Genomic DNA, 112758 nt, shown 5'->3' with positions numbered 1-112758 from the left:
TCCTCGATCACGTCGGCGCCCACGACCGACCACCGGAACGGCCGGCTGATGTCGTCGCCGCAGCGCAGCCGCGCCCAAGTGGTGCTGAGGCCGACGCCGGGCGGGGCCAGGTCGACCACGACGCGTCCGCGGCGCTCGAGCAGCTCACGCACCCGGCCGAGCAGCGCGGCCGGGTCGCCCCCGATCCCCACGTTGCCGTCGGCGAGCAGCACCGTGGTCCAGCGACCCTCGTGGGGCAGCGCGTCGAACACGTCGGCCTGCACGGCCGCGACGGTGGAGCTGCGGGCGCTGGAGGCGGCTTCGGGGACGACGTCCATGGCCAGCACGTCGTGGCCGCGCGCGGCCAGCGCGGCCGCCATCCGACCGGGCCCGCAGCCCACGTCGACGGTGACGCCCTCGCAGAGGTCGAGCACGAGCAGGTCGGACTTCTGGGCGGGCCGGCGCCACTCCTCGACGGGCAGCGGGTCGCCGGGGCTCGCGGCGTCGGCCTCCCCGGCGGGTCCGGTGGGGTCGACGCCCTCGGCGTACCCCACCACCTCGCACGGCGAGCCCTGCAGCGCCTGGGCGAACAGGCGGGTGAACGACACCTCGGTCACGCGGCACCACCTCCTCGCTGCTGCTCGGTCGCCCGGGGCGTCTCGGTCGACTCGAAGTGGTTCGGGGCCGCCTGCCGGCCGGATGGGCGGGCGTGGGCGGCACGCCACGCGCGGGCGAAGCGCGTGGCGGGCGCTGCGGCGGCCACCTCGCGGGCGTCCTCGACCTCGTCGACGTCCACCAGCGAGGGCGCCTCGCCCACGCTCAGCCCCGCGGCCTCGAGGGCCCGGCGGGTGGCGGCGCAGGTGTCGGCGGTCGACATCGGCACGCCCCGCAGCGCGGCCGCCGCGGCCGGGTCGCGCAGCGCCAGCGCCCACCAGCCGCCGTCGGTGGCGGGGGCGAGGACGGCGTCGTGGTCGGCCAAGCCGGCGGCCACGGCCTCGAGCAGCGCGGGGGTGACCTGGGGGGTGTCCATCCCGATCTGCACGACGGGGCCGGGCACGTCGGCGTGGGCGGCGGCGAGGCGCTCGTCGAACCCCTCGCCGCGCTGCCCCCGCACGGTCCAGCCCGCCAGCGCTGCCCGCAGCGCCGCGGCGTCCGTCTCCGGGACGTCGGCGAGGTCGCCCGCGAGGGCGACGTGGCGCCGCTCGCGGGGGGCGTACGCCTCCGCTGCCGCCAGCGTGTCCAGCAGCGCCGCGGCAGCGAGACCGGCGGCGGCGTCCATGCCCACGTCGGCGCCGAGGCGGGTCTTGGCCAGCCCGGGCACCGGGGCCTTCGCCACGACCAGGACGTGCGCGGGGACCGCGGCCCTCACGAGAGCACCTTCCAGAAGTCGCGTGCGGTGCGGACGGTGCCGCGCACCGAGCCCGACACCTTGGAGCGGGTGCCCGCGGCGCGGGGCAGGTAGGGCACGTCGTGCTCGCTGATGCGCCAGCCCGCGCGTACCGCCCGGTCGACCAGCTCGGCGGGGTAGCCGAAACGGCGGTCCTCCACGCCCAGCTCGAGCAGCGCCTCGCGGCGGCAGACCCGCACGGCGCCGAGGTCGCGCAGCGTCGAGCCCGCGCGGTGCCGCAGCCAGCCGACGACCAGGGCGTTGCCGGCCCGCGCGTGCCAGGGCCAGACGCCGCGTCCGACCGGGCGGCGACGGCCGACGGCGAGGTCGGCCCGGCCGGAGCGCACGTCGGCCAGCAGCGGGAGCAGCGAGTCGGGGTCGAAGGAGCCGTCGCCGTCCATGAACGCGACGTACTCACCCCGGGCGGCCAGGAGCCCGGCGTGCACGGCGGCGCCGTAGCCGGCGACCGGCTCGGCGACGACCTGTGCGCCCAGGGAGCGGGCCACGTCGGCGGTGTCGTCGCTCGAGCCGTTGTCGACCACGATCACCGAGAACCCCGTGGGCACGCGGGGGAGCAGGTCGCGCAGCGCGGGCCCCTCGTCGCGGCAGGGGAGGACCAGGTCGCAGCCACCGGACGGCGCGGAGGGGGGTGTGCCCGGGGTCATGGGGCCCAACAGTAGGTGGACGGTGGGAGACGCAGCGGTGACGTTGCGGCGACCTGCCTAGGGTGAGCGGGATGGCCGAGCGAGCGACGACGACGTCCGAGACCCCGACGGAGCCCGCTGCGGGCGGTCGGGGCGTCCCTGCCGCGGCCCTCGTCGGCCTGGTCGCCGCGTCGTTGCTGGTGGCTGCGGCCTTCGCGGTGCCGCCCCTGTTCGACTGGCAGGTCTGGGCGCGCTCGGAGCGGGCGCAGGCGGCCCTCGGCCACCTCCCGCCGGTGCACGGCGTGTGGCAGCCCGGCCTGGGCGTCGGCACGATCCCGGCGCTGCTGATCGCGGTCGCGGGGGTGGTGTGGGGTCCGCGGCTGGCGGCGCGGGTGAGCTGGTCGGGCCTGCTGGCGGGGGCGTACGCCGTCGCCCTGGCGTGGCTGTTCGCCCTCGCGCTCGTCGACGGGGAGAGCGGCCTGACGCGCAAGCTGGGCGCGGACGACGAGTACCTGCCCACCGCGCGCTCCGTCGACGACGTCGGCGCCTTCCTCACCGGCTTCGTGGACCGCATCCCGCAGGGCTCCGAGGGCCAGTGGCCCACGCACGTCGCCGGCCACCCGCCCGGCGCCACCCTGTTCTTCGTCGTGCTGGACCGGATCGGGCTCGGCGGCGACCTCGCGGCGGCGGTCGTCGTCGTCGCGCTGGCCGCCACCCTGCCGCTGGCCGTCCTCGTGACCCTGCGGGCCCTCGACGCCGAGGGCGCCGCGCGCACCGTGGCGCCGTTCCTGGTGCTGACCCCGGCGGCGGTCTACCTGGGCGTCTCCGGCGACGCCGTGATCGCCGTCGTCGTCGCCTGGGGGCTGGCGTGCCTCGCGCTCGGCGCGCGGGCGGGCCGCGCGCCGTCGCGCCGGTGGCTGCCGCTGCTGGCCTGGTCGGCGCTCGCGGGCGTGCTGCTGGGCAACGGCGTGTTCCTGTCCTACGGGATGCCGCTGATCGGCCTGGTCGCGGTGGCGGTGCTGGTGGTGGCCCGGTCCTGGCGGCCGCTGCCCGTCGCCGTCGTCGCGGCGCTCGGGGTCACCGGGGCGTACGCCCTCGGCGGCTTCGCGTGGTGGGAGGCCTACCCCGTGCTCGTCGAGCGCTACTGGGACGGCCTGGCCTCCGACCGCCCGATGACCTACTGGTGGTGGGGCAACCTCGCCGCGCTGCTCGTCAGCGCCGGCCTGGCCGTGGGCGCGGGCGTCGGCGCGTGGGCCGCCCGGGTCGGCGGCGCCCTGCGCGTCCGCACCGCCGGCGGACCCGACGCGCGGGCCCTGCTGTGGCTCGGCGGCGCCGGGCTGGCGTGCGTCGTCGGCGCCGACGTGTCCGGCATGAGCAAGGCGGAGGTCGAGCGGATCTGGCTGCCGTTCGTGCCGTGGCTGACGCTGACCCTCGCCCTGCTGCCGGCGCGGTGGCGTACGCCCGCGCTCGCCCTGCAGGTGACCGCGGCGCTCGTGGTGCAGCACCTGCTCTACACGAGCTGGTGATCCCTCCCGGGCGACCGATGAGAAGCCGCGCCGCGGCGGGTCGGTCCCCTGGACCACGACGACGAGGGAGGGCGAGATGAGACCGCTTCGGTACTCGATCAACGTGACGCTGGACGGCTGCTGCCACCACGAGGCGGGGGTGGCGCCCGACGAGGAGTCGATGGCGTACTGGACGGCGGAGATGAGCCGCGCCGACGCCCTCGTGCTGGGCCGGGTGACCTACCAGATGATGGAGGCGGCCTGGCGTCGTCCGGCCTCGGGGGACTGGCCCGACTGGATGGACGAGGGCGACCGGCAGTTCGCCGAGGCCATCGACCCGGCCCGCAAGCACGTCGTCTCGAGCACGCTGGACGAGGTCGACTGGAACGCCGAGCTGGTGCGCGGCGACCCGGTGGAGGCGGTGCGGCGCCTCAAGGAGGAGCCCGGCGAGGGGCTCTGGGCGGGTGGCGTGACCCTGCCGCTGGCGCTGGCCGACGCGGGGCTGATCGACGAGTACGAGCTCCTCGTCCACCCCGTCCTGGCCGGGCACGGCCCCACCCTGCTGGCGGGGCTGCGCGAGCGCGTCCGGCTCGAGGTCGTCGAGCGCCGCGAGCTGCGCTCGGGCGCGGCCGTCGTGCGGTTGCGGCCGGTGCGGGTGGGGTGAGGGGCCCGCTACCTTGACCGGATGGAGCCGCTGACCCGTCCGCCCAAGGCGCGGCCCGGTGACCGCGTCGCCGTGCTGTCGCCGTCGTACGCCGCCCCGGGCGCCGCGCCCGCGGTGCACGAGCAGGCGATGCGACGCCTCGTCGAGCTGACCGGTCTCGTGCCGGTGGAGTACCCGACCACCCGCCGGCTCGGCGCCAGCGCCGCGGAGCGTGCGGCCGACGTCAACGCGGCGTTCGCCGACCCGAGCATCCGCGCGGTCCTCTCGACGGTCGGCGGCGAGGACCAGATCACCGTCGTGCCGCACCTCGACGCCGACGTCGTGCGCGCCGACCCCAAGCCGTTCCTCGGCTACAGCGACAACACCAACCTGCTGAGCTGGCTGTGGACCCAGGGCGTCGCCGGGTTCTACGGCGGCTCCACGCAGGTGCACCTCGGCCCGGGACCGAGCGTTGACGACGTGCACGCCCGCTCGTTGCGCGCCGCCCTGCTGACCGGGGAGCGGCTCGAGCTGTCCGAGCCGGGGGAGTCGGAGGACGTCGGCCACGACTGGCTCGACCCGCGCGCACTGACCGAGCACGGGGAGCGGGAGCCCACCGAGCCGTGGACGTGGGCGGGGCCCGCGCGCTCGGTCACCGGACCGACCTGGGGCGGCTGCGCGGAGGTCCTGCAGTGGCTCCTGACCGCAGGTCGCTTCCCCGACGACCCGACCGTGCTCGACGGCGCGGTGCTGCTGGTCGAGACGTCGGAGGAGCTGATCCCGCCGCGGGAGCTCGGCTGGATCCTGCGCTCGCTCGGCGAGCGCGGGCTGCTCGCGGCGGTCGACGCCGTCGTCGCCGCCCGCCCGCCCACCTCCGGCTTCACCGACCGCCCGGACCGCGACGAGCGACGTCGGCGCCGCGAGGCCCAGCGCGACGTCGTGATCGACGTCGTCGGTCGCTACAACCCGCAGGCGCCGGTCGTCGTCGGCCCGCCCTTCGGACACACGCGTCCGCAGTGGATCGTCCCGTACGGCGGCACCGTCACGGTGGACGGCGCCGAGCGCCGGCTCTGGGCCGACTACTCCTAGTCGCCCCAGGGTCGGAAGGGCTCGACCGGCGGCTGCTCCGTGCGCCCGCCCAGGAAGCAGATGAAGTGCGCCAGGCCGACCTCCTGCTGCAGCTGAGCGGCGATGTCGAGCCCCTCCGCCCGCCAGCGCGCGTCGCCCGGGGCGCCGTCGAGCGCGCGACCCTCGCGTCGCCACTGCCGGATCCGCCAGCGGGTGTTCGCCGAGGCGGCCAGCTGCTGGATCGGGACCCGCTCGAGACGCTCGGCGCGACGACCCACGCGCCTGGCCAGGTCCGCCTCCCCGCCCTCGAGCGCCAGGAGTGGGCACCCGGTGCGCAGGCCACTTGCTCGCCAGACCTCGTGGTCGTCCCCGAGCTCCAGCTGCATCAGGCGCGCGACCTCGAGGGAGCGGACCAACTGCCGCCGGCGCTCGTCGGCCGGTCGCGGGCTGCAGTCGCCGTCCTCGTCGTCGCGCCACTGTGCGATCTGTTGCTGCACCGACTCGCTCAGCCCGAGCTCGTCAGGCTCGACCGGGCCGACGTCGTCCCATCCGGGGCCGGTCATCCACAGGGCTTCGCCGCAGCAGTTGTCCCACCGCACGTCGACGTACGCCATCGCTGCCTCCGGGCCGTCCGGCCCCGCGAGTCGGCCTCGCCCGCCCCTCGGCGCCGTTGGCCGAGTACGCCAGGATGCGGCAGGACCAGGGCGGTGCACCACCTGTTTTCGTGCCTCTCCACACAGACAGTTCCGCCCGGGCGGAACTGTCGGTGGCTCCTGGTTGAGTGGGTCCATGGCAGGGGGAACGGGGACCTTCTCGCCGGGATCGGGGCATCCGGTGCTGGCGGCGATCGGGCGCGCCGACGAGCACGTCGGGGACGCGCTCGAGCTCGGGCTGCTGACGCTCGGTGAGGTGGACGCGCGGTCGGCGTTGGTGGCTGCGCAGCAGCTGATCAGCCGCGCGACGGGACTGGTCGCCGAGCTGGCCGCCCGTGGCGATGAGCTGCAGGTGGGTCGGGCGGATGGGTCGCCGTCGACGGCGGTGTGGTTCGCGAACGCGACCGGGGTCACGCGGGGTGAGGCGCACCGGGTGCTGCGGGTGGGCGGTGCGTTTGAGCGGTACGTACGTGTGGCCGCGGCCGCCGCAGCCGGCGCCGTGTCACTCGACCAGGCCGACGTGATCGTGCGAGCGCTGGATGCGTTGCCGGACGAGGTCGACGCCGACACCGTCCGGCATGCCGAGCAGGTGCTCGTCGACAACGCCGGCCGGTTCGATGCGTTGGCGTTGCGCAAGCTCGGCAAGCGCATCCTCGACGTGGTCGCACCCGAGGTCGGCGAGGCCCACGAGGCCCGTCTGCTCGCAGCCGAAGAACGGTCCGCCATGGCCGCCGCGTCGCTGACGCTGCGCGACCTCGGCGACGGACGCACCTCGATCCGGGGCATCCTGCCGACCCTGCACGCCGAGATGCTCGGGAAAGCGCTCGACGCCTACGCGACACCGGGCCACAAGAACGCCAGCCCCGACGAGGGGGACCGGTTCGTGACCGGGGTGGCCTCGCCGCTGCGCCGCGGGGAGGCGTTCGTCGAGCTCATCGAGGCCCTCGACGCCCGCGACCTGCCCGAGGTCGGTGGCACGAACGCGACCGTCGTCATCAATCTCGACCTGGACGCCCTGCTGCGCGACCTGGGCGTGGCCACGTTGGACACGGGCGGACGGATCAGCGCCGCTGAGGCTCGGCGCTTGGCGTGCTCGGCGAATCTCGTGCCGGCCGTCCTGGGCGGCGGCAGCGAGGTATTGGACCTCGGCCGGGCCCAGCGATACCACTCCAAACCGCAACGGCTGGCGATCGGCCTGCGGGACAAGACGTGCGTGACCGACGGTTGCGACCGACCTGCCCACCAGTGCCAGGTCCACCACTGGACCCTCTGGTCCGCCGGCGGTGGCACCTCGACGAAGGACGCCGGACTCCTGTGCGGCCACCACCACCGCAAGGTCCACGACCCCCGCTACGAGACCCGTCGCACCCGACATCCCCTCGGCCACATGAGCGTCCGATTCGTCCGACGCTCCTAGGCCGACGGCTGTCGGGGCCGATCAGCGGCGCGCCGTCAGCCGGCCCGCCGCTCCGCCTTCCGGCGCTCCTTCTCCTCGGCCTTGCTGCGGATGCCGGGATACATCGCGTACATCCCCAGCCCGAACAGCAGACCGGCCACGACCGCGACCAGCAGGGTGACCACCACCGGCCCGTCGGCGATGAGCAGCTGCAGAGCGCCGAACACCACCGTGAAGACCACGATCTGGAAGGCGGCGAGCTGCCCGCGGGTCATCGTCAGGATCGGCGGTCGGGGCACGTGGTCTCCTCCTGCTCGCGCGTCGGTAGGTCGGTGGACAGAAGGGGTGGAGCGCTCAGCGCAGCGGCGCGGTCGCGAACTCTGCCAACCCGTCCTCGGGCCTGACTTCGGCGCGGAAGCCCAGCTCACGCTCGGCCAGCTCGGGCGAGGCCACGATGTGCCGCACGTCGCCGGGTCGGAACTCGCCGGTCACCTCGGGGGAGATGCCGCGGCCGGTGCCCGCGGCGACGAGCTCGGCGACCTCGCGGATGGCGACCGGGCGGCCGGACGCGACGTTGTACGCCCGCCAGTCGCCCGCGTCGGCGGCCGCCACGGCCTCCAGCGCCCGCACGTTCGCCCGGGCCACGTCGGCGACGTGCACGAAGTCGCGCACCTGGGTGCCGTCCTCGTAGACGCGCGGGGCCTCGCCGCGCTCCAGCGCGGAGCGGAACATGGCCGCGACCCCGGAGTAGGGGGTGTCGCGGGGCATGTGCGGGCCGTAGACGTTGTGGTAGCGCAGGGCCACCGCGGCGGCTCCCGCCTGCCGCACCCACGAGGCGGCGTAGTGCTCCTGCGCGGCCTTGCTCGCGGCGTACGCCCCGCGCGGCGCCAGCGGCGCGTCCTCGTCGATGGTCGCCCACGCCAGCGCACCGGCGCAGCGGGGGCAGCGGACCTCGAAGTCCCCGGCCTCCAGGGCGGCGACCGGTCGGGGCGGCGGGGTCACGTCGCCGTGCTCGGCGCAGCGGTAGCGGCCCTCGCCGTAGACGACCATCGACGAGGCCAGCACCAACCGGTCCACGCCGACCGTGTGCATCGCTGCGAGCAGGACGGCGGTGCCGAGGTCGTTGTGCGAGGCGTACTCCGGGAGGTCGGCGACCTTCACGCCCGCGCCGACCACCGCGGCCTGGTGGCACACCGCGTCGGCGCCGCGCAGCAGGTCGGTCCAGGCGTCCGCGTCGCGGACGTCGCGCAGCAGGACGTCGGGCGGCAGCGGGGCGTCGTCGCCGTGGGCCTGCGGCAGCATCACGTCCACGCCGACCACCTCGTAGCCGGCCTCGGTCAGCGCCGTCGCCACCGCGCCGCCGATGAACCCGGCGGCTCCGGTGAGGACCACGCGCATCAGGCGCGCCCCCCGCCGGACACGCCGCCCGCGGAGCCGTCCGGCACCTCGTAGGTCAGGTCGATCCCGTCGGCCCAGTTCGAGCACGAGCAGCCGTCGGGGTCGGGCAGGCGCTCGATCGTCGCGGTGAGCAGCCCGCGCAGGCGGTCGAGGTTCTCCTTGAAGCGGGCGAAGACCTCGGCCTGCCCGACGCCGGCCCCGTCCTCGGCGCCCGCGTCCATGTCGGTGACCAGCGCGATCGCGGCGTAGCACTGCTGCATCTCGCGGGCCAGCACCGCCTCGGGGTGGCCGGTCATGTTCACCAGCGTCCAGCCCTGGTCGGCGTACCAGCGCGACTCCGCGCGCGTCGAGAACCGCGGCCCCTCGATGACCACCATCGTGCCGCCGTCGACGATGCCGCGCTCCGCGCCGCCGCCGGTCGCCTCGCCGGCCCCGAGCACCGCGCCCCGCACGCCGGAGCAGTAGGGGTCGGCGAACGGCAGGTGCACCGCCCCGGTCTCGACGTAGGACTGCACCCGCCCCGTCGTGCGGTCGACCAGCTGGTCGGGCACGACGACGTCGCCGGGCACGACCTCGGGCCGCAGGCCGCCGACGGCGCACGGCGCCAGGACCTGCCGCACGCCCAGCGAGCGCAGCGCCCACAGGTTGGCGCGGTGGTTGATCCGGTGCGGCGGGAACTCGTGGTGGGGGCCGTGGCGCGGGACGAACGCGACGCTGCGCCCGGCGACGGTGCCGATCGCGATCGGGGCCGACGGGTCGCCGTACGGCGTCGTGACCTCCACCTCGTGGGGGTCGTCGAGGAAGGCGTAGAAGCCGGTGCCGCCGATGACCGCGATGTCCGCGCGCTGGTGCTCCATCCCGCCACCCTGCCAGGGCGCGTGTAGTCCCCGCCCTAGGGTGGAGCCATGCGCGCAGCCCACACGGAGGCCCAGGTCCGCGACGCCGAGGCCGCCCTCGCGAGCACGCTCGCCGACGGCGCGCTGATGCAGCGGGCGGCGACCGGGCTGGCGTACGCGGTGCTCGGGCTCCTCGGTGGCGCCTACGGACGGCGGGTCGTGCTGCTCGTCGGCTCCGGCGCCAACGGCGGCGACGCGCTGCACGCCGGCGCCCTGCTGGCCCGCCGCGGCGTCGCGGTCGAGGCGGTCCTGCTCTCCGAGGCGGTGCACGCCGAGGGCCTCGCCGCCCTGCGCGCCGCGGGTGGCCGCGACCGCGGCTGGGACGGCACGGGTCCGCGCCGGCTGCCCGACGTCGTCGTCGACGGCATCGTCGGCATCGGCGGTCGCCCGGGCCTGAAGCCGGACGCGGCGGCCGCGCTGGCGGCGTACGCCCCGGAGGACGACACCGGCGCGCGTCCCGTGCAGGTCGTCGCCGTCGACGTGCCGAGCGGCGTCGAGGTCGACACCGGCCGGCTCCCCGACGGCGCCCACGTCCGCGCCGACCTGACCGTCACCTTCGGCACCCACAAGGTCGCCCACCTCGTCGACCCGGCCTCGCCGGCGTGCGGTGCGGTGCACCTCGTCGACATCGGTCTGGGCCCGCACCTCCCGCCCGCGGACGTCGTCGCGCTGCAGGCCGACGACGTCGCCGCGCTGCTGCCGCGGCCGGGACGCGCGGCGCACAAGTACACCCGCGGTGTCGTCGGCGTGCGCGCCGGCTCGGGCCGCTACCCGGGGGCGGGCCTGCTCGCCGTCGCGGGTGCGGCCAGCGGACTGGCGGGGATGGTGCGCTACGTCGGCGACCCGACCGTGCTCGACCGGGTCCGCGAGGCGCACCCCGAGGTGGTCGGGGTCGGGCGCGTGCAGTCGTGGACGGTCGGCTCGGGTGGGGACAACCGCGCGGGCGCCGCCCTGCGGGCCGCGCTGGCCGACGAGGTGCCGCTGGTCGTCGACGCCGAGGCGCTGCGCCACCTCGACGCCCCGGTGCGCGCGGAGGACGGCTCCTCCGTCCCCGCCGTGCTCACGCCCCACGCCGGTGAGCTCGCGTCGCTGCTGGGCGTCGAGCGGGCCGACGTCGAGGCCGACCAGCTGGCGTACGCCCGCCGCGCGGCGCAGCGCTACGACACCGTGGTCCTGCTCAAGGGCCCGCACAGCCTCGTGGCGCACCCCGACGGCCGGGTCCGGGTCAACACCACCGGTCCGTCGTGGCTCGCCACCGCGGGCGCCGGTGACGTGCTCGCGGGCCTCGTCGGCGCGCTGCTCGCGACGGGCCTGGACCCCTTCGACGCCGCCGCCGTCGGCTCGTGGCTGCACGGGGCGGCCGCGACGTACGCGAGCCAGGGCGGCCCGATCGTCGCCTCCGACGTCGCCGACGCGGTCGGCGAGGTCGTCCGGTCGCTGCTGGCCTGAGCGCGGACCCTGCCAGAATGTGCGCCATGAGTGCCCCGTCGCGTCCCGAGGTCGTCGTCGACCTCGCGGCGGTGCGGCGCAACGTCCGCACCCTGCGTGCCCGGGTCGCACCGTCGGCGATGATGACGGTGGTCAAGGCGGACGGCTACGGCCACGGGATGGTCGAGGTCGCCCGGGCCGCGCGGGCGGCCGGCGCCGACTGGCTCGGCGTCGCCACCCCGGCCGAGGCCCTCGCCCTGCGGGCCGCGGGCGACACCGGCCGGGTGCTGTGCTGGCTGACGATGCCCGGCGAGGACCTGGCCGCGCTGGTCGCCGCCGGCGTCGACGTCACCGCGTACTCCCCGGCGGACGTCGACCTCGTCGTCGCCGCGGCGCAGGCCGCTGACGTCCCCGCGCGGCTGCAGCTCAAGATCGACACGGGCCTGCACCGCGGCGGCGCCCTCGCGGAGGACTGGCCGGCGCTCGTGCGCGCCGCGCTCGTCGGCGAGGCCGCCGGTGCCCTGCGCGTGACCGGCATCTGGTCGCACCTGGCCGCCTCGGAGGACTCCGCGCACCCGGCGAACGACGCGCAGGAGGCGGCGTTCGTCGAGGCCCTCGCCCACGCCGAGGAGGCCGGCCTGCGCCCCGAGGTGCGCCACCTAGCGAACTCGGCCGCGGCGCTGCTGCGCCCGAGCGCCCACTTCGACCTGGTGCGCTGCGGGATCGCCACCTACGGCATCGACCCGGCCCCCGACGTCGCCGAGGGCGACGTGCCGGGCGGTCGCCCGGACCTCGTGCCGGCGATGACGGTGCGCGCCCCGCTCGTGCTGACCAAGCGCCTGCAGCCCGGTGACGGCGTCTCCTACGGCCACACCTGGGTCGCCGACCGGCCCACGACCGTCGGGCTGGTGCCGCTCGGCTACGGCGACGGTGTCCCGCGGCACGCGGCCGCCGGGGTCGGCTCGCCGGACGCCGCCGAGGTGTGGGTGGACGGACGCCGGCGCCCCGTGCGCGGCCGGGTCTGCATGGACCAGCTCGTCGTCGACCTCGACGGCGACGAGCCGGAGGCCGGTGCCGAGGTCGAGCTGTTCGGCACCGGTGAGCGGGGCGCGCCCACCGCGCTGGACTGGGCGAGGGCCTGCGGCACCATCGACTACGAGATCGTCACCCGCCTGCGGGGCCGCGCGCTGCGCCGCCACGTCGGCGTCGAGCCGGGCCCGGACGAGCCGGGACCGGACGAGCCGGCCGGGGACGAGCGGACCGGGACCCACGACGGAGGACACGCATGAGGCTGCGCAACGCCGTGCTCGCGATCGCTGCGGGCGCGACCGGCGCCGCGCTGGCCGGCGCAGCGGCCGGGGTGGCCCACCAGCGACGCGTCATCGCGCACCGCGACGCCGGCGAACGGGTGGCGTTCGGGTCGCTGCGCTCGCCGGCGCTGACCGTCGTGGCCGACGACGGCGTGCCGCTGCACGTCGAGGTCGACGAGCCGGCGCCCCGCGTGGACGGCGCGACCGCGCCGGCGCCGACCGTGGTGTTCGTGCACGGGTACGCCCTCAACCTCGACTGCTGGCACTTCCAGCGCGCCGCCTACCGCGGTCAGCTGCGCACCGTCCTCTACGACCAGCGCTCCCACGGCCGCTCGGGACGCTCGACCGAGGAGCACGCGACCATCGAGCAGCTCGGCTCCGACCTCGCGCGGGTGCTCGAGGAGGTCGTGCCCGAGGGGCCGGTCGTCCTCGTCGGTCACTCGATGGGCGGGATGAGCGTGATCGCGCTCGCGGAGTCCCACCCCGAGCTGTTCGGGGACCGGGTGGTCGGGGTCGCGCTGATCTCGACCACCGCCGGCGGGCTGGAGCCGCACCGCGTGCTGGTGCCGATGGTGCCGCGCACGCTCGGCGGCCAGGTCGCCGTGCGGGTCGTCGCCGCGCTGGCCCGCGGCCACCGGGTCGTCGAGGGGTTCCGCAGGATCGGCCGCCCGCTCGCGCTCGTCGCCACCGACCAGTTCGCCTTCGGCAGCGACGTGCCCGAGCGCTACGTCGCCTTCGTCGACGAGATGCTGAGCCGCACGCCGTTCGACGTGCTGGCCGACTTCTTCCCCGCCTTCGGCGGCCTCGACAAGTTCGCGCTCCTCGATGCGTTGGGCACCGTGCCGACGACCATCGCCTGCGGCACGAAGGACCGGATCACCGCCATCGGGCACAGCCGCAAGCTGCACGCGCACATCGAGGGCTCCCGCCTCGAGGAGTTCGAGGACGCCGGCCACATGGTGATCATGGAGCGCCACGCGGCCGTCAACGAGCTGCTCGACGACCTGATCGAGGCCGCCGTTGCCTGAGACCTCCGGGGCACCGCCCGAGGTGACGGTGCGCGTCGTGGGCCCCGAGGCGGCCGACGAGGTGTACGCCGTGGTGCACGCCGCCTTCGCCGCCCGCCCGCCGCTGGACCCGCCGGCCGACGCCCTCGCCGAGACGCCCGCGACGATGGCCGACGCGCTCGCGACCGGCGGCGGCATGGTGGCCGAGTCGGACGGTCGGGTCGTCGGCGCGCTCGTGCTCGACCCGGTCGACGACCTGCTGTGGGTGCGCCGCTTCGGCGTCCTGCCGACGTGGCAGGAGCACGGGGTCGGGGCACGGATGGCGGCCGCGGTCGTGGCCCACGCCGGCGACCGGCCCGTGGCGGTGCTGGCCCGCCCCGAGCTCCCGCGCTCGCTGGCCTTCTGGGAGCACCACGGCTTCGTCGAGGTCGACCGTCCCGCCCCCTACGTGCAGCTCGTGCGGCCCGGTACGCCGCCCGTCCCGACGACGGTGGCGGTGCCCGACGCCACCGCGATGCGGGCGCTCGGCAGCGGTCTGGCGCGGCGGCTGCGGGCCGGGGACCTCCTGGTGCTCACCGGAGGCCTCGGAGCCGGCAAGACCACCTTCACCCAGGGCCTGGGGGAGGGTCTGGGCGTGCGTGGCGGCATCACGTCGCCCACGTTCGTGATCGCCCGCGTGCACCCCTCGCTGGCCGGCGGTCCCGCGCTCGTCCACGTCGACGCGTACCGCCTCGGGGGCGTCGCCGAGCTCGACGACCTCGACCTCGACACCTCCCTCGACGAGGCCGTCACCGTCGTGGAGTGGGGCGCCGGCGTCGTCGAGCAGCTCGCCGAGAGCCACCTCGAGGTCGTGATCGAGCGCGCCGTCGCCGACGACGCGGCGGTCGAGGGGGCCGAGGGAGCCGACGGCGTCGAGGGAGCCGACGAGCGGGTGGTCCGCCTGGTCGGCCACGGGCCACGCTGGGCCTGACCCGCGCGAGTCCGCCCCGCGCGGCGACCGCGGCCGTCGTACACCGCCCCGGGTGACCTAACCTCGTCGCGTGCTGCTCTCCTTCGACACCGCCACGCCGCGCGTCGTCGCGGCGGTCTACGACCCCGACGAGGACCGCGTGCTCGCCTCCGGGGTGGCCGAGCGGTCGATGCAGCACGGCGAGCAGCTCGCCCCGCTGATCGCGTCCTGCCTGGAGCAGGCCGGCCTCGACCGTCGCGACCTGACGGCGATCGCGGTCGGCGTCGGACCCGGTCCGTTCACCGGCCTGCGGGTCGGGCTGGTCACGGCCCGCACGCTGGCGCACGTGCTCGACCTGCCGACGTACGGCGTCTGCTCGCTCGACGTCCTCGCCGTCGAGGCCGTCGCCACCGGCGCGGTCGCGGAGCCCTTCCTGGTCGCCACCGACGCCCGGCGCAAGGAGGTCTACCTGGCCTCCTACGACGCCGACGGCCACCGTCTCGAGGGTCCGGTCGTCGCCCGGCCGGCCGACGTGGCAACGGCGGCGCCGGTCGTCGGCGCCGGTCCCGGCCTCTACCCCGACGCGTTCACCCGTGCGGTCGGTCCGACCGCGCCCGACGCCGGCTGGCTGGCCCGCGCGGTCGCCGGCGAGCACGTCGAGCTGCTGGACCCCGAGCCGCTCTACCTGCGGCGCCCCGACGCGGTCGCCGCCGCCGAGCGCGCCCCGGCGAAGCCCGTCTCGTGAGCCCGGCGGCCCACCCGCCGCGCCTGCCGCACCCGCCCGCCCGACTGCGTCCGGCGGTGCCGGGGGACCTCGACGCCCTGGTGGCGCTCGAGCGCGAGCTCTTCGGGCCCGACGCGTGGTCGCCGGCGCTCGTGGGCGCCGAGCTGGACGCGGCCGCGGGCCGATGGGTGCTCGTGGCCGAGGTCGCGGGGCAGGTGGCCGGGTACGCCGTCCTCGCCGTCTCCGACGACGTCGCCGACCTGCTGCGCATCGGGGTCGCCCCGGGTGCCCGGCGGACCGGCCTGGCACGGCGGCTGCTGGCGGCGGGCACCGAGGCCGTCGTCGGCGCGGGTGCGGACCGGATGCTGCTCGAGGTGAGCGCCACGAACGCACCGGCCACCGCGTTCTACGCCGCCGCGGGGTTCCGGGAGATCCACCGCCGCCCGCGCTACTACCGCGACGGCGCCGACGCGCTTGTCCTCCAGCGGAGGCTGCCCGCCTGAGCGGCGGCGCGTCACCACCCCAGGTGGTCGTCCTTCGAGCGCACCTCGACGTGCGGCGAGCCGACCCGGGTGAACCGCACCCGCATCCACGGCACCCATGCGTCGGCGTCCCGGCGTTCCCACACCGCGGCCATGGTGTCGGCGCCGGTGAAGGTGAGCACCGCGCGCGCTCCGGGGAGGTCGTTGCGGTAGCGGCCCTCGTCGTCGAACCAGCCCTCGGAGCGGCCGACGTCGCCGTCGGCCTCGTAGGCCACCTGGTCGATGGAGGTCGCGTCGCGCGGCGTGAGGACCTCGAGCGTCTCCCTGCGCTCGCCGAAGATCCGCACGTCCACGCGGTGCACCAGGTGCCGCCGGCCGGGGAACCACTCGTAGACGTCGAACCCGCGCCACGACTGCCCGTCGTGCTCCCCGCCGTCCTCGACGACGCCCTCGGTGCGCCAGGTCCCGACGAGGCGGTCCATCCGGTCGTGCAGGCTCGCGTCGCTCATGGGCGGAGCCTGACGCGCCGGGACGGGTCGGGGCAACCACCACGACCGCGTCGGCCGGACGGCACAATGGACCGGTGAGCACCGACGCGCCCCTCGTCCTCGGCATCGAGACCTCCTGCGACGAGACCGGCGTGGGCATCGTGCGGGGCACGACCCTGCTGGCCGACGAGGTCGCGAGCAGCGTCGAGGAGCACGCCCGCTTCGGCGGCGTCGTGCCCGAGGTCGCCAGCCGTGCCCACCTCGAGGCGATGGTCCCGACGGTCGAGCGGGCCTGCGCGACGGCAGGGGTGCGGCTCGCCGACCTCGACGCCGTCGCCGTCACCAGCGGCCCCGGCCTCGCCGGCGCCCTGCTGGTCGGAGTGGCCAGCGCCAAGGCCCTCGCACTCGGCCTGGGCAAGCCGCTCTACGGGGTGAACCACCTGGCCGCGCACGTCGCGGTCGACCAGCTCGAGCACGGGCCGCTGCCCGAGCCGTGCATCGCGATGCTCGTCTCCGGCGGGCACTCGAGCCTGCTGCGGGTCACCGACCTGACGGCCGGGGTCGACCCCATGGGCGCCACCATCGACGACGCGGCGGGGGAGGCCTTCGACAAGGTCGCCCGGCTGCTGGGCCTGCCGTTCCCCGGGGGACCGTACGTCGACCGCGCCGCCCGCGAGGGCACCGTCACGATCGACTTCCCCCGCGGCCTGACGAGCCGGCGCGACCTGGAGCGGCACCGCTTCGACTTCTCGTTCTCCGGCCTCAAGACCGCCGTGGCCCGCTGGGTCGAGGCGAAGGAGCGGGCGGGGGAGCCGGTGCCGGTCGCCGACGTGGCCGCCTCGTTCCAGGAGGCCGTCTGCGACGTGCTCGTGCGCAAGGCCCTCGACGCGGCCACCGCCGAGGGCGTCGAGGACCTGCTCGTCGGCGGGGGCGTCGCCGCCAACTCGCGGCTGCGCGCCATGATCGTCGAGCGCGCCGACCGCGTCGGTGTGCGGGTGCGGATCCCGCGGCCCGGGCTGTGCACCGACAACGGGGCGATGGTCGCCGCGCTCGGGGCCGAGATGGTGGCGCGCGGGCGTACCCCCTCGGCCCTCGACCTGCCCGCCGACTCCTCCCAGCCGATCACGACCGTCCTGGTCTGAGGCCCGGCCCGGCCCGAGCCGGACCGGGCCCGCGCCTCACCGCGGCAGGTACCGCTCGCCGCCGGTGTCGAACGCCGGGTCGAAGTCGAGCACGTCGACGGTCTGCTCCACCGTCCCGGCCGCGAGGTCGATCCGCAGCAGGCCGTAGCGGCGCTCGCCGTCGACCGGCTGGGAGGCCGCGACGACGAACGACGTCGGCGACTCCCACACGGCCTCGGAGAGCATCCCCTGCTCCTCGGTCGTCGTCAGGTTGGCGACGACCTCGCCGGTGCGGGCGTCGAGGACCTGCGAGACGAGGAGTCCCGCGCCGTCCCCGTTGGCCGGGCCGGCCAGCACGAAGGTGCCGTCGGGGCTGAACGCCTCGAGGGTGGCGTCGCAGGTCGGGCCCCAGACGACGGCGCCGTCGACGGTCGAGACGACCGAGGAGCAGGTGCTGATGTCCGCCTCCCGCAGGGTGAACGACGCGTACGCCTCGCCCGACGGCGACGCGCCCAGCGCCATCTCCTCGCCGAGCCCCGTGACCGTGCCGTCCTCGGCCATCCGCACCACGCGCACGCCGGCGCCGTCGGAGATCTCGAGGACGACCTCGCCGTCGGTGATCGTGAGCGGGGTGGCGATCGGGAGGGCCTGGCCGCCGGGCTCGGGGGCGACGGGCGTACGCCACCGCTCCTCGCCCGCCGCGTCGGCCACGACGACCTCGAGGGCCGTCCCGTCGGACTCGACCCAGGCGACGTCACCGGTGCCGGCGTCGCGGGCCACCTGCGCGGTCACGAAGCTGCCGTCGGGCTCCAGGCCGTCCTCGACCACGGTGCCGTCGGGGTCGAGGCGGACGAGCGTGTACTCGCCGCCGGTGCCGGGGTCGACGGCCGCCAGCCATCCGTCCTCGAGCGGCACGACGGCGCCGACGCCGCTGATCCCGACCTCGCCGGGCACGGCGTACTCCCCGCCACCGGGCAGGCGCAGCACGCCGTCGACGGTGTAGGGCACCGTAGGTCCGTCCCCGGGCTCCGCCCCGAGGACGTCGATTTCCAGGTCCTGGCCGTACGTGACGTCGTCGGGGTCGTCGGTCCCGTCGGGCCGGGGCGTGTCGGTGACCGCGGGCGGTGCCGGTCGCTCGTCGGTGCCGGCGACGGTCAGCGCGAACGGCGCGGCCACCGCGAGCACGACGGCCGCCGCGGCGCCCCCCGCGAGGGCGACCCGGCGGTTCCGGATCCGGCGGGCCCGGCCGCGCACCGCGTCGAGGGAGATGCTGGCGCCGGCGACGTCGTCCGCACGCCGGTCGAGCGCGCCGGACAGGGTGCGTCCGACCTGGTCGTCGTTCGGGGTGCTCATCGCTGCTCCTCCCGGGGCTCGGTGTCGGTGGGCGCGAGGGCCTCGGGGGTGCGCTCGCGCAGGGCGGCGAGCGCGCGGCTCGCCTGGGACTTCACGGTCCCGGTCGAGACGCCGAGGGTGGCGGCGATCTCCGCCTCGCTCAGGCCCTCGTAGTAGCGCAGCACGATCACCGCGCGCTGCTTGCGGGGCAGGGTCTGCACGAACTCCCACATCCGGGCCGAGGTGCCGTCGTCGTACGCGTCGTGGTGCGGCGCCGCCTCCGGCACCTCGTCGGTGCTCGACTCGTGGCGCTTCCACGCGCGGCGCCACAGCGAGTTGTGCTCGTTGACCAGGATCCGGCGGACGTAGCCGTCCACCGAGCCGCGTGACTCGACGCGGTCCCACGCCAGGTAGAGCTTCGCCAGCGCCGTCTGCACCAGGTCCTCGGCGGTGTGGCGGTCGCCGCTGATCAGGTACGCCGTGCGCAGCAGGCTGGCCTGCCGCGCCTCCATGTAGTCCGCGAACTCCTCGTCGCGGGTGCGGCGCCGTGGAGTCGTCATCGTCGCTCCCGTCGTCGGCATCGCTCTCACCTCCATCCTGTCGCGACCAGGACGCGGTCGGCCAGGGATCGGTTGCATACGGCCCCGGCGTCCCCGCCACCCGGGGGCCGACGCCGCGTCAGCCCCCGGGCGATACGTTCGTCCCACGACGATCGGGCCCCGCCCGGGAAGAGGGAGAACGCTGATGCACGAGGTCAAGGCGGTCGTGGCGAAGTCGGTCAAGGAGCCGGTGAGCCTGGAGACGATCCTGGTGCCGGACCCGGGTCCGGGCGAGGCGCTGGTGAAGGTGCAGGCGTGCGGGGTCTGCCACACGGACCTGCACTACCGCGAGGGTGGGATCAACGACGAGTTCCCGTTCCTGCTGGGTCACGAGGCCGCCGGGGTCGTCGAGGCGGTCGGCGACGACGTCACCACGGTCGCGCCCGGCGACTTCGTGGTGCTGAACTGGCGTGCGGTGTGCGGTGACTGTCGCGCGTGCGACCGCGGCGAGCCGCAGTACTGCTTCAACACGCACAACGCGACCCAGAAGATGACGCTGGCCGACGGCACGCCGCTCTCGCCGGCGCTGGGCATCGGTGCGTTCGCGGAGAAGACGCTGGTGGCGGCCGGGCAGTGCACGAAGGTCGACCCCCAGGCGCGCCCGGCGGCGGTCGGGCTGCTCGGTTGCGGCGTGATGGCCGGCATCGGTGCGGCGATCAACACCGGCAACGTCTCGCGCGGCGACGTGGTGGCCGTGATCGGCTGCGGCGGCGTCGGCGTGGCGGCGATCGCCGGCGCGGCGCTGGCGGGTGCGGGCGCGATCATCGCGGTCGACATCGACCCCAAGAAGCTCGAGGCGGCGAAGGCGCAGGGTGCCACGCACACCGTGAACTCCTCGGAGACCGACGCGGTCGAGGCGATCAAGGCGATCGCGGCGGCGAGCGCGGGCCACGCCGGCGCGGACGGCGCCGACGTGGTGATCGACGCGGTGGGTCGCCCCGAGACGTGGGAGCAGGCGTTCTACGCCCGCGACCTGGCCGGCACGGTGGTGCTGGTCGGCGTGCCGACCCCGGACATGAAGGTGCCGCAGATCCCGCTGATCGACGTGTTCGGTCGGGGCGGCTCGCTGAAGTCGAGCTGGTACGGCGACTGCCTGCCCTCGCGCGACTTCCCGATGCTGGTCGACCTCTACCGCCAGGGCCGCCTCGACCTCGACGCGTTCGTGACCGAGGAGATCGGCATCGAGGACGTCGAGGCCGCGTTCGAGAAGATGCACCACGGCGACGTCCTGCGCAGCGTGGTGGTCCTCTGATGGCCGCGCGCGTGGACCACGGCGTCGTCGCGGGCACCTTCTCGCTCGACGGCGAGACGCACGAGGTCGACAACAACGTCTGGGTGGTCGGCGACGACAGCGAGGTCGTCGTCATCGACGCACCGCACGACGTCGACGCGATCCTGCAGATCGTCGGCGACCGCACCGTCCGGGCGATCGTGTGCACGCACGCCCACGACGACCACGTGCGCGTCGCGCCCGCCCTGCGCGAGCGCACGGGCGCGCCGATCCTGCTGCACCCCGACGACCGACCGGTCTGGGAGCTCACCCACGGCGGTCCCGACGACGCCGACGGCGAGCTCTGGGACGTCGACCTCGCCGACGGGCAGACGATCGAGGTCGCCGGCACGTCGCTGCAGGTGCTGCACACGCCGGGCCACGCCCCGGGCGCCGTGTGCCTGTACGCCCCCGAGCTCGGCGCGGTCTTCACCGGCGACACGCTGTTCAACGGCGGGCCGGGCGCCACCGGCCGCTCGTTCTCCGACCGCCCGACGATCGAGGCCTCGATCCGGGCGCGGCTGTTCGAGCTGCCCGACGCCACCGTCGTGCACACCGGGCACGGCGACGACACGACGATCGCGGCGGAGAAGGCCAACCTGGCCTGACGCCGCACGTCACGCACCACCCGCGCGGGCGGGTCGCTCCGGGGACCGGGGCGGCCCGCCCGCGGCGCGTACGCTCGGTGACCGTGACCGAGCGCATCGAGACCACCCGCGTGATCGCGGCTCCCGCGAGCGCGATCTACGACGTGCTCACCGACCCCGAGGGCCACGTCGACATCGACTCCTCCGGCATGCTGCAGGCCGCGACGGGTCGGCGGCCCCGGGTCGTGGGCGACACCTTCGTGGTGCACATGGACCGGGAGGCGCTGGGCGACATCCCCGACCTGCGCGACTACGACGTCACCGTCGTGATCGAGACGCTCGAGCCCGACCGCGAGGTCGCGTGGAGCATCATCGGTCGGGTCCGGCCGCCGATCGGGCACGTCTACGGATACCGGCTCGAACCGGCCGAGCCCGGCGAGGACGGCCGTGAGCGCACGCTCGTGACCAGCTACTACGACTGGTCGGGAGCGCGCGACGACTGGAAGAAGGTGTTCCCGGTCGTCTCCGAGCAGCACCTGCGGGGCACGCTCGGGATCCTCGCCCGCACCGTGCGCCGCCGAGGTGCTTGACGGCCCCGGCGCCCTGCTGGACGCTGCCCTGAGCCAACCATCCCCGACACCGACGAGGTCCCCGTGCCCGAAGCCGTGATCGTGTCCACCGCCCGCTCCCCGATCGGCCGGGCCGGCAAGGGTTCGCTCAAGGACATGCGCCCCGACGACCTCGCCGTGCAGATGGTCGAGGCGGCCCTCGCGCAGGTGCCCGAGCTGGACCGCGCCGACATCGTCGACCTCGCCCTCGGCGTCGGCCAGCCCGCGGGCGAGGCGGGCTTCAACCTGGCCCGCGCCGTCGCCGTGCTGGCGGGCATGGACCACCTGCCCGGCGTGACCGTGAACCGCTACTGCTCCTCGAGCCTGCAGACCACCCGGATGGCGTTCCACGCCATCAAGGCGGGCGAGGGCGACGTGTTCCTCTCCGCGGGCGTCGAGACCGTCAGCCGCTTCGGCAACGGCTTCGCCGACCTGCCGGACGCCCAGAACCCGCGGTTCGCCGACGCCGTGCGGCGCACCGACGAGCGCGCCCGGGGCGGTGCGGAGACCTGGCGCGACCCGCGCGAGAGCGGCGAGCTGCCCGATCTCTACATCGCGATGGGCCAGACGGCGGAGAACGTCGCGCAGAAGCTCGGCATGAGCCGGGAGGAGCAGGACCGCTTCGGCGTGCGCAGCCAGAACCTGGCCGAGCGGGCGATCGCGGACGGCTTCTGGGCCACCGACATCATGCCCGTGACGCTGCCCGACGGCACCGTCGTCTCCACCGACGACGGGCCGCGGGCGGGCACCACCTACGAGGCCGTCAGCCAGCTGAAGCCGGTCTTCCGGCCGGACGGCACCGTGACCGCCGGCAACGCCTGCCCGCTCAACGACGGCGCGGCCGCCCTGGTCGTCATGAGCGACACGAAGGCGAAGGAGCTGGGCCTGACCCCGCTGGCGCGGATCCTCTCGACCGCGGTCACCGGCCTCTCGCCCGAGATCATGGGTCTCGGGCCCGTGGAGGCGATCCCGGCCGCCCTGCGCCACGCGGGCCTGGCGCTCGACGACGTCGATCTCTTCGAGATCAACGAGGCATTCGCGGTGCAGGCCCTCGGTTCGGCCCAGCTGCTCGGGATCGACGTCGACCGGCTCAACGTCAACGGCGGCGCCATCGCCGTCGGCCACCCCTTCGGCATGACGGGCGCGCGCATCACGAGCACCCTCATCAACTCCCTGCGCCACCACGACAAGCAGATCGGCGTGGAGTCGATGTGCGTCGGCGGCGGGCAGGGCATGGCGATGGTGCTCGAGCGGCTCTCCTGAGCCGCGCTGGTCGCTCTCAGACGGGCCGGACGAGCAGCGCGGTGCCCTCGCCCCCGACCCGGGTGAGCACGACGGTCGCCTCCTCGCTGCCGCGCAGCGCGAGGCGCTTGCGCAGCTGCTCGGGCACGACGTCGACGCCCCGCTTCTTGATGGTGAGGCGCCCGACCGCCCGCTCGCGCAGGGCGGCGCGCAGCTGCTTCTCGCGGTAGGGGAGCTCCTCGAGCACCTCGTACGTCGTCGCGAACGGCGTGCGGAAGCCCTCGTCGGAGACGACGTACGCGATGTGCTCGTCCAGCAGCCCGCCCTCGACGCTGCCGGCCACGGCGGTCACGAGACCGGCGCGGATGACGGCGCCGTCGGGCTCGTAGAGGTAGCGGCCCACGGGGCGTACCGGCCGCTCGGCCGCTCCGTCCCAGGGGTCGTCGGACTCCGTCAGCGTCGCGAGGCCCTCGGTGCCGAGCACGGTCGCCCGGCGCCGGGCGACGGCGAGGTGCGGCGACCACAGCACGGCCTCCTTGACGTCGCCGCGCTCGCTGACCCACTCGGCCTCCACGCCGTCGGGCACCAGGTCGTGGGGGAGGCCCGGTGCGAGCTTCGCGACGCTGGGCCGACCCGCGAGCAGACCGGTCACGAAGTCCCACGAGGGCACCCAGGCCGAGGCGTCGAAGACGCGGCCGCGGCCGTCGCGGCGGGCCGGGTCCACCGTCGCGACGTCGAACGCGTCCAGCGCCAGCGTCGTCGCGTCGGCCACGGTCGCGGCGCCCTCCAGCCCCAGCGCCGCCAGGTTGGCCTCGGCGATCGCGACCCGCACCGGGTCGAGGTCGACCCCGGCCGCGACCAGTCCGGCGCGGGCCAGGGCGAGCAGGTCGCCGCCGATCCCGCAGCCGAGGTCGACCACCGCGCCCGGCCGGGCGGCGGCGAGCCGCGCGGCGCGGTGGTCGGCGACCCGGCGCCGGGTCGCCTGCTCGAGGCCGTCGGGGGTGAAGTACATCCGCAGGGCGTCCTCGCCGAACTTGGCGACGCCGCGGACCCGCAGCCCCACCTGGGTCAGCGCGGCCGCCGCCCGCTCGGGGTCGGGCTCGGTGCGGCGCACGGTCGCCGCCGCGCGGACGGGGTCGCCGTCGGCGTCCGCGTACGCCCTCGCCGCCACCTCCAGCAGCGTGCCGCCGTCGGGCGTGAGCAGCCAGCGCAGCGTCGCGAGGTCCATGGGCGCATCCTTCCAGTCGCGTCGGACGCCGTCCCCGCGCGGTCGGGTCCGGACACTTCTGGCACTCGTTCGGGCGGAGTGCTAACGTCGGCGCTGGCACTCTCCCCTGGAGGGTGCCAACGTCGACGATGACGGCGCGGCCCCCGCGACGGCGTGCCCGAAACGGCGACGACCCAACGCCCCGTCGGGCGGCACCCGCCGTCCGCACATTCGGATCCGCACGGAAAGTGGAGGTCGACATCGTGTCGGTCAACATCAAGCCCCTCGAGGACCGCATCGTCGTCAAGCCGCTCGACGCCGAGCAGACCACGGCGTCCGGTCTCGTCATCCCCGACACCGCGAAGGAGAAGCCCCAGGAGGGCGAGGTCCTCGCGGTGGGCGCGGGTCGCTGGAACGAGGACGGCGACGAGCGCATCCCGCTCGACATCTCGGTCGGCGACAAGGTCATCTACAGCAAGTACGGCGGCACCGAGGTCAAGTACGCGGGCCAGGAGTACCTGATCCTGTCCGCCCGCGACGTCCTCGCCATCGTCGGCTGACGAACTGGCATCCCGCCCGGCAGCGTTGGGCCCGCTCGACGACCCGCTCCGCTGGAGGTCGCCTCCGCGGGCCCGCCTTGCCGGGCGGGCGCCATTTCGCCAGCACCCACGACACCCCGACAGAGGGAGTAACCCATGCCCAAGATCCTGGAGTTCGACGAGAACGCCCGTCGCTCCCTCGAGCGCGGCGTCGACGCGCTCGCCAACACCGTCAAGGTGACGCTCGGCCCCAAGGGCCGCTACGTCGTCCTCGACAAGAAGTGGGGCGCCCCGACCATCACGAACGACGGCGTGACCGTCGCCCGTGAGGTCGAGCTCGACGACCCGTTCGAGAACCTCGGTGCGCAGCTCACCAAGGAGGTCGCGACCAAGACGAACGACGTCGCCGGTGACGGCACGACGACCGCGACCGTCCTGGCCCAGGCCCTGGTGCACGAGGGCCTGCGCGCCGTCGCCGCCGGCGCCAACCCGCTCGGCCTCAAGCGGGGTCTCGACCTCGCCGCGGCCGCCGTCGGCGACGCGCTGCGCGACGCCGCCCGCGAGGTCGACAGCAAGGAGGACGTGGCGAGCGTCGGCACGATCTCCTCGCGCGACTCGCACATCGGCGAGCTGCTCGCCGACGCGTTCGACAAGGTCGGCAAGGACGGCGTCATCACCGTCGAGGAGGCCAACACCCTCGGCACCGACCTCGAGTTCACCGAGGGCATGCAGTTCGACAAGGGCTTCATCTCGCAGTACTTCGTGACGGACGCCGAGGGCCGCGAGGCCGTGCTCGACGACCCGTACATCCTGCTGCACCAGGGGAAGATCTCGGCCGTCGCCGAGCTGCTCCCGCTGCTCGAGAAGGTCATCGCGGCCGGCAAGTCGCTCTTCATCATCGCCGAGGACCTCGAGGGCGAGGCGCTCTCCACCCTCGTCGTCAACAAGATCCGCGGCACCTTCACCGGCGTGGCCGTCAAGGCGCCCGCGTTCGGCGACCGCCGCAAGGCGATCCTCCAGGACATCGCGGTGCTCACGGGCGCCCAGGTCGTGGCGCCCGAGGTCGGCCTCAAGCTCGACCAGGTCGGGCTCGAGGTGCTGGGCCAGGCCCGCCGCGTCGTGGTGACGAAGGACAACACGACCATCGTCGACGGTGGCGGCGACGCCTCGGCCGTCGAGGGTCGGGTCAACCAGATCAAGGCCGAGATCGAGAGCACGGACTCCGACTGGGACCGCGAGAAGCTTCAGGAGCGCCTCGCGAAGCTCGCCGGTGGCGTCGTGGTGATCAAGGTCGGCGCGGCCACCGAGGTCGAGCTCAAGGAGAAGAAGCACCGCATCGAGGACGCCGTCTCCGCGACGCGCGCCGCGATCGAGGAGGGCATCGTCCCCGGCGGTGGCTCCGCCATCATCCACGCCGCCGCGGCGCTCGAGGGCGACCTCGGGCTGACCGGTGACGAGGCCGTCGGCGTGCGCATCGTGCGCAAGGCCGTCGACGAGCCGCTGCGCTGGATCGCCGAGAACGGTGGCGAGCAGGGCTACGTCGTCGTCTCCAAGGTGCGCGAGCTCGGTGTCGGCAACGGCTACAACGCCGCGACCGGCGAGTACGGCGACCTGGTCGCCCAGGGCGTCCTCGACCCCGTCAAGGTCACCCGCTCGGCTCTGGTCAACGCGGTCTCGATCGCCGGCCTGCTGCTGACGACCGAGACGCTCGTCGTCGACAAGCCCGAGGAGGAGGAGGCTCCCGCGGCCGGCCACGGCCACGGGCACGGTCACTGACCGACTCCCCCCAGCAGGACCCAGCAGGACCCGTACGCCCCCGGTCTCCGCGAGGAGGCCGGGGGCGTGCGGCGTCCAGGGCCGTCCCGGCCCGGTGCTGCGAGCGACGTCACGCGGCGCGTGACACGGGCGAAACACCACCGAGGCGTCCGCGCAACACGGTGCGCGCACCGTTCGAGGCATGCTCTGGCGCGTGCGTACGACCCTGCCCGACCGCCCCGGGACGCTCGCCGTCCTGGCCCGCGAGTGCGGCGCGGCGGGGGTCAACATCCTCGGCTTCCAGATCTTCCCGGGTGTCGACGCCGTCACCGACGAGCTCGTGATCCGCACGCCGGACGACTGGACCGAGCGCGAGATCGTCGCGCTGTTCGCGGCCGCCGACGGCACCGACGTGGTCGGCACGCCGTGCACCGACGCGGCGCTGGTGGACCAGCCGGCCCGCTACGTGCAGGCGGCGCGCGCGATCATCGCCCGGCCGGCGCGGTTCCCCGAGGTCGTCGCGCAGCTCTTCGACGCCGAGCCCGACATCTCGGCCGATCCCGACGCCACCGCCGTCGAGGGGCTCGACGTGATGGAGATGACGGTCGGCGACGTCGAGGTGCAGGTGCGCCGCCGCGCGGCGTTCACGGCGACCGAGCACGCACGCGGGGCCGCGCTCGCCGATCTCGTCTCGGACGTCCTCGAGCGCACGCCCACCCTGCTCGGCACCGCCTCGCGCCGCATGGGCGGCGGCATGCAGCCGACCTACGAGGTGCGGGGGCTCGCGGTCCACGCCGAGGCGGCGGGCGTACGCGTCGGGGTCGCGGAGATCGGCGCGCCCGCGGACCCGGGGGAGCCGGGGCTGCGGCCCGTGCGCCTGGAGGTCGACCCGGCCTGGCAGCGCCGCGGGATCGGTACGCGCCTGCTCACCGACGTCGCCCGCCTGGCGGCCGCGGAGGGTGCCACCGACATCCTGCTGAGCACCCGCGCCGACAACCAGGCGGTGCTCCCGATGGTGCTGGCGGCCGGGCTGCGGGGCCGGATCCGGATGTCGGCGGACGTGCTCACCGTCCGCATCGCGGTGCACGCCCTCCGGACTGCGAGGCGGTGACGCCCGCGGCCTAGGATGGCGGGGCCGCCAGCCCCACCCCCGTAAGGACGACATGAGCGCCACCCCCGGAGTACCCGACAAGTTCGCCGCCCTCGGACTGACCTACGACGACGTGCTCCTGCTGCCGGGCTACTCCGACCTGGCGCCGAGCGACATCGACACGACGTCCCGGCTGACGCGGGAGATCTCGCTGCGCTCCCCGCTGATCTCGGCGGCCATGGACACCGTGACCGAGTCGCGGATGGCGATCGCGATGGCCCGTCAGGGCGGCATCGGCATCCTGCACCGCAACCTCTCGGTGGCCGACCAGGCGTACCAGGTGGACCTGGTCAAGCGCACCCAGACCGGGATCATCTCCAACCCGGTCACGATCGGCCCCGACGCGACGCTGGAGGAGCTCGACCGGATCTGCGGGGAGTACCGGGTCTCCGGGCTCCCGGTCGTCGACGGCGCGAACACCCTGCTGGGCATCATCACCAACCGCGACCTGCGTTTCACGCCCGTCGCGGAGTGGGCGACCACCAAGGTCGACGAGATGATGACGCGGATGCCGCTGATCACCGGCCACGAGTCGATCAGCCGCGAGGAGGCCACCGCGCTGCTGCGCAAGCACAAGCGCGAGCGGCTCCCGCTGGTCGACGCCGACGGCAAGCTCGCCGGCCTGATCACGGTGAAGGACTTCGTGAAGTCCGAGCAGTTCCCCGACGCCTCCTACGACGCGGACGGCCGGCTGCTCGTCGGCGCGGCGATCGGCTACTTCGGTGACGCGTGGGAGCGCGCGACCACGCTGATCGAGGCTGGTGTCGACGTCCTGGTGGCCGACACCGCGCACGGCCACGTGCGGCTGCTGCTGGACATGGTGCAGCGGCTCAAGTCCGACCCGGCCACGAAGCACGTCCAGGTGATCGGCGGCAACGTCGCGACCCGCGAGGGCGCCCAGGCGTTCGTCGACGCCGGCGCGGACGCGGTCAAGGTCGGCTTCGGCCCCGGCTCCATCTGCACGACCCGCGTCGTCACCGGCGCCGGCGTCCCGCAGGTCACCGCGGTCTACGAGGCCTCGCTGGCCTGCCACCCGGCGGGCGTCCCGGTCATCGCCGACGGCGGGCTCCAGCAGTCCGGCGACATCGCCAAGGCGCTCGTCGCCGGCGCGGAGACGGTGATGATCGGCTCGCTGCTCGCGGGCTGCGAGGAGTCGCCGGGCGAGCTGGTGTTCGTCAACGGCAAGCAGTACAAGGCGTACCGGGGGATGGGCTCGCTGGGTGCGATGAGCAGCCGCGGCAAGAAGTCGTACTCCAAGGACCGCTACTTCCAGGCCGAGGTCACCAGCGACGACAAGATCGTCCCGGAGGGCGTCGAGGGCCAGGTCGCCTACCGCGGCCCGCTGGCCGCGGTCGCCCACCAGCTGATCGGCGGCCTGAGCCAGTCGATGTTCTACGTCGGCGCGCGCACGGTGCCCGAGCTGCAGGACAAGGGCCGGTTCATCCGGATCACCTCCGCCTCGCTCAAGGAGAGCCACCCGCACGACATCCAGATGGTGGCGGAGGCCCCGAACTACCAGGGGCGCTGAGCCCCCGGCGGTCCGGGGCGGCCCGGGCCGCCCCGGGTTGCCGTGGATCAGTCGATCGGCCAGCTGACCGGGTCGGCGACCGGCTCGGGGGCGCGCTGGTCGTTCCACACGATGGTGGCCGGCTCGCGCGGGTCGAGGAACAGCAGCTGGCAGGTGCGGTACTCGGCGCCCTCGCCGAACGACATCGCCGTGAAGAGGTCCTGGCAGCGCTCGTCCTCGATCTCGGCCCCACCGAAGCTGATCACGCCGCTGTCGAGGTCGGTGCCCTCCGCGTCGAGCACGTCGAACAGGATCTCGCTCGGCTGCGACTGCGTGACCGCGCCGTTGAGGTAGCGGCCCGAGTAGACGATGTAGTGCGGCACCGCGTCGCCGATGTTCTCCACGCTGTCCGCGTCGTAGCCGAGGCTGTCGACCTCGACCTCGAAGAGGTCCTCGACCTCGATCTCCTGGACGAACTGGCCGCCCTCGCGGTCGGTGGTGACGACGGCGGCCGGCGTGCTCATGCTCTCCTGCAGGCCCGACGCCGCGACGCTCGTGTCGAGGGGCACCTCGACGTCGCTGCCCTCGGCGGCGCCGAACTCGCTGCCGGCCAGCGGCCCGGTGCGGGTCTCTTCCGCCTCGGACTCCGTGTCGCTGCCGCCGCCGCACGCGGCGAGCGCGGCGGCGAGGACGAGGGCGGAGGGGACGGCGAGGATCGAGCGCTTCATGGTGTCCTTCCAGGACGTGCGGGGTGTCGGGGGTCCCCGACGGCGGGCCCAGGTCGGGGCCGGCGCGTGCCTACCCCACCAGGCGTCGGTCCACTCCTGCTCGCCGGGTGGTCCGGGCCACGGGGTACGCACGGGGGTTCAGGCGTCGTCGGTCCCGGCAACTAGGGTGTCCTCCGTGACCGAGATCGAGATCGGCCGCGCCAAGCGCGCCCGCCGGGCCTACTCCTTCGACGACGTCGCGATCGTGCCCTCGCGGCGCACGCGCGACCCGGAGGAGGTCAGCGTCGCCTGGCAGATCGACGCCTACCGCTTCGACATCCCCGTGGTGGCCGCCCCGATGGACTCGGTGATGAGCCCTGACACCGCGATCGCGCTGGGCCGCGCCGGCGGGCTCGGCGTCCTGGACCTCGAGGGCCTCTGGACGCGGTACGACGACCCCTCACCGCTGCTGGCGGAGGTGGCGGGCCTGCAGGGCGTGGCCGCCACGGCCCGACTCCAGGACATCTACACCGAGCCGGTCAAGCCGACCCTGATCGCGGAGCGCCTGCAGCAGATGCGCGACGCCGGGGTCACCGTCGCCGGGTCGCTGTCGCCGCAGCGCACCAAGGAGCACGCGAAGACCGTGGTCGACGCGGGCGTCGACATGTTCGTCATCCGCGGCACGACGGTCAGCGCGGAGCACGTCTCCAGCCAGGCGGAGCCGTTGAACCTCAAGGAGTTCATCTACGAGCTCGACGTCCCGGTCATCGTCGGCGGCTGCGCGACCTACCAGGCCGCGCTGCACCTGATGCGCACCGGCGCGGCCGGTGTGCTCGTCGGGTTCGGCGGCGGGGCGGCCCACACGACCCGGACCGTCCTGGGGCTCGCCGTGCCGATGGCCTCGGCGCTGGCCGACGTCGCCGCGGCGCGCCGCGACTACCTGGACGAGTCGGGCGGCCGCTACGTCCACGTGATCGCCGACGGCTCGATCGGCACGTCCGGCGACCTCGCGAAGGCGATCGCCTGCGGCGCCGACGCCGTGATGGTGGGCTCGCCCTTCGCGCGCGCCGTCGAGGCGCCGGGGCGCGGCTTCCACTGGGGCGCCGAGGCGTGGCACCCGCTGCTGCCGCGCGGCCAGCGTGTCGAGTTCCAGACCGTCGGCTCGCTCGAGGAGGTCCTGTTCGGACCCTCCCGCGTCGCCGACGGCACGATGAACCTCGTGGGCGCCCTGCGCCGGGCGATGGCGACGACGGGCTACACCGAGCTCAAGGAGTTCCAGCGCGTCGAGATCGTCGTCCAGTGACGCGCCGGGCATGAGCCTGCTGCGCGTCGCCGCCGCCCAGGGCCCGGCCGTGCCGGGCGACCTGGCGGCGAACGCCCGCACCGGCGCCGACCTGGTCGCCCGCGCCGGCGGGGCGGGAGCCCGGGTCGTCGTGCTGCCGGAGGCGTACCTCACCGGCTACGACCTCGACGTCTTCGCCGGCGCCCTGCCCGACCTCGCCGACCACCTCGGCCCGGCCCTCGACCCGCTGCGCGAGGCGGCCCGGGCCGCCGGGGCCCACGTCGTGGCGGGCACCGCGCTCGACCGCCGCGGCCGCGCCACGCTCTCCTCGGTGCTCGTGCGCCCCGACGGGGAGGTCTCGGTGCCCTACGACAAGCAGCACCTCGACGGCGCCGAGCGGCCGTACTTCGTGCCCGGCGACCACGGCACCACCGTCGAGGTCGAGGGCGTGGGGCTGGGCCTCAGCATCTGCTACGACGGCTGCTTCCCCGAGCACGCCGCGTCGGCGGCCCGCACGGGTGCCGCCGGCTACCTGGCCTCGGCGGCGTACTTCTCCGGCGGCGAGCACCGCCGCGACCTCTACTACGCGGCGCGGGCGCTGGAGAACGGGATGTACGTGGTGCTCGCCGGTCTGACCGGCCGCACGGGAGGGCGGGCGCTCAGCGGCGGCTCGGCCGTCTACGACCCCGAGGGCCGGGTGCTGGACCGGCTCGGCACCGAGACCGGGGTGGTCGTCGCCGACCTCGACACCGACCTCGTCGCCGCCACCCGTGCACAGCACACGATGGTCGCCGACCACCGCGCCTCCCTCGGTCCGCGCCGGCACGTCTGAGGCGCCGCCGCGTGACCGGGCGCGGGGCATCATGGGAGTCATGAGCGTGACCGCACCCGGAGTCCTCGGTCCCGACGCCCGCGACGCCGCGATCGGCTCGCTGTCCGGCACCGCCGCCGGCGACCTCGACGTGCTGGTGGTCGGCGGGGGAGTGGTGGGCGCCGGTGTCGCGCTCGACGCCGTGACCCGCGGGCTGAGCACCGCCCTCGTCGAGCAGCGCGACCTGGGGTCCGGCACGTCCAGCCGCTCGAGCAAGCTGGTGCACGGCGGCCTGCGCTACCTCGAGATGTTCGACTTCGCGCTGGTGCGCGAGGCCCTGGAGGAGCGCGGGCTGCTCCTCACCCGCCTGGCGCCGCACCTGGTGAAGCCGGTGCCGTTCCTCTACCCGCTGACCAAGACCTACGAGCGGCCCTACGTCGGCGCCGGGCTCGCGCTCTACGACACGATGGCCGCGCTGGGGAAGTACGACATGGGCGTGCCGCGGCACCGCCACCTCTTCCGTCGCCAGGTCCGCCGGATCGCGCCCGACCTGCGCACCGACGAGCTGACCGGGGCGATCCGCTACTACGACGCGCAGGTCGACGATGCCCGGCTCGTGATGACGCTGGCCCGCACGGCCGCCCGCCACGGCGCCCAGGTCGCGACCCGCACGAAGGTGACGGGGTTCCTGCGCGAGGGCGAGCGGGTCGTCGGCGTGCGCGCCCGCGACCTGGAGAACGGTCGGGACCTCGAGATCCGCGCCCGCGTGGTGGTCAACGCCGCGGGTGTCTGGACCGACGAGATCCAGGACATGGTCGGCGGCCGCGGCGCCCTGCACGTGCAGGCGTCGAAGGGCATCCACCTGGTGGTGCCGCGCGACCGGATCCGCTCCGAGGCCGGCTTCATCACGAAGACCGAGAAGTCGGTGCTGTTCGTCATCCCGTGGGGCCGGCACTGGATCATCGGCACGACCGACACCGCGTGGGACCTCGACAAGGCGCACCCGGCCGCGTCGAAGTCGGACATCGACTACGTGCTCGCGCACGTCAACACCCTGCTCAACGAGCCGCTCGACCACTCGGACGTGGAGGGCGTGTACGCGGGACTGCGGCCGCTCCTGACCGGCGAGTCGGAGCCCACCTCGAAGATCTCGCGGGAGCACACCGTCGTCACGCCGGTGCCGGGCCTGGTGATGATCGCGGGCGGCAAGCTGACGACGTACCGCGTCATGGGCCGCGACGCGGTCGACGCCGCGGCGCACTCCCTGCAGACCACCTCGAACGCGACGGTGCGGCCCTCGATCACCGACCGGGTGCCGTTGCTGGGCGCGGAGGGGTACGAGGCACGGTCGAACCAGCGGGTGCTGCTGGCGCGCCGCTCGGGGCTGCACGTGGCCCGCATCGACCACCTGCTGGGTCGCTACGGCAGCCTCGTGGACGACGTCCTCGACCTGGTCGCGCAGCGGCCCGAGCTCGGTCGACCGCTGCCGGGCGCCGACGACCACCTCGCGGCCGAGGTGGTCTACGCCGTGACCCACGAGGGCGCGCGCCACCTCGACGACGTCCTGACCCGGCGCACGCGGATCTCCATCGAGAGCTTCGACCGCGGCACCGAGGCGGCCCGCCCGACCGCGGAGCTGATGGGCGAGGTGCTCGGCTGGAGCGAGGAGCGCACGGCCGACGAGGTCGACCACTACCTGCGCCGCGTCGAGGCCGAGCGGCAGAGCCAGGCGAAGCTCACCGACCAGGAGGCCGACGAGGCGCGCGTGAGCGTTCCCGACTTCTTCGAGGACGCCCGCGGGCACCGCTCGACCACCTGATCCGTGCTTGACAGATCGAAATGTTCTGTCAAGCGCCAGGAATTGTTACCGAGAGGTAGATCGGGAGACACCGCTCACATACTCTCGGTACATGAGCAACTCGATCCCGGCCGACGGACCTCTCGTCACGGGTCCCGGTGACCCCGAGCACGACCCGGGCGCGGCGTACGCGCTCGAGCCGGACCACGTCTCCTCGCTCACGTCGCTGCTCCTCGCCACCAGCGGCGAGACGGTGGTGACCCGCACCCCCCTCACGGGTGCCCCGCTCGCGGTGCTGCCGCAGTCCTCCGACGCCGACGTCGACGAGGCGTTCCGCCGCGCCCGCCGGGCGCAGCAGACGTGGTCGCGCACCTCGCTGGCCCACCGCCAGCAGCTGCTGCTGCGCCTGCACGACCTCGTGCTGGACCGGCAGGAGGAGATTCTCGACCTGATCGTGTGGGAGTCGGGCAAGGCGCGCAAGCACGCCTTCGACGAGCCGCTCCACATCGCGCTGACCGCCCGCTACTACGGCCGCACGCTGAACCGGCACCTCGACCCGCGCCGGGTGCCCGGCGTCTTCCCGGTGCTCACGCGGGCCGAGGTCAACCGCATCCCCAAGGGCGTCGTCGGCGTGATCTCGCCGTGGAACTACCCCTTCACGATGGCCCTGTGCGACGGGCTCGCCGCGATCGCCGCCGGCAACGCGGTGGTCGCCAAGCCGGACTCGCAGACCACGCTGAGCGCCCTGTACGCGGCCCGCCTGCTCGTCGAGGCCGGGTTCCCGGCCGACCTGTGGCAGGTCGTGTCCGGGCCGGGCCCGCGGGTGGGCGGCGCGATCATCGACCGCGCCGACTACGTGTGCTTCACCGGCTCGACCGCGACCGGACGGCGGGTCGCGGCCCAGGCCGCCGAGCGCCTCATCGGGGCCTCCCTCGAGCTCGGCGGCAAGAACCCGCTGCTGGTGCTGCGCGACGCCGACGTCGAGAAGGCCGCCGAGGGAGCGGTGCGCGCCGCGTTCTCCAACGCGGGCCAGCTCTGCGTCTCGATCGAGCGGATGTTCGTCGCCGACCAGGTCTACGACCGCTTCGTGGACCGGTTCGTGGCCCGCACGGAGGCGATGACCCTGGGCGCGACGCTCGACTGGGGCAACGACATGGGCTCGCTGATCAACGAGGACCAGCTGCGCACCGTCGTGGCGCACGTCGACGACGCCGTCGCCAAGGGCGCGCACGTGCTCACCGGCGGGCGGGCCCGCCCCGACCTCGGGCCCTTCTTCTACGAGCCGACCATCCTCGAGGGCGTCACGCCCGAGATGGCCTGCTTCGGCAACGAGACGTTCGGCCCGGTGGTCTCGCTCTACCGCTTCTCCGACGAGTCGGAGGCGGTCGACCGCGCCAACGACGGGGAGTACGGGCTGAACGCGTCGATCTACAGCCGCGACGGCGCCCGGGCCCGTGCGCTGGCGCGTCGGGTGAAGTGCGGCACGGTCAACGTCAACGAGGCCTTCGCGGCGACCTTCGCCTCCCTCGGGGCGCCGATGGGTGGCATGCGGCAGTCCGGGATGGGGCGCCGCCAGGGCGCCGAGGGCATCCTGCGCTACACCGAGACGCAGGCCGTCGCGACCCAGCGGGGCATGCCGCTGGCGCCCGCCTTCGGCCTGTCGGACGAGGCGTACGCCAAGGTGATGACCGCGAGCCTGCGGGTGCTGAAGCGGACCGGTCGCGCATGAGCGGCGAGCGGGAGTTCGACTACGACGTCCTCGTGGTCGGGTCCGGCTTCGGCGGGTCGGTGACCGCGCTGCGGCTGACGGAGAAGGGCTACCGCGTCGGCGTGCTCGAGGCGGGCGCGCGGTTCGAGGACGGCGACTTCCCCTCGACGTCGTTTGACCTCAAGCGCTACCTCTACCTGCCGGAGGCCGGCTGCTACGGCATCCAGCGCATCGACATGATCCGCGACTGCCTGATCCTGGCCGGGGCCGGCGTGGGCGGCGGGTCGCTGGTCTACGCCAACACGCTCTACGAGCCGCTCGACGCCTTCTACCGCGACCCGTCGTGGTCGCACATCACGGACTGGAAGGACGAGCTCGCGCCGTACTACGACCAGGCCAAGCGGATGCTCGGCGTGGTCGAGAACCCGGTGCGCACCCCCAGCGACGACGTGATGCTGAAGATCGCCGAGGAGATGGGTGCGGGCCACACCTTCCACCCGACCCCGGTGGGCGTGCTGTTCGGCGGGCCCGAGCTCGGCGGCGCCGAGAAGGGCGAGGGCGTCCGCGTCGAGGACCCCTACTTCGGCGGGGTCGGCCCCTCGCGCACGACGTGCCGCAACTGCGGCGAGTGCATGACGGGCTGCCGCCACGACGCCAAGAACACGCTGGTGAAGAACTACCTCTACCTGGCCGAGCAGCGCGGCGCCCACGTGCACCCGCTGACGACGGTGACCCGCGTACGCCCGCTGGACGGCGGCGGCTACCGCGTCGACGCCCGGTGGACCAAGGCCAAGCTGTCGCGCCGCAGCGCGACGCGCACCTTCACCGCCGAGCAGGTCGTGTTCTCCGCCGCCGCGCTGGGCACCCAGAAGCTGTTGCACCGGCTCAAGGCCACCGGCGACCTGCCGCGGATCTCGGACCGGCTGGGGATGCTGACCCGCACCAACTCCGAGTCGATCCTCGGCGCGCTCGCGCCCGACCTCGACGTCGACTACACGAAGGGCGTCGCCATCACGTCCTCGTGGCACCCCGACGACGTCACCCACATCGAACCGGTGCGCTACGGCAAGGGCTCCAACGCGATGTCGATGCTGCAGACCGTGCTGACCGACGGCGACGGCCCGGGCCCGCGCTGGCAGACCTGGCTCAAGGAGATGTGGCGCGAGCGCCGCAACGTGCTCGACCTCTACGACATGAAGCACTGGTCCGAGCGCACCGTGATCGCCCTGGTCATGCAGACCCTGGACAACTCGATCACGACGTTCCCGCGCCGCACGCCCTTCGGGTGGCGCCTGTCGTCGAAGCAGGGCCACGGGTCGCCGAACCCGACGTGGATCCCGATCGCGAACGAGGCCGTGCGTCGCATGGCCGCGCTGCTCGGCGGCAAGCCGGGCGGCACGGTGGGGGAGCCGTTCAACCGTCCCCTCACGGCGCACTTCATCGGCGGTTGCACCATCGGTGAGTCCGCCGAGAGCGGTGTGGTGGACGCGTACCAGCGGATGTACGGCCACCCCGGGCTGCACGTCGTCGACGGCTCGGCGATCTCCGCGAACCTGGGCGTCAACCCGTCGCTGACGATCACGGCCCAGGCCGAGCGCGCCATGGCGTTCTGGCCCAACCGCGGGGAGCGGGACCCGCGCCCGCCGCTGGGGGAGGGGTACGAGCGCGTGGACGCGGTCGCGCCCCGACAGCCGGTCGTGCCGCCCTCGGCGCCGGCCGCGCTGAGGCTGCCGATCGTGGGCGTCAGCTGAGGCACTCGACGTCGCCGCGGACCGCGTCGAAGTTTCGTGTGACGCGCGCGTAACCGGCGGTCCCGAGCGTCGTTGACCCCGGTGGGCCCGGCACGCACGCTCCCTCCCAGACCGGGCCCGTCGTCCCGGGCTGCCCGCAGCTCGGGACCACCAGGGCCCGGCCACCCTCCCTCCCCGGCCGGGCCCTGGTGCGTTCCCTGGGCAGGTCCGGGGCCAGGCCCGGGGCAGGTCCGGGGGCAGGTCCGGGGACGGGCGCCGGGTCCCCGCCTCGCTAGACTCCGCCGGGCGGCGAGCGTCGCCGTACCCCGCCCCCGCCGCCAGGAGCGAAAGGCCACCGCATGACCGCCACCCCCGACCACGACCTCGTCCTGGTCGTCGACTTCGGCGCGCAGTACGCCCAGCTGATCGCGCGCCGCGTGCGCGAGGCGCGGGTCTACTCCGAGGTCGTCCCGCACACGATGCCCGTGGCGGAGATCCTGGAGCGCCGACCGGCCGCGATCATCCTGTCCGGCGGCCCGTCGAGCGTGTACGCGGAGGGCGCTCCCGCCATCGACCCCACGCTGTTCACGGCGGGCACCCCGGTGTTCGGCATGTGCTACGGCTTCCAGCTGATGGCGCAGGGGCTCGGCGGCACGGTCTCCCCGACCGGGGCGCGGGAGTACGGGCGTACCCCCGTCACCGTCGCCGAGGCCGGCACCCTGCTCGCCGACGTGCCCGAGCAGCACCGCGTCTGGATGTCGCACGGCGACTCGGTGACCGCGGCCCCCGACGGCTTCACCGTCCTGGCCGCCACCGACGTGACGCCGGTGGCCGCGTTCGAGGACACCGACCGCCGCCTCGCCGGCGTGCAGTGGCACCCGGAGGTGCTGCACTCCGAGCACGGCCAGGAGGTGCTCGAGCGCTTCCTCGTCGACATCGCCGGCTGCCGCCAGACCTGGACGATGGTCAACATCGTCGAGGAGCAGATCGAGCTGATCCGCGAGCAGGTCGGCGACGCCCGCGTGATCTCGGCCCTCTCCGGCGGCGTGGACTCCGCGGTCTCGACCGCGCTGGTCCAGCGCGCGGTCGGTGACCAGCTCACCGCCGTCTTCGTCGACCACGGCCTGCTGCGCGAGGGCGAGGCCGCCCAGGTCCGCGAGGACTACGTCGCCGCGACCGGCGTCGACCTCAAGGTCGTCGACGCCCGCGAGCAGTTCCTGGGCCACCTCGCCGGGGTCGTCGACCCCGAGGAGAAGCGGAAGATCATCGGCCGCGAGTTCATCCGCACCTTCGAGGCCGCGGAGCGCGAGGTGCTGGCCACGCCGGGCACCCCGGTGCGCTTCCTCGTGCAGGGCACGCTCTACCCCGACGTGGTGGAGTCCGGCGGCGGCTCGGGCGCCTCGAACATCAAGAGCCACCACAACGTCGGCGGACTGCCCGAGGACCTCGAGTTCTCCCTGATCGAGCCGCTGCGCGCGCTGTTCAAGGACGAGGTGCGCGAGGTCGGGCGCCAGCTCGGCATCCCCGAGGCGATCGTCGGGCGCCACCCGTTCCCGGGCCCCGGGCTCGCCATCCGGATCATCGGCGCGGTCGACGCCGAGCGGCTCGCCATCCTGCGCGCCGCCGACGCGATCGTGCGCCAGGAGACCACCGCCGCGGGCCTCGACGCGGAGATCTGGCAGTTCCCCGTCGTGCTCCTCGCCGACGTGCGATCGGTCGGCGTCCAGGGCGACGGCCGCACCTACGGCCACCCCGTGGTGCTGCGTCCCGTCTCCAGCGAGGACGCGATGACGGCGGACTGGAGCCGCCTGCCCTACGAGGTCCTGGAGCGGATCTCGACCCGGATCACCAACGAGGTCCGCGAGGTCAACCGCGTGGTGCTCGACGTGACGAGCAAGCCGCCGGGCACCATCGAGTGGGAGTGAGGCCCCGGACCGGGGTCAGGCCGTCGGCAGCAGGTCGGTCAGCTCGGCGGCCAGCAGGACGGCGCCGACCAGGGAGGCCCGCTCCCCGAGCTCGCTGAGCAGCACGGGGGTGTCGGCGACGGCGTCGAGCACGTGACGGCGCAGCTCGCGCCGCACGGGCTCGAGCAGCAGCTCGCCGGCGCGGGCCATGTCGCCGCCGACGACCAGCACGGCGGGGTTGAGCAGGTTGACCGCGCTCGCCAGCCCCCAGCCCAGGTGCCGCCCGGCGTCCTCGAGGCTGCGCTGCGCGGAGACGTTGCCGCTCGTCGCGGCGGCGACCACGTCGTCGAGCGTGGCGTCGGGCAGCTGGTCGCGCATCATCGCCAGGACGCTGCCCACCGAGGCGTACGCCTCCAGGCAGCCGCGGCTGCCGCACCGGCACACGGGCCCTCGCTCGTCGAGGGTGAGGTGGCCGATCTCGCCCGCCGCGCCGGCGTTGCCGTGCAGCAGGCGGTCGTCGAGCACGATCCCGGCGCCGACGCCCGACGAGATCTTGACGAACACGGAGCTCGCGCGCCCGGCGACCACGCCGAGCCGGTGCTCGGCCAGGGCACCGAGGTTCGCGTCGTTCTCGACGTGCACCGGCACCCCGAACGCCTCCTCGCAGGCCGCGAGGGCGTCGACGCCCACCCAGCCCGGCAGGATCGCCGCCGAGGCGACCACGCGCCCGCTGAGCGGGGCGGGCAGCCCCGTCGTCACGGCCCGCAGGTGGGAGCGGTCGAGGCCCTCGGCGCCCAGCAGCTCGTCGAGCAGGCGGCCGGCCAGCGCGAGGCCCTCGGTGTGGGGGTGGGTCGGGGCGAGGGGGTGGCGCAGCTCCCCGAGCACCCGGCCGGCGAGGTCGCCGACCGCGACGGCCAGGTGGCTGTGCCCCACGTCGATCCCGGCCACCAGGCCGGCCGAGGGGGCGAGGCGTACGACGGTGCCGCGGCGCCCTGCGCCCGGGTCGGTCGCCACGAGACCCGCGGCCCCGAGGTCGCGCACGATGTTGGAGACGGTGGCCGGGGCGAGGCCGGTGATCCGCGCGAGGTCCGCCTGCGTGACGTCGGGGGAGGTGCCGCCCGAGACCCGCCGGCGCAGCACGTCGAGCACGCGGCGCTGGTTGGCGGTGCGCAGCGTCGCGGTCGATCCGGGGGACCCGGAGGCGCCTGCGCGCAGGTCGGAGGTGGACACGGGGGTCACCCTGACGGAGATGATTTTTGTCGTCAAGTGAAACGAGCAAAAGACGGCGCAATCCGCAACTCGACGGATTTGTGTTCAAGTCTTGACGACAAGCGGTGTGAGCCGTGACACTCCGGACGTCCCCTTCGCGGCAGCGTTGCCGCCCGGTTCCACGAGGAGAGTCCATGTCCACGAAGCTCCAGCGGGTCGTCGTCTCGACGGCCGCGATGCTCGTCGCCGCGAGCGGTCTGGCCGCCTGCGGCGCGAACGACGCGCAGAGCGGCGGCGACGGCCAGACCATCGCGCTCCTGCTGCCCGAGTCGAGCACCACGCGCTACGAGGCCTTCGACCGCCCGCTGTTCGAGGCGAAGGTCGCGGAGCTCTGCGACGACTGCGACGTCATCTACTTCAACGCCGACCAGGACGAGTCGAAGCAGACCCAGCAGGTCGACTCCGCGCTGTCCCAGGACGCCGACGTGATCGTGCTCGACCCCGTCAACGGCGCCGGGGCCGGCGGCATGGTCCGCACGGCCCAGGACGCGGGCGCCGAGGTGATCGCGTACGACCGCTTCATCGAGGGCGCCGACTACTACCTGTCCTTCGACAACGAGACCGTCGGCCGGATGCAGGGAGAGGCCCTGATCGAGGCCACCGGCGACACCGGCGGCATCCTCATGCTCAACGGCGCGCCGAGCGACCCCAACGCCGCGCAGTTCAAGGCGGGCGCCCACGAGGCGATCGACGCGAGCGGGCTCGAGGTGCTGGCGGAGTACGACAACCCCGACTGGAGCCCGGCCAACGCGCAGCAGTGGACCTCTGACCAGCTCGCGCGCTTCGACGCGGGCGAGATCGCGGGCGTCTACGCGGCCAACGACGGCCAGGCCGGCGGCGTCATCGCCGCCCTGACCGGCGCGGGCGTCGACGCCTCCGCCCTGCCGCCGATCACCGGGCAGGACGCCGAGCTGGCCGCCATCCAGCGCATCGTCGCCGGTGAGCAGGCCATGACCATCTACAAGCCGATCGCGGTCGAGGCCGAGAAGGCCGCCGAGGTCGCGGTCGCCCTGGTGCGCGGCGAGGACGTCGGCGACACGGAGGACTACGAGGGCGTCGCGTCCTTCATCTTCGACCCGATCGTCGTCACCTCGGACAACGTCGCCGACACGGTCGTGGCCGACGAGTTCTACACGGTCGAGGACATCTGCACGGCCGACTACGCGGACGCCTGCGCCGCCGCCGGCCTGTCGTGACCCCGGTCGACACCACGAAGGGACACGGCGCCTCGGCGTCGGACCGAGCCGGCCGGGGCACCCCGGCCGGCTCGGGCCCCGCCCTCGCGCTGAGCGGCGTCGGCAAGCGGTTCGGCGCGGTCCAGGCGCTCGCCGACATCGACCTGCGGGTCGGGGCCGGCGAGGTCGTCGCGCTCGTCGGCGACAACGGCGCCGGCAAGTCGACGCTGGTCAAGATCATCTCCGGCGTCTACCAGCCCGACGCCGGCACGATCGAGCTCGACGGGCGCCGGGTGAGCATCGGCGGGCCGCGGGCCGCGCAGGCCCTGGGCATCGCCACGGTGTTCCAGGACCTCGCGCTCTGCGACAACCTCGACGTCGTCGCCAACCTCTTCCTCGGCCGCGAGCGCGTGCAGGGCGGCGTCGTGCTCGACGAGGTCGGCATGGAGCAGGAGGCGTGGCGGCTGCTGCGCCGCCTCTCGGCCAAGATCCCCTCGGTGCGGATCCCGATCGCCTCGCTCTCCGGTGGCCAGCGGCAGACCGTCGCCATCGCCCGCAGCCTCGTCGGCGACCCCGGCATCGTGCTGCTCGACGAGCCGACCGCCGCCCTCGGCGTCGCCCAGACCGCCGAGGTGCTCGCCCTGGTGCGGCGCCTGCGCGAGACCGGTCTCGGCGTGATCCTGGTCAGCCACAACATGTCCGACGTCCTCGCGGTCGCCGACCGGATCGAGGTGCTCCGCCTGGGGCGCAACGCCGCCAGCTTCGACGCCCGCGACGTCTCGGTCGAGCAGCTCGTCGCGGCCATCACCGGCGCCAGCGACGAGGCCCGCGCGGGACGCACCGACACCCCCGACACCCCCGGGACTCCCGCAGGAGGGACCTCATGACCGTCGCCGCCGACCTGGCCGACGAGCGGCTCGTCCGCAGCAAGGGCGTCACCGGCGCCGCCGACGTCGTCTGGCGCCGCCTGCGCGGGGGCGACCTCGGCAGCCTGCCCGTGGTGGTGGGCCTGGCCGTCATCTGCGTCGTCTTCTACAGCATCGACCCGCGGTTCCTGTCGTCGTTCTCGCTGGTCAACATGCTCACGTTCGCGGCCCCGGTGGGGATCATCGCGCTCGGCATCGTCCTGGTCCTGCTGCTGGGGGAGATCGACCTCTCCGTCGGCTCGGTCTCCGGGATGGGTGCGGCCGTGATGGCCGTCCTCGTGGTGCGCGAGAGCCAGTCGATGGTCGTCGGTCTCCTCGCCGGCATCGGGGTGGGCGTCGTGGTGGGGCTGGTCTACGCGCTGCTCTACACCCAGCTCGGCATCCCCAGCTTCGTGTTCTCGCTCGCCGGCCTCCTCGGCTTCCAGGGAGTGCTGCTCTACCTGCTCGGCAGCGAGGGCACCATCAACCTGCCGGTCGACTCGGGTCTCATCGAGTTCACGCGGTTCAGCTACCTGACGGGCGCGGCGGCGTACGTCCTCGTCGCCCTGGTGGTCGCGATCTACGTCGCGGGGAGCCTGTGGACCATCCGGCAGCGCCGTCGCGCCGAGCTGTCCTCGCGCTCGGTGCGCGGGGTGGCGCTGCGGGCCGTGCTGCTCGGTGGGGTGCTGGCCGCCCTGACCTACTACCTGGGCATCGACCGCGGCTGGAGCTACCTGTTCCTGCTGTTCGCGGCGCTCGTGGTGCTGATGGACCTCGCGCTGCGGCGCACCCGCTGGGGTCGCCACGTCTTCGCGGTCGGCGGCAACGAGGAGGCGGCGCGTCGCTCGGGCGTGAAGGTCACCCGCGTCTACGTGTCGGTCTTCGTGCTCACCTCGTCGCTCGCGGCCCTGGGCGGCGTGCTGGGAGCGGGCCTGCAGACCTCCGTCTCGCAGGCCACGGGCACCACCGACACCAACCTGACGGCGATCGCCGCCGCGGTGATCGGCGGCACCAGCCTGTTCGGCGGCCGTGGTTCCGCGTACGCGGCCATGCTCGGCATCGTGGTGCTCCAGGCCATCCAGTCGGGCCTCAACATCGTCGGCGTCGACTCGTCCGTGCGGTTCATGGTGACCGGTGCGGTGCTGCTGCTCGCGGTGGCCATCGACTCGGTGGCGCGGCGCGCCCGGTCGGCGAGCGGCCGCGGGTAGGTCGCGGGTAGGTCGCGGGTAGGTCGGGGGCCCGCGGTCGGGCAGACTGCTGCCCGTGAGCAGAGGCAGGACGATCGGGGGAGGGGCGCGTGCGGTCGCCGGGGGGCTGCGGGCGATCCCGCGGCGCGCGGTGGCCGGCGTGCGCGGGGCGCTGCTGAAGCAGGTGGCCGGCAGGGTGGACCTGTCGCGGATCGACAAGATCCCGCCCGCGCTGGGCTGGCCGCTCGAGCGGGACGGCACCACACCGCCGGCGCGGCTCGACGCCCTGCGCGAGGAGGCGCCGCTGTCGCGGCTGACCACGTTCCTCGGCATCAACGTGTGGCTCGTGACCGGCTACGACGCCGGTCACGAGGTGCTGACGGACCGGACGTCCTACTCGACGGACATCCGACCGTACGTCGGCCGCTCGGGCGCGGCGGACGGCGACATCGGCGGGCTCGGGTTCACCGACCCGCCGGACCACACGCGGCTGCGCAAGTTCCTCACCCCGGAGTTCACCCGGCGGCGCCTGCAGCGGCTCGACCCGCTGGTGGACCGGATCATCGCCCGCCAGCTCGACGAGATCGAGGCGGCCGCGACGGCGGCGCCCGACGGCGTCGTGGACCTGGTGCCCCTGTTCAGCTTCCCCGTGCCGTTCCTCGTCATCTGCGAGCTGCTCGGCCTGCCCGACGAGCGTCGCGAGGTCTTCCGCGAGCTGGGCTCGGCGCGCTTCGACGTCTCCGGCGGCGGGATCGGCGCGCTCGGTGCGATCTCCGGCTCGCGCGAGTTCCTGCTCGCCGAGACCGCCCGGCAGCGCCACGACCCCGGCCCGGGCCTGATCGGCCAGATCGTGCGCGACTTCGGCGACGAGATCAGCGACTACGACCTCGGCGGGCTCGCGGACGGCGCCTTCACCGGTGGCATGGAGACCAGTGCCGGCATGCTCGCCCTGGGCACGGTCACGCTGCTCGAGCACCCCGAGACGTGGCAGCAGCTGGTCGAGGGGACGGCCGACGTCGACGCGGTCGTCGAGGAGCTGCTGCGCTACCTCTCCGTGGTGCAGGTCGCGTTCCCCCGCTTCGCGCTGACGGACGTCGAGGTCGCGGGCCAGCAGGTGCGCAAGGGCGACGTCGTCCTCGTGCACCTCCCGGCGGTCGACCGCGACGAGGCCGCGGTGGGCGCCTGCCCGCACGCGTTCGACCCGGGCCGCGAGTCGCGCTCGCACCTGGCCTTCGGGCACGGCATCCACCGCTGCGTGGGCGCCGAGCTCGGCCGCGTCGAGCTGCGCAAGGCGTACCCGGCGCTCGCCGCCCGGTTCCCCGCGATGACGCTGGTCGAGGGCAGCGAGGACCTCGACTACTTCGGGTCGTCGATCGTCTACGGCGTCGAGCGGCTGCTGGTGCGGCCCCTGGGCTGAGGGGGCTGCGGGCGGGTGTCCACGGTCGCGGCAGACCGGTGGACAAATCCCTGCATATCATTATTATCGGTCGGGTGACCCGGGTCACCCCGTCCTCCGTCGGTGGTGCCCGACCCGGGCATCCCCGACGAAAGGCCCCACCGATGAAGCGCCCTCTCCCGCTCGCCGCCGCCACCGTCCTGTGCCTCGTCCTCGCGGGCTGCGGAGGCTCCGACGACCAGGCCGACGTCGTGGAGGGGGACTTCGACGGCCTCGTGTCCGCCGCCCAGGAGGAGGGCTCGCTGGACTGGTACTCCGACCTCCCCGAGGCGCTCATCGAGAGCGTCGCGACCGGGTTCGAGGAGGAGTACGGCATCGAGGTCAACTACATCCGCAGCGTCTCCAGCCAGCTCGGCAGCCGGTTCGCCGGCGAGGCGCAGGCCGGCAACCCGCAGGCCGACGTCCTCAACATCGCCAGCCAGGGCTTCTGGGAGGAGGCCGTGGGCCAGGGGTGGTTCTCCGAGCTCACCGACGACACCGTCGACTCCCTCGACGAGTGGCCCGAGGAGTTCCTCTACGACGACACGTACGCGCTGATCAACGTGCAGCCGCTGGGCATCGCGTACAACACCGACACCAGCCCGGTGCAGCCCCAGACGTGGGAGGAGGTCGCCGACCCGCAGCTCGACGGCCGCCTGATGATGGGCGACACGGCGGTGGTGGCGTACTCGGCGCAGTACCTCTTCCTCAAGGACACCTACGGCGACGACCTGCTCTCCGACTACGCCGCGCTCGACCCCATCGTGGTCGACAGCCTCGTGCCGGGCACGCAGCAGATGGTCGCGGGCGAGGCCGACGTGGCGATCCCGTCGCTGAGCTCGGTCGTGCAGCCGCTGATCGACGAGGGCGCGCCGCTCGAGCTCGTCATCCCCGAGGACACCGCGGGTGTCAACCAGTACGCGGGCGTGGTCGAGGAGGCCGCGCACCCCAACGCCGCGCGCCTGTTCATGAGCTACCTGCTGAGCATGGAGGGCCAGGAGCGGGTGACCGCCGGGATCGCGGCCTCCGTGCTGGAGGGCGTGCCCGGCGCCATGGAGCTGCCGTCGGGCTACACCGAGATCCCCGAGAGCGACGTCAACGACAACCAGGACGCCATCGACGAGCTGCTCGACTTCTGAGCCGCGAGCCGTGGACGAGGAGACTCCCGTGACCGTCACCGACAGCCGTCCGGCCCGTGCTCGGCGCCGCGGCGCCGAGCCCGCCCCGGACGCGGGCCGGATCGTCATCCGCGACCTGCGCAAGACCTACACCCGCAACGACGGCACCACGGTGCCGGCGATCGACGGGGTCGACCTGGAGGTCGAGGCGGGGACGTTCTGCGTCCTGCTCGGGCCCAGCGGCTGCGGCAAGACGACGCTGCTGCGCTGCCTGGCAGGGCTGGAGGAGCCGGCCTCGGGCACGATCGACGTCGGCGGCCGGCCCTTCTTCGACACCGGGTCGCGGGTCTCGCTGACGCCCCAGGAGCGGCGCCTGGGCATGGTCTTCCAGTCCTACGCCCTGTGGCCGCACATGAGCGTCGAGAAGAACGTCGCCTTCCCGATGACCACGCGCCGGGCGCGTCGCCACTTCAGCCGCGACGAGGTCCGCGAGCGGGTCGCCAAGGCGCTCGCGACCGTGGACATCGCGGAGCTCGCGGGCCAGCCCATCTCGGCCCTGAGCGGCGGCCAGCAGCAGCGCGTCGCCCTGGCCCGGGCGATCGCGTTCGGCAGCGACGTCGTGCTCTTCGACGAGCCCCTCTCGAACGTCGACGCGAAGGTGCGCGTGCAGCTGCGCCAGGAGATCCACGCGCTGCAGCGCGAGCTCGGCTTCACGGCCGTCTACGTCACGCACGACCAGGAGGAGGCGATGGAGCTCGCCGACGTCCTCGTGGTGCTGAAGAAGGGCCGGATCGAGCAGGCGGGCGCGCCGCGCCAGCTCTACCGCACGCCGGTCTCGCGCTACGTCGCCGACTTCGTCGGCACGGCCGACGTCGTGGAGGCCACCGTCGTCGGCGTCGAGGGCCCGGGACTGGTCGCGGTGACCTCCGAGGTCGGCGACCTCGTCGTGGCCGCGCCGGGCGAGGCGCCCGCCGCGGGCTCGTCCGTGGGCGTGGTGGTGCGCGCCGAGGACTGGCGCGTGGTGCCCGACGGCGCCGCCGCGGCGGCCGCGGGCGTCAACGAGGTCCGCGGCACGGTGCGCGACAGCGCGTACCTCGGCGCGGCGACCCAGTACGTCGTCGAGGTCGGCGGCCGCACCCTGCGCGTACGCCCGCAGGGTTCCGCGCTGCTCGACGAGGGGCACGCGCTGACACTGCGCGTCGACGCCTCCGACCTGCACCTGGTGCCCTGATGTCCGCGCCCACCCTCGAGCGACCGGCGCCCGCGGCGCCGCCCCCGGCACGCGCGCCCCGTCGCCGTCCCGACGGCTTCCGGGTGTTCGGCTGGGCGGTCAGCGCCCTGGTCTGCGTCGCGATCCTCTACCCGCTGGTGATCATCCTCGGCGACGTCCTCGGCATCGGTGAGGAACCGTCGATGGCCGGCGAGATCTGGTCGGAGGCGACCAGCGAGCCGGCGCTCGAGACGCTGCGCACCACGGTCCTGCTCGTCGTGCCCGCCGGCGTCGCGGCCCTGCTCATCGCCTCGCTGCTGGCCTGGGTCAACGAGCGCACCGACGCCCGGATCGGCCTGCTCGCCGACGTCACGCCCATCCTGCCCATGTTCATCCCGCCCGTCGCGGGCGCCATCGGCTGGGTCTTCCTCGCCGCGCCCAGCGCGGGCCTGCTCAACGGCGCGATCGAGGGCTTCTTCGGCCTCTTCGGCGCCGACGTCGACGGTCCGCTGAACATCTTCACGTGGCAGGGACTCTTCTTCGTCTACGTCCTCGACCTGGTGCCCTTCGCGTACATCACCCTGGCGGCCGGCTTCCGCAACCTCGACCCGGTCGCCGAGGAGGCCGCCCGGATCTCCGGCGCCGGCCCGCTCGAGACGTTCCGCCGGGTGACGCTGCCGAGCCTCGGGCCCTCGATCGGCGGCGCCCTGCTGATCGTGATGGCCATCGGCTTCGCGCTGTTCTCGACGCCGATCGTGATCGGCACCCAGGCCGGGGTCGACGTGCTCTCCATCGAGGTCGTCGAGGCGATGACCCGCTCCTTCCCCGCGGAGGAGGCCAAGGCGCTGGGCTACGGCCTGCTGCTCCTGCTGATGGTGACGCTCGCCTGGCTGCTCCAGCGCCGCTTCGTGCGCGGCGGCGGTCACGCCACCGTGGGCGGCAAGGGCCTGAACTCGCAGCCCACGCGGCTGGGACCGTTCCGCCACGTGGCCCGCGCGTTCATGGTCCTCTACCTGCTGGGGGCCAGCGTCCTGCCGATCCTCGCGCTGGTGATCGTGTCGCTGGAGCGCTTCTGGACCGCGTCGGTGCCGTGGGGCGACCTGACCCTCGACAACTACCGCAACCTGCTGAGCAACGCCATCGTGGTCGACGCGCTGCGCAACAGCGTGATCGTCGGGGTGTGCTGCGCGACGATCGGCATGGCGCTGGCCGCGGTCGTCGCCCGGATCACCCACGGCGAGACCTCGCGCTGGACCGGCGTGGTCGAGGGCGTGACCCGCGTGCCCGCGGCCGTCCCGATCCTGGTGCTGTCGCTGGCCTTCATCGCCGCCTTCGTGGGCGAGCCGTTCCGGATCGGCGGCACGACGCTGCTGCTGGTGCTCGCCTACACCGTCATCTTCTTCCCGCACGCCGTCGTCAACGCCAGCTCGGCCTACCTCCAGGTCGGACCGCAGCTGCGCGAGGCCGGTGCGGTGTTCGGGGTCTCGGAGGGACGCACGTTCCTGCGCGTCCAGCTGCCCCTGATGCTGCCGGGCCTGACGTCGGGGTGGGCGTTCCTGTTCGTCCTGGTCGCGGGCGACGTCACGGTGGCGTCCCTGCTGGCGGGCACGGGCAACCCGGTCGCCGGCTTCGTGATCCTCGACCGCTACAACACGGGCACCTACCCGCCCCTGGCCGCGATGGCCGTGCTGACCACGCTGCTCACCACCGTGGTCGTGACGCTGGCGCTGCTGTTCTCCCGCTGGCAGCGCAACCGCACCACCGCGGGCGTACGCCGTCGCGCGGTCGCCGCGGCCGGCACCCCGACCCCCTGACCGCCACCCACCCGTCGACGAAGGAGAGCACCATGACCGCCCTCAGCACCGAGCAGCGGCTGCAGCGACTCGAGGACCGCGAGGAGATCCAGGAGCTGGGGATCCTCTACGGCTACGTGATGGACGAGCGCGACGAGGAGGGCATCCGGCAGATCTTCGCCCCGGACGCCGCCCTGCGCTCCGCCGACGGCGTCTTCGCCGCCCACGGCATCGACGAGATCGTCGACACCTACCTCGGCCGCTTCAAGGCCCTCGGCCCCACCAACCACTTCTCGCACGGTCACGTGGTGCGCTTCGGGGACGACCCCGACCGCGCCCGCGGCCTCCTGGCCAGCCACGCGGAGGTCGACCGCAACGGCGTCGCCATGCAGGTGGCGCTGCGCTACAAGGACGAGTACGTCCGCAACGACGGCCGCTGGCAGTTCGCCTCGCGGCTGATGAGCTACATGTACTACCTGCCGATCGCGGAGCTCTCGCAGCTCGGGAACCGCAACAGCGTGCGGGCCTACGGCGACGAGCGGCCCTCCGACTGGCCGGAGTCGCTGTACGCGGAGACCGGCAGCGCCTGGCTGCGCGACTGGGTCTGAGCCCCCCCCGCACCGCGGTCCGCCCCGCAGCCCCCGACCGGGATCCCGGTCGGGGGCTGCGTGCGTCGCGTCGGGGCTCAGAGCTCGCGTCCGGGGCCGTAGGCCCGCAGGGACGCGAACGTGACGACGGAGAGCGCGAGCATGAGGGCGTACCCGGCCTCGAACCCGCCGGTCAGGTCCCGCAGCACCCCGAGCGCGAAGGGCCCGAGCGCGCCGGCGAGGTAGGCGACGAGCACCACCATCGCGCCGAGCCGGGCGCCGTCGGTCTGGGTGTGCGTGACGTCGGTGATCAGCACCAGGCCGAGCGTCGAGCCGCCGCCGACGCCCATCCCGAAGAGGGCCATCGCGGGGATGGCGAGCGTCACCGGCGCCACGAGCAGCAGGACGATGCCGACGATCGTGCAGCCGACGACCACGGCGAGCTGGGGGCGCCGGTCGGGGGTCCGGTCGGCGAGCGCGGGCAGCGTCAGCATCGTGGCGACCTGCACGACCTGGAAGAGCACGAACATGTTCGCGGCCTCCTGGGCGGGCAGCCCGAGGCTCACGTAGAGCGGGGTGATCCAGGCCAGGCCGCTGAAGCCGATGATCATCTGCGTCGTCGTGAAGCCGACGACGAGCCACGCGGTGCGCGAGCGCCAGGGCATGCGGTGGTCGACGACGACGGCGGGGACCGTGGGGTCGGTCTCCCGCCTGCGCGGACCCCGCAGCGCGGGTACGAGCAGCAGCCACAGCGCCGCGGTGACCGCGCTGACCGCGCCCCAGAACGCGAGGGCGGGCCGCCAGTCGCCGAGCAGGCCCTCGAGGGGCACGGCCGTGCCCGCGGCGACGGCGACGCCGAGGGCCAGCCCGGTGGAGTAGATCCCGGTCGTCATGCCGCGGATGGCCGGCACGTGGTGGGCGATGAGCGAGGGCATCAGGGCCGAGCAGCCGCCCATCGCCGCGCCCGCGACGGCGGCGCTGACGAAGAGCAACGGGGCCGGCAGCGGCAGGGCCCGCACGAGACCCGCGCCGGCGAGCACCAGCATGAGGACGCCCGTGGCGAGCTCGGGACCGATCCGTGCCCCGAGGCGCTGGCCGGCCGGGGCGCACAGTCCCATGAAGGCGATGGCGACGGAGGTGAGCAGGCCGGCCGCGGTGCTCGAGAGCCCGAGGTCGCGGTCGATCTCGTCCAGCAGCGGGGGCAGCGAGCCCATGCTCGCCCGCAGGTTCAGCCCGACGACCGCCACCAGGGCGACGATGACGCCGACGGGCAGCGCCGACGGCCGCGGTCGGTCCGGCTCCGGCCGCCCCGTGCGCGGTGCGGGCGCCGGGATCGGCGCCTCGCTCACCCGGTCGGCTCGAGGACCTGTGCCGCCCGCGCCTCCGCGACCGCGGTGCGGAACTCGAGCATCCGCTTGCCCATGCCGACGAGGACCACGCCGACGAGGGCGCCGGAGGGGTCGTGGAAGCCGACCGCCGCCTCGGAGGTCAGGTCGCCGTCGAGCACGCGCACGTCGCCGTGCCCGAGGTGGGGGAGGCCGAACGCCTGCATGCGCACGCCGTACTGCTCGCTCCAGAAGGTCGGCAGCGGGGCGAACGGGGTCGCCGGGTCGGGGGCCTCGCCGGCCAGGCCGGCCAGCAGGCTGGCCGCGGCGTGGGCGCCCATGTCGGTCGGCATCGTCCAGTGCTCGACGCGCACGGGGTCCTCGCCGTAGCCCGCGATGGGGAAGCGGGCCACGTCGCCGACCACCACCGCGTCGAGCAGCGGGACGCCGTCGCGCAGGGGGTGGAGGTCTCGGTCGCACAGGACGCCGTTGCCGAGGTCGAGGCCCATCTGCGTCAGGGCCTCGACGTTCGCCTGCGAACCGACGGCCTCGACGATCACGTCGGTGGGCACGCGGGCGCCGTTGTCGAGCAGGACCTCGAGGTGCTCGCCGCCGTCCTCGACGCCCGCCACGGAGCGGCCGAGGGCGAAGCGCACGCCGTGGGTCTCGTGACGGCGCTGGACCTCGCGGGCCAGGACCTCGCCGAGCGGCCGGGCCAGCGGTGCGGCGAGCGGCTCGATCACGGTCACCTCGCAGCCCAGGGTCGTCGCGGTCGCGGCGACCTCGCAGCCGATGAACCCGCCGCCCACGATGGCGACCCGGGTGCCCTGGCGCAGCTCGGGGGCGAGGCGCTGCGCGTCCTCAAGGGTGCGCACCGAGTGGCGCCACCGGGCGTCACCGGGCAGGTCGAGCCGCCGGGCGCGCACACCGGTGGCGACGACGAGGCCGTCGTAGGCCACCTCCGAGCCGTCGTCGAGGCGGGCGGCGCGGGCGTCGTGGTCGACGACCTCGACGCGGGTGCCCAGACGCCACTCGACGTTCTCGCTCGCGGCCGCCTTCTGCCGGAAGGGCAGGCGGTCGGCGTCCATCGCGCCGCGCAGGACCTCCTTGGACAGCGGGGGCCGGTTGTAGGGCGCGTGCTCCTCCTCGCCGACCACGACGATGCGGCCCGTGTGGCCGGCGGCGCGCAGCCGCTCGACCACGCGCAGGCCGGCGAGTCCGGCGCCCACGACGAGGACGGTGCTCTCCAGGGGGGAGGGGTGGCTCATGCGGGCTCCTTGGGTGCGCAGGGTGGTGCGGGGTGGTGCTGGGTGGTGCCGGGAGGGGCACGGCCAGGGGCGGGCCGGGACGCTCAGACGGGTGCGGGCACCCGCGCTGCGGCCCGACCGGCCCGCATCCCGAAGACCATCGCGGGACCGAGCGTGCCGCCGGCCCCGCCGTAGACCATGCCGGTGGGTCCGGCCATGACGTTGCCGGCCGCGAAGAGGCCGGGCACGACGCGGTCGTCGACGTCGAGCACGGCGCCGTCGGGATCGGTGCGCGGACCGCCCTTGGTGCCCAGCGTGGAGCTGAGCAGGGGGACCGCGTAGTAGGGGCCCTCGTCGAGGGGGCCGAGCGTCGCGCCGCGTCCCGGGTAGGCGCTGCGGTCGCCGCACCAGCCGTCGTACGCGCTGTCGCCGCGGCCGAAGTCGTCGTCGTGCCCGCCGGCCACCAGGCCGTTCCACCGGGTCACGGTCGCCTCGAGCGCCGCGGCGGGCACGTCGATGAGCTCCGCGAGGCCGGCGAGGTCGGCGGCACGGTGGCAGAAGTCCGGCGCCGGGGCGCCGGGGGCGTTGCCGAAGCAGCCGTAGCGCTGCACGAACCCGTGGTCGAAGACCAGGTACGCCGGCTGGTTGACGTAGCGGAACTCCGTCGGGTCGAACTGGTGGAAGGCGCCGCCCAGGGCGTTGTAGTTGGCGGCCTCGTTGGTGAAGCGCAGCCCCTGGTCGTTGACGACGATCGAGCGCGGCAGCGTGCGCTCGCGCAGGATCAGGAAGACGTTGTTGCCGCCGTCGGCCCGCTCACCGGGCAGCTCGACGACGGGCACCCACCACGCCTCGCGCATGTTGCCGAGCCGCGCGCCGACCCGCATCGCCATCCGCAGGCCGTCGCCGGTGTTCGTCGGTACGCCGGCGGGGGAGACCATCGGACCGCGCAGGAAGTCGCGGACCAGGTCCGCGTCGTACTCGAAGCCGCCCGTCGCGAGGACGACGGAGCGGGCGCCGAGACGGCGCACCGTGCCCGCGGCGTCGACGAGCTCCACGCCCACGACGCGGTCGTCGGCCGTCAGCAGGCGGGTGGCGCGCCAGCCCGTGCGCGGCTCGACGCCCCGGTCCAGGCACCCGGCGAGGAGGCTGCCGACGAGGGCACGCCCTAGGCCCTCGAGGTCGGCGGCCTCCCGCCGGGTGAGCTCGTCCGGCGCGATGACGCCCGTGCCGCCACCCGTGGGGGTGTCGGAGACGTTCATCCGCCGCGGGGTGCCCACGACCCGGTCCGCCCAGCCGGGGATCGAGGCGTAGGAGAACAGCGCGGGCTCGAGCGAGCGGCCGCCCCCGGCCTTCCCGCCCGGGTGCTCCGGGTGGTAGTCGGGGAAGCCCGCGACCAGCTGGAGGCGCAGCGGCGTGGCCGTCTCGAGCCAGTCCACCAGGTCGGCGACGGAGTCGACGAACGTCTCGGCCAGCTCGGGCAGGATCATCCCGTGCGAGAGCGCGGCCAGGTAGGCCAGCGCGTCCTCGCGGGAGTCAGCCACCCCGGCCGACCGGCCGTGGACGTTGTCCGGCAGCCACACGACGGCGCTCGAGAGTGCCGTCGTGCCGCCGACCCGGTCCGCCTTCTCGACCAGGGCGACGCGGGCGCCGGCGTCCGCGGCGGCCAGGGCCGCGGTCAGGCCCGCGGCGCCGGTGCCGAGCACGACCACGTCGTGCTGCTCGTCGAAGCCCGCCCCCGTCGTGCTCGGCTCGGTCATGACGCCCGGTTCAGCCCTTCTCGCCGAGGGCCGTCGCGTCCGCGGGCAGGACCCGCGGCCCCGGCGTGAACGTCGCCGGGATGCTCTGCCAGCCGGTGTTCGTTCCCTGGTGCGGGTAGCGGACCAGCTTGTCGACGTCGACCACGTAGTCGCCCATCCGGCTGAGGAACTGCGAGAGCAGCTCCTTGGCCATCGCCCGGCCGAGGTTCGAGCCGGCGCAGCGGTGCGCGCCGATCCCGAAGGCCGTGTGCCGGTTCGGCCAGCGCTCGATGTCGATCTCGTCGGGGTCGTCGAACTGCGAGGGGTCGCGGTTCGCCGAGGACCAGGCCAGCAGGACGCGGTCGCCCTCGTGCATCTGCACGCCCTGGAACTCGACGTCCTTCGTCGAGGTGCGGGCGAGGGCCTGGGTGGGGGAGAAGAAGCGCAGGAACTCCTCGAGCGCGCGCTCCAGCTTCTCCGGGTGGTCGATGAGGTCCTGGCGCACGTCCTGGTGCTGGTAGAGCCACACCACGGTGTTGCTCACCAGCGAGGCAGTGGTGCCGACCCCGCCGGAGAGCAGCAGGTCGACCATGGCGAAGACCTCGTCGGCGGTGACCCGGCGACCGTCGACCTCCTGCTGGACCAGGTAGCTGATGATGTCGTCGGTCGGCTCGGCGGTCCGCTCGGCGATCACGCCGCGGGTGACCTCCTCGAGCATCGGCAGGTCGACCTTCACGGCCTGGTCGAACTCGGGGGTGCCGGGCACGGCGACGAGCAGGGCGTGGAACGCGAAGGCGTACGTCTTCCAGTGCTCGATCGGCAGGCCGAGCCAGTCGACCGTGACGATCGCCGGCACGCCGATCACCGAGGTCATGTCGCACTCGCCGGTCTCGATGATGTCGTCGATGAAGGCCGTCACGTAGTGCTTGACGATCTTCTCCATGCGCGCGACCGCGGCGGGCGCGGTGATCGGGTTGATCAGCTTGCGCCACTTCTTGAAGTCGGGCGGGTCGACCTCGATCGGGATGTGGTAAGCCGCCGGCGTCTTCGGGATCACCACCGAGAGGCCCTCGCCGCCGTACGAGTTGCGGGCCGAGGAGAACGTGTAGTCGTCGCGGGCCGCCTCGAAGACGGCGTCGTAGCCGGAGAGCACCCAGTAGCCGCCGTGCGCATCGGTCCAGGCGACGGGGTGCTCGCTGCGCAGCTTGCGGTACGAGGCGGCCGGGTCGTCGGAGTGCTGCTCGGAGTTGTGGTCGAACTCGACCGCGGGGGCGCGGTCGGCAGTCTCGGTCATCGCGTGTCCTTCGATGTCTCGGGCGTTTGTCATCCGGGGGTCTGAAGGGGCTTCCCTCGAATGTGATCATGGTTATACTCGATTAGCGCGATGTCAACTGCGTCACACCAAGGATGGACCATGACGAGCGGACCCACCGCCCGGCACCCGAGGAGGAAGCCATGCACGTGAAGGTCGACGACGACCGCTGCCAGGGTCACGGCCTGTGCCGGATCAGCGCTCCGGACCTCTTCTTCGCCCGCGAGGAGGACGGCAACGCCTACGTCAAGGACGAGCACGTCCCCGACGGGCGGGAGGACGACGCGCAGATGGCCGCGGACAGCTGCCCCGAGCTGGCCATCGAGGTCGACTGACCGTGGCCCTGGCCCTCGGCGCCGGGTCGGCCTACGCCGACGACCGGCTCGACGCCGTCGCCGCGATGGCGTCGAGCGGCCGGGTCTCCTACCTGGGGTTCGACTGCCTCGCCGAGCGCACCCTGGCCCTGGCGCAGCAGCGCCGGCGGGCCGACCCCGGCGCCGGTCAGGACCGGCGCATCGGCCGCCTGGTCCCGCTCCTCGGTGAGCACCTCGCCCGGGGCGGACGCGTGGTGGGCAACTTCGGCGCGGCCAACCCCGACGCCGCCCGCGACGACTTCGCGCGGGGCCTGCGGGACCTCGGGCTCGACGGGGTGCGGATCGGCGTCGTGCACGGCGACGACGTCCGGGACCTGGTCCGCGACCTCGACCTCGAGCTGCCCGAGCTCGGCACCACGGTGCGGGCGCTGGGCGACCGGGTCGTCTCGGCGAACGCGTACCTCGGCGCCGACGGGATCGTCGAGGCGCTGGCCCAGGACGCGCAGATCGTGCTGGGCGGCCGGCTCGCCGACCCGTCCCTGTTCGTCGGTCCGATCTGCCACGAGCTCGGCTGGGCGCCGGACGACTGGGACCGCGTCGCGCACGCGACCATGGTCGGCCACCTGCTCGAGTGCGGCGTGCACTCGACCGGCGGCAACTACGAGGACCCGCCCTACCGCGTCGTGCCGGCCCCGCACGACCTCGGCTTCCCCATCGGGGAGGTCGACGACGGCTCCGTCGTCGTGACCAAGCTGCCGGGGACCGGCGGCCGCGTGGACGCCATGACCATGAAGACCCAGCTCTACTACGAGATCCACGACCCGGCGGCCTACCTGACCCCCGACGTGACCGCCGACTTCACGGGGCTCGAGGTGACCGACCTCGGCGACGACCGGGTGCGCATCGAGGGCGCCCGGGGCCGTCCGCGACCCGACCTGCTCAAGGTGCTCGTGGGCGTCGACCAGGGCTGGCGCGCGACGGGCGAGATGTCCTACGGCGGGCCGGGCTGCGTGGAGCGCGCCCGGCGGGCCGAGGAGGTCCTGCGCGCTCGCCTGGACCGGGTGCTCGACGAGATCGACGAGCTGCGGATCGACCTGCAGGGGGTGGACTCGCTGTTCGGGGACCGGATGCCGGGCGGTTACCCCGCCGAGGTACGCCTGCGGCTCGCCGCTCGCACGACCTCCCCGGAGGTCGCACGCACCGTGGCCCACGAGACCGAGCTCCTCTACTTCGGCCCCGCCGGCGGGGGCGGCAACGTCAACGCGGTCGTGCCCGCGCTCGGCGTCACGCCGGCCTACGTGCCGCGCGAGCTGGTGGAGGTCGGCGTCGAGGTGGCGGCGTCGTGAGGCTGCGCGAGATCGCCGCCAGCCGCTCCGGCGACAAGGGCGACGTCAGCAACATCTGCGTGTTCGTCTACGACCCGGCGCACTACCCGCTGCTCGTGCGGCACCTCACGGCCGAGCGGGTGCGCGAGCACTTCGGCGACCTCGTCGCCGGGGAGGTCGTGCGCTACGAGCTGCCGCGGGTGCACGGCCTCAACTTCGTGCTGGACCGCGCGCTCGGCGGCGGTGTCTCCATGACGCTGCGCGCCGACCCGCACGGCAAGGCGTACCAGTCCCTCGTCCTCGACATCGACCTCCCGGAGGACCCGTGAGCGCACCCGCTCCCGCCCCCGCGTCCCGCGCGCAGCTGCCGCCCACCGACCGTGCCGTGCTCGTCGACGGCACGTGGGAGGAGGGCGCGGGTGCGACGCACCACAGCATCGATCCCGGGACGACGCAGGTGCTGGCCACCTGGACCGGGGCGTCCGCGGACCAGGTCGACCGGGCGGTGGCCGCCGCCCGGCGGTCCTTCGACGCGGGCACCTGGCGGCGTACGCCGCCGGCCGAGCGCGCCGCGGTGCTGCGGCGGCTCGCCGCGCTGCTCGACGAGCACCGCGAGGAGCTGGCGCGCCTGGTCGCCACGGAGGTCGGCTCACCGATCGGCCTGGCCCGCACGCTGCAGACGGCGACCCCGGCGGTGAACCTCGCCTGGGCCGCGGACCGCGCCGAGGCGGGACCGCGGGGCGGCTACCGCGAGGAGCTGGCGCCGCTGGGCTCGCCCGCACCGGCGGCCAGCGTCCTGCTGCGCGAGCCGGTGGGCGTGGTCGCCGCGATCACCCCGTACAACTACCCGATCAACATGGTGGCCTGGAAGGTCGGCCCGGCGCTGGCCGCGGGCTGCTCCGTGGTGCTGCTGCCCTCGCCCCGCGGCACGCTGTGCACGCTCGCGCTGGTGCGGCTGGCCCTCGAGGCCGGTGTCCCGCCCGGCGTCCTCCACCTGGTCACGGGCGGGGCCGACGTCGGCTCGCGGCTGGCAGCGGACCCGCGCCTGGACCTCGTGTCCTTCACGGGCTCGAACGCGGTGGGGGAGGCGGTGATGCGCGCCGCGGCGCCCTCCAGCACGAAGGTGGTGCTCGAGCTCGGCGGCAAGTCGCCGACCGTCGTGCTGCCGGGCGCGGACCTCGACCGTGCGGTCGGCCCGTCGATGCTGCGCTTCTGCCGCAACGCCGGGCAGGGCTGCGGCGCGACCACCCGCATCCTCGTGCACCGCGACGACCTCGACGCGTTCGTCGAGCGGGCGGTGGCGTTCCTGACCGACCACGTGCCGACGGGCGACCCGCACGACGAGACGACCGAGGTCGGTCCGCTGATCAGCGCGGAGCACCGTGAGCGGGTCGAGGGCTACCTCGAGCGGGCCCGCGCCCGCGGCTCCCGCGTGCTGGTCGGCGGGGGGCGGCCCGACGGGGCGAGGGGCTTCCACCTGCTGCCGACGCTCGTGACCGACGTGGACCCCGACGACGAGCTCTGCCAGGACGAGCTGTTCGCTCCCGTGGCCGTGGTGCTGGCGTACGACACCGTCGACGAGGCCGTGGCGCTCGCGAACAACAGCCGCTACGGCCTGAACGCGCTGGTGTGGGGCGAGCACGACGAGGCGGTCGAGGTGGCCCTGCGCCTGGAGACCGGCACGGTGGCGATCAACGGCGGCGGCGGAGCGCGTCCCGACGTGCCCTGGGTCGGCGCGAAGCAGTCCGGCGTCGGCGCGGAGATGGGCGAGGACGGCTTCGCCGAGTTCTTCACGGTCCGCCACCTGCAGTGGCCGCTGCCGTGAGCGGCGGGCCGGCGGCGCTGGCGCCGGCGACCGGCCGCGACGTCGGCGCGCTCGTCGACGCCTGGGCGCGGGCCGCGGGCGGTCGGGTGTTCCTGCGCTGGGCGCCGTTCGACGACGCGGAGCCGGCGACCTGGACCCGGGCGGAGTTCGCCGAGCAGGTCGATGCGCTCGCGCGCGGCCTGCACGCCCGGGGCCTGCGCCGCGGCGACCGGTTCGCGATCTCGCTGCCCAACGGACCCGCGTTCCTGCTGACCTGGACCGCGCTCGCCTCCCTCGGCGCCGTGGCCGTGTGCTTGAACCCCCGGCTCTCGCCCGACGAGCTGGAGTACGCCCTGGGCCACAGCGGCGCCCGCGGCGTGCTCACCACGCCGGAGGGCGCCGAGGTGGTCGCGACGGTCGCCCCCGACCTGTGGCTGCTGACCGACGCGCCCACGGGCCCGGACACCCCGCACGCGCTGGCGGCGGGCGACCACCCGGCGTACCCGCGCGGGGTCGCGGCCGACGCGCCGGCGAGCATCCAGTACACGTCGGGCACCACGAGCCGCCCCAAGGCGGTCGTGTGGACCCAGGCCGCCTGCCTGTGGGCGGGGCAGGTCGGGGCGCTGCACCAGGGCCTCGGGCCCGCCGACGTCAACCTCGTGCACCTGCCCCTGTTCCACACCAACGGGCTGTCCTACTCGTTCCTCTCGTCGCTGTGGTCCGGCGGCGAGCTCGTGCTGCAGCCGCGCTTCTCCGCCAGCCGCTTCTGGCCCGCGGCCGTGGAGCACCGGGCGACGTGGAGCTCGGTCGTGTCGTTCTGCCTGCGCGCCCTGGAGGGGCGCGACGTGCCGGAGCGGCACCACTTCCGCGGCTGGGGCAGCAGCGCCGCCCTGCCCGCCCCGCCCGCCACCGCGGGGGTCGGCGCGATCGGGTGGTTCGGCATGACCGAGACGGTCTCCCACCCCGTCGTCGGCGACCTGCACCTGCCGGGGCCGGCGGGCTCGATGGGACGGCCCTCGCCCGCGTACGCCGTGCGTGTGGTCGCCGAGGACGGGACGAGCGGCACGGGCGGGCCGCGGGCGGCCGAGCCCGACGAGCCGGGGGAGCTGCAGGTGCTCGGGCGCCGCGGCGTCTCGCTCTTCTCGGGCTACCTCGGCGACGACGCGGCCACCGCGGCCGCCTTCACCGGCGACGGCTGGTTCCGCACCGGCGACCGGGTGCGCCGCGACGCCGAGGGCCACCTGTGGTTCCTCGAGCGCGACAAGGACGTGCTGAAGGTGGGCGGCGAGAACATCGGTACGCCCGAGGTCGAGCGGGTCCTGCGCGGGGTGGAGGGCGTCGGAGAGGCCGTCGTCGTCGGCCGTCCCGACCGGATGCTCGGGGAGGTGCCCGTCGCCTTCGTCGTGGCCCGGCCCGGCGAGCGCGTGGACGTCGCGGCGGCCCACGAGCGGTGCGTCCGGATGCTGGCCGACTTCAAGCGGCCCCGCGAGATCCGGGTGGTCGACGCGCTGCCGCGCTCGACGCTGGACAAGGTGGCGAAGGCGGCGCTGCGGCGCCAGCTCGCCGACGAGGAGGAGCGGTCCCGTGCCTGACCACGCCACCGGCGGACCCCTCCGTGGGGTCCGGGTCGTCGAGCTGGCCGGCATCGGACCGGGCCCGTTCGCCGTGATGCTGCTGGCCGACATGGGCGCCGACGTCGTCCGGGTGGACCGGCTCGGCGGGCCGGGCGTGGACTACACGCCCAACCCGGTGCTCGAGCGCAGCCGCCGCTCGGTCGGGCTCGACCTCAAGCGTCCCGAGGGGGTCGAGGTCCTGCTCGACCTCGTCGCCGGCGCGGACGTGCTGGTGGAGAGCTTCCGGCCCGGCGTGCTCGAGCGCCTCGGTGTCGGGCCGGACGTCTGCCTGGCCCGCAACCCCCGCCTCGTGCTCGGCCGGCTCTCGGCCTGGGGTCAGGACGGGCCGCTCGCGGACGTCGTCGGGCACGACGTGAACTACATCGGGATGACCGGCGCCCTGCACAGCATGGGCCGCGCCGGCGAGCGGCCCGTCCCGCCGCTGAACCTGGTGGGGGACTTCGGCGGCGGCGCGGCCTCCCTGGCCTTCGGCGTGGTCTGCGCGCTGCTGGAGACCCGCAGCTCCGGGCGGGGCCAGGTGGTCGACGCGAACGTGCTCGAGTCGACGGCGACGCTGATGGGGCTGGTCCACGGCATGCGCGCGCAGGGACGCTGGTCGACCGAGCGGGGCAGCAACCTCCTCGACACCGGCTGCCCCTACTACGACGTCTACACCTGCGCCGACGGCCGGTGGATGGCGTTCGGGGCGGTCGAGGAGCGCTTCTTCCGCACGGCGCTGGGCGTCCTGGGCGTCACGGACCCCGCGCTGCTGGACGCCCACAAGGACCGCGCGCGCTGGCCCGCGCTGCGCGAGGCGGTGACGGCCGCGTTCGCCGCGCGACCGCGGGCCGCTTGGGAGGAGGCGTTCGACGGCGTCGAGGCCTGCGTCAGCCCGGTGCTCGACCTCGACGAGGCGGCGAGCCACCCGCACGCGCGGGCGCGGCAGGCGTACCTGCCCCTGCCGGGCAGCGACCTGCCCCAGCCCGCGCCCACCCCGCGCTTCAGCCGCACGCCCGCGGGGATGCCGGGTGCGGCGGCGCGACCAGGCCAGCACGGCGCCGAGGTGCTGGCGGAGCTGGGGTACGCCCCCGAGCGCGTCGCCGCCCTGGTCGCGGCCGGCGTGGTGGCGGCCCCGGCGTGACCTGCCGGGGCCTGCCGCTCAGGCGGTCGCGGGCTCGCGCACGACCCGGTCGACCGAGGTGATGCCGGCGACGGCGGGCACGATGTCGCGACCGAGGTCGTCGAGGTAGGCGACCACCTCGTCGCTGCTCATGTGCGGCCACTGCGCGCGCACTAGGACGGGGTCGATCGGCACGACCGCGGCCATCTCGGCGATCTGGGCGACGCACTCGTCCGGGGTCCCGATGAACGTCTCCTTGCGCGCCACCTCGCGGAACTCGCGCGAGATCTCGTCGGCGCTGCGGGTGGCGAGCGAGCGGTTGGCGTAGGCGAGCAGCCGCTCCTTGGCCATCTTCTCGAAGCGCTCGAACGCGGCGTCGGTGGTCGCGGCCGGGATGATCTCGCGGCGCAGCGGATGGCGCACCTGCGGTCGGCCGAGGCGCTCGCGCTCGTCCTCGTAGATCGAGAGCAGCCGCACCATCTCGGGCCCGCGGGTCTCCGGCGTGATCGGCCAGCCGTCGCCGAGGCGCGCCGAGCGGCGTACGCCCAGCGGCTTCATCGCGCCGATCCAGATCGGCGGGTGCGGCTCCTGGTACGGGCGGATGTGGGTGGCGCCGCCGGTGACCGACCAGAACTCGCCGTCGTGGTCCACGACGTCCTGCGTCCACATCTTGCGCATGATCTCGAGGGACTCCTCGAACATCGCGAAGCGCCGGGAGAAGTCCACGCCGAGGGCGACGAACTCGTCCTCGCGGTAGCCCGCGCCCGCGCCGACCACCAGGCGCCCGCGGGTCAGGATGTCCAGCGTCGCGAGGTCCTCGGCCAGCATCACCGGGTGGTAGAGCGGCACCTGGACCACGGTGGTGGCCAGCGTGACGTGGTCGTCGAGCTCCGCGGCGATGCGGGCGAGCGTCGGGATCGGCTGGAGCCAGCGCAGGTCCCCGTAGAGGAAGTGCTGGCCCATCGTGATGTGCGTGATGCCGTTGCGCTGGGCCGCCTCGACCTGGCGCAGCAGCCCGTCGAGGTGGTCGCGCGGCGACACGCTCGCGTGCACGTCTCCCAGGATCACGCCGATCTGCATCGCTGCTCCTCCGTTCGCCACCGCTTCGTCCGCATCATATGCATGGATTTGTGGACGCTGTCGACGTCGCCGGCCCGGATCCCGGCCGAGACCGCATGCGGTGGCGGGTCTGAACCACTTCGCCGTTCTGCTTTACAGGGTGTGGCGCACGTCCTATGGTGTGGATCACATGCGAATGATGCGCATGATATTCAACGTACGAGGAGCACGAGATGAACGGGTTCATGGGCAGGTCCCAGCGGCGACTGGCGATGGCGAGCCTCGTCGCTGCGTCGATGATCTCGGTGACGGCATGCGGGAGCGTGAGCGGCGGGGGTGGCCCGGAGGCCTCCGACGAGCTCCCCGACACGATCAAGCTGATCTCCATCAACCCGACCACCGGCGTGGTCGCCTTCGCGGGCGAGTCGGCGAACAAGGGCTACCAGCTGGCGATCGACCAGATCAACGAGCAGGACTTCCTCGAGGGCTCGACCCTCGAGATCGAGTACGTCGACACGAAGTCGGAGCCGCAGACCGCGGCCCAGGAGCTCACCCGCGTGACCTCGGGCGGTGACTACTCCGCGGTGTTCGGCTCGGTCTCGAGCAACGAGGCGGTGGCGATGTCCCCGCTCGCCGAGCAGGCGAAGATGCCGATCATCTACACCCAGGCCGGCAGCGACGGCGTCGTCACCGGCGACTACACGTGGCGAGCGACGCCCCTGATGCGGGAGTACTACCCGCTCCTCGAGCAGTACATCGAGGAGACCGGCGCCGAGTCGCTCGGCATCATCTACACCGAGGCGACGCCGACCCTGCAGGACATCGGCACGAACACGCTCCCCGCGATGGCGGAGGAGCTCGGCATCGAGGTCACCGCGAGCGTCGGCACCCAGGCCACCACGCAGGACTTCTCGGCGCCCATCTCGCAGGTGCTCGGTTCCGAGCCCGACCTCGTCGCCGTCCTCCTCGTCGGCGCCGCGAACCCGACCGCGATGACGCAGCTGCGCCAGGCCGGCTACGACGGGCCGGTGCTCGGCAACTCGGGCGCCTCCGCGGGCAACCTCGACCAGGCCGGCGACGCCGGCGAGGGCATGGTCTGGCCCACCGACTTCAACGCCGCGATGACGCCGGAGTCGAGCCAGGCCTTCACCGAGGCGTACCGCGAGGAGTACGGCGAGGACCCGCTGAACTACGCCGCCGAGGCGTTCGACGCGGCCTGGTTCCTGGCCCGCGCCCTCAAGGAGGCCCAGTCGGCCGACCGCGAGTCGGTCAAGGACGGCATGCACACCGTGGCGGAGGAGCCGTTCGACGGCGCGCTCGGCACCGACCTGACCTGGGTCGACCAGGACCTGCAGGTGCCCGGCGTGGTGATCGAGTACACGACCGAGGGCGAGCAGCTCCTCTACGAGGGCACGTCCGCCGGCTGACCGTCCCGGCCGGCGCCCGCCGTCGGCCACCACCGGTGGGGGTCCGGGCTTCGTCCCCGGGCCCCCACGACCGGCGTCCACCAGCGACGCCAGAGGAGATCCGATGACCACCACGAACGTCGACGGGGAGGCGCCGTGCAGGACCTGCTGACGGTGATCAGCCTCGGCTCGATCTACCTGCTGTTCGCCCTGGGCATGAGCCTGACCTGGGGCACGATCGACATCCTCAACTTCTCGCACGGGTCGATCTTCATGTTCTCCACCTTCACGTCGTACCTGGTGCTGGGGGAGACCACCCTGCCGTTCGTCGCCGTGGCGCTGATCGCCGTGGTGGTCGGAGCCGTGCTCTCCGTCGCGATCCAGGTGCTGGCCTTCGAGCAGATCATCAAACGGGCCCGCACCAAGAAGAACGCGGAGATGCAGATCCTCATCGGGGGCATCGGCATCGCGATCATCCCGCTCGCGATCGCCCAGCACCACACGAAGAGCAACCCGTTCGGCCTGCGTGCCTCGTCGTTCGAGGTCGAGACCTGGCTGCTGGGCGATCTGCGGGTCACCAACATCTCGGTCATCACGATCGTGGTCGCGGTGGCGCTGTGGGCCGCGGTCTCGCTGTGGCTGCACCGCTCGCGGCACGGTCTCGCGCTCCGCTCGATCGGCGTCGACGCCGAGGTCGCCTCCCTCATGGGTGTCGACCGGCGGCGCCTGGCGCTCGCCACGATGGCGGTCTCGGGCGGCCTGGCCGGCCTGGCCGGCGTGCTCTTCACCTTCTCCCTCGGCGCCCTGACGCCGGAGAGCGGCGACACGCTGCTGGTGAAGGCCTTCGCGATCATCATCCTCGGAGGCGTCGGCAGCATGCTCGGCGTCGCGTTCGGCGCCTTCTTCCTCGCGGCCTGCGAGGTGTGGGTGCTCACCCAGACCAGCGGCTCCTGGGTCGAGGCCGTGTCGTTCGGCCTCATCTTCCTCGTGCTGCTGGTCCGCCCGGCCGGCGTCTTCGGCCGCAAGGAGGTCCGACGCACATGATGCAGTTCTACTTCAGCAACATCGTCCTCATCCAGGCGACGATGACGGGCCTGCTGCTGGCCCTGAGCATCCAGGTCCCGATCCGCATGGGCGTCTTCTCGTTCGCGGGCGCCGGGGCGTACGGCATCGGCTGCTACGCCGGCGCGATCTTCGTGCTCGACCACCAGCTCGGCGCTATCCCGACCATCGTGATCACCTGCCTGATGACCGGCGTGATCGTGCTGGCGCTGGGCGTGCTGATCCAGAAGCTCACCGGTCTCTACCTCGCGATGGCGACGGTGGCCTTCTGCCTCATCATCAGCGTGATCGCGATCAACGGGGGCACGACCACCGGCGGCTCGACCGGCCGCTACGGCGTGATCTCCGACTTCACCATGGGGGGCATGTTCGCGATCACCGCGGTCGCCCTGGTGCTGGTCGCGCTCAGCGAGCGGGGCCGCCTCGGGCGCCGGGTGGACGCGGTCCGCGAGGACCCCGAGCTCGCCGCCTCGATGGGCGTCAACGTCCGCCGCTACCGTCTCGTCGCGTTCGCGGTGAGCGGGGTCCTCGGCGGCCTGGCCGGCTCGATGAACATCCTCGTGCGCAGCGCGGTGAGCCCGCTCGACATCGGCTTCCACCTGATCGTGCTCGCGCTGACGATGATCATCGTCGGTGGGTCGCTGTCGTGGAAGGGCGCCGTGCTGGGCGCGCTGATCTTCACCTGGCTGCCCGACCTCCTCAAGGTGGTCGGTCAGTGGCAGGAGCTGATCTACGGCGTCATCGTCGCGCTCGCCGCGGTCCTGCTCCCGCGCGGCCTCTACGGCATCTACGTCGACACCAAGCGGTCGGTGCAGCGGCGCCGCCGCGAGGCGGCCGGTCCGCCGGCCGGCGGGTCCGACGACGAGACCCACGCCGAGCGGCTCGAGCCGGAGATGGAGGGGCAGCGATGAGCGCCACGCACACCGAGCCGGGCGGCAGCCTCCCGACGGGGGTCGACCCGGTCCTCGAAGTCGACGACGTCAAGGTGCACTTCGGCGGCGTCAAGGCCGTCGACGGCATCTCGATGAAGCTCATGCCCGGCATGATCCACGGGATCATCGGCCCGAACGGGTCGGGCAAGAGCACGCTGATCGGCGCGATGACCCGGCTGACGCGGCTGACGAGCGGGCGGCTGCTGTTCGACGGCGAGGAGTACCAGAACGCCTCCGCCGCCGTCGTCGCCCGCAAGCGGGTGGCGCGCACCTTCCAGACCGTGCGGCTGCTGCCGGACCTGACGGTGCTGGAGAACATCCAGCTCGGCGCGGACGCCCGTGCCGACGACAAGTCCGGCAACGTCCTGACCCGGCTGCTCGGCAAGCAGATCTCGCCGGCCGTGCGGGACGCGGTCTCGCGCACCAACCTCGAGGGCTTCGAGGACTTCTACCCCTCCGAGCTGTCGTACGGCACGCAGCGCCGGGTCGAGATCGCCCGCGCGATCGCCACCGGTCCGCGCCTGCTGCTGCTCGACGAGCCGACGGCAGGCATGAACCAGAAGGAGCGCGCCGAGATCTCGGCGCTGCTGCAGAGCCTGCGCACCGACGGCCTGTGCCAGCTGCTCGTCGAGCACGACGTGCAGATGATGATCGACACCTGCGACCACGTGTACGCGATGAACTTCGGCCGCCTCATCGCGGAGGGCACGCCCACGGACGTGGTGCGGAGCCCGCAGGTGCAGGAGGCGTACCTGGGAAGGAAGTGGCGCGACCATGCTTGAGGTCAGCGACCTGCACGTCAGCTACGGCAACGTCGAGGCGGTCCGGGGGGTCTCCCTGACGGCGACCCCCGGGCGGGTGACCCTCGTGCTCGGGGCCAACGGCGCCGGCAAGACCACCACCCTCAAGGCGATCGCCGGTCTCGAGCGCCCGCACTCGGGCCGCGTCGCGCTCGACGGGCAGGACATCACCGGCCTCGCGCCGCACAAGATCGTGCGCCGCGGCGTCGCGCTGGTGCCCGAGGGGCGCCGGGTGTTCGGGCCGCTGTCGGTGGGCGAGAACCTCCGGATGGGCGGCTACACGGCCGAGCGGTCGAAGGCCGCCGAGACCCTCGACCGCGTCCACGAGATGTTCCCGATCCTCTCGGAGCGGGCCGGCTCCGCGGCCGGGCTCCTCAGCGGCGGCGAGCAGCAGATGCTGGCCTTCGGGCGGGCACTGATGTCGCAGCCCGCGGTGATGCTCCTCGACGAGCCGTCGATGGGCCTCGCTCCGGCGGTGGTCGACTCGATCCTCGCCAAGGTGCGGCAGATGGCCGACTCGGGGATCGGCATCCTCATGGTCGAGCAGAACGCCGAGGCCGGCCTCGACGTGGCCGACGAGGTCGTCGCCATCGCCCGCGGCGAGGTGGTCTACGCGGGCCCGGTCTCCGAGGCGCGCGACAACGCCTCGGTGCTGCGCGCCTTCCTGGGCGAGGCGGCGCTGGCGGGCGAGGACTGAGTCGGTGCCGCTCGCGTGAGGCCGTCCGACGACGCACAGGTCCCCGCACCTCCCGAGGTGCGGGGACCTGTCGTGTCGCGGGTCGGCTCAGCCGAAGTAGCGCTGGTCCCAGGGGATGGTCTCGCCCATCACCTGGGGGAACTTCCGCTCGGCGTAGCGCTCGTACGCCTCGATGTGGTCGCGCATGCGCTGCTCGGAGGCCTCGGGGTCCCGGGCGGCCAGCGCCTCGTAGATCTCCTCGTGGGCCTTGAGGATCGCGGCCCGGCGGTAGCCGGGGTAGTCGATGCCGATGACCGTGCCGTCCATGATGCCCAGCAGCGAGTCGATGACGTAGCCGAACAAGGCGTTGCGCGAGGACCAGGCGATGACGTCGTGGAAGCGCTTGTTGGCGTCGAGGAAGGAGTACTGGTCGTCGAGGTCGACGCGCATCTGGTCGACCGTGCCCTTGAGCTCGCCGAGCTCCTCGTCGGTCATCCGCGTGGCGGCGAGGTTGCTGATCATGGGCTCGATGGCCGAGCGCACCTCGACGATGTTGCGGAAGGGGGCGGACTGCAGCTGCATCAGCAGCACGACCGTGCTGCCCAGGTGCGTCGCGTCGGGCATCTGCAGCACCGGGCCGCCGCGCGGGCCGGGCTTGAGCGAGATGACGCCCTGGAACTCCAGGAGCCGCAGCGCCTCACGCAGGGTGCCGCGACCGGTCTGGTACTTCTCCAGCATGGTCCGCTCGGGCTCGAGGAGCTCCCCGGGGCCGAGGCCGGCGCGCAGCGCGTCCTGGACGATCCGCTGGGCGACGAGCATCGCCGCCTTGGGTGGCCTGCGGTTGGGCAAGTCGCGTCCGACCATCGTGTTCCTCCACGCGTGTAAAGATGCCAAACATTAGCACCATTATCCCGAGATAAGCCCTGCGTGATGCGCACCGTACGTGGTCCGTGGTCGCGAGCGGCGCACCTCGACCAACTCGCCCGGAATTCCCGGCAGAAAGGAACGAACGTGTCCGACGTCATCGTCACCGAGCGCGGGACCGCGCTCTGGATCCAGCTCAACCGCCCCGAGCGGCGCAACGCGTACGACGCCGCCATGGCCGGCGCCGTCACGGAGGCCCTCGAGCAGGCGTCCTCCTACTACTCGGTCGTCATCACCGGCTCCGGCGGCTCCTTCTGCGCCGGCGGTGCCCTCATCGACCTCAGCAACCCCGACGTCCCGTCCATGCGGGGGCTCTACCAGGGCTCCCTGCGGCTCTTCGACGCCGTGCGCAACTGCCCCCGGCCCGTGATCGCCGCCGTGAACGGCGCCGCTGCGGGTGGGGGCAACGAGCTCGTCGTCGCCTGCGACCTCGCCATCGCGGCCCGGTCGGCGACCTTCGGGCAGACCGGGCCCCGCGTGGGCAGCGCCCCGGTCACCGGCGCGACCAACGTGATGGGGGTGCAGATCGGCGAGAAGCGCGCCAAGGAGCTGTCGATGCTGTGCCGGCGCTACCCCGCCGAGCGGGCGATGGAGCTCGGGCTGGTCAACGAGGTCGTGGACGACGAGCTGCTCGAGGAGACCGTGGAGGCGTGGTGCGCCGAGCTCGCCCAGATGTCCCCGCGCTACCTGGAGATCACCAAGATCAGCTCCAACGTGTGGTGGAACGCCGCACGCGACTCCTTCACCAACGGCCTCGGCATGCTCGTGCAGGCCATCGCCGCCCCGGACATGGCCGAGGGGGCCGCCGCCTTCATGGAGAAGCGCAAGCCGTCCTTCCCCGCCCCCGAGTGACGTGCGACGGCGAGGGGCCCGGCACCGTCACGGTGCCGGGCCCCTCGCCGTGCGGGAGCCGTGGTGCGTCAGCGGCCCTGCCAGCGCGGCGCGCGCTTCTCCTTGAAGGCGGTCGCCCCCTCGCGCGCGTCCTCGGAGGAGCGGACCGGCAGGGTGATGTCGCGCTGGCGCTCGAACATCTCCTCGCGGCTCCATCCCGGGGCCTCGACGATGACCTGCTTCGTGGCGCGCACGGCCAGGGGGCCGTTCGCGGCGATCGCCCGGCCGAGCTCGAGCGCGGCCTCCAGGGCGCCGCCCACCGGGGTCAGCCGGTTGACCAGCGCGACGTCGTGGGCCTGCTGGGCGCTGACCATCTCGCCGGTCAGGGCCCACTGCATCGCCAGGTGGTAGGGCACCCGCTGCGGCAGTCGCATCAGGCCGCCGCCGGCGGCCACCAGCCCGCGCTTGACCTCCGGCAGGCCGAACTTCACGTTCTCGGCCGCCACGATCATGTCGCAGGCGAGCGCGATCTCGAACCCGCCGGCGAGGGCGTACCCCTCCACCGCCGCGATCAGCGGCTTGGCCGACGGCTGCTCGATGATGCCGGCGAAGCCGCGGCCCGGGATCGAGGGCTTCTCCCCGGCGAGGAACGCCTTGAGGTCCATGCCCGCGCAGAAGGTGCCGCCCGCCCCCGTCACGATCCCCGCGGTCAGCAGGGGGTCCGCGTCGAGCCGGTCCATGGCGGCGCCGATCGCCTCGGCCGTGACGGTGTTGATCGCGTTGCGCGCGTCGGGCCGGTTGATCGTCACCACGAGGACGCCGTCGACGACCTGCGTGAGCACGGGCCCCTCGGCCACGTCCTGCGCCATGTCCGCGTCGCGAGCCTGCGTCGTCATCGCGGTGCCATCCGGATCGCGCCGTCGAGACGGATCGTCTCGCCGTTGAGCATCGGGTTGTCGATGACGTGGAGCGCGGTCGACGCGAACTCCTCCGGGCGTCCGAGGCGCGCCGGGTGCGGGACCTGCTTCGCGAGCCCGTCGCGGATCTCGTCCGAGAAGCGCGCGAGGATCGGCGTGTCGAAGATGCCGGGGGCGATCGAGCAGACGCGGATCAGCGAGCGCGAGAGGTCGCGCGCCGCGACGAGCGTCATGCCGACGACGCCGGCCTTGGCGGAGGCGTAGGGGATCTGCCCGATCTGGCCCTCCCAGGCGGCCACCGAGGCGGTGAGCACGCAGGCCCCCCGCTCCCCGTCGACCGGCTCGTTCGCGGCCATGCGGGTCGCCGCCAGGCGCAGCACGTTGAAGGTGCCGACGAGGTTGATGTCGACCAGCTCGCGGTACAGGTCGTAGTCGCCCGCGCTGCCGTCCTTGTTCACCAGCCGCACCGTGCCGCCGCGTCCGGCGCAGTGCACGAGCGCGCGCAGGGGCGCCCGACCGGTGGTCACGTCGAGGGCGGCGTCGACCGCGGCCTCGTCGCGCACGTCGGCGGGGCTGAAGGTCGCGAGGTCGCCGAGCTGCTCGGCCACCTCGGCGCCGGCGGAGGACGGCAGGTCCACGATCGTCGTCGGGACGCCCCGCTCGACGAGCCGGTTGACGGTGGCCAGGCCGAGGCCCGACGCGCCGCCGGTGACGAGCGCGGAGCCGTGGGTGAGGTCCATGGGGTGCCTTTCGGTCTCAGGGGCGGCGCGACCCGGGGGTCAGCGCAGCACCTCGATGATCGTCGCGTTGGCCATGCCGCCCGCCTCGCACATCGTCTGCAGGCCGTAGCGCCCGCCCGTCTGCTCGAGGTGGTTGATCATGGTGGTGAGGAGGCGTACGCCCGACGCGCCCAGCGGGTGCCCGAGCGCGATGGCGCCGCCGCGGGGGTTGATCCGCGCCTCGTCGGTGGGGAACTCCGCCGCCCAGGCCAGGGGGACCGACGCGAACGCCTCGTTGATCTCGACGGCGTCCATGTCCCCGATCCCGAGGCCGGCCTTGGCGAGCACCTTGGCCGTGGCCGGGATCGGGCCGGTCAGCATCAGCGTCGGGTCGTCGCCGACGACCGCGGAGGCGACGATCCGGGCCCGCGGCCGCAGGCCGAGCTCGGCGGCCCGGGTGGCGCTGGTGACCAGTACCGCGCCGGCGCCGTCGGTGATCTGCGAGGCGTTGCCGGCGGTCACCTTCCAGTCGATGTGGGGGAGCGCGGCGCGGTTCTCGTCGGTGCCGAACACGGCCCGCAGGCCGCCGAGCTTCTCGACGGTGGTGCCGGGCCGGATCGACTCGTCGACCGAGACGACGGTGCCGTCGGGGGTCGTGACGGGGACGATCTCGTCGTCGAAGCCGCCGCTGGCGGCCGCGGCGGCCGCGCGCTCGTGCGAGCGCGCCGAGTACTCGTCCAGGGCGAGCCGCGAGAGGCCCCACTTGTCGGCGACGAGCTCCGCCGAGACCCCCTGGGGGACGAGGTCGGGGAACCGGTGGCGCACGCCGGGGCCGTGCGGGTCGGCGCCCATCCGGGCCGAGCCCATGGGCACGCGGCTCATCGACTCGACACCGCCGGCGACGACGACGTCGTACATGCCGGCCAGCACGCCCTGCACCGCGAACTCGACGGCCTGCTGGCCGGAGCCGCACTTGCGCTCGATGGTCACGGACGGCACGTGCACGGGGTAGCCGGCGGAGAGCCAGGCCTGCCGACCGGGGGTCGCCGACTGCTCGCCGGCCTGGCCGACGCACCCGATCATGACGTCCTCGACGATCCCCGGGTCGATACCGGTGCGCTCCACGAGGCCGCGGACGACGCTGGCCAGCAGGTCGACGCTGTGCACCTCGGACAGCGCGCCGCCGGCCTTGCCCCTGCCCATCGGCGAGCGGACGGCGTCGATGATGACGGCCTCGGTCATGGCACCTCCTGGAAATTGGTGATCATCAATACCGTAGCGGTGGTCCGCCCCTTGCGGGAAGAGCCGACCAGCATGTAATCATGCTTACGAATATCATGGTCTGGATCACACTGCGGTGGCTGGAGGAGTCGGCGGATGAGCGACAACGAGCTGGGTACGAAGAACCTCGAGAAGCTGAAGGGCACGCACCTGGACGGCGGTGACCAGGAGGAGTTGCTGATGACGCAGACGGAGTGCAGCTTCGTCTTCCTGGATGCCGACGGGTGGCCGCGCGGCGTCATCATGAGCTTCATCTACGACAAGGGCAGCGTCTGGCTGACCGCGGTCGAGGGCCGCGCGCACGTCAAGGGCGCCGACCGGGACGAGCGCGTCAGCGTCATCGTCTCCAGTGCGGGCAGCGGCCTGCCGGGCCGCCGGATGGTCGCCCTGAAGGGCAGGGTCACCGTGCACCGGGACCCGGCCGTCAAGGACTGGTTCCTGCACGAGTTCACGCACCGCATCCAGCCGGCGGACCCGCACTCGTGGCGCAAGCTGCTCGACAGCCCCAACCGGGTCGTGTTCGAGGTGGTGCCGGAGGGGAAGCCGACCAGCCACGACCAGCGCAAGATCCCGGGCAACGGGCGCGGCATGGCGGCCGGCGCCGACACCGGCCGCAAGGTCGGCCCGTGACGGCTGGCCGGCTCGAGGGCCGGATCGCGGCCGTCGTCGGCGGCGGGTCCGGCATGGGCCGCGCGGTCTCGCTGCGGCTGGCGCAGGAGGGCGCGCACGTCCACGTCGCCGACCTGTCCGCCGAGGCGGCCGACGCGGTCGCGTCGGAGATCGGCGAGGCGGGCGGGTCGGGCGTTGGCGTGCGGCTCGACGCGACCGACGTCGAGGCGCTGCGCGGGTTCTACGCCCGCATCGAGTCCGACCACGGCCGGCTCCACGTCCTGCACAACCAGGTCGGGATGCCGGGGGCGGGCGGTCTCGACGTCGCCGAGGCGGACTTCGCGCAGGCGATCGACGTCAACGTGAAGTCCGCCTTCTACGTGGCCTCGCTCGGCTACGAGCTCGTCAAGCGGGCGGAGGGGGTCGGGTCGATCACGATGACGGCCTCGACCGCGGCGCTCGTGGGGTCGCCGTTCAGCCCGCTGTACTCGCTCACCAAGGGTGCGCTCACGGCGTACACCCGCGCCCTCGCGCTCGTCGGCGGACCCGACGGCGTGCGGGTGAACTGCATCTGCCCCGGCCCGGTCGACACCCCGATGCTGCCGACGTTCTTCGGCCGCGACCCGGGGGCCGACATGGGCGACCTGATGGACGCCTTCATCAGCCTGATCCCGCTCCAGCGGGCGGCCGCACCGGCCGAGATCGCCGGTGTCGTCGCCTTCCTGGCCAGCGACGACGCCGGTTTCGTCACCGGCACCACCATCCCCGTCGACGGAGGACAGACAGCACGATGAGCAACGACCTGGCACTGACCGAGCGCAACGCCCTCCTCGGCGCCCGCGCGACCCGCTCCTACCACGTGTACGCCCGAGCGGTCGACGAGGGCGACCTCGACGCGCTGCGCGCCCTGGCGACCGACGACGTCCGAATCACCCGCGGCGACCACCCGACCGAGGACGGCGTCGAGGCCTTCCTCGACGTCTACCGCGCGCACGTCGCGATGGAGATCCCGCTGTGCAAGCACGTCGTCACGAACGTGCTCGCGGAGCAGCAGGGCGAGGACGTCGTCACGCACGCGTACTTCACCGCGACGATGTTCGAGGCCGAGCGCACCCGGGTGCTCACGGGCGTCTACGACGACGTCTACCGCGAGGTCGACGGCGAGCTGCGCCTGGCGCACAAGAAGATCCGGGTCGAGTGCGCGCAGGAGCTGCCGGCCGCCGCGGCCAGCTTCACGCACGTGGGGAAGTGAGGACGTCATGACGCACCGCGAGGACATCGAGGACGTGCTGGGCCGCTACGCCCACGCCTACGACGACCGCGACGCCGAGGGCGTCGGGGCGACGTTCGCGCCCGACGGCGTGCTGTCGCTCCAGATCGCCGGCGGCGACCCGCTCGGGCCCTGGGAGGGGCGCGAGGCGATCGTCGAGATGATGGCGGCCACCCTGGCCACGCAGTCCGACCAGCGGCGGCACCTGGCCTCCACCTTCACGCTCGACAGCTGCGACGGCGAGCGGGCGACCGCGCGGTCGTACCTGACCCTCGTGGCGGTCGCGGACGGGGCGCTGACGGTGCTGAGCACTGGGCGCTACGTGGACGAGATGGTGCGTGTCGACGGGACCTGGCTGATCGCCCGGCGCCACATCGCGCTCGACCTCCCGTACTGACCGCCCACTATTTAGGCGCATGATTGTCAGGAACCGTTGATCGGTGTTAGCGTCGTCACAAGGCGACGTGAGAGTGCGCCGCGACCGGCTGAGAGGGGTTGTCGATGACCATCGTCGACCAGGACGCAGCGTCCGTGACGACGGCCCCGACGACCCGCTCCGGCGTGGTGGTCACCGGCGCCGCCCGCGGCCTGGGCCGCGGGATCGCCGAGGTGCTGGCCGCGCACGGCTGGAACGTCGTCGGGGTCGACCTCGCCCCCGAGATGGACCAGGTCGCCGCGGACCTCGGACCCGGGCACGGCTCGGTCGTCGGTGACGCCGGTGACGGCGAGGTCCTCGAGCGGGCGTGCCGGCTGGCGGCCGAGCTCGGTGACGGCGTCGGCGCCGCCGTGTTCAACGCGGGTGTGACCGCCCCGGGCGCGAGCGTCGGCTACGACCTCGACGACTGGGACCGGGTGCTGGGCGTCAACCTGCGCGGCGTCTTCATCGGCGCACAGGCCGTGCGGCCGCACCTCGTCGCCGGCGGCGCCATGGTGATGCTGAGCTCCATCTGCTCGACGCAGGGCTTCGCGGCCCGCGCCTCCTACTGCGCCTCCAAGGCCGGGGTGGACGGACTGGTCCGCTCGCTCGCCCAGGAGTGGGGGCCCGACGGCATCCGTGTCAACGCGATCGCCCCCGGGACGATCGAGACCGAGATGCAGCAGGCCATGGTCGCCAGCGGCCGGGCCTCGATGAGCGGCTACCTGGAGCGGGTGCCGCTGGGACGCATCGGGCGTCCTTCCGAGATCGGGGAGGCCGCGGCCTTCCTCGTCTCCCCGCGCTCCAGCTACGTCTCGGGTGTGGTGCTGCCGGTCGACGGCGGCTGGGCCGGCGGGGGACTGCCGGCCACCGCACCCTCCTGATCCCCCACGCCCTGAGAAAGAGGAACCCACCCATGGTCCAGGTCGGTCTGCTCCTGAGCGACGTGCCGAAGTCCGTGACGCCCGCGCAGCAGTTCAAGGACGTGCTGCGCATCGTCGAGGCGGCCCAGAACAACGGCTTCACCTACATCGCGATCGGCCAGCACTTCCTCTACGGCGAGCTGCGCTGGCTGCAGCCGGTCCCGCTGCTGGCCCGGCTCGCGGCGGAGGTCGACCCGAACGTCAAGCTGGTCACCCAGATCATGATCGCGCCGCTCTACCACCCGGTGATGCTGGCCGAGGAGATCGCGACGCTCGACGTCGTGACCGAGGGCCGCCTGATCTTCGGCGCCGGTCTCGGCTACCGCCCGGAGGAGTTCGACTACCTCCAGATCCCCTACAAGCAGCGCGCCGGCCGCTTCGACGAGTCGCTGCAGCTGATGAAGCGGCTGTGGACCGAGGACTCGGTGACCCACCAGGGCAAGTACTTCCAGCTCGAGGACGTGCACCCGCACCTGCACCCCGTGCAGGACCCGCACCCGCCGATCTGGATCGGCGCCCACGCCATCCCGGGCGTCGAGCGGTGCGCGAAGTACGGAGACGCGTACGCCTGCCCGCCCGAGACCCCGATGCACGAGATCGCCGAGCGCCACGCCATCGTGCGCGACGGCTTCGCGGCCCGCGGCAAGACCTTCGGGCCGCAGCCCCTGCGCCGCAACTGCCTGGTGGCCGACAGCCGCGACGAGGCCATCGTCGAGTTCGCCCGCGTCGCCCAGGGTCGCTACCTGACCTACGCCAACAAGGGTCTCGACGTCATGAAGGACACCGACCTCGAGAACGAGTTCGCCAAGGCGGTCTCGGGCCACGCCGTGATCGGCACCCCGGACGACGTGGTCGCCCAGCTGACGGACTACGTCAAGAAGCTCCCGGTCGACCCGCTGCTGCTGCGTCCGCAGTGGCCGACCATGGACGGCGACGAGACGATCGCGGCGATCAACCGCCTCGGCAAGGACGTCGTCCCCGCCATGCTCGAGCTCGAGGCGCGCACCACGATCGACGAGGCCGCCTTCGCGGTCCCCGGACAGGACTGAGGCCGCGCGACCATGGCGATGCAGTACTACGAGGGGCTCGTCCCGAACTTCGCGGACCCCGAGACCTGGACGCTGGACCACGTCCTGCGCCACCACGCCGCCGAGCGCCCCGACGCGGTCTGCCTGGACACCCCCGAGGAGGGGCTGACCTGGACGTACGCCGAGGCCGTCGACGCCTGCGAGCGCATCGCCAGCGGCTTCCACGCGGCCGGCGCCCGCGCCGGCGACCGCGTCGTGCTGATGGCGGCGAACTCCTCGCGCTTCGTGCGTACCTGGTGGGCCACCGCCCTCGGCGCGCTCGTCGAGGTGCCGATCAACACCAACTACGAGGGCGAGTTCCTGCGCCACCAGCTCGACGTGGCGCAGGCCCGCTTCGCCGTGGTCGACGACCACATGGTCGAGCGCTGGATCGCCGTGGGCGAGGCCGCGCGCGGCATCGAGAAGTTCTGGGTGCTCGACACCGGGGCCGGTCGCGACAAGGCCGTCGAGCTGCTGCGCGAGAACGGCTGGCAGGCCGACGCGTGGGAGGAGCTCGAGGCCGCCGAGAAGGTCGAGCTGCCCCGCGCCCGGGCGCAGGACCTCGGCGCGATCTTCTACACGTCCGGCACCACGGGCCCCTCCAAGGGCGTCGCGATGCCGCACGGCCAGCTGTACTTCTTCGCGCAGATCGTCGTGAGCCTGACCCGGCTGACGCACGAGGACACGTACCTGACGACGACGCCGCTGTTCCACGGCAACGCGACCTTCATGGCCGTCTACCCCGTGATCGTCGCCGGCGGGCGCGCGGTGGTGCGCTCGAAGTTCAGCGCGAGCCGCTGGATCGACCACGTGCGGGACTCGCGGGTGACCGTGACCAACCTGGTCGGCGTGATGATGGACTTCGCGTGGAAGCAGCCGCCGCGCGAGGACGACCGCGACAACGTCCTGCGGGCGGTCTACGCGGCGCCGACCGCGAGCACCATCGCGGACGCCTTCAAGGAGCGCTTCGGCATCGAGGCGCTGGTCGACGCGTTCGGGCTGACGGAGACGTGCGCCCCGATCATGTCGCCCTACGGCGTGGAGCGTCCCGCGGGCGCCGCCGGGCTGCAGAACAAGGAGTGGTTCGACATCCGCCTGGTCGACCCGGAGACCGACCGCGAGGTCGCGGTCGGCGAGGTCGGCGAGCTGGTCGTGCGCCCCGTGCACCCGTGGACCTGCAGCAACGGCTACTACGGCATGCCGGAGAAGACCCTCGAGGCCTGGCGCAACCTGTGGTTCCACACGGGTGACGCGCTGCGCAAGGACGAGGACGGCTGGTTCTACTTCATCGACCGCTACAAGGACGCCCTGCGTCGTCGCGGCGAGAACATCAGCTCCTACGAGGTCGAGCAGGCCGTGCTGGGCCACCCGGCGGTCGTCGAGTGCGCTGTCATCGGCGTGCCGGCCGACCAGGAGGCCGGTGAGGACGAGGTCCTCGCCGTCGTCGTGGCGAGCGAGCCGGTCGAGGCCGCCGAGATCCTCGCGTGGTGCAAGGGCAAGATCCCGGGCTTCGCGATCCCGCGCTACGTGCGCGTCGTGGACGCGCTGCCCAAGACGCCGTCGGAGAAGGTGCGCAAGGCCGCGCTGCGCGCCGACGGCATCACCGCGGACACCTACGACAGCACCGCCGTCTGAGCGGGGGAGGACCCGAGATGGACTACACGACCGATCCCGTCCACGAGGACATCCGCAAGGGGATCCGCGCGATCTGCGACCGCTTCGACGACGAGTACTGGGCGGAGCGCGACGAGAAGCACGAGTTCCCCTGGGACTTCTACAACGCGGTCGTCGAGGGCGGCTGGCTCGGCCTCACCATCCCCGAGGAGTACGGCGGGGGAGGCCTCGGCGTCACGGAGGCCTCGATCGTCGAGCGCGAGATCTCGGCCTCGGGCGCGGGCATGGGCGGCTGCAGCGCCGTGCACATCGGCATCTTCGGCTTCGAGCCGATCGTGCACCACGCCAGCGAGGAGCTGAAGAAGAAGTACCTCCCGCGCGTGGCGACCGGCGAGATGCAGATCTCCTTCGCCGTCACCGAGCCCGACGCGGGCACCGACACGACGGCCATCAAGACGTTCGCGAAGAAGGTCGACGGCGGCTGGTCGATCTCCGGCAAGAAGGTGTGGATCTCGAACGCCCACCAGGCCGAGCGGATGATCCTGCTGGCGCGCACCACCCCCAAGGAGGAGTGCGCCAAGAAGACCGACGGGCTGACCGTCTTCTTCGCCCCGATGGACCGCGACAAGGTCACGATCCGCAAGATCCCGAAGATGGGCCGCAACTCCGTCGACAGCAACGAGCTGTTCATCGACGACCTGTTCGTGCCGGACGAGGACGTCGTCGGCGACGTGGACAAGGGCTTCAAGGTCATCCTGACCGGCCTCAACGCCGAGCGGGTCGTCGCCGCGAACGCCATGCTCGGGCTCGGCGAGGCGGCCCTGCGCCGTGGCACGCGCTACGCCAAGGAGCGGGTCGTGTTCGGCCGTCCGATCGGGCAGAACCAGGGCCTGGCCTTCCAGCTGGCCGAGGCCAAGATCCGGCTCGAGGCCGCCGACGCCGTGCTGCAGAAGGCCACCTGGATGGTCGACGAGCAGCTGCCGTGCGGCGCCGAGGCGAACTACGCCAAGTGGTTGTGCGCGGAGGCCGGCTTCTACGCGGCCGACGTCGCGCTGCAGGTCCACGGCGGCATGGGGTACAGCAAGGAGTACCACGTGGAGCGGTACTTCCGGGAGGCCCGCCTGATGCGGATCGCGCCGATCAGCCAGGAGATGGTCCTCAACTACGTCGCCGAGCACGTGCTCGGCCTGCCCCGCAGCTACTGAGGCGGGCGACCATGAAGCCGTACCGCTCCATCCTGTTCGTGCCGGGCCACCGCCCGGCGTGGGTCGACAAGGCCGTCGCGGCCGGCGCCGACTGCGTGGTCCTCGACCTGGAGGACTCGGTCCCGGCCGACCTCAAGGTCGAGGCGCGCGCCACCGTGGCCGCCTCGATCGCGCGGGTGCGCGAGACGAACCCGGACGTCGGGCTGCTGGTGCGGGTCAACCCGCTGGCGACCCGGCTCACCGGCGGCGACCTCGAGGCGGTCGTCGTGCCCGGCCTCGACGGGATCTTCGCGCCGAAGATCGAGAAGGCCACCGACGTCCTGCAGTACGACGCGCTGCTCGACCACTTCGAGGAGCGCAACGGCGTCACCGGCCTCGAGTACATCGTGCCGGTCGAGACCGTGCAGGCGATCCAGAACTGCCGCGAGGTCGCGCTGGCCTCGCCGCGCGTGGGCGCGATGATCGGCCCGAGCGCCGAGCACGCCGACATCGCCCGCGCCGTCGGCTACGAGTGGACCCCGGAGGGGCTCGAGACGCTCTACCTGCGCAGCCGCGTCCTGCTGGCGTGCCGGGAGGCGGGCATCCACGCGCTGACCGGGCTGTGGGAGGACCTCGAGAACCTCGACGGCCTGCGGCAGTTCGCGGTGCGCGGTCGCCAGCTCGGGTTCCGCGGGATGATCGCCATCCACCCCAAGCACGTCGAGACGGTCAACGACGTGTTCACCCCCTCCGCCGAGGACGTCGCGTTCTACGAGGGGATGGTCGAGGCCTACGAGAAGGCGGCGGCCGAGGGGACCGGTGCGCTGCGCTACCGCGGGCTGCACATCGACAAGGCTCACTACGAGAAGGCGGTCGAGTGGCTCGACCGCGCCGCCGTCACCCGCGCCCGCGGCACGGCCGAACGAGAGGGATGACATGCGCGGATTGTGGTTCGAGGAGTTCGAGGTCGGGGCGCACTACAAGCACTCCATGACCCGCACCATCACCGAGATGGACAACGTCATGTTCACGTCGCTGACGATGAACATCGCGCCCATCCACCTCGACGCGGAGTACTGCAAGGGCACCGTGCACGGCCAGCGGGTGCTGAACTCGCTGTTCACGGTGGCGCTGATCGGCGCCTTCCACGTGCCCGAGCTGACGATGGGCACCACCCTGGGGAACCTCGGCTACGACTCGGTCAAGTTCCCGAACCCCGTCTTCCACGGGGACACCCTGCGCGCGGAGACGACCATCGTCGACAAGCGCGAGTCCAAGACCCGCGACGACTCCGGGATCGTCTGGTTCGAGCACATCGGGCTCAACCAGCGCGACGAGGTCGTCGTGAAGATGACCCGGGTAGGCCTGATGATGCGCCGCCCGGCCGACAGCGAGGGAGCAGCCTGATGACCGCCACTGCCGATGCAGGTATCGACCAGGGCTGGGTGCCCGACGTGCGCACGCTGCTCATCGGCGGCCGGATGGTCGAGCCGGAGGGCGAGCGCTGGGAGGTCGTGAACCCCGCAACCGAGGAGGTCATCGCCACCGTCGGCGGCGCCTCCGCCGCGCAGGTCGACGCCGCCGTGGCCGCCGCCCGCGAGGCGTTCGGCCCGTGGGCCGCGCTCAGCGGCGAGGAGCGCGCGCGCCACATCCACCGCTTCGCGGACGTGCTCGAGAAGGCCGCCGACCGGCTCCTGCCCTCGATCGTCAACGAGGTGGGTACGCCCGTCGCGCTCGCCGAGTACCTGCAGGTCAAGATGGCCGTCGACGAGCACCTGCGCTGGGCCGCGGAGGCCGCGAAGGTCGACCGCACGGTGCACCTGGGCGGCTACGACAAGCCGCACCCGACCGAGAGCGACGTGGTCCACCAGCCCGTCGGGGTCGTCGCCGCCATCACCGGGTACAACTACCCGCTGAACCTGGCGATCTTCAAGTTCGGCGCGGCGCTCGCCGCCGGCTGCCCGGTCGTGCTGTTCCCCTCGCCGCGCACCCCGCTGACCACCCTGCTCCTCGGCGAGCTCGCCCAGGAGGCGGGCCTGCCGGCCGGCGTCTTCAACGTCATCGTGGGCGGCACCGACGTCGGCGTGCAGCTCAGCTCGCACCGCGGCGTCGACCGCGTCTCCTTCACGGGCTCCGACGGCGTCGGCGCCAAGATCATGGCGCAGGCGGCGGAGAACCTCGTGGGCGTGACGCTCGAGCTCGGCGGCAAGTCGCCCAGCATCGTCACCGACGACGTCGACGTGAAGAAGATCGCCGTCGAGATGCACCTGCGCTGGGCGCGCAACGGCGGCCAGGGCTGCGCGGCGCTCGCCCGTCTGCTGGTGCACCAGAGCCAGTACGACGAGTTCCTCGAGGCCGGTGCCTCCGCCTTCGACCAGATGGTCGTCGGCGACCCGTGGGACCGGGCCACGAACATCGGCCCGATGATCCGCCCCGACCACCGGGCGCGGGTCCAGGGCTTCATCGACGAGGCCGTCGAGCAGGGCGGCTCGAAGCTGCTCGAGGTCACGAAGCCGGTGCCCGAGAAGGGCTACTTCGTGAACCCCGTGCTGCTGGGCGACCTGCCGCACTCGGCGCGCGCCGTGCAGGAGGAGATCTTCGGGCCGGTCGCCGTGATCGTCCCGTTCAAGGACACCGAGGAGGCCATCCGCCTGGCCAACGACACGGCGTACGGCCTGGCCGCCAACGTCTGGTGCGACGACCTCGTCGAGGCGCGCCGCATCGCCGAGCAGGTCCGCGCCGGCACGGTGTGGATCAACGGCGGCGGCGCCATGCGCCCCGACGCCCCGTTCGGCGGCTACGGCCGCTCCGGCGTCGGGCGCGAGCTCGGCGAGTGGGGCATGAAGGAGTACCTCGAGGTCAAGCACATCCAGTGGCGGCTCTGATGGCCACGGGTGCCGGGCCGCTGGCCGGGGTGCGCGTGCTGGAGCTCGGCTCCATGTACGCCGCCCCGACCTGCGGCCGCATGCTGCGGGACTTCGGGGCCGAGGTCGTCAAGGTGGAGGACCCCACCGCGGGCGACTACGCGCGCCAGTGGACCCCCATGAAGGACGGCCAGTCGATGGGCTTCGCCCGCATCAACGCGGGCAAGCGGTCGATCTCGCTGGACATGCGCTCGACGGAGGGCCGCGACCTCGTGCGGCGGCTCGCCGGCGAGTTCGACGTCGTGATCGAGTCGTTCCGGCCGGGCCGGATGGCGGAGTGGGGGATCGGCTTCGACGTGCTGTCGGCCGAGAACCCGGGCCTCGTGCTGACCAGCGTCAGCGGCTTCGGCCAGACCGGTCCGTACCGGGAGAAGCCCGGCTTCGGCACCGTCGCGGAGACGGGCAGCGGGTTCGCCTTCATCAACGGCTGGCCCGAGACCCCGCCGACGTCCCCGCCCTTCGGGTTCGCCGACTCCATCGCCGGCATCGCCGCCGCGATGGGCACGGCGATGTCCCTCTACCGCCGCGAGCGGACCGGCCAGGGCGACCACGTCGACATCGCGCTCTACGAGCCGCTGATGTTCATCATCGGCGACATGATCATCAACTACACGGGCACGGGCTTCGTGCAGGGACGGGTCGGCAACGGCACCGGCTCGGCCTCCCCGCGCGGCGTGTACGAGGCCGCCGATGGCAAGTGGCTCTCCATCGCCGCCTCGAACCAGGGCATCGCCAAGCGGCTGTTCGCCGCCATGGACCGGCCCGAGCTGATCGACGACCCGCGCTACGCCACCAATGAGGTGCGCATGGCCCACAACGACGAGCTCCAGGAGATCGTCAAGGCGTGGGTGGGAGCCCGTCCCCGGGCGGACATCCTCGAGGTGCTCGACAAGTTCGAGGTCGTCTGCTCGCAGGTCAACGACGCCAGCGACATCGTCGAGGACCCGCACTTCCTCGACCGCACGCTCGTCGAGCTCACCGGCTCCTCGGCGCTCGGCCGCGTCCTCACGCCCGGCCCGGTGCTGCACCTCGCGTCCTACGCCGGCCCGACCTACGACGGCGTGCCCGGCATCGGCGAGCACACCACCGAGGTGCTGACTGACGTCGTCGGTCTCGACGTCGAGGAGATCGGCCGGCTCGTCGACGCAGGGGTGGCCCGCCAGGGCTGATCCCGCACCACCCCGCACCACCCCGCACCACCCCCGCTGGACACTCGCTCGGAGGAGACACGGATGGGACACCTCGACGGCACGGTCGCCCTGATCACCGGCGCGGCACGCGGGCAGGGCCGGGCGCACGCCGTGCGCCTGGCCCGCGACGGCGCGGACGTGGTCGCCGTCGACCTGTGCGAGCAGATCGGCAGCGTGCCCTACGCCCTGGCCACGCGCGAGGACCTCGACGAGACCGTGCGCCTCGTCGAGGCGGAGGGCCGCCGAGTGGTCCCGCTCGTCACGGACGTCCGCGACCTCGACGCGCTCCGCTCCGGGGTGGACGCCGCCGTGGCGGAGCTCGGCCCGGTCGGCGTCGTCGTCGCCAACGCCGGCATCGCGCCCCTCGACTCCGAGGAGCCGGACCCGGTGCAGCGCTGGCACGACGTCATCTCCGTCAACCTGACCGGGGTGTGGAACACCTGCCAGGTCGGGCTGCCCTCGATGGTCGCGGCCGGCCGCGGCGGCTCGGTCGTGCTGACCAGCTCGACGGCCGGCCTGCGCGGCAACCTCGGGGGCTCCGCGGCAGGTGACGCCTACGTCGCCTCCAAGCACGCCCTGGTCGGGCTCGCCCGCAACCTCGCGAACCACCACGCCCGGGACCTGATCCGGGTGAACACCATCCACCCCTCCGGTGTCGCCACCCCGATGGTGGAGAACGAGTCGCTGGCCCGCCGGCACGCCGCGGACCCCGCGCGTGCGGCAGCCACGGCGCCGCTGCTGCCGGGCGACCTGCTGCAGGCCGACGACATCAGCGAGGTCGTCGCCTGGCTCTGCTCGCCCGCCGCGCGGTTCCTCACCGGGGTCGCGCTCCCCGTCGACGCCGGCTACTCGGCCAAGGCCTGAGGCGCGCGACGGCCGCGCGCCCCGGGCGTACCCACCCACCAGCCCACCACCGCACCGCAACCGACGCACGAGGAAGTGAACCGGGACATGAGCGAGCAGGTCTGGAAGAGCAAGCTGTTCATCGGCGGACGCTGGGTCGAGCCCAGCAGCGACGCCCGCATCGACATCCCCTCCCCGAGCACGGAGGAGAGCCTGGGGTCGGTGCCGGAGGCGCAGCCCGCGGACGTCGACGCGGCGGTCGCGGCCGCCCGCAAGGCGTTCGACGAGGGCCCGTGGCCACGCATGAGCGCGGCGGAGCGGGCGGAGCACCTGGTGCGGGTCGGCCAGGAGGTCGAGAAGCGCTACGACGAGATGGTCGCGTCGTTCAGCGCCGAGATCGGCGCACCGCTCGCGGTCAGCCGGGCGTTCCACGACAACGCCAAGAAGATGTGGGACGACGCCTCCACGCTCCACGAGCGGGTCGCGTTCGAGGAGGAGCGGACCTGGGAGGACGGCGGCCACGGGGTCGTGGTCCGCGAGCCGGTCGGCGTCGTCGCGACGATCATCCCGTGGAACGGGCCGGTCGCCACCGCGTCGCTGAAGATCGCGCCCGCGCTGGCCGCGGGGTGCACCGTGGTGCTCAAGCCCGCGCCGGAGGGCCCGATGAGCACGCTGATGCTGGCCGAGGCGCTCGAGGCGGCCGGCCTGCCGGAGGGCGTGATCTCCGTGCTGCCCGCGGGCCGCGAGACGGGCGAGCACCTGGTCGCGCACCCGGACGTCGACAAGGTGACCTTCACCGGCAGCACGGCGGCCGGCAAGAAGATCATGTCCACCTGCGGCGAGCGGATCGCCCGCGTCACCCTGGAGCTCGGCGGCAAGTCGGCCGGCATCATCGCGGACGACATCCCGCTCGACGAGGTGATCCCCAGCCTCGGCTTCGCGGGCATCATCAGCTCGGGCCAGGTGTGCGCGGCCATCACCCGCATCGTCGTGCCCCGCGAGCGGCAGCAGGAGCTGCTCGACGCGCTGGTGCCGATGTTCGAGAGCATCAAGGTGGGCGACCCGGCGCAGGACGACACCGTGCTCGGGCCCCTGGCCGCCGAGCGGCAGCGCGACCGCGTGGAGGAGTACATCCGCGTCGGCAAGGAGGAGGGCGCCCGCCTCGTCACCGGCGGCGGCCGGCCCGAGGGCCTCGACAAGGGCTGGTACGTCCAGCCGACGATCTTCGCCGACGTCGACAACAAGATGCGGATCGCCCAGGAGGAGATCTTCGGGCCCGTCGTGGTCGTCATCCCGTTCGACAGCGTCGACGAGGCCGTCGACATCGCCAACGACTCGCCCTACGGCCTCTCGGGCGCCGTCTACGCGAAGGACGAGGAGCTGGCCCGCTCGATCGCGCGCCGCGTGCGCACGGGCCAGATCTCCATCAACTCGTGGGGCATGTGCGTGACGCAGCCCTTCGGCGGCTTCAAGCAGTCCGGCCTGGGCCGCGAGGGCAACGTGGAGGGCATCGCCCCCTACCTGGAGACCAAGCTGATCCAGTACGCGTGAGACGCGCGGCCGCCGGCGGTACCTCGCCGGCGGCCCGCCTCGGACGAGGGCGACGGGACGGCTGCTGCGGCGGCCGCCCCGTCGCCCTCGTCGTCGCACGGGCCCCGATCCGGACCACTGTGACCCGGTCCACATCTGTCGTTGTCAAACAACCGGACGGTTGGTAGCGTCCCGGCCAACCGGACGGAGGAGCAGCATGGGAGCGGTCGAGGGTCGAGTGGTCGTCGTGACCGGGGCGGGCAGGGGGCTGGGCCGGGCTCACGCGCTGCTGCTCGCCGCGGAGGGGGCGCGCGTCGTGGTCAACGACCTCGGCGCCTCCCTCGACGGCAGCGGTGCCGCGTCCTCCCCGGCCGCCGACGTCGTCGAGGAGATCCGGTCCGCCGGCGGCGAGGCCGTCGTCGACACCTCCGACGTCGCGACCACCCGGGGCGCGGCCGACCTCGTCGCCCGCGCCGTCGACACGTGGGGCCGCCTCGACGTGGTGGTCAACAACGCCGGGATCCTGCGCGACGCGCCGCTCTCGCGCCTCGACGCCGACGACTTCGACGCCGTGCTCGGCGTGCACCTGAGGGGCCACTACGCCGTGACCCGGGCCGCGGTGGACCACTGGCGACCGCGGGCGAAGGCGGGCGAGGCGGTGCGCGGCTCCGTGGTGAACACGGTCTCGGCGTCGGGCACCACGCACGTGCTCCCCGGCCAGGCGGCGTACGCGGCCGCGAAGGCGGGCATCGCCGCGTTCACGCTCGTCAGCGCCGCGGAGCTCGGTCGCATCGGCGTGCGGGTCAACGCGATCTCGCCGGGCGCCCGCACCCGGATGACGTCCTCCACCCCGGGCTCGGTCGGCGAGCTGATGGCGCAGCCGGTGGCGGCGGGCGAGCTCGACGTCTACGACCCCGCCCAGGCGTCCCCGCTGGTGGTGCACCTGGCCGCCGCCGGCACGGACGTCACCGGCCGCGTCTTCGCGGTGCGCGGTGGGCTCGTCGAGGAGGTCGTCGGATGGGCCGTGCGCCCGGACTGGGACCTGACGAGCGAGGACGACTGGACCGTGGCCGCCGTGGCGGCCGGGTTCCGTCGCGAGGACACGCGGGACCAGCAGGTCTCGTGACACCCGTGGCCGCCGTCGGCGGCGACCGAGCAGCCCGAGGAGCCGATCGATGACCACTCTCACGCGCACCGAGGAGCCCTTCGAGGCCCTCCCGCGGCCGGGGACCCTGCTGGACGCGTTCGAGCGGACCGTGGGCCTGCGCCCCGACCGCACGGCGGTCCGCAGCCACGACGGACGGCTGGCCTACACCTGGGCCGAGCTGGCCGACCGTGTCGCGGCCGCGACCGCCGGCTTCGTCGCCGCCGGCGTGACCCGCGGCGACAAGGTCGCCCTGCTGGTGCGCAACCGGCCGGAGTTCTACGTCGTCGACCTCGCCCTCGTGCGGATCGGGGCCGTTCCCTTCTCGCTGTACGCCTCCTCGTCGCCCGAGCAGCACGCGTACGCCCTCGCGGACTCCGGCGCCGTCGGCATCGTCGTCGACCCCGCCCTGCAGCGGGGCCTCGAGGGCGTCGACCTGCCGGTGCTGCGCGTGCAGATCGAGGGCGAGCCCGCCCCGGGGTGGCGCTCGCTGGCCGACGTCGTCGACGCGGGGGCGGGCACCGCCATCGACGCCCTGCCCCGCCCCGAGCCCGACGACGTCGCGACGATGATCTACACCTCCGGCACGACCGGCGCCCCCAAGGGCGTGCTGCTCTCGCACCAGAACCTCCTGACCTGCGCGGAGGCGACGCTGACCACGCAGGGCATCGCCGCGGGGACGGTGACGATCTCGTGGCTGCCGTCGGCCCACGTGGGCGACCGGCTCGGTGGCTACGCGCTGCCGCTCTACCAGGGCCTCGAGGTGGTGACCCTCGACGACCCCCGCCAGGTGGTCGCGGCCGTCGTCGACGTGCGGCCGGGCTACTTCTACGGTCCGCCGCGGATCTTCGAGAAGCTGCGCGCGTCGTTCGACTCCTGGGTGCTCGGCCTGGAGCCCGACCGGGCCGAGGAGGTGCGCGCGGCGCTGCGCCGCGGGCAGGAGCGCGTGGAGGTCGAGCAGGCGGGGGGCACGCCCTCGCCCGAGCTGCGCGAGGCGACGCAGCACGACCGGACCGGTGTCTTCCGGCCGTGGCTGGAGAGCGTCGGCCTCGACCGGCTGCGCACCTGCGTCGTGGCCACCGCGCCCAACCCGGGCCCCCTGATGAGCTTCTTCCACGTGCTCGGCGTGCCGATGGGCGAGGCGTACGGCTCGACCGAGTCCAGCGGCGGCGGCACGGCGGCGACGCCGGGAGCGATCCGGATCGGCACCGTCGGCACCGTCAGCACGCACATGGAGCTGCGGCTGCTCGACGACGGCGAGGTGCTGCTGCGCGGCCCGCAGATCATGAAGGGCTACCACGGCCGGCCGGAGGCCACGGCCGCCGCGGTCGACGCCGACGGCTGGCTGCACACGGGCGACCTCGGCAGCCTCGACGCCGACGGCCACCTCAGCATCGTGGGCCGCAAGAAGGAGATCATCATCAGCTCCTCGGGCAAGAACATCTCGCCCGTGACCGTCGAGTCGGCCGTGCTCAGCGCCAGCCCGTTCATCGGTCAGATGTGCTGCGTGGGCGACGGGCGGCCGTACACCGTGGCGCTGGTGGTGCTAGACGCGGAGTACGCCCGCGGCTGGGCGCGCCAGCAGGGCCGCGGCGAGCTGTCGCTGGAGGAGCTCAGCCGCGACCCGGAGGTGCTGGCGCAGGTCGAGGCCGGTGTGGCCGCGGGCAACGCCCGCCTCAACCGGCCGGAGCAGGTCAAGCGCTTCCGCGTCGTGCCCGGGGAGTGGCTGCCGGGCGCGGAGCTCACGCCGACGTCGAAGATGCGCCGCTCGGTGATCCTGGACAAGTACGCCGACCTGATCGAGGAGATGTACGCGTGAGCACCGCCGCCCAGCCCGACACCCAGCCCGACACCCGGCCCGACACCCCGCGCCCGGCAGGGGCCTCGCCCGACCCGGCCGCCGACCCCGTCCTGCTCGAGGTGGCCGACGGCGTGGCCCTGCTGACCCTCAACCGCCCCGACCGGCTCAACGCGGTCGACTCCCGGCTGATGGCGCGGTTCCTGGAGCGCCTCGACGAGGCGGCCGACGACGAGGCCGTCCGGGTCGTCGTCGTGACCGGCGCGGGCCGCGGCTTCTGCGCCGGCGCCGACCTCTCGGTGCTCGAGGACCTCGGCACCGGCGAGCAGCAGGTCGCGATGCCCGGGATGGCGTACATGGCGGCCCGCAGCCTGCCGAAGCCGGTGATCGCGGCGGTCAACGGGCCGTGCGCCGGCCTGGGCCTCATCATCGCGCTGACCTGCGACCTGCGGTTCGCGACGCCGCGGGCGCGCTTCGGGACCGGCTTCGCCCGGATCGGCCTGGTCGCCGAGCAGGGGCTCGCCTGGCTGCTGCCGCGGGTGGTCGGGCCGTCGCGGGCGATGGACCTGCTGCTCTCGGCGCGCCTCTTCGACGGTGACGAGGCGGAGCGGATCGGTCTCGTGGACGGCCTGCACGAGCCCGAGGACCTGCTGCCGGCCGTCCTGGCGTACGCCCGCGACCTCGCGGCCGGCAGCTCGCCCGTCTCGATGGGTGTCATCAAGTGGCAGGTGCAGCGGGCGCTGGAGACGTCGCTCGAGCAGGCGATGGAGGACGCGGACCCGCTGACCCGGGTCTCGCTGCGGGGCCGGGACTTCGTCGAGGTCGGCTCGCGGCTGCGGGCGGGGGAGCGACCCGCGTACCCGCCCCTGCCCTCCGGGGCGCCGCGGCTCGGGGCCGAGCCGCCGACGGGCCTGGTCCCGCCGGCGACCTGACCGACCCTCAGCGGCGGGCCACCGCGGCCCGCGCCGCCGCGTGCGCGCCGGCGAGGTAGCCGAAGGTCATCGCGGGGCCGAGGGTGCCGCCGGCGCCGCCGTACGTGGCGCCGAACGGCGAGCCCATCGCGTTCCCGGCGGCGTAGAGGCCCTCGACGGGGGCGCCGTCGACGTCGAGCACCCGGGCGTCCGGGTCGACCCGCGGACCGCCCTTGGTGCCGAGCGCGCCGCTGTGGATCTGCACCGCGTAGAAGGGCGCCTCGTCGAGCGGACCCAGCGTGCCGCGCACGTCGCGCTTGTAGGCGGGGTCGCCCCACCACCGGTCGTGCGCGCTGCGGCCGCGGCCGAACTCGGGGTCGTGCCCGTCGGCGACGGCCACGTTCCACGCGGCGACGGTGCCCTCGAGGCCGTCGGCGTCGATGCCGAGGTCGTCGGCCAGCTCGCGCAGCGTGCCGTACGCCCGCATCCACGCGGGCGGCTGCTCGCCGCGGGGGTGCGGGCCCACGGTGCCGTAGCGGCGGAGGTACTCCTGGTCGAAGACCAACCAGCAGGGGAGGTTGGCGTAGTCGAAGGCGCCCACGTCCTCGACGTGGAAGGCGCCGCCGAAGGCGTTGTAGTTCGCGGCCTCGTTGGTGAAGCGCCGGCCGCGGCGGTTGACCATGATCGACCGCGGGCGGGTGCGGTCGCCGTTGACCATGTAGCGGTCCATCCGGTTGACCCCCGGCGGCAGGTCCGCGGCCGGGATCCACCAGGCCTCCCGCATCGTCGAGAGCGCGGCGCCGACCCGCATGGCCATCCGCAGCCCGTCGCCCGTGTTGGTCGGCACCGAGACCGGGTGCGTCAGGGGGCCGCGCAGGAAGGCCCGCTTGAGCTCCTCGTCCCACTCGAAACCGCCGCAGGCGAGCACCACCCCGCCCGCGGCCCGGGCGAGTACGGGGCCGTCCGGCGTCTCGACCTCGACGCCCACGACCCGGTCGTCCTCCTGGACGAGGCGGGTGCCGCGGCAGCCCGTGCGCGGCTCGACACCGAGGTCCAGCAGCGCCTTGAGCAGCCGCCCGACCAGCGCCTGGCCCGCGCCGCGCTCGTCGCGGACGGCCCGGCGGGCGAGCTCGTCGCGCGTGGGCAGCACAGGGTCGACGGCGCCGAGCGGGGTCTCGCTCATGGTGAAGGCGGGGTGGGAGAAGTACGGGCTGCGCGTCACCCGATCCTGCCACTCGCCGAGCTCGGCGAAGGCGAAGAGCGGGCACTCGATGGTGCGACCGCCGCCGGGCAGCCCACCGGGGTGCTCGGGGTGGTAGTCGGGGAAGTCGGCGACGGCGGTGAACTCGGTGCCCGCCTCGGCGTCGAGGAACCTGACCATCTCCGGGGCAGCGGCGACGTAGGCGTCGACCAACCGCTCCTCCAGGAGCCCGCGCGAGAGCGACAGGATGTAGGTCCGCGCCAGGTCGGGGCTGTCCTCCACCCCGATCGCCGCCTGGTGGGGGTGGCACGGCACCCACACGTGGCCCCCGGACCACGCGGTCGTACCACCGACCTCGTCGGCCTTCTCGAAGACGGCGACCCGGGCGCCCGCGCGGGCGGCGACCACGGCGGTCGTGAGGCCCGCCGCCCCGGTGCCGAGGACCACCACGTCGACGTCCACGACGGCGGGCGCGGACGCGTCCCCGGGGCCGGGAGCTGCGGGTGCGGGCGGGGCGACGGTCATGAGCTCTCCCTGACGATCGGTTGGTTGGGACCGTTTCTAGGGCGCCGTGCCGGGCGACGTCAAGGGCGGAGGTGGTCGCCCGAAGGAACCATTGACAACCAACCGATTGGCAGATTAGACAGTGCGGTGTGACCCCGACCACACCGCCCGCACGAGGTGCGGACCCCGCCGACGCCCCCGTGGCGCTGCGGCTGCGCGGCCTGACCAAGACGTTCGGAGCGGCCCGCGTCCTGCGCGGCGTCGACCTCGACGTCCGCGCCGGCGAGGTGCACGCGTTCATCGGTGCGAACGGCTCCGGCAAGTCCACGACGATCAAGGTGCTCGCCGGCTACCACGACGCCGACGAGGCGCGCTGCGAGGTCGCGGGGGAGGAGGTGCCCCTGACCTCCCGGGCGGCCAAGCGTCACGACGGCCTGCGGTTCGTGCACCAGGACCTCGGCCAGGTGCCCGAGCTGAGCGCCGTCGACAACATCGCGCTCGCGCACGGCTACCGCCGCAACCGCCTGGGCGGGATCGACTGGCGCGCCCAGCGCGAGCTGACGCGGCGGGCGCTGGAGCGCTTCGGCACCCGCGTCGACATCGACCTGCCCCTCGCCACCCACAGCGCGGTCGTGCGCACCGAGCTGGCCATCTCGGCCGCGATGCACGGCTGGGAGCCCGGCAGCGGCGTGCTCGTGCTCGACGAGCCGACGGCCATGCTTCCGCCGGCCCAGGTGGAGCGCCTCTTCGACGTCGTGCGCTCCGTGCGGGACTCGGGGGCGGCGGTGCTCTACGTCTCCCACCGGCTCGACGAGATCTTCGCCCTGGCCGACCGGGTCAGCGTGATCCGGGCCGGGGCCGTGGTCGCCACCTACGACGTCGCCGACGTGACCGCCGACGAGCTCGCCGACGTGATGGTCGGGGAGCAGGGCGCGGCGGTGCGCGACGTGCAGAAGGCGGCGACGGCCTCCGAGGAGGTCGTGCTGCGTGCCACCGGCCTCACGGGCCGCACCATGCGGGGCATCGACCTGGAGCTGCGCCGCGGCGAGGTGCTCGGCGTCGCGGGTCTCGTCGGCTCCGGCTCCGAGGAGGTGCCGTACGCGGTGGCCGGGCGCCTCACCGGGCCGCACGGCGGCACCGTCGTCCTGACCGACGGCGGGCGCGCGGCCGACATCCCGCTGGTGCCGGGCAACCGCATCGCCGAGGGCGTGTTCCTCGAGGCGAGCGTCGCCGAGAACCTCACCGTCTCCTCGCTGTCGACCGTGCGGCGCGGGCCGCGGCTCTCGGCGCGCCGGGAGCGCTCGGTGGTGCGCGACTGGATCCAGCGGCTGGGCATCTCCGCCCCGGGCGCCGACGCACCGATCTCCACCCTCAGCGGTGGCAACCAGCAGAAGGTCGTGCTCGCGCGCTGCCTGAACCGCTCGCCCCGCATCCTCGCGATGAGCGAGCCGACGGCCGGCGTCGACATCGCGACGCGGGCCCGCATCTACGACCTCGTCGCCCGCGAGGCCGCGGCCGGTCTCAGCGTCGTCGTCACCTCCTCCGACCCCCAGGACCTCGTGGCCCTCTGCTCGCGCGTGCTCGTCGTGCGCGACGGCCGGGTCGTCGCCGAGCTCGTCGGCGACGAGGTCACCGAGACCGTCATCGTCCGTGCCATCGAAGGGATCCGTGCAGCATGAGCGACCTCCAGACCGGGCCGCCCCCGGCGACCGCGCCGCCGTCGACGCCGTCGGGCACGACGACCGAGCCCGCCCCGGCCGAGCCGGCGCGCCCGTGGACGCGGCACCTCGCGTTCTCGAACATCGGCGCCGTCTACGTGCTGATCGCGCTGGTCGCGCTCTTCGCGATCTGGGTGCCGCAGACGTTCCTGACGTCCGCGACCCTCTACCAGGTCTTCAACAGCACGGCGGTCACCGCGCTCGCGGCGCTGAGCGTCATCATCCCGCTCTCGGCGCGGGTCTTCGACCTCTCCATCGCCGGCACCATCACCCTCACCGGCGTCGTCGCGACCCAGCTGATCGTCAAGCACGAGCTCGGCGTGCCGGCCGCGGTGGCCGTCGCCGTGCTGACCGGCCTGATGATCGGGGTGCTCAACGCGATCATCGTCGTGGTCCTGAAGATCGACTCCTTCATCGCCACCATGGCCTCGGGGGCGCTGCTCGCGGCCTTCACCACGATGGTCACCGGCGACCTCGACGTCACCGGCGTCGTGCTCTCCCAGGGCTTCAACGAGATCGGCCAGACGATGGTCGGCGGCTTCACGCTGCCGGTGGTCTACGTCGTCGTGGTCACCGCCGTGCTGTGGTTCCTCATGCAGCACACCGCGTTCGGTCGGCGGATGTACGCCACCGGGTTCAACCGCGAGGCCGCCCGGCTCGCGGGCGTGCCGACCGAGCGCCTGCGCTTCGCCTCGCTCGTCATCTCCGGCGGCCTCGCCGGCCTGGCCGGCATCGTGCTGGCGGCGACCCTGGCCGCCGGCTCCGTCACCGCCGGCACGCCCTACCTGCTCGGCGCCTTCGCCGCGGCGTTCCTCGGCGCCACGCAGCTGCAGCACGGCCGCTTCAACGCGGTCGGCACCATCATCGCGGTGCTGCTCCTCGGCACCGGCGTCGTCGGCCTCGGGCTCGCCCAGGCGCCCACGTGGTCGCAGGACCTCTTCACCGGCCTCGTGCTGATCGTGGCCCTCATCGCCACCCGCTACCAGCGGGCCGGCGCGGCGAACGCGACGGTCGGGCACTGAGCCCGTCCGTCCCGCCCCTCACTCTCCGCCCCGGACGGCGCCGGCCGCCCGGTCTCGGGAATCGACCCAGAAGGACCGTGAACCCATGAACCGACGTCCGCAGCCGCGCCCCCGCCGGGTGCTCGGCGCCCTCGCCCTCGGCGTCCTGCCCCTCCTCGCCACCGCCTGCGGTGGCGCCGGAGGCAGCGCCAGCACGATCGACGGCTCCGACGAGGAGCAGCTCGCCGAGGCGGCCGAGATCAACGAGGCGGCCCAGCAGCGCCCGACCGAGCTGCAGGAGCAGCTCGTCCCGATCGGCGCGCCGGTGCCCGAGGGCAAGACCATCGTCAGCATCCTGTGCGGCCTGACGGCCTGCGAGGAGCTGAACAACATCTTCGTCGAGGCCGCCGACGTGCTCGGCTGGGAGGTCGTCACGCTCACGACGACCGGAGCCCCCGAGAGCGTCAAGGACGCCTGGGCCCAGGCGGTCCGGATGGAGCCCGACGGCGTGATCGCCTCCGGCCACGACACCCACCTGTACGCGGCCGAGCTCGCGCAGCTGGTCGAGATGGGCATCCCGGTGGTGCAGAACTCGCTGAGCGAGCAGGCCACGGAGGAGAACGGGCTGCTGGCCTCGTTCAACAACTCGGTGACCACGCGGGCGGGCGGCCTGGCCGCGTCGTTCATCGTCGACCACTCGCAGGGCAGCGCGAGCACCCTCTACGTCGACATCCCGGCCTTCGCGGTCCTCGCGGCGGTGCGGGAGAACTTCGAGGAGAACTACGACGAGCTCTGCCCCGGCTGCGAGTACGACACGATGGACATCTCCATCACGCAGGTCGGCAAGGAGGTCCCGAACCTCGTGGTCTCCAAGCTGCGTGCCAACCCGCAGATCAACTACGTGATGTTCCCGTCCGGTGCCGCCAGCACGGGCGTCGCCGCCGCCGTGCGGGCCGCGGGTCTCTCCGACCGCGTCGAGATCGTGACGTCGTCCTCGGGCGCGACCAACTTCGCCGCGGTCGCGGCGGGCGACGAGCTGGCCGCCCAGGCGCTCGGCTTCTACGAGCTGATGTGGCTCGAGGCCGACACCCTGGCCCGGCACTTCGCCGGCGTCGAGCCCGCCGACCTCAACGAGTTGCCGATGATCCGCCAGACCCTGGTGGCCGACAACGTCGTGGAGACCGAGGGTCTCTACCCGCTGGTCGAGGACTACGACGAGCAGTTCAAGGCCCTCTGGGGCGTCGAGTGAGCGGCGCGCTCACCGGTCGCAGCGCGGTGCTGGTGGGGGCCACCCGGACCCCCATCGGCCGCGGCCACCCCGAGAAGGGGGTGCTGCGGGACGAGCACCCGGCGGCCCTGCTGGGGCGGGCGTACCGCGGCCTGCTCGACCAGGTCGGCCTCGACGCCGCGCTCGTCGACGACGTCGTCGCGGGCTGCGGCCAGCAGCTGGGGGAGCAGTCGGCCAACGTCGCCCGCAACGCGTGGCTGCACGAGGGGCTGCCCGTGACGACGGCCGCGACGACGGTCGACCGGGCCTGCGGCTCGTCGCAGCAGGCCGTCAACGTCGCCGCCGCCCTCGTGGCTTCCGGCTCGGCCGACGTGGTCGTCGGCGCGGGGGTGGAGCACATGGGGCGGATCCCGTTCGCCGCCGGGCCCGACGTGCAGGAGCGGTGGGGCTCGCCCTTCACGCCCCAGCTGCTCGGCCACTTCCCGCTCGTGGGACAGGGCGAGGCGGCGGAGTGCATCTCCGACGACCACGGCCTGACGCGCGCGGAGATGGACGAGCTCGCCGAGCGCTCGCACCGCCTCGCCGTCCGCGCCGTGGCCGAGGGCCGCTTCGACGCCGAGATCACCCCGGTCGAGACGGCCGCGGGCACGGTGCGCCAGGACCAGGGCGTACGCCCGGACACCGACGCCGCGGCGCTGGCCGGCCTGCGCCCGGCCTTCCGGCCCGACGGTCGCCTCACCGCGGGCAACTCGTCGCAGATCTCCGACGGCGCCGCGGCGGTCCTCGTCGCGGAGGAGCAGTGGGCCCGCGACCGCGGGCTGCCCGTGCGCGCCCGGGTGCTGGACGCCCTGACCGTGGGCTGCGACCCGGTCCGGATGCTCGAGGGTCCGATCCCCGCGACCCGCCGCGTGCTGGAGCGCAACGGCATGACCGTCGACGACGTCGACCTCTTCGAGGTCAACGAGGCGTTCGCCGCGATCGTGCTGGCCTGGGAGCGCGAGGTGAAGGCCGACCGCGACAAGGTGAACGTGAACGGCGGCGCGATCGCACTGGGGCACCCGCTGGGTGCCAGCGGCGCCCGGCTGCTCACCACGCTCCTGCACGAGCTGGAGCGCAGCGACAAGGAGATCGGTCTCGTGACCATGTGCTGCGGCGGCGGTCTCGGCACCGCGACCCTCGTGCAGAGGGTCGGGTGAGGTCGTGAGGATCGGACTGGCCGTCGGCGCGGGCGGCATGGGCGGCTCCAGCCTGGAGCCGCTGCTGGTGGTGCCCGAGGCCGAGCGCCTGGGCTACGACTCGGTGTGGGTGGGGGAGGCGTACGGCGCCGACGCCGTCAGCGCCCTCGGCTGGCTGGCGGGTCGCACCGAGCGGATCCGGCTGGGCTCGAGCATCCTGCAGATGCCGGCCCGCACGCCCGCGATGACGGCGATGTCGGCGGCGGGTCTCGACCAGCTCTCCGGCGGGCGGCTGCTGCTGGGCCTGGGGACCTCGGGGCCGCAGGTCGCCGAGGGTTGGCACGGCGTCGCGTTCGACCGGCCGCTGGGTCGCTCGCGGGAGTACGTCGCGATCGTGCGCGCCGCGCTCGCCCGCGAGACGGTCCGCTTCGAGGGCGAGCACTTCCGGCTGCCGCTGCCCGACGGTCCCGGCAAGGCGCTGAAGCTCGCGACGCGCCCCGTGCAGGACCCGGTGCCGATCTACCTCGCCGCGATGGGGCCGAAGAACACCGAGCTCGTCGGCGAGGTCGCGGACGGCTGGCTGCCGATCCTGTTCCGGCCGGAGAGCTCGGGCTACTTCACCGAGCTGCTGGAGAAGGGCGCCGCGCGCTCGGGTCGGGACGCGGCCCAGGTCGCGGTGACCCCGATGGTGAGCATCCTCGTGACCGAGGAGGGTCCCCAGGCCGTCGCCGCGGGCCGCGACGCGATGCGGCCCTTCCTGGCCCTCTACGTCGGCGGGATGGGGTCGCGCGAGCGCAACTTCTACCTCAACCTGGTCGCGGAGTACGGCTTCGAGGCGAACGCCCGCGCGGTGCAGGACCACTACCTGGCGGGACGCAAGCAGGAGGCCGAGGCGTTGCTCAGCGACGAGCTGATCGACGCCGTCACCGTGGTCGGGCCGCCGGCCGCCGTGCGCGAGCGGCTGGCCGCCTACGCCGAGGCGGGCGTCGACACCCTCGTCTACACCAAGCCCCACGGACTGTCCGACGACGCCCACCGCGACCAGCTGCGCCTGGTCGCGGAGGCGGCCCAGGGCTGAGCGGGAGAGGAACTCATGACCGACCACCACGACCCGACGACCCCGCTGGCGGGGGTGCGGGTGCTCGACCTGAGCCGCATGCTCCCCGTCGGGGCGCTCACCCAGCTGCTCGCCGACCTCGGCGCCGAGGTCGTCAAGGTCGAGCGCCCGGGCGCCGGGGAGGAGTCGCGCGGCCACGGGCCGGCCGTGGCGGGCACGACGGCGACGCACGCGTTCCTCGACCGGGGCAAGCGGTCCGTCGCGCTCGACCTCAAGGACCCTCGGGGCGTCCGGGCCGTCCACGCCCTCGCCGCGGCCTGCGACGTCGTGGTCGAGTCGTTCCGACCGGGCGTGGCCGACCGCCTGGGGGTGGGCTGGGACGACCTGCGGACGGTCAACCCCCGGCTGGTCTACTGCTCCGTCAACGGCTACGGCACCGGTGGTCCCCGCGAGCAGGAGCCCGGCCACGACCTGAACTACCTCGCGTACGCCGGCGCCACCGGCTTCGGTGGCTCGCGGGCCCACGGGCCGGCCGTCGGCGGCATCCAGACGGCCGACCTGCTCGGCGGTCTGACCGGGGGCATCGGTCTGCTGGCCGCCCTCGTCGCCGTCCGGGCCGGCGCCCCCGGCCGACGGGTCGAGGTCGGGCTCGCGGACGCCGCGCTGTGGGCTCTGGGCCTGCACGTCTCGGGCTGGCTCGCGGGCGGCGGGGCCGAGGGACCGGAGGCCACCACGGTGACGGGGGCGAGCGCCTCCTACCGCGTGTACGCCTGCGCCGACGGCCGCCACCTCGCCGTCGGGGCCGTCGAGCCGCAGTTCTGGGCGGCGTTCACCGACGTGATCGGGCGCCCCGACCTGCGCACCCGCCAGCACGACCCCGCGGCCGTCGACGAGGTCGCCGCCGCGGTCGCCACCCGCACGCTCGCCGAGTGGCAGGAGGCGCTCGGCGACCGCGAGACCTGCGCGGGACCGGTCCAGGACTTCGCCGAGGTCCGTGACGACCCCCAGTTCCGCGCCCGCGGGATGCTCGTGCCCGTCCCGGGCGACCCGGGCGTCGAGCAGGTCGGCACGCCCGTGCGCCTCGACGGGCGCACCCGCCACCCCGACCGCCCCGCCGCACCCGCGGTCGGGCAGGACACCAGCACCGTGCTGGCCGCGTGCGACGTCGACGACGACGTCCGCGCCGCCGCACTCCGTTGGGCGAGCGGCCGGCCGGCCGACGCCCTCCCCGAGCTCCAGGAGGACCCGGCATGACCGTCACCGCTCCCACGTCCGCGCCCGCCGCCACGACCGAGCCCATCGGCCCCGACGAGCGCGCCGCGCTCGCGGACCTGGCGTTCGGCCTCGGCCGTCGCTACCAGGACCGTCGCTTCGCCGACCTCGACGCCGCACGCGACCACTGGAAGGAGGTCTGCGACGCGGGTCTCCCCGCGATCTCGCTGTCGCCCGAGCACGGCGGCGCGGGCACGATGAGCGACCTGCTGCTGGTGGCCGAGCGGCTCGCCGCCGGCGGCTACCCCGCGGGCAAGCTCACCATCTCGACGGCGATCGGCGGCGCGGTCATCCTGCGCCACGGCTCCGAGGAGCAGCGCTCGCGCTGGCTTCCGGCCATCGGCGACGGGTCGCTGCGCTTCTGCTTCGCCCTGACCGAGCCGGGCGCGGGGTCCAACGCCGCGAACATGCGCACGACCGCGACGCGCACCGAGGACGGCTGGCGCATCGACGGCGAGAAGACCTACATCTCCGCGGCCGACGACTCCGACGTCATGCTCGTGGTGGCGAAGGACGCGGAGTCCGGGGGCTTCTCGATCCTCGCGCTCCCGCTGCCCTGCGAGCAGCTGCAGATGACGCCCGTCGACGTGCACGTCGGCGTGCCCGAGCGGCAGTGGACGGTCTACCTCGACGACGTCCGGGTGCCCCACGACGCGCTCGTCGGCAGGCCCGGAGGGGGAGCGCGCGCCCTCTTCGACGGCCTCAACCCCGAGCGGCTCATCGTGGCGGCGCAGGCGGTCGGGATCGGCCGCTGGTGCCTCGAGAAGGCGGCGGAGTACGCCGGCCAGCGCGTCGTCTTCGGGGTCCCGATCGGGACGCACCAGGCGGTGCAGCACCCGCTGGCGGAGGCGCTGGTCGACCTCGAGGCGGCCTGGGCCCTCATCGAGCGCGGCGCCGAGGCGTACGAGGCGGGTGGCAACGCCGGCCTGGCCTGCAACATGGCCAAGGTGAAGGCGTGCGACGCGGGCCTCAAGGCGGCGGACGCGGCGCTGCAGTCCTTCGGCGGCTCGGGCTTCACCGGCGAGACCCTGATGTTCGAGCGCTTCGGCTACCTGCGGCTGCTGCGCTCGACGCCGGTCTCGCGCGAGATGGCCCTCAACCAGATCGCGGTCGCCGGTCTCGGCCTGCCGCGCTCCTACTGAGCCCGTCGTGACCGTGCAGGACCCGGCGCCGCGCCGCACGCGGCAGCGTCGTTTCGACCGGTCGGAGCTGATCGTGGACGCGGCGGCGGAGATCTTCCGTCGCAAGGGCTACGACGCGACGAGCCTGCAGGAGATCGCGGACGAGGTGGGGATCCTCAAGGGGTCGATGTACCACTACATCGCGACCAAGGAGGATCTTCTGTTCGCGATCATCAACCGCAACCACGAGCGGATCATCGCGGGCAACCAGGGCTGGCGCGAGCACGCGGACGACCCGGTGGCGGCGCTGCGGTCCTTCATCGAGGGGCACCTGCGCAACTCCCTGGCGAACCGGACCGACTCGGTGGTCTTCGTGCGCGACTTCCGCGCGCTGAGCGAGGAACGTGCCGCCTCGATCCTCCGGGCCCAGCACGCCTACGACCAGGACTTCCGCACGCTCGTGGCGGCGGCGCTCGCCGCCGGCGCCCTGCGCGGAGGCGTCTCGCCGGCCTTCGCCGCGCGCGCCGTGTTCGGCATGGCCAACTGGATCCACTACTGGTTCGACCCCGCGGGGGCGCTGGAGCCCGAGGACGTCGTGCGCGAGCTGTCAACGTACGCGCTGGCGAGCCTGCTGGAGGGCGGGGGACTCCCTCCGGCCAGCAATCAAACGGTTGGTTGACAAGCCCGGACCTCGCGCCGTTCAATGAACGCGGCGACGACGCCGCGTCGCCGCACCCGCGGGCGCCCGTGCGCCCCCGACGGAAGGAACCCATGAGCGCCGAAGCCCTCCCCCTCGAGGCGAGCGACGCCGAGCGCGTCGAGTCGTTCGGTCCCGTCGCCGTGGTGGTCCGCGACGGCGTCGCGACGGTCACCGTCGACAGCCCGCCGGTCAACGCCATGGGCCGCGCCGTCCTCGGCGGGCTCGGCGAGGCCGCCGCGGCGCTCGCCGCGGCGGACGACGTGCGCGTCGTGGTGCTCACCGGTGCCGGCACGAAGGCCTTCATGGCGGGCGCCGACATCGAGGAGTTCGAGACCGTCCGCAGCTCGCCCGGCGGCATGGCCACCCACAGCGAGTGGGCCGGCGGCGTGCTCGCCGCCTGGGCCGCCCTGCCCCAGCCGGTCATCGCCGCCGTCCAGGCCAGCGCCGTGGGCGGGGGTCTCGAGATCGCCCTGACCGCCGACCTCGTCGTGACGGACCCCCGGGCGAAGTTCGGCCTCCCCGAGGTGAAGCTCGGCCTGATCCCGGGCGGTGGCGGCACGCAACGGTTGCCGCGCCGCGTCGGCACGGCGCGGGCCCTGCGACTGATGCTCCTCGGGTCGGTCGTCCCCGCGTCCGCGGCCCTCGAGATGGGTCTCGTCGACGAGGTCGCCGAGCCGGGCGAGGTGCTCGTCGCGGCCGAGGCGCTCGCCGCCCGGATCGCCGCCATGCCCCGGGTCGCCGTGCAGGCGCTCAAGCGCTGCGTCGACCCCGGCCTGTCCGCGGCCATCGACGAGGAGCGCCGGATCTTCCTCGAGGTCGCGCGCTCCGAGGACTTCGTCGAGGGTGTCGCCGCCTTCGTCGAGAAGCGCCCGGCCGTCTACACCCACCGCTGACGGACCTGCCGGAGGCCAGGCGGCCCCGGCGACGACCCGCGAAAGGCAGCCCCATGACCGACCCAGCAGACGACGTCCTCCTCGTCGGAGGCGCGCGTACCCCCTTCAGCCGCTTCGGCGGCGCCCTGCGCGAGGTGCCGAGCGTCGACATCGCCGCCACCACGATGGCCAGCGCGCTCCGCGCGGCCGGCGTCGAGCCCGGCGACGTCGACGAGGTCTACAGCGGCGTGACGATCCCGGCCGAGGAGTCCCTCGAGGGCTCCATCCCGGCCCGCGTGGCGATGCTGCGCGCCGGCATCCCCGAGGACCGGCTCTCCCTCACCATCGACCGCGCCTGCTGCTCCTCGATGACGGCCGTCCACCTCGGCACCCGGGCGATCCGCGCGGGCGAGGCCGACGTCGTGCTCGTCGGCGGCGCCGACAACATGGGCCGCGCCGCGTTCCTCATGAACCCGACGATCCGCTGGGGCATCAAGCGCGGCGGGCCGAAGCTCAAGGACCCGATGGCCGAGCCCGGCGCCGACATCGGCGGCAAGCCGGTCGCGGTCGACGCGGGCGAGGTCGCCGTCGAGCACGGGGTGACCCGCGAGGAGGCCGACGAGTTCGCCCTGCGCAGCCACGAGGCGTACTTCGCGGCGAAGGCCAGGGGCTTCTACGACGGCGAGGTGGTGCCGTTCGAGCACGAGCGCGGCAGCCTCGCCGAGGACGAGGGGCCGCGCGCGGACTCCTCCCTCGAGCGGCTCTCCCGCCTGCGCACCATCTTCGACGGTCCGATCGTCACGCCGGGCAACGCCCCCGGCCAGGACACCGGTGGGTGCTACGTCGTCCTCGCGCGGCGCCGCTGGGTCGAGGAGCGCGGTCTGACCGCGCTGGCCCGGATCGCGGGCCTGGGCAGCGCGGCGCGGGCGCCGCGGGAGATCCCCGTCGCCCCGGCCGACGCCATCCGCCGGGCGCTCGCCGCCGCCGACTGGGAGCTCGAGGGCCTCGACCGGTTCGAGATCAACGAGGCCTTCGCCTGCGTGCCGCTCGTCAGTGCGCGGGTGCTGGCCGAGGGCCGCACCGACCGCGAGAAGTGGCTGCTCGACCGGCTCAACCTCAACGGTGGCGCCGTGGCGCTCGGCCACCCGCCGGGCGCCTCGGGCGCACGCATCCTGCTGACGCTGGCGCGTGGGCTCCAGGCGGAGGGCGGTGGACGGGGCGCCGCATCGATCTGCGGCGGCCTCGGCCAGGGCGACGCGGCGGTGATCGAGGCGGTCGCCTGAGCGCGTCCCGCGCAGCATCGAACGAGGAGGACCGGGCGACGCCCGGTCCTCCTCGTCGTGCGTCGGGAGGCTGTTGACACCACGCGAGGCGCGTTCTTACTGTGGCCTAGACCACAGTAATCATAGTCATGATTGTCACGGTGTCGGCGACCGCGTGGTCATCCACTTCTCTCGAGAGGAACGGCATGAAGACCATCGGAGCGCTCATCTGGGAACCCGGCACGCGGTCGGGCTGGAGCGTCGAGGACATCGAGATCGACCCGCCGAAGAGCCGTGAGGTGCTGATCAAGCTCGCGGCCTCCGGCATCTGCCACAGCGACGACCACGTCGACACCGGTGACATCCCGCTCGACTGGGGCCCGATCATCGGCGGCCACGAGGGCGCCGGCGTGATCCAGGAGGTCGGCCCGGACGTCGAGGGCACCGGGTTCGAGGTGGGCGACCACATCGTGCTCTCGTTCCTCCCGTCGTGCGGCCACTGCCGGATGTGCACGATCGGCAAGTCGAACATGTGCGAGATGGGCGCCGGCGTCCTCGGCGGCTTCGCGCCCGACGGCACCCACCGCGTCCACGCCCGCGGGCAGGGGGTCGGACCCTTCTCCTACCTCGGGACCTTCTCGCCCTACGTGGTCGTCAACATCGACTCCTGCGTCAAGATCCCGAAGGACATCCCGCTCGACAAGGCGGCGCTCATCGGGTGCGGCGTGCCGACCGGCTGGGGGTCGGCGATGTACGCCGCCGACATCACGTTCGACGACACGGTGGTGATCGTGGGCACGGGCGGCGTCGGCATGAACGCCGTCCAGGGCGCCAAGCACCGCCGGGCGAAGAACATCATCACGATCGACCCGAACGCCTACAAGCGCGACCAGGCCAAGGTCTTCGGTGCCACCCACAGCTTCGCCAGCTACGACGACGCCGCCGAGACGCTCGCCCAGCTGACGAACGGCCAGGGCGCCGACGTCGTCATCCTCACCGTCGACGTCCTGCACGGCGACCTGCTCAACCCCGCCCAGGAGATGACCCGGCGCGGCGGCACGCTCGTGGTCACGGCGGCGGCGCCCGTGCTGCAGCGCGACGTCCCGTTCGACCTGTTCACGTTCGCGATGTCCGGCAAGCGGATGCAGGGCAGCCTGTACGGCACGACGATCGCCCGCCGCGACATCCCCCTGATCGCCGACCTCTACAAGCGCGGCGAGTTCAAGCTCGACGAGCTGATCACCAAGACCTACAAGCTCGAGCAGATCAACGAGGCCGTGCAGGACATGCGCGACGGCAAGAACATCCGCGGGGTGATCACGTATGACGACTGAGGACCGGACGGCCGACCTCGCGGCCATCGTGCACGCCACCCACACCTACGCGCTCGGGCTCGACCGGTTCGACCCCGAGCTCGCGCTGAGCGCCTTCACCTCGGACGCGGTCTGGGACGCCACCCCGGTGGGCCTGGCCCGCTACGAGGGCGAGGCCGAGATCCGCGGCTTCTTCGAGAAGGACGCCCAGCAGGTCCGCGACCAGTTCCACGTCATCACCAACCACCGGGTGGAGTTCACCGGCCCCGACGCCGCGTCGGGGACCAACTACGTGTACTCCGAGGGTCACCTCTCGGGCGGCGCCTCCTTCAAGGCGATCGCGCTGAACGAGGACACCTACGCCCGCGGTGGCGACGGGTGGCGGATCGCCTCGCGGGTGATCTCGCCGCTGACCCCGCCGGAGATGGGGGACTTCGAGGCATGAGCGCCCGGGACGGCGAGGAGCTGGTCGTCGCCTACCTCGACGCGGTCAGCGCCCTCGACGCGGCGGCGGTCGCACCGCTGTTCGCGGCCGACGGCCGCGTGGACCTGCCCTACGCCCCCGAGGGCGTGCCGCGCTCGATCGAGGGCCGGGAGGCGATCGACGCCTACTACCGGGCGCTGCCGGAGATGGTCTCGGAGATGAACTTCACCGACTACCGGGTGCACGCGCTCGACGAGCCGGGGGAGTACGTCGCGGAGTACCGGTCGAGCTCGTCGATGCGGGCGACGGGGGCGCCGTACGCCAACACGTACATCACCCGCGTCAGCGTGCGCGACGGCGAGATCACCAGGCTGGCGGAGTTCTTCGACCCCGTCGAGCTGATCCGGGCGATGGGGGGCACGGTCCGGCCGGCGGGCGCCTGACCCCGACCGCGGCGACGACCGCGGCGCCGATCGCGGTGCGTCCGGCCCACCCGGCCGGGCGTGCCGCGATCGTGTCCGCTGGGTGCGGGCTGCCACAATGCCCTGGCACCGAGGTCGGAAGTGAGGCGTGCACCTGTGAGCAAGCGTTCTTCGGGGAACGACGCGGAGGGGTCGACCGACGCCCCGCGTCGGGGACAGCGTCGTTTCGACCGGTCCGAGCTGATCGTGGACGCGGCGGCGGAGATCTTCCGTCGCAAGGGCTACGACGCGACGAGCCTGCAGGAGATCGCGGACGAGGTGGGGATCCTCAAGGGGTCGATGTACCACTACATCGCGACCAAGGAGGATCTTCTGTTCGCGATCATCAACCGCAACCACGAGCGGATCATCGCGGGCAACCAGGGCTGGCGCGAGCACGCGGACGACCCGGTGGCGGCGCTGCGCGCGTTCGTCGAGGGCCACATCCGGATGAGCCTGGCCCACCCCACCGACTCCATCGTCTTCGTGCGCGACTTCCGCGCCCTGAGCGAGGAGCGCGCCGCCGAGATCGTCCAGCGCCAGCACGACTACGACCACGACTTCCGCAGCCTGGTCGAGCAGGCCGTCGAGCAGGGCCGCCTGCGCGACGGCGTGACGCCCGAGTTCGCCTCGCGGGCGGTCTTCGGCATGGCCAACTGGGTGCACTACTGGTACGACGCGCGCGGCCGCCTCAGCGCGGACCGCGTGATCGACGAGCTGTCGACGTACGCCATGGCCTCGCTCGCCGCGCCCCTGCCGTCCTGACCCCCGGCGGTGCCGGTCAGGCGCCGGCGCCCGACCCCTTGATCATCGGCACGACCACGGCGGTGTCGTACCAGGACACCACCCGCGTGATCCGCGAGCCGTCGGTGTCGATCACGTCGACGGCGTCGAACGCGACCTCCGCGCCCGCCCGCGTGCGGCCGACGAACTCGATCTCGACGGCGGCCGCGTCCCCGTCGACGACGTAGCGCGTCGGACGGTCCTCGTGCTCCTCGAACTGCGCGACCACGGCCGTGAGCAGCCGGACGGCCTTCTCGCTGCCGGTCGTCGACAGGCTCATGCCGTGCCGCACCTCGACGTCGGGGTGCAGCACCGCCGCCAGGGCCTCCCAGTCGTGGCCGTTGACGGCCGCGAAGTAGCGCTCGGCCAGGGCGCGCACGGGGTGGGTGGTGCCGGTCGTGCCGGTCGTGTCGGTCGACGTCATCGTCGCTCCTCCGGGGTGCTGGTCGGGGTGGGGTGCAGCGGGGCGGGGCGGTGGTCGCGGGGCGCGCGGATGCTGCCGAGCTGGGCGACCGTCGCCAGCAGTGTGCCGTCCCGGGAGTGCATCTGGGCCGTGCCGAGCCCGCGGCCGCCCTGCATCGCGGGAGAGCTCTGGGTCAGCTGCACCCAGTCGTCGACACGGGCCGGCGCGTGGAACCACATGCTGTGGTCCAGGGAGAAGCCCGCGGCGGCGTCGGGTCCGAACCACAACCCGTGGGGCCGCAGGCAGGGGTCGAGCATGCAGAGGTCGCTCGCGTACGCCAGGAGCGCGGCCGCCAGCGCGCGGTCGCGCGGCGCCGGCCCCGCAGCGCGGACCCACGTCGTGCTGGCCGGGGCGCCGTCGGTGGCCAGCCTCGGCGGGTCGGAGTCGTAGCGCAGGTCGAAGGGCGACACGGTGGTCCACGGGCGGAAGGTGTCGGCGTACCCCTCCAGCTGGTCGCCGACGTTCGGCAGCGTGGACGGGTCGGTCGCGGCGGGTGCGGGCGCCTGGTGCGACGGGCCCCGGGTGTCGGTGGCGAACATGACCTCGGCGCGCAGCAGGAGGCGCTCGGCCTGCACCACCTCGACGCAGCGCCAGGCGCTGGAACGGCCCTCGTGGACGCGCTGCACGTCGAGGTCGACGGGCTGGCTGCCGCGGCCGGCCTGCACGAAGTACGCGTGGAGGCTGCGCACCCACTGCCCCTCGCGCACGGTGGCGGAGGCGGCAGCCAGCGCCTGGGCGACGAGCAGCCCCCCGTAGGGGACGCCCCACTCGACGGCGGGCGCCTCGCCCCGGTAGGACGAGTGGCCCTGGCGGCGCGGGCGGAGCAGGTCGACGAGCTCGGCGAGGGCCTCGCCGCCCGTGGCGGGCGGCGAGGGCACCTCCGAGCCGTTACTGAGCGGCGCCGTACTCACTGAACCCGCGGCCCGTCTTGTAGCCGTAGTGGCCGGCGTTCACGAGCGCCCGCAGCCCCTGGGTGGGCAGGAAGCGGTCGCCGTAGTGCGACGCCATGGCCTCCGAGGCCTTGACGTAGGTGTCGAGGCCGCCGAGGTCGACGGTCTGCAGGGGGCCCATGGCGTGGTTGAACGCGAGCTGGCAGGCCCGGTTGACGTCCTCCGGCGTCGCGATGCCCTCCTCGACGACCCGCATCGACTCGGCGATCAGCGCCATGATGAGGCGGGAGGTCAGGAAGCCCTGCGTGTCCTTCTCGCAGACGATCGTCTCCTTGCCGTAGCGCGCGGCGAGGTCCTTCATCGCCGCGACCGTGGCGTCGCTGGTCTCCACGCCGCGCACGATCTCGACCAGGCGCATCACCGGCGGCGGGTTGAACCAGTGGGTGCCGATCACCCGGTCGGGCCGGCCGGTGGCCGCCGCGATCCGCGAGATCGCGAACTGCGAGGTGTTGGACGCCAGGATCACGTGGGGGCGAGCGACCTCGTCGGCGCGGCGGAAGATGTCGCGCTTGACGTCGACGTCCTCCACGACCGACTCGATCAGGTGGTCGGTCTCGCGGGCCGTGGCCTCGAGGTCGGTGCTGGTGGTGATCCGCTCCCGGGCCTCCTTCGCCTCGGTGTCCGAGAGCTGGTCCTTGCGCACGAGGCGCTCCAGGCTCCGCTCGATGCGGGCGATGCCTCGGTCGAGGTCGCCCTGCGCGAGGTCGACGAGCGTGACGTCCAGTCCGGCGACGGCCGCGACCTGCGCGATCCCGTTGCCCATCTGGCCTCCGCCGCCGACCACCATCACCCGCTCGATGTTCGTCTCCGCACCGGTCATGGGGTTCCGCCTCTCTGGCTGGCTCTGCTGCTGGTTCGGGGGCCCTCTCGTCCGGTGGCGGCGCACGGGTCGTGCACCGTCGTCGGCTCGACGCGGGGGCCGTCGCGTCGTTGACGAAGTTACCAACCGATTGGTAGTTTCCGCAAGCATGACCGGTATCAGTCAGTGGGCCCGGCACTGGGCCAGGTTCGGCGCCGAGCGCCCCGCTCTCCTCGCCGACGCGGGAGGCCGCACGTGGGGTGAGCTCGAGCGCGGGTGCGCCGAGGTCGCCGCCGGCTTCCACGCCGTCGGCGTCCGTCACGGCGACCGCGTCGGCGGTCTCATGCGCAACGCGCCCGAGCACTTCGAGGTCGTCCTGGCCTGCGCGCGGATCGGCGCGGTGTTCGTGCCGCTCAACCCGCTGCTGACCGCGGGCGAGCTGCGCGACGTCGCCGGCGACGCCGACCTCGCGGCGGTCGTCACCGACACCGCCTTCCTCGGGGTGCTGGGCGTCCTGGAGGAGCTCGTGGGCGCGGAGCGGGTCTTCTTCGTGGGGGAGGTGCCCGAGCTGGCCCGCGGCTTCGACGAGCTGCGGGGGCACGGCCGCCTCGAGCGCGACCTCGACGTGTCGCCCGAGGACCCGCTGATGATCTGCTACACGAGCGGCACGACGGGACGGGCCAAGGGAGCCGTGCTGACGCACGCGAACATGGAGGGGGTCGCCGCCAGCGCCATCGCCGTGGACGCGCTGGGGTACGCCGACCGCGCGGTCGTCACGGTGCCGCTCGCCTTCACCGGCGCCGGGGTCTCCTTCGCGATCCCGTTCCTGCGCTGCGGCGGGTCGATCCTCGTCCGTGACGGCTTCGACCCCGCGCGGCTGCTCGACGACATCGAGCACCACGGGGTCTCGTTCGTCGGCGTCGTCCCGGTCATCCTGGAGCGCCTCGCGGCCGAGCCCGGGTTCGCCGATCGCGACCTGTCCGGTCTCCGGGTCGCCAAGGCCGGCGGGGCCGCCGTCCCCGAGCACCTGCTGCGGCTCTACCACGACCGCGGCGTCGGCCTCGTCAACGCGTACGGCCTCACCGAGGGCTCGGGCCTCAACCTCGAGCTGCAGGCGCACGAGGCCCTGCGCCGCCTCGGTTCGGTCGGGCAGCCGCTGTGGGGGCAGGAGGCCCGGGTGGTCGGCGCCGACGGCCGCGACTGCGCGCCGGGCGAGCCGGGCGAGCTGCTGCTCGGTGGCACCTGCGTCCTCAAGGAGTACTGGCGCAACCCGGCCGCCACCGCGGACACGATCCGCGACGGGTGGCTGCACACGGGCGACCTGGCCACCGTCGACGAGGACGGCTACTTCCGCATCGTCGACCGGTCCAAGGACATGATCATCTCGGGCGGGCTGAACGTGTACCCGGCCGAGGTCGAGTCGGCCCTCGCCAGCCACCCCGACGTCGTCGAGGTGGCCGTGGTCGGCGTGCCCGACGAGCGGTGGGGCGAGACGCCCGTCGCCTGCGTCGTCAGCGCCAACCCCGACCTGGGCCTGGCCGACCTCACCTCCCACGTCGAGGCGTCGCTCGCGACCTACAAGCGACCGACGCGCCTCGAGCTGCGCCACGAGCCGCTGCCGCGGGGGATGAGCGGCAAGATCCTCAAGCGCGAGCTGCGCGCCGAGCTGGTCGACCGCGAGCCCTCGGCCGACGCGGCGGTGCTCTCGTGAGCGACACGCAGCCCGTCGCCGTCGAGCGCCGCGGACCCGTCACGATCCTGACCCTCGACCGTCCGGAGCGGCTCAACGCCCTCTCGCACGGGCTGCTGCGCCGGCTCGGCGAGGTGCTCGACGACCTGCTCTACGACTACGAGCAGCGGGTGGTCGTGCTGGCCGGGGCCGGTCGCGCCTTCTGCGCCGGGATGGACCTCAAGGGCCAGGCGGAGGGCGCCCGCTGGGTCGAGGACGTCGGCCGGGTTCAGACGACCTACGCGATCCAGGAGGTCGTGGCCCGGGTGGTCGCCGGTCTGCGGGAGATCCCGCAGCCGGTCGTCGCGGCGGTGCACGGCATCGCCGCCGGCGGCGGGTTGTCGCTGGCCTGCGCCGCCGACGTGCGTGTCGCCGGGCCGGCGGCGCGGTTCAGCGCCTCGTTCGCGAAGCTCGGGGTCTCGGGCGGGGACATGGGCTCGTCCTGGTTCCTGCCCCGCCTCGTCGGCGCCGAGCGGGCGGCCGAGATCCTGCTGACGGGCTGCGACGTCGACGCGGCGGAGGCCGAGCGGATCGGCCTCGTCTCGCGCGTCGTCGCCGAGGGCGACGAGCTCGACGCCGCCGTCGAGGTCGCGCAGCGGATGTGCGACGTCGCGCCGTTCACGACCCGCATGACCAAGTCGCTGCTGAACGCCTCGCGCGACGGCCTGAGCCTGCGCCAGCAGCTCGAGCTCGAGAACCGCACGCAGGTGATGATGACCTCCACGGCCGACTTCCGCGAGGCGTGCGACGCGTTCCTCGAGCGGCGCCCGGCCGTGTTCGAGGACCGCTGATGGACTCCTGGCCGCGGGAGACGCCGGGCCTGGAGGGCCTGCGGGTCTGGTTCAACGACCTCGCCGCGATCCGGTGGATCGGGGTCGAGTGCGTGGACGTCGAGGTCGGACGGGTCCGGGCGCTGCTGCACGTGCGCGAGGAGCACCGGAACCCGGGCGGCGCCGTCAACGGCGGGGTCCTGCTGGCGGCCGCCGACGTCACCGCCGGGGTCGCCGTCTCCTCGACGGGGGAGCCCGGCACGGCCGCCGCGACGACCGACCTCACCATGCACTTCCTCGCCGCCGCGGTCGCCGCCCCCCTGGAGGTGCACGCCGAGATCCTGCGACGGGGCCGGCGCAGCGGCGTGCCGCACGTCCGGATCCTCGACGCGGAGGGCACGCTGTGCGCGGTCGCGACCGGGACGTGGGTGGTGCGGGGCCCGGCGACCGCCTGACGGGTCGGCCGGGGCCGGGGCCGAGCGCCGCAGCCCGCCCTCAGCGCAGCGAGCCCGCGGCGTACGCCTCGCGGATCCGCGCCTTGACGATCTTGCCCGTCGGGTTGACCGGCAGCGGCTCGGAGACCAGCACGACCTCCTTGGGCCGCTTGTAGTCGCCGAGGTGGGCGGCGCAGTGCGCCCGGACGGACTCGGCGTCGAGGTCGTGGGCGTCGGCGTGCGGGCGCAGGACCGCGACCACCCGCTCGCCCCAGTGCTCGTCGGGCACGCCGACCACCGCGGCCTCCGCCACGCCGGGCAGCTGGTAGAGCACGTTCTCCACCTCGGCCGGGTAGACGTTGTAGCCGCCGGTGATGACCATGTCCTTGAGCCGGCCGGTGACGTAGAGGTACCCCTCGTCGTCGACGTGGCCGAGGTCCCCGGTGCGCAGCCAGCCGTCGACGACCGCCCGCTCGTCGGGCCGCTCCCAGTAGCCGGCCATCACCGACGGCCCCGACACGCAGATCTCGCCGATCTCGCCGGGCCCGGCCTCGCGGTCGTCGACCAGCACGCGCACGTCGCTGTAGGTCATCGGGCGCCCGATGGAGCCGACCTTCCGCACGGCGTCCTCGGGCATGAGGCAGGAGGAGAACCCGCACGACTCCGTGAGGCCGTAGCCCTGCACGAACACGTCGAGGCCGCGCTCGCGGAAGCGCTCGATGAGGGCGACGGGCATGGGCGCGGCGGCCGAGAGGACCCGCTGGAAGCAGGTGAGGTCGAGGCCGTCGAAGGCCGGGTGGTCGAGCAGCGCCTTGAACACCGTCGGGACGCTCGCCATGTAGGACGGCCGGTAGGCGCGGATCGCCTCGGCGATCGCCTCCGGGGTGCCGAGGGTCAGGAGCCGGATGCTGCAGCCGAGGTGGAGGAACGGCAGCACCCCGGCCAGCATCGCCCCGGACACGCTGATCGGCAGCGAGACCAGGGGGCGGTCGCCGCGGTGGAAGCCGAGGTCGACGGCGAGCGACGTCGCCACCGACGCGATGTTGCGGTGCGTGATCATCGCGCCCTTGGGCAGCCCTGTGGTGCCCGAGGTGTAGAACAGCCCGGCCGTCGTGTCCTCGTCGAAGTGCGGCACCGCGAACGGCTCCGCGGGCGCGTCCGTGTCGGGCCACCCGTCGCCGTCGGTCGCCAGGACGTCGAAGGGCTCGCCCGAGTGTGCGAGCAGCGCCGCGGCGCGTGCGGACCAGGTGTCCTGGGTGACGAGCAGCACCGGGCGGCTGTCGCGCACGAGCGCGACGGTCTCGCTCTCGGAGAGGCGGGTGTTGAGCGGCACGTAGACGGCACCGAGGCGCAGCACCGCGAGCATCGCGGGCAGGAACTCGGCGTGGTTGTCGTGCAGCAGCGCGACGCGGTCGCCCCGGCCGACGCCGCGCTCGCGGAGCAGGTGCGCCACCTGCCAGGTGCGGCGCTCGAGGTCGGCGTACGTCAGCACGCGGTCGTCGAGCACCAGCGCGGGCTTGTCGCCGAACCGCTCGGCGTGGCGCGTGACCCAGGTGGCGACGCCGGGGCGGTACGCGAGGTCGCGCGCGGCGCGGCGGGTCGTCGTGGTGCTCACAGCCCGACCTCCGCGGCCAGCGCCTTCATCGCGGTCTCGTCGCGCAGCTCCATCAGCACGACGGTGCCGACGGGCGAGTCGCGCCACAGCTGGAGCCGCTCGCGGATCCGGCCCGGCGGACCGATCAGGGACGTCCCGTCGACGAGCTCGTCGGGAATCGCGTCGACCGCCTCGTCGCGCCGGCCGGCGAGGAACAGGTCCTGCACCTCGTGCGCGACGTCGCCGAACCCGGCCCGGGTCACCGCGTCGAGGTGGAAGTTCGCACCCTTGGCGCCCATCCCGCCGACGTACCAGGCCAGGGGCTGCTTGGCCCGCCGGAAGGCGGCGCGCAGGTCGTCGTCGACGAACGTGTTGACCGTCGCGACGATGTCGAAGCCGGGACGCGCCCGGGCGACGAGGTCGCCGTACATCGCGTCGAAGCTCTCGATGTGCACGAACGCGGGCAGCCACCCGTCGGCCACCTCGAGCGCGAGCTCGACGTTCTTGGGGCCCTGGGCGCCCAGGTAGACCGGGATGTCGGGACGCAGCGGCTCGGTGATGAGGCGCAGGGGCTTGCCGAGACCGGCCCCGCCGGGGTGGGGGAGCGGG

The 112758-nt window shown here is 73.7% G+C and carries 107 protein-coding genes (2 of these 107 only partly in view); 79 read left to right on the top strand and 28 right to left on the bottom strand.

All coding sequences use genetic code 11. The annotated features are described in order from the left end of the window. The 3 genes in view from RDV89_RS01640 to RDV89_RS01630 are tightly spaced (each overlapping or abutting the next) and all read right to left on the bottom strand, a layout consistent with a single transcriptional unit that may run on beyond the window. Window positions 1-596, bottom strand: the 5' portion of a protein-coding gene (locus RDV89_RS01640) for a class I SAM-dependent methyltransferase (RefSeq protein ID WP_315730770.1). 85 nt of this gene lie to the left of the window's left edge; 596 of the gene's 681 nt are visible here — the first part of the coding sequence; it begins with the start codon at window positions 594-596; the stop codon falls past the left edge of the window. Then, window positions 593-1348 carry a TIGR04282 family arsenosugar biosynthesis glycosyltransferase gene (locus tag RDV89_RS01635; RefSeq protein WP_315730768.1) on the bottom strand — a complete coding sequence of 252 codons (756 nt, stop codon included), beginning with the start codon at window positions 1346-1348 and terminating at the stop codon, window positions 593-595. The genes RDV89_RS01640 and RDV89_RS01635 overlap by 4 nt, the downstream gene beginning before the upstream one ends. After that, on the bottom strand, window positions 1345-2031 hold the full coding sequence (locus RDV89_RS01630; RefSeq protein WP_315730767.1) for a glycosyltransferase family 2 protein: 687 nt from the start codon (window positions 2029-2031) through the stop codon (window positions 1345-1347). Before RDV89_RS01630 ends, RDV89_RS01635 begins: the two co-directional genes overlap by 4 nt. A gap of 71 nt (window positions 2032-2102) precedes the next feature. On the opposite strand from RDV89_RS01630, the gene RDV89_RS01625 reads away from it, so the two are divergent. The 3 genes from RDV89_RS01625 to RDV89_RS01615 all read left to right on the top strand — a co-directional run bounded on the left by RDV89_RS01625 (window position 2103) and on the right by RDV89_RS01615 (window position 5247). Further along, window positions 2103-3536 carry a hypothetical protein gene (locus RDV89_RS01625; RefSeq protein ID WP_315730766.1) on the top strand — a complete coding sequence of 478 codons (1434 nt, stop codon included), beginning with the start codon at window positions 2103-2105 and terminating at the stop codon, window positions 3534-3536. Between the two features lie 76 nt (window positions 3537-3612). Beyond that, on the top strand, window positions 3613-4179 hold the full coding sequence (locus RDV89_RS01620) for a dihydrofolate reductase family protein (RefSeq protein WP_315730765.1): 567 nt from the start codon (window positions 3613-3615) through the stop codon (window positions 4177-4179). Window positions 4180-4200: 21 nt separating this feature from the next. Then, a complete protein-coding gene (locus tag RDV89_RS01615; protein ID WP_315730763.1) occupies window positions 4201-5247 on the top strand; it encodes a S66 family peptidase in 1047 nt (348 codons plus the stop codon). On the opposite strand, the gene RDV89_RS01610 is transcribed toward RDV89_RS01615, so the two are convergent. After that, on the bottom strand, window positions 5244-5840 hold the full coding sequence (locus tag RDV89_RS01610; protein WP_315730762.1) for a hypothetical protein: 597 nt from the start codon (window positions 5838-5840) through the stop codon (window positions 5244-5246). The two genes, RDV89_RS01615 and RDV89_RS01610, sit on opposite strands and share 4 nt — an antisense overlap. Before the next feature lie 175 nt (window positions 5841-6015). On the opposite strand from RDV89_RS01610, the gene RDV89_RS01605 reads away from it, so the two are divergent. Next, window positions 6016-7296, top strand: coding sequence for an HNH endonuclease signature motif containing protein (locus RDV89_RS01605; RefSeq protein WP_315730761.1), 1281 nt, complete (start codon window positions 6016-6018; stop codon window positions 7294-7296). 35 nt (window positions 7297-7331) lie between these two features. Here the strand turns inward: RDV89_RS01605 and RDV89_RS01600 are convergent, their stop codons facing one another. Genes RDV89_RS01600 through RDV89_RS01590 form a run of 3 tightly spaced genes read right to left on the bottom strand, consistent with a single transcriptional unit; the run spans window position 7332 to window position 9530 of the window. Next, window positions 7332-7574 carry a hypothetical protein gene (locus RDV89_RS01600; protein ID WP_315730760.1) on the bottom strand — a complete coding sequence of 81 codons (243 nt, stop codon included), beginning with the start codon at window positions 7572-7574 and terminating at the stop codon, window positions 7332-7334. Between the two features lie 55 nt (window positions 7575-7629). Further along, a complete protein-coding gene (locus tag RDV89_RS01595) occupies window positions 7630-8673 on the bottom strand; it encodes an NAD-dependent epimerase/dehydratase family protein (protein ID WP_315730759.1) in 1044 nt (347 codons plus the stop codon). Further along, on the bottom strand, window positions 8673-9530 hold the full coding sequence (locus RDV89_RS01590; protein ID WP_315730758.1) for an S-methyl-5'-thioadenosine phosphorylase: 858 nt from the start codon (window positions 9528-9530) through the stop codon (window positions 8673-8675). Before RDV89_RS01590 ends, RDV89_RS01595 begins: the two co-directional genes overlap by 1 nt. A gap of 48 nt (window positions 9531-9578) precedes the next feature. Between RDV89_RS01590 and RDV89_RS01585 the strand changes: the two genes are divergently transcribed. From RDV89_RS01585 to rimI, 6 genes are all read left to right on the top strand, one after another. Then, window positions 9579-11018, top strand: a complete 1440-nt coding sequence (locus tag RDV89_RS01585; RefSeq protein WP_315730757.1) for an NAD(P)H-hydrate dehydratase — start codon at window positions 9579-9581, stop codon at window positions 11016-11018. Between the two features lie 26 nt (window positions 11019-11044). Continuing rightward, the gene (gene alr / locus RDV89_RS01580; RefSeq protein WP_315730756.1) at window positions 11045-12286 is read left to right on the top strand and encodes an alanine racemase; all 1242 of its coding nucleotides are present in this window, start codon (window positions 11045-11047) and stop codon (window positions 12284-12286) included. Then, window positions 12283-13335 (top strand): alpha/beta fold hydrolase, encoded by a 1053-nt coding sequence (locus RDV89_RS01575; RefSeq protein WP_315730755.1) that lies wholly within the window; start codon window positions 12283-12285, stop codon window positions 13333-13335. The genes alr and RDV89_RS01575 overlap by 4 nt, the downstream gene beginning before the upstream one ends. Continuing rightward, window positions 13328-14284, top strand: coding sequence for a tRNA (adenosine(37)-N6)-threonylcarbamoyltransferase complex ATPase subunit type 1 TsaE (gene tsaE / locus RDV89_RS01570; RefSeq protein WP_315730754.1), 957 nt, complete (start codon window positions 13328-13330; stop codon window positions 14282-14284). The genes RDV89_RS01575 and tsaE overlap by 8 nt, the downstream gene beginning before the upstream one ends. A gap of 70 nt (window positions 14285-14354) precedes the next feature. Then, entirely contained in the window at window positions 14355-15008 is a 654-nt protein-coding gene (tsaB, locus tag RDV89_RS01565; protein WP_315730753.1) for a tRNA (adenosine(37)-N6)-threonylcarbamoyltransferase complex dimerization subunit type 1 TsaB, read from the top strand. Then, window positions 15005-15490: a ribosomal protein S18-alanine N-acetyltransferase gene (gene rimI, locus RDV89_RS01560; RefSeq protein WP_315730752.1), complete on the top strand. Its 486-nt coding sequence runs from the start codon at window positions 15005-15007 to the stop codon at window positions 15488-15490. The genes tsaB and rimI overlap by 4 nt, the downstream gene beginning before the upstream one ends. 11 nt (window positions 15491-15501) lie before the next feature. Here rimI and RDV89_RS01555 read toward each other — a convergent pair whose 3' ends face one another. Beyond that, window positions 15502-15978 carry a hypothetical protein gene (locus RDV89_RS01555; RefSeq protein ID WP_315730751.1) on the bottom strand — a complete coding sequence of 159 codons (477 nt, stop codon included), beginning with the start codon at window positions 15976-15978 and terminating at the stop codon, window positions 15502-15504. 74 nt (window positions 15979-16052) lie between these two features. On the opposite strand from RDV89_RS01555, the gene tsaD reads away from it, so the two are divergent. Next, a complete protein-coding gene (gene tsaD / locus RDV89_RS01550) occupies window positions 16053-17099 on the top strand; it encodes a tRNA (adenosine(37)-N6)-threonylcarbamoyltransferase complex transferase subunit TsaD (protein ID WP_315730750.1) in 1047 nt (348 codons plus the stop codon). A gap of 36 nt (window positions 17100-17135) precedes the next feature. Here tsaD and RDV89_RS01545 read toward each other — a convergent pair whose 3' ends face one another. Both RDV89_RS01545 and RDV89_RS01540 read right to left on the bottom strand, forming a co-directional pair. Further along, the gene (locus tag RDV89_RS01545) at window positions 17136-18431 is read right to left on the bottom strand and encodes a hypothetical protein (RefSeq protein ID WP_315730749.1); all 1296 of its coding nucleotides are present in this window, start codon (window positions 18429-18431) and stop codon (window positions 17136-17138) included. Next, complete coding sequence (locus tag RDV89_RS01540; protein ID WP_315730747.1) at window positions 18428-18991, bottom strand: SigE family RNA polymerase sigma factor; 564 nt, start codon at window positions 18989-18991, stop codon at window positions 18428-18430. The genes RDV89_RS01545 and RDV89_RS01540 overlap by 4 nt, the downstream gene beginning before the upstream one ends. Window positions 18992-19154: 163 nt before the next feature. Here RDV89_RS01540 and RDV89_RS01535 point away from each other — a divergent pair, with 163 nt between their 5' ends. From RDV89_RS01535 to RDV89_RS01520, 4 genes are all read left to right on the top strand, one after another. Continuing rightward, window positions 19155-20261: an S-(hydroxymethyl)mycothiol dehydrogenase gene (locus tag RDV89_RS01535; protein WP_315730745.1), complete on the top strand. Its 1107-nt coding sequence runs from the start codon at window positions 19155-19157 to the stop codon at window positions 20259-20261. Beyond that, window positions 20261-20887, top strand: a complete 627-nt coding sequence (locus RDV89_RS01530; protein WP_315730744.1) for an MBL fold metallo-hydrolase — start codon at window positions 20261-20263, stop codon at window positions 20885-20887. The genes RDV89_RS01535 and RDV89_RS01530 overlap by 1 nt, the downstream gene beginning before the upstream one ends. Before the next feature lie 83 nt (window positions 20888-20970). Beyond that, a complete protein-coding gene (locus tag RDV89_RS01525) occupies window positions 20971-21456 on the top strand; it encodes an SRPBCC family protein (protein ID WP_315730742.1) in 486 nt (161 codons plus the stop codon). Window positions 21457-21519: 63 nt separating this feature from the next. Continuing rightward, complete coding sequence (locus tag RDV89_RS01520) at window positions 21520-22737, top strand: acetyl-CoA C-acetyltransferase (protein ID WP_315730741.1); 1218 nt, start codon at window positions 21520-21522, stop codon at window positions 22735-22737. A 16-nt stretch (window positions 22738-22753) separates the two neighbouring features. Here the strand turns inward: RDV89_RS01520 and RDV89_RS01515 are convergent, their stop codons facing one another. After that, window positions 22754-23944 (bottom strand): class I SAM-dependent methyltransferase, encoded by a 1191-nt coding sequence (locus RDV89_RS01515; protein ID WP_315730739.1) that lies wholly within the window; start codon window positions 23942-23944, stop codon window positions 22754-22756. Between the two features lie 242 nt (window positions 23945-24186). Here RDV89_RS01515 and groES point away from each other — a divergent pair, with 242 nt between their 5' ends. The 4 genes from groES (at window position 24187) to guaB (ending at window position 28895) form a co-directional block, all read left to right on the top strand. Beyond that, complete coding sequence (groES, locus tag RDV89_RS01510; protein WP_315731506.1) at window positions 24187-24483, top strand: co-chaperone GroES; 297 nt, start codon at window positions 24187-24189, stop codon at window positions 24481-24483. 135 nt (window positions 24484-24618) lie between these two features. Continuing rightward, entirely contained in the window at window positions 24619-26238 is a 1620-nt protein-coding gene (gene groL / locus RDV89_RS01505; RefSeq protein WP_315730737.1) for a chaperonin GroEL, read from the top strand. A 181-nt stretch (window positions 26239-26419) separates the two neighbouring features. Then, window positions 26420-27328, top strand: coding sequence for a GNAT family N-acetyltransferase (locus RDV89_RS01500; RefSeq protein ID WP_315730735.1), 909 nt, complete (start codon window positions 26420-26422; stop codon window positions 27326-27328). Between the two features lie 52 nt (window positions 27329-27380). Continuing rightward, window positions 27381-28895, top strand: a complete 1515-nt coding sequence (gene guaB, locus RDV89_RS01495; protein WP_315730733.1) for an IMP dehydrogenase — start codon at window positions 27381-27383, stop codon at window positions 28893-28895. A 47-nt stretch (window positions 28896-28942) separates the two neighbouring features. Here guaB and RDV89_RS01490 read toward each other — a convergent pair whose 3' ends face one another. Further along, window positions 28943-29602 (bottom strand): hypothetical protein, encoded by a 660-nt coding sequence (locus RDV89_RS01490; protein ID WP_315730731.1) that lies wholly within the window; start codon window positions 29600-29602, stop codon window positions 28943-28945. 175 nt (window positions 29603-29777) lie between these two features. Here RDV89_RS01490 and RDV89_RS01485 point away from each other — a divergent pair, with 175 nt between their 5' ends. The 6 genes from RDV89_RS01485 to guaA all read left to right on the top strand — a co-directional run bounded on the left by RDV89_RS01485 (window position 29778) and on the right by guaA (window position 38835). Continuing rightward, window positions 29778-30884, top strand: a complete 1107-nt coding sequence (locus tag RDV89_RS01485; protein WP_315730729.1) for a GuaB3 family IMP dehydrogenase-related protein — start codon at window positions 29778-29780, stop codon at window positions 30882-30884. A gap of 10 nt (window positions 30885-30894) precedes the next feature. Next, on the top strand, window positions 30895-31695 hold the full coding sequence (locus RDV89_RS01480) for a carbon-nitrogen hydrolase family protein (protein WP_315730727.1): 801 nt from the start codon (window positions 30895-30897) through the stop codon (window positions 31693-31695). A 40-nt stretch (window positions 31696-31735) separates the two neighbouring features. Then, window positions 31736-33493: a glycerol-3-phosphate dehydrogenase/oxidase gene (locus RDV89_RS01475; protein WP_438823250.1), complete on the top strand. Its 1758-nt coding sequence runs from the start codon at window positions 31736-31738 to the stop codon at window positions 33491-33493. Between the two features lie 91 nt (window positions 33494-33584). After that, window positions 33585-35201: a succinic semialdehyde dehydrogenase gene (locus RDV89_RS01470; RefSeq protein WP_315730723.1), complete on the top strand. Its 1617-nt coding sequence runs from the start codon at window positions 33585-33587 to the stop codon at window positions 35199-35201. After that, window positions 35198-36931 (top strand): GMC family oxidoreductase N-terminal domain-containing protein, encoded by a 1734-nt coding sequence (locus RDV89_RS01465; RefSeq protein WP_315730721.1) that lies wholly within the window; start codon window positions 35198-35200, stop codon window positions 36929-36931. Before RDV89_RS01470 ends, RDV89_RS01465 begins: the two co-directional genes overlap by 4 nt. A 338-nt stretch (window positions 36932-37269) precedes the next feature. Continuing rightward, complete coding sequence (gene guaA / locus RDV89_RS01460) at window positions 37270-38835, top strand: glutamine-hydrolyzing GMP synthase (RefSeq protein ID WP_315730719.1); 1566 nt, start codon at window positions 37270-37272, stop codon at window positions 38833-38835. A 15-nt stretch (window positions 38836-38850) separates the two neighbouring features. On the opposite strand, the gene RDV89_RS01455 is transcribed toward guaA, so the two are convergent. Beyond that, window positions 38851-40044, bottom strand: coding sequence for an ROK family transcriptional regulator (locus tag RDV89_RS01455; RefSeq protein ID WP_315730717.1), 1194 nt, complete (start codon window positions 40042-40044; stop codon window positions 38851-38853). Between the two features lie 173 nt (window positions 40045-40217). Between RDV89_RS01455 and RDV89_RS01450 the strand changes: the two genes are divergently transcribed. The 8 genes from RDV89_RS01450 to RDV89_RS01415 all read left to right on the top strand — a co-directional run bounded on the left by RDV89_RS01450 (window position 40218) and on the right by RDV89_RS01415 (window position 49514). After that, window positions 40218-41279 (top strand): substrate-binding domain-containing protein, encoded by a 1062-nt coding sequence (locus tag RDV89_RS01450; RefSeq protein ID WP_315730715.1) that lies wholly within the window; start codon window positions 40218-40220, stop codon window positions 41277-41279. After that, on the top strand, window positions 41276-42145 hold the full coding sequence (locus tag RDV89_RS01445) for an ATP-binding cassette domain-containing protein (RefSeq protein WP_438823249.1): 870 nt from the start codon (window positions 41276-41278) through the stop codon (window positions 42143-42145). Before RDV89_RS01450 ends, RDV89_RS01445 begins: the two co-directional genes overlap by 4 nt. Continuing rightward, window positions 42142-43371, top strand: a complete 1230-nt coding sequence (locus tag RDV89_RS01440) for a sugar ABC transporter permease (protein ID WP_315730713.1) — start codon at window positions 42142-42144, stop codon at window positions 43369-43371. Before RDV89_RS01445 ends, RDV89_RS01440 begins: the two co-directional genes overlap by 4 nt. A gap of 55 nt (window positions 43372-43426) precedes the next feature. Next, entirely contained in the window at window positions 43427-44767 is a 1341-nt protein-coding gene (locus tag RDV89_RS01435) for a cytochrome P450 (RefSeq protein ID WP_315730711.1), read from the top strand. A gap of 143 nt (window positions 44768-44910) precedes the next feature. Then, window positions 44911-45924 carry an ABC transporter substrate-binding protein gene (locus RDV89_RS01430; protein WP_315730709.1) on the top strand — a complete coding sequence of 338 codons (1014 nt, stop codon included), beginning with the start codon at window positions 44911-44913 and terminating at the stop codon, window positions 45922-45924. Between the two features lie 28 nt (window positions 45925-45952). Next, the gene (locus RDV89_RS01425) at window positions 45953-47134 is read left to right on the top strand and encodes an ABC transporter ATP-binding protein (RefSeq protein WP_315730707.1); all 1182 of its coding nucleotides are present in this window, start codon (window positions 45953-45955) and stop codon (window positions 47132-47134) included. Next, entirely contained in the window at window positions 47134-48927 is a 1794-nt protein-coding gene (locus tag RDV89_RS01420) for an ABC transporter permease (protein ID WP_315730705.1), read from the top strand. The genes RDV89_RS01425 and RDV89_RS01420 overlap by 1 nt, the downstream gene beginning before the upstream one ends. A 32-nt stretch (window positions 48928-48959) precedes the next feature. After that, on the top strand, window positions 48960-49514 hold the full coding sequence (locus tag RDV89_RS01415) for a nuclear transport factor 2 family protein (RefSeq protein ID WP_315730703.1): 555 nt from the start codon (window positions 48960-48962) through the stop codon (window positions 49512-49514). A 77-nt stretch (window positions 49515-49591) separates the two neighbouring features. Here the strand turns inward: RDV89_RS01415 and RDV89_RS01410 are convergent, their stop codons facing one another. The 4 genes from RDV89_RS01410 to RDV89_RS01395 all read right to left on the bottom strand — a co-directional run bounded on the left by RDV89_RS01410 (window position 49592) and on the right by RDV89_RS01395 (window position 55095). Next, window positions 49592-50842 carry an MFS transporter gene (locus RDV89_RS01410; protein ID WP_315730701.1) on the bottom strand — a complete coding sequence of 417 codons (1251 nt, stop codon included), beginning with the start codon at window positions 50840-50842 and terminating at the stop codon, window positions 49592-49594. Then, window positions 50839-52086, bottom strand: a complete 1248-nt coding sequence (locus RDV89_RS01405; RefSeq protein ID WP_315730699.1) for an NAD(P)/FAD-dependent oxidoreductase — start codon at window positions 52084-52086, stop codon at window positions 50839-50841. The genes RDV89_RS01410 and RDV89_RS01405 overlap by 4 nt, the downstream gene beginning before the upstream one ends. An 83-nt stretch (window positions 52087-52169) precedes the next feature. Next, window positions 52170-53822 (bottom strand): FAD-dependent oxidoreductase, encoded by a 1653-nt coding sequence (locus RDV89_RS01400; protein ID WP_315730698.1) that lies wholly within the window; start codon window positions 53820-53822, stop codon window positions 52170-52172. Window positions 53823-53832: 10 nt separating this feature from the next. Then, window positions 53833-55095, bottom strand: a complete 1263-nt coding sequence (locus RDV89_RS01395) for a cytochrome P450 (protein WP_315730696.1) — start codon at window positions 55093-55095, stop codon at window positions 53833-53835. Between the two features lie 161 nt (window positions 55096-55256). Between RDV89_RS01395 and RDV89_RS01390 the strand changes: the two genes are divergently transcribed. The 6 genes from RDV89_RS01390 to RDV89_RS01365 are packed head-to-tail and all read left to right on the top strand — an operon-like array spanning window position 55257 to window position 61310. Beyond that, the gene (locus tag RDV89_RS01390; protein WP_315730694.1) at window positions 55257-55448 is read left to right on the top strand and encodes a ferredoxin; all 192 of its coding nucleotides are present in this window, start codon (window positions 55257-55259) and stop codon (window positions 55446-55448) included. A gap of 2 nt (window positions 55449-55450) precedes the next feature. Further along, on the top strand, window positions 55451-56773 hold the full coding sequence (locus RDV89_RS01385; RefSeq protein WP_315730692.1) for an acyclic terpene utilization AtuA family protein: 1323 nt from the start codon (window positions 55451-55453) through the stop codon (window positions 56771-56773). After that, a complete protein-coding gene (locus tag RDV89_RS01380; RefSeq protein WP_315730690.1) occupies window positions 56770-57081 on the top strand; it encodes an AtuA-related protein in 312 nt (103 codons plus the stop codon). The genes RDV89_RS01385 and RDV89_RS01380 overlap by 4 nt, the downstream gene beginning before the upstream one ends. Continuing rightward, complete coding sequence (locus tag RDV89_RS01375) at window positions 57078-58577, top strand: aldehyde dehydrogenase family protein (RefSeq protein WP_315730688.1); 1500 nt, start codon at window positions 57078-57080, stop codon at window positions 58575-58577. The genes RDV89_RS01380 and RDV89_RS01375 overlap by 4 nt, the downstream gene beginning before the upstream one ends. After that, entirely contained in the window at window positions 58574-60148 is a 1575-nt protein-coding gene (locus tag RDV89_RS01370; RefSeq protein ID WP_315730686.1) for an AMP-binding protein, read from the top strand. Before RDV89_RS01375 ends, RDV89_RS01370 begins: the two co-directional genes overlap by 4 nt. Then, entirely contained in the window at window positions 60141-61310 is a 1170-nt protein-coding gene (locus RDV89_RS01365; RefSeq protein WP_315730684.1) for a CaiB/BaiF CoA transferase family protein, read from the top strand. Before RDV89_RS01370 ends, RDV89_RS01365 begins: the two co-directional genes overlap by 8 nt. Window positions 61311-61328: 18 nt before the next feature. On the opposite strand, the gene RDV89_RS01360 is transcribed toward RDV89_RS01365, so the two are convergent. Continuing rightward, complete coding sequence (locus RDV89_RS01360; RefSeq protein WP_315730682.1) at window positions 61329-62369, bottom strand: LLM class flavin-dependent oxidoreductase; 1041 nt, start codon at window positions 62367-62369, stop codon at window positions 61329-61331. Between the two features lie 212 nt (window positions 62370-62581). On the opposite strand from RDV89_RS01360, the gene RDV89_RS01355 reads away from it, so the two are divergent. The 5 genes from RDV89_RS01355 to RDV89_RS01335 all read left to right on the top strand — a co-directional run bounded on the left by RDV89_RS01355 (window position 62582) and on the right by RDV89_RS01335 (window position 67245). After that, window positions 62582-63775, top strand: a complete 1194-nt coding sequence (locus tag RDV89_RS01355) for an ABC transporter substrate-binding protein (RefSeq protein WP_315730680.1) — start codon at window positions 62582-62584, stop codon at window positions 63773-63775. A 135-nt stretch (window positions 63776-63910) separates the two neighbouring features. Beyond that, window positions 63911-64798 carry a branched-chain amino acid ABC transporter permease gene (locus tag RDV89_RS01350; protein ID WP_315730678.1) on the top strand — a complete coding sequence of 296 codons (888 nt, stop codon included), beginning with the start codon at window positions 63911-63913 and terminating at the stop codon, window positions 64796-64798. After that, on the top strand, window positions 64795-65727 hold the full coding sequence (locus RDV89_RS01345; protein WP_315730677.1) for a branched-chain amino acid ABC transporter permease: 933 nt from the start codon (window positions 64795-64797) through the stop codon (window positions 65725-65727). Before RDV89_RS01350 ends, RDV89_RS01345 begins: the two co-directional genes overlap by 4 nt. Continuing rightward, window positions 65724-66530, top strand: a complete 807-nt coding sequence (locus RDV89_RS01340) for an ABC transporter ATP-binding protein (protein WP_315730676.1) — start codon at window positions 65724-65726, stop codon at window positions 66528-66530. Before RDV89_RS01345 ends, RDV89_RS01340 begins: the two co-directional genes overlap by 4 nt. Continuing rightward, window positions 66523-67245 (top strand): ABC transporter ATP-binding protein, encoded by a 723-nt coding sequence (locus tag RDV89_RS01335; RefSeq protein ID WP_315730675.1) that lies wholly within the window; start codon window positions 66523-66525, stop codon window positions 67243-67245. Before RDV89_RS01340 ends, RDV89_RS01335 begins: the two co-directional genes overlap by 8 nt. 87 nt (window positions 67246-67332) lie before the next feature. Here RDV89_RS01335 and RDV89_RS01330 read toward each other — a convergent pair whose 3' ends face one another. Continuing rightward, window positions 67333-68088, bottom strand: coding sequence for a FadR/GntR family transcriptional regulator (locus tag RDV89_RS01330; protein WP_315730673.1), 756 nt, complete (start codon window positions 68086-68088; stop codon window positions 67333-67335). A 147-nt stretch (window positions 68089-68235) separates the two neighbouring features. On the opposite strand from RDV89_RS01330, the gene RDV89_RS01325 reads away from it, so the two are divergent. Continuing rightward, window positions 68236-69000, top strand: a complete 765-nt coding sequence (locus RDV89_RS01325; RefSeq protein ID WP_315730672.1) for an enoyl-CoA hydratase/isomerase family protein — start codon at window positions 68236-68238, stop codon at window positions 68998-69000. A gap of 68 nt (window positions 69001-69068) precedes the next feature. On the opposite strand, the gene RDV89_RS01320 is transcribed toward RDV89_RS01325, so the two are convergent. The 3 genes from RDV89_RS01320 to RDV89_RS01310 are packed head-to-tail and all read right to left on the bottom strand — an operon-like array spanning window position 69069 to window position 71857. Further along, on the bottom strand, window positions 69069-69875 hold the full coding sequence (locus RDV89_RS01320; protein WP_315730670.1) for a crotonase/enoyl-CoA hydratase family protein: 807 nt from the start codon (window positions 69873-69875) through the stop codon (window positions 69069-69071). Then, complete coding sequence (locus RDV89_RS01315) at window positions 69872-70636, bottom strand: SDR family NAD(P)-dependent oxidoreductase (protein ID WP_315730668.1); 765 nt, start codon at window positions 70634-70636, stop codon at window positions 69872-69874. The genes RDV89_RS01320 and RDV89_RS01315 overlap by 4 nt, the downstream gene beginning before the upstream one ends. Before the next feature lie 39 nt (window positions 70637-70675). Further along, a complete protein-coding gene (locus RDV89_RS01310; protein ID WP_315730667.1) occupies window positions 70676-71857 on the bottom strand; it encodes a thiolase family protein in 1182 nt (393 codons plus the stop codon). A 135-nt stretch (window positions 71858-71992) separates the two neighbouring features. Here RDV89_RS01310 and RDV89_RS01305 point away from each other — a divergent pair, with 135 nt between their 5' ends. From RDV89_RS01305 to RDV89_RS01225, 17 genes are all read left to right on the top strand, one after another. Beyond that, the gene (locus RDV89_RS01305) at window positions 71993-72526 is read left to right on the top strand and encodes a pyridoxamine 5'-phosphate oxidase family protein (protein WP_315730665.1); all 534 of its coding nucleotides are present in this window, start codon (window positions 71993-71995) and stop codon (window positions 72524-72526) included. Continuing rightward, a complete protein-coding gene (locus RDV89_RS01300) occupies window positions 72523-73299 on the top strand; it encodes an SDR family NAD(P)-dependent oxidoreductase (RefSeq protein WP_315730663.1) in 777 nt (258 codons plus the stop codon). Before RDV89_RS01305 ends, RDV89_RS01300 begins: the two co-directional genes overlap by 4 nt. Further along, window positions 73296-73757 carry a nuclear transport factor 2 family protein gene (locus RDV89_RS01295; protein ID WP_315730662.1) on the top strand — a complete coding sequence of 154 codons (462 nt, stop codon included), beginning with the start codon at window positions 73296-73298 and terminating at the stop codon, window positions 73755-73757. Before RDV89_RS01300 ends, RDV89_RS01295 begins: the two co-directional genes overlap by 4 nt. A gap of 7 nt (window positions 73758-73764) precedes the next feature. Further along, entirely contained in the window at window positions 73765-74172 is a 408-nt protein-coding gene (locus RDV89_RS01290) for a nuclear transport factor 2 family protein (RefSeq protein ID WP_315730661.1), read from the top strand. Between the two features lie 104 nt (window positions 74173-74276). Beyond that, window positions 74277-75074 (top strand): SDR family NAD(P)-dependent oxidoreductase, encoded by a 798-nt coding sequence (locus RDV89_RS01285; RefSeq protein ID WP_315730659.1) that lies wholly within the window; start codon window positions 74277-74279, stop codon window positions 75072-75074. Between the two features lie 32 nt (window positions 75075-75106). Next, complete coding sequence (locus RDV89_RS01280; protein ID WP_315730657.1) at window positions 75107-76162, top strand: LLM class flavin-dependent oxidoreductase; 1056 nt, start codon at window positions 75107-75109, stop codon at window positions 76160-76162. A 12-nt stretch (window positions 76163-76174) separates the two neighbouring features. Further along, window positions 76175-77815, top strand: coding sequence for an AMP-binding protein (locus RDV89_RS01275; protein WP_315730655.1), 1641 nt, complete (start codon window positions 76175-76177; stop codon window positions 77813-77815). 17 nt (window positions 77816-77832) lie between these two features. After that, window positions 77833-78999, top strand: a complete 1167-nt coding sequence (locus RDV89_RS01270; protein WP_315730653.1) for an acyl-CoA dehydrogenase family protein — start codon at window positions 77833-77835, stop codon at window positions 78997-78999. An 11-nt stretch (window positions 79000-79010) separates the two neighbouring features. Continuing rightward, the gene (locus RDV89_RS01265; protein ID WP_315730652.1) at window positions 79011-79913 is read left to right on the top strand and encodes an HpcH/HpaI aldolase/citrate lyase family protein; all 903 of its coding nucleotides are present in this window, start codon (window positions 79011-79013) and stop codon (window positions 79911-79913) included. Window position 79914: 1 nt separating this feature from the next. Then, a complete protein-coding gene (locus RDV89_RS01260; protein ID WP_315730650.1) occupies window positions 79915-80385 on the top strand; it encodes a MaoC family dehydratase in 471 nt (156 codons plus the stop codon). Continuing rightward, on the top strand, window positions 80385-81863 hold the full coding sequence (locus RDV89_RS01255) for an aldehyde dehydrogenase family protein (protein ID WP_315730648.1): 1479 nt from the start codon (window positions 80385-80387) through the stop codon (window positions 81861-81863). The genes RDV89_RS01260 and RDV89_RS01255 overlap by 1 nt, the downstream gene beginning before the upstream one ends. Further along, on the top strand, window positions 81863-83071 hold the full coding sequence (locus tag RDV89_RS01250) for a CaiB/BaiF CoA transferase family protein (protein ID WP_315730646.1): 1209 nt from the start codon (window positions 81863-81865) through the stop codon (window positions 83069-83071). The genes RDV89_RS01255 and RDV89_RS01250 overlap by 1 nt, the downstream gene beginning before the upstream one ends. Window positions 83072-83134: 63 nt before the next feature. After that, window positions 83135-83956: a mycofactocin-coupled SDR family oxidoreductase gene (locus tag RDV89_RS01245; protein ID WP_315730645.1), complete on the top strand. Its 822-nt coding sequence runs from the start codon at window positions 83135-83137 to the stop codon at window positions 83954-83956. 87 nt (window positions 83957-84043) lie between these two features. Then, entirely contained in the window at window positions 84044-85486 is a 1443-nt protein-coding gene (locus tag RDV89_RS01240) for an aldehyde dehydrogenase (RefSeq protein ID WP_315730643.1), read from the top strand. 196 nt (window positions 85487-85682) lie between these two features. Continuing rightward, window positions 85683-86591, top strand: coding sequence for an SDR family NAD(P)-dependent oxidoreductase (locus RDV89_RS01235; protein WP_315730642.1), 909 nt, complete (start codon window positions 85683-85685; stop codon window positions 86589-86591). Between the two features lie 49 nt (window positions 86592-86640). Beyond that, window positions 86641-88428, top strand: a complete 1788-nt coding sequence (locus tag RDV89_RS01230) for an AMP-dependent synthetase/ligase (protein ID WP_315730640.1) — start codon at window positions 86641-86643, stop codon at window positions 88426-88428. Then, window positions 88425-89339, top strand: coding sequence for an enoyl-CoA hydratase-related protein (locus tag RDV89_RS01225; protein WP_315730638.1), 915 nt, complete (start codon window positions 88425-88427; stop codon window positions 89337-89339). The genes RDV89_RS01230 and RDV89_RS01225 overlap by 4 nt, the downstream gene beginning before the upstream one ends. 7 nt (window positions 89340-89346) lie before the next feature. Here the strand turns inward: RDV89_RS01225 and RDV89_RS01220 are convergent, their stop codons facing one another. Next, window positions 89347-91044 (bottom strand): FAD-dependent oxidoreductase, encoded by a 1698-nt coding sequence (locus RDV89_RS01220; RefSeq protein ID WP_315730637.1) that lies wholly within the window; start codon window positions 91042-91044, stop codon window positions 89347-89349. 128 nt (window positions 91045-91172) lie between these two features. On the opposite strand from RDV89_RS01220, the gene RDV89_RS01215 reads away from it, so the two are divergent. From RDV89_RS01215 to RDV89_RS01150, 14 genes are all read left to right on the top strand, one after another. After that, complete coding sequence (locus RDV89_RS01215; protein ID WP_315730635.1) at window positions 91173-92702, top strand: sugar ABC transporter ATP-binding protein; 1530 nt, start codon at window positions 91173-91175, stop codon at window positions 92700-92702. Continuing rightward, window positions 92699-93763, top strand: coding sequence for an ABC transporter permease (locus RDV89_RS01210; RefSeq protein WP_315730633.1), 1065 nt, complete (start codon window positions 92699-92701; stop codon window positions 93761-93763). Before RDV89_RS01215 ends, RDV89_RS01210 begins: the two co-directional genes overlap by 4 nt. A gap of 85 nt (window positions 93764-93848) precedes the next feature. Further along, window positions 93849-94991 carry a substrate-binding domain-containing protein gene (locus RDV89_RS01205; protein ID WP_315730632.1) on the top strand — a complete coding sequence of 381 codons (1143 nt, stop codon included), beginning with the start codon at window positions 93849-93851 and terminating at the stop codon, window positions 94989-94991. Then, on the top strand, window positions 94988-96166 hold the full coding sequence (locus tag RDV89_RS01200; protein ID WP_315730631.1) for a thiolase family protein: 1179 nt from the start codon (window positions 94988-94990) through the stop codon (window positions 96164-96166). Before RDV89_RS01205 ends, RDV89_RS01200 begins: the two co-directional genes overlap by 4 nt. Before the next feature lie 4 nt (window positions 96167-96170). Beyond that, window positions 96171-97223: an LLM class F420-dependent oxidoreductase gene (locus RDV89_RS01195; RefSeq protein ID WP_315730630.1), complete on the top strand. Its 1053-nt coding sequence runs from the start codon at window positions 96171-96173 to the stop codon at window positions 97221-97223. Between the two features lie 15 nt (window positions 97224-97238). Further along, window positions 97239-98456 carry a CaiB/BaiF CoA transferase family protein gene (locus RDV89_RS01190; protein WP_315730629.1) on the top strand — a complete coding sequence of 406 codons (1218 nt, stop codon included), beginning with the start codon at window positions 97239-97241 and terminating at the stop codon, window positions 98454-98456. After that, a complete protein-coding gene (locus RDV89_RS01185; protein ID WP_315730627.1) occupies window positions 98453-99616 on the top strand; it encodes an acyl-CoA dehydrogenase family protein in 1164 nt (387 codons plus the stop codon). Before RDV89_RS01190 ends, RDV89_RS01185 begins: the two co-directional genes overlap by 4 nt. A gap of 7 nt (window positions 99617-99623) precedes the next feature. Then, window positions 99624-100274, top strand: a complete 651-nt coding sequence (locus RDV89_RS01180) for a TetR/AcrR family transcriptional regulator (RefSeq protein ID WP_315730626.1) — start codon at window positions 99624-99626, stop codon at window positions 100272-100274. A gap of 92 nt (window positions 100275-100366) precedes the next feature. Beyond that, a complete protein-coding gene (locus tag RDV89_RS01175) occupies window positions 100367-101188 on the top strand; it encodes an enoyl-CoA hydratase/isomerase family protein (RefSeq protein WP_315730624.1) in 822 nt (273 codons plus the stop codon). 53 nt (window positions 101189-101241) lie between these two features. Next, window positions 101242-102450: a thiolase family protein gene (locus RDV89_RS01170; protein WP_315730622.1), complete on the top strand. Its 1209-nt coding sequence runs from the start codon at window positions 101242-101244 to the stop codon at window positions 102448-102450. Window positions 102451-102635: 185 nt separating this feature from the next. Then, entirely contained in the window at window positions 102636-103763 is a 1128-nt protein-coding gene (locus RDV89_RS01165) for an NDMA-dependent alcohol dehydrogenase (RefSeq protein WP_315730620.1), read from the top strand. After that, complete coding sequence (locus RDV89_RS01160) at window positions 103753-104187, top strand: nuclear transport factor 2 family protein (protein WP_315730619.1); 435 nt, start codon at window positions 103753-103755, stop codon at window positions 104185-104187. The genes RDV89_RS01165 and RDV89_RS01160 overlap by 11 nt, the downstream gene beginning before the upstream one ends. Then, window positions 104184-104609 carry a nuclear transport factor 2 family protein gene (locus RDV89_RS01155; RefSeq protein WP_315730617.1) on the top strand — a complete coding sequence of 142 codons (426 nt, stop codon included), beginning with the start codon at window positions 104184-104186 and terminating at the stop codon, window positions 104607-104609. The genes RDV89_RS01160 and RDV89_RS01155 overlap by 4 nt, the downstream gene beginning before the upstream one ends. Before the next feature lie 135 nt (window positions 104610-104744). Next, window positions 104745-105392, top strand: a complete 648-nt coding sequence (locus RDV89_RS01150) for a TetR/AcrR family transcriptional regulator (protein ID WP_315730615.1) — start codon at window positions 104745-104747, stop codon at window positions 105390-105392. Between the two features lie 16 nt (window positions 105393-105408). Here the strand turns inward: RDV89_RS01150 and RDV89_RS01145 are convergent, their stop codons facing one another. From RDV89_RS01145 to RDV89_RS01135, 3 genes are read right to left on the bottom strand one after another with little or no spacing between them, the layout of a single operon-like run. Then, window positions 105409-105834, bottom strand: a complete 426-nt coding sequence (locus RDV89_RS01145; protein WP_315730613.1) for a nuclear transport factor 2 family protein — start codon at window positions 105832-105834, stop codon at window positions 105409-105411. Then, the gene (locus RDV89_RS01140) at window positions 105831-106751 is read right to left on the bottom strand and encodes an acyl-CoA thioesterase (RefSeq protein ID WP_315730612.1); all 921 of its coding nucleotides are present in this window, start codon (window positions 106749-106751) and stop codon (window positions 105831-105833) included. Before RDV89_RS01140 ends, RDV89_RS01145 begins: the two co-directional genes overlap by 4 nt. A 10-nt stretch (window positions 106752-106761) precedes the next feature. Beyond that, window positions 106762-107643 (bottom strand): 3-hydroxyacyl-CoA dehydrogenase family protein, encoded by an 882-nt coding sequence (locus tag RDV89_RS01135; protein ID WP_315730610.1) that lies wholly within the window; start codon window positions 107641-107643, stop codon window positions 106762-106764. A 148-nt stretch (window positions 107644-107791) separates the two neighbouring features. On the opposite strand from RDV89_RS01135, the gene RDV89_RS01130 reads away from it, so the two are divergent. Genes RDV89_RS01130 through RDV89_RS01120 form a run of 3 tightly spaced genes read left to right on the top strand, consistent with a single transcriptional unit; the run spans window position 107792 to window position 110576 of the window. Next, window positions 107792-109333, top strand: a complete 1542-nt coding sequence (locus RDV89_RS01130) for a class I adenylate-forming enzyme family protein (RefSeq protein WP_315730609.1) — start codon at window positions 107792-107794, stop codon at window positions 109331-109333. Next, window positions 109330-110142, top strand: coding sequence for an enoyl-CoA hydratase/isomerase family protein (locus RDV89_RS01125; RefSeq protein WP_315730608.1), 813 nt, complete (start codon window positions 109330-109332; stop codon window positions 110140-110142). Before RDV89_RS01130 ends, RDV89_RS01125 begins: the two co-directional genes overlap by 4 nt. Then, window positions 110142-110576: a PaaI family thioesterase gene (locus tag RDV89_RS01120; RefSeq protein ID WP_315730607.1), complete on the top strand. Its 435-nt coding sequence runs from the start codon at window positions 110142-110144 to the stop codon at window positions 110574-110576. The genes RDV89_RS01125 and RDV89_RS01120 overlap by 1 nt, the downstream gene beginning before the upstream one ends. A 40-nt stretch (window positions 110577-110616) precedes the next feature. Here the strand turns inward: RDV89_RS01120 and RDV89_RS01115 are convergent, their stop codons facing one another. Both RDV89_RS01115 and RDV89_RS01110 read right to left on the bottom strand, forming a co-directional pair. Beyond that, window positions 110617-112170, bottom strand: a complete 1554-nt coding sequence (locus RDV89_RS01115; RefSeq protein ID WP_315730606.1) for a class I adenylate-forming enzyme family protein — start codon at window positions 112168-112170, stop codon at window positions 110617-110619. Further along, window positions 112167-112758 carry the 3' portion of an LLM class F420-dependent oxidoreductase gene (locus RDV89_RS01110; protein WP_315730605.1) on the bottom strand. The gene runs 428 nt beyond the window's last position, so only the last 592 of its 1020 coding nucleotides appear in the window; its start codon lies off the right edge, out of view; the stop codon is at window positions 112167-112169. The genes RDV89_RS01115 and RDV89_RS01110 overlap by 4 nt, the downstream gene beginning before the upstream one ends.

This window comes from Nocardioides imazamoxiresistens (assembly GCF_032378595.1).
GTDB classification, from domain to species: domain Bacteria; phylum Actinomycetota; class Actinomycetes; order Propionibacteriales; family Nocardioidaceae; genus Nocardioides; species Nocardioides imazamoxiresistens.
This window is presented reverse-complemented; position numbering and strand designations above follow the sequence as displayed.

Bases quoted from the DNA above. Each gene is read 5' to 3' on its own strand.
- RDV89_RS01430 (WP_315730709.1), top strand. From the start codon at position 44,911: ATGAAGCGCCCTCTCCCGCTCGCCGCCGCCACCGTCCTGTGCCTCGTC.
- RDV89_RS01615 (WP_315730763.1), top strand. From the start codon at position 4,201: ATGGAGCCGCTGACCCGTCCGCCCAAGGCGCGGCCCGGTGACCGCGTC.
- RDV89_RS01170 (WP_315730622.1), top strand. From the start codon at position 101,242: ATGACCGACCCAGCAGACGACGTCCTCCTCGTCGGAGGCGCGCGTACC.
- RDV89_RS01240 (WP_315730643.1), top strand. From the start codon at position 84,044: ATGAGCGAGCAGGTCTGGAAGAGCAAGCTGTTCATCGGCGGACGCTGG.
- RDV89_RS01575 (WP_315730755.1), top strand. From the start codon at position 12,283: ATGAGGCTGCGCAACGCCGTGCTCGCGATCGCTGCGGGCGCGACCGGC.
- RDV89_RS01270 (WP_315730653.1), top strand. From the start codon at position 77,833: ATGGACTACACGACCGATCCCGTCCACGAGGACATCCGCAAGGGGATC.
- RDV89_RS01220 (WP_315730637.1), bottom strand. From the start codon at position 91,044: ATGACCGTCGCCCCGCCCGCACCCGCAGCTCCCGGCCCCGGGGACGCG.
- RDV89_RS01210 (WP_315730633.1), top strand. From the start codon at position 92,699: ATGAGCGACCTCCAGACCGGGCCGCCCCCGGCGACCGCGCCGCCGTCG.
- RDV89_RS01185 (WP_315730627.1), top strand. From the start codon at position 98,453: ATGACCGTCACCGCTCCCACGTCCGCGCCCGCCGCCACGACCGAGCCC.
- RDV89_RS01405 (WP_315730699.1), bottom strand. From the start codon at position 52,086: ATGAGCCACCCCTCCCCCCTGGAGAGCACCGTCCTCGTCGTGGGCGCC.
- RDV89_RS01305 (WP_315730665.1), top strand. From the start codon at position 71,993: ATGAGCGACAACGAGCTGGGTACGAAGAACCTCGAGAAGCTGAAGGGC.
- RDV89_RS01245 (WP_315730645.1), top strand. From the start codon at position 83,135: ATGGGACACCTCGACGGCACGGTCGCCCTGATCACCGGCGCGGCACGC.
- RDV89_RS01395 (WP_315730696.1), bottom strand. From the start codon at position 55,095: ATGACCGAGACTGCCGACCGCGCCCCCGCGGTCGAGTTCGACCACAAC.
- RDV89_RS01310 (WP_315730667.1), bottom strand. From the start codon at position 71,857: ATGACCGAGGCCGTCATCATCGACGCCGTCCGCTCGCCGATGGGCAGG.
- groL (WP_315730737.1), top strand. From the start codon at position 24,619: ATGCCCAAGATCCTGGAGTTCGACGAGAACGCCCGTCGCTCCCTCGAG.
- RDV89_RS01450 (WP_315730715.1), top strand. From the start codon at position 40,218: ATGTCCACGAAGCTCCAGCGGGTCGTCGTCTCGACGGCCGCGATGCTC.
- RDV89_RS01165 (WP_315730620.1), top strand. From the start codon at position 102,636: ATGAAGACCATCGGAGCGCTCATCTGGGAACCCGGCACGCGGTCGGGC.
- RDV89_RS01470 (WP_315730723.1), top strand. From the start codon at position 33,585: ATGAGCAACTCGATCCCGGCCGACGGACCTCTCGTCACGGGTCCCGGT.
- RDV89_RS01235 (WP_315730642.1), top strand. From the start codon at position 85,683: ATGGGAGCGGTCGAGGGTCGAGTGGTCGTCGTGACCGGGGCGGGCAGG.
- RDV89_RS01275 (WP_315730655.1), top strand. From the start codon at position 76,175: ATGGCGATGCAGTACTACGAGGGGCTCGTCCCGAACTTCGCGGACCCC.
- RDV89_RS01360 (WP_315730682.1), bottom strand. From the start codon at position 62,369: ATGCAGATCGGCGTGATCCTGGGAGACGTGCACGCGAGCGTGTCGCCG.
- RDV89_RS01345 (WP_315730677.1), top strand. From the start codon at position 64,795: ATGATGCAGTTCTACTTCAGCAACATCGTCCTCATCCAGGCGACGATG.
- RDV89_RS01175 (WP_315730624.1), top strand. From the start codon at position 100,367: ATGAGCGCCGAAGCCCTCCCCCTCGAGGCGAGCGACGCCGAGCGCGTC.
- RDV89_RS01390 (WP_315730694.1), top strand. From the start codon at position 55,257: ATGCACGTGAAGGTCGACGACGACCGCTGCCAGGGTCACGGCCTGTGC.
- guaA (WP_315730719.1), top strand. From the start codon at position 37,270: ATGACCGCCACCCCCGACCACGACCTCGTCCTGGTCGTCGACTTCGGC.
- alr (WP_315730756.1), top strand. From the start codon at position 11,045: ATGAGTGCCCCGTCGCGTCCCGAGGTCGTCGTCGACCTCGCGGCGGTG.
- RDV89_RS01265 (WP_315730652.1), top strand. From the start codon at position 79,011: ATGAAGCCGTACCGCTCCATCCTGTTCGTGCCGGGCCACCGCCCGGCG.
- RDV89_RS01330 (WP_315730673.1), bottom strand. From the start codon at position 68,088: ATGGTCGGACGCGACTTGCCCAACCGCAGGCCACCCAAGGCGGCGATG.
- RDV89_RS01260 (WP_315730650.1), top strand. From the start codon at position 79,915: ATGCGCGGATTGTGGTTCGAGGAGTTCGAGGTCGGGGCGCACTACAAG.
- RDV89_RS01620 (WP_315730765.1), top strand. From the start codon at position 3,613: ATGAGACCGCTTCGGTACTCGATCAACGTGACGCTGGACGGCTGCTGC.
- RDV89_RS01320 (WP_315730670.1), bottom strand. From the start codon at position 69,875: ATGACGACGCAGGCTCGCGACGCGGACATGGCGCAGGACGTGGCCGAG.
- RDV89_RS01400 (WP_315730698.1), bottom strand. From the start codon at position 53,822: ATGACCGAGCCGAGCACGACGGGGGCGGGCTTCGACGAGCAGCACGAC.
- RDV89_RS01465 (WP_315730721.1), top strand. From the start codon at position 35,198: ATGAGCGGCGAGCGGGAGTTCGACTACGACGTCCTCGTGGTCGGGTCC.
- RDV89_RS01285 (WP_315730659.1), top strand. From the start codon at position 74,277: ATGACCATCGTCGACCAGGACGCAGCGTCCGTGACGACGGCCCCGACG.
- RDV89_RS01135 (WP_315730610.1), bottom strand. From the start codon at position 107,643: ATGACCGGTGCGGAGACGAACATCGAGCGGGTGATGGTGGTCGGCGGC.
- RDV89_RS01475 (WP_438823250.1), top strand. From the start codon at position 31,736: ATGAGCGTGACCGCACCCGGAGTCCTCGGTCCCGACGCCCGCGACGCC.
- RDV89_RS01255 (WP_315730648.1), top strand. From the start codon at position 80,385: ATGACCGCCACTGCCGATGCAGGTATCGACCAGGGCTGGGTGCCCGAC.
- RDV89_RS01490 (WP_315730731.1), bottom strand. From the start codon at position 29,602: ATGAAGCGCTCGATCCTCGCCGTCCCCTCCGCCCTCGTCCTCGCCGCC.
- RDV89_RS01205 (WP_315730632.1), top strand. From the start codon at position 93,849: ATGAACCGACGTCCGCAGCCGCGCCCCCGCCGGGTGCTCGGCGCCCTC.
- RDV89_RS01545 (WP_315730749.1), bottom strand. From the start codon at position 18,431: ATGAGCACCCCGAACGACGACCAGGTCGGACGCACCCTGTCCGGCGCG.
- RDV89_RS01595 (WP_315730759.1), bottom strand. From the start codon at position 8,673: ATGCGCGTGGTCCTCACCGGAGCCGCCGGGTTCATCGGCGGCGCGGTG.
- RDV89_RS01280 (WP_315730657.1), top strand. From the start codon at position 75,107: ATGGTCCAGGTCGGTCTGCTCCTGAGCGACGTGCCGAAGTCCGTGACG.
- RDV89_RS01605 (WP_315730761.1), top strand. From the start codon at position 6,016: ATGGCAGGGGGAACGGGGACCTTCTCGCCGGGATCGGGGCATCCGGTG.
- RDV89_RS01610 (WP_315730762.1), bottom strand. From the start codon at position 5,840: ATGGCGTACGTCGACGTGCGGTGGGACAACTGCTGCGGCGAAGCCCTG.
- RDV89_RS01420 (WP_315730705.1), top strand. From the start codon at position 47,134: ATGTCCGCGCCCACCCTCGAGCGACCGGCGCCCGCGGCGCCGCCCCCG.
- RDV89_RS01590 (WP_315730758.1), bottom strand. From the start codon at position 9,530: ATGGAGCACCAGCGCGCGGACATCGCGGTCATCGGCGGCACCGGCTTC.
- RDV89_RS01145 (WP_315730613.1), bottom strand. From the start codon at position 105,834: ATGACGTCGACCGACACGACCGGCACGACCGGCACCACCCACCCCGTG.
- RDV89_RS01480 (WP_315730727.1), top strand. From the start codon at position 30,895: ATGAGCCTGCTGCGCGTCGCCGCCGCCCAGGGCCCGGCCGTGCCGGGC.
- RDV89_RS01515 (WP_315730739.1), bottom strand. From the start codon at position 23,944: ATGGACCTCGCGACGCTGCGCTGGCTGCTCACGCCCGACGGCGGCACG.
- RDV89_RS01440 (WP_315730713.1), top strand. From the start codon at position 42,142: ATGACCGTCGCCGCCGACCTGGCCGACGAGCGGCTCGTCCGCAGCAAG.
- RDV89_RS01295 (WP_315730662.1), top strand. From the start codon at position 73,296: ATGAGCAACGACCTGGCACTGACCGAGCGCAACGCCCTCCTCGGCGCC.
- RDV89_RS01120 (WP_315730607.1), top strand. From the start codon at position 110,142: ATGGACTCCTGGCCGCGGGAGACGCCGGGCCTGGAGGGCCTGCGGGTC.
- guaB (WP_315730733.1), top strand. From the start codon at position 27,381: ATGAGCGCCACCCCCGGAGTACCCGACAAGTTCGCCGCCCTCGGACTG.
- RDV89_RS01535 (WP_315730745.1), top strand. From the start codon at position 19,155: ATGCACGAGGTCAAGGCGGTCGTGGCGAAGTCGGTCAAGGAGCCGGTG.
- RDV89_RS01335 (WP_315730675.1), top strand. From the start codon at position 66,523: ATGCTTGAGGTCAGCGACCTGCACGTCAGCTACGGCAACGTCGAGGCG.
- RDV89_RS01155 (WP_315730617.1), top strand. From the start codon at position 104,184: ATGAGCGCCCGGGACGGCGAGGAGCTGGTCGTCGCCTACCTCGACGCG.
- RDV89_RS01130 (WP_315730609.1), top strand. From the start codon at position 107,792: ATGACCGGTATCAGTCAGTGGGCCCGGCACTGGGCCAGGTTCGGCGCC.
- RDV89_RS01190 (WP_315730629.1), top strand. From the start codon at position 97,239: ATGACCGACCACCACGACCCGACGACCCCGCTGGCGGGGGTGCGGGTG.
- RDV89_RS01230 (WP_315730640.1), top strand. From the start codon at position 86,641: ATGACCACTCTCACGCGCACCGAGGAGCCCTTCGAGGCCCTCCCGCGG.
- RDV89_RS01500 (WP_315730735.1), top strand. From the start codon at position 26,420: ATGCTCTGGCGCGTGCGTACGACCCTGCCCGACCGCCCCGGGACGCTC.
- RDV89_RS01625 (WP_315730766.1), top strand. From the start codon at position 2,103: ATGGCCGAGCGAGCGACGACGACGTCCGAGACCCCGACGGAGCCCGCT.
- RDV89_RS01160 (WP_315730619.1), top strand. From the start codon at position 103,753: ATGACGACTGAGGACCGGACGGCCGACCTCGCGGCCATCGTGCACGCC.
- RDV89_RS01315 (WP_315730668.1), bottom strand. From the start codon at position 70,636: ATGGACCTCACCCACGGCTCCGCGCTCGTCACCGGCGGCGCGTCGGGC.
- RDV89_RS01355 (WP_315730680.1), top strand. From the start codon at position 62,582: ATGAACGGGTTCATGGGCAGGTCCCAGCGGCGACTGGCGATGGCGAGC.
- RDV89_RS01340 (WP_315730676.1), top strand. From the start codon at position 65,724: ATGAGCGCCACGCACACCGAGCCGGGCGGCAGCCTCCCGACGGGGGTC.
- RDV89_RS01415 (WP_315730703.1), top strand. From the start codon at position 48,960: ATGACCGCCCTCAGCACCGAGCAGCGGCTGCAGCGACTCGAGGACCGC.
- RDV89_RS01585 (WP_315730757.1), top strand. From the start codon at position 9,579: ATGCGCGCAGCCCACACGGAGGCCCAGGTCCGCGACGCCGAGGCCGCC.
- RDV89_RS01630 (WP_315730767.1), bottom strand. From the start codon at position 2,031: ATGACCCCGGGCACACCCCCCTCCGCGCCGTCCGGTGGCTGCGACCTG.
- RDV89_RS01250 (WP_315730646.1), top strand. From the start codon at position 81,863: ATGGCCACGGGTGCCGGGCCGCTGGCCGGGGTGCGCGTGCTGGAGCTC.
- RDV89_RS01555 (WP_315730751.1), bottom strand. From the start codon at position 15,978: ATGAGCGACGCGAGCCTGCACGACCGGATGGACCGCCTCGTCGGGACC.
- RDV89_RS01530 (WP_315730744.1), top strand. From the start codon at position 20,261: ATGGCCGCGCGCGTGGACCACGGCGTCGTCGCGGGCACCTTCTCGCTC.
- RDV89_RS01290 (WP_315730661.1), top strand. From the start codon at position 73,765: ATGACGCACCGCGAGGACATCGAGGACGTGCTGGGCCGCTACGCCCAC.
- RDV89_RS01540 (WP_315730747.1), bottom strand. From the start codon at position 18,991: ATGCCGACGACGGGAGCGACGATGACGACTCCACGGCGCCGCACCCGC.